The sequence below is a fragment of the Pseudoalteromonas sp. MSK9-3 genome (assembly GCF_003590335.1).
Lineage (GTDB): Bacteria > Pseudomonadota > Gammaproteobacteria > Enterobacterales > Alteromonadaceae > Pseudoalteromonas.
On record NZ_MIET01000070.1, the window covers coordinates 57,672 to 173,014 of the forward strand.

Genomic DNA, 115,343 nt, shown 5'->3' on the forward strand with positions numbered 1-115,343 from the left:
CAATTGAACCTGTTTGCAGTGATGGAGTTCATCAAATAGTGTATTACAGTGAGGGTGTTGGGACGCAGTGGGGTTTAGATCGTATTTTAGGGGGCGGTTTTGGTATTGGGCTATCGCAGAATATTCTTAAAGCCTATCGGTTTATTGTTCATAATTACCAGCCTGGGGATGAAATTTTCCTGTTTGGTTTTAGCCGTGGTGCTTACACGGTGCGCAGTTTAGCTGGGCTTATTAACAAAGTCGGTCTGTTGCCTAAAGACCACGCATTTTATATGCCTGAAGCCTATCGCTTATATCGTAAAGAACCTTCAAACGCACAATTAAACGCTTTTCAGCAGCAGCACAGCAGTAAAAAAGTAAAAATTAAGTTTGTTGGTGTATGGGACACGGTTGGCGCTTTAGGGATCCCGCTTGGATTTAGGCGTTTTAATCGTCGCTACCAATTCCATGATGTGAGTTTAACTAATAATATTGAACACGCATTTCAAGCGCTTGCCATTGATGAGCGCCGGGGCATTTTTAAGCCTGCTATTTGGCAATTGCCAAAAGGATCAACACAAACTCTACAACAACAGTGGTTCGTGGGCAGTCATAGTAACGTAGGTGGGGGCTACAGCAAAGATGGTTTAGCCAATATCAGCCTACATTGGATCAAAGACATGGCCGAGCAATATGGGTTGCAGTTTAATGACACGTTTTTACGTTATTATAAACCGTATCACCTAGACGAATATCGTAACTCAATGACATGGCTGTATAAGTTAACAGAAACAATGCGAGAAGTAAGCTATAAACCTTATACGAATGAATCACTACACAAGAGTGTACTTAATCGTATGAGTGACCTACCAACATACCGTCCTGAAAATGTTATGCCAATGGTAGAATCTAAGGATGAGAAGGTCATTGGGTAATACGATGAACTATATTATTAAAGAGGGCACTGTTAACGAGTTGATGTGTATTGAGAATAACATCCCTGAATTTTCTTCTCCAAAATCATATGCAGAGATCAATGAAAAAATATATGCCCGCTCATATATATTGCTGGTGGCTTATGTTAATGAGCAACCGGTTGGTTATAAGCTTGGTTATGCAAAAAGTGGCTCGCTATTCTACAGTTGGCTTGGTGCCGTGTTGCCAGAGTTTAGAGGTCAAGGCATTGCTAAAGGGCTGCTTTTACGACAAGAAGACAAGGTAAGAGCGCGTGCTTATCAAGCCATTGAGGTTAAATCAATGAACCGTTTTAAGCGTATGTTACAGATGTTGATCGCGCATGATTACCAGATTGTAAAGTGCAAACAACTGGATGATGGCAGTGATAGTAAAATTACCTTTAGGAAAAACCTTTAGCTCAGCTCTAAATTAGCGAAAAGATAATGATTTTTTCCTTTCTCAGTGTCAAAAATTAAGCTTAAATAATACATTATGATTGCATTTGTAAAAATTTAGTAAATAAAGTTATTTTATTTTTACCTGCAAACAATTATCATTACGGTCCTAATTTAAATACACAATTAAATATACCGCGTATCGCTTACTGTAAGTGGTACCGTATTTTAGTATGTGATTGAAGGAGCAGTAATGTCACGTCGTTTTTTTCTTACTGGTGCAACCGGAGTTGTTGGACTATCTATTCTTGAGCAGTTGAATGAGGATGACCAAGTGTCTATTTTGGTTAACCGACAACGCTTTAGTACATTGCCAACTGGCGTTAGTCAGCAAATAAAAGGTGATATTTCCAAGCCTGATTTTGGTTTAGGTGCACAAGAGCTTGCACAATTAAACGAAATCGATGTATTGATCCACAGTGCGGCGTTAACGGACTTTACCGCCGATGCCGAGGTATTGGCTGATATTAATATAGCAGGCTTGCAGCATGCTAAAGCACTGGCAAATAAGCTCAATGCTAAGTTAATTTATATCAGCACTGCATTTGTGCAAGGGCGAAATGGTCATGCATTTAATAATTATGAACACAGTAAGAAATTAGCGGAATCATCGTTGGATGATGATGTGACCGTGATCCGACCATCCGTCATTATTGGCGATAGCATCAAAGGTATTATGCCCAAAAAACAAGGCATGCATAATATGCTTAAATTGGCTACAAAAGAGGTTATTCCTGTTGTACCGGGCGATGCCAGTACCTTAGTAGATGTTATTCCCAGAGATACAGTGGCCAGTGGTATTTTAACCGTTGTTGATAACAACCTCTCTGGTGAGTTTTGGTTAACCGCTGGTGATGACGCCAGTACCTTAGGCCAAATGTTAACAATTGGCACTAATCCCGATTACTTTGAGCGCTATCAAGTGAAATTTAAGCCGCCTAAATTGATCAATCCGACCACATTTGAACGACTGATCAAGCCGGTATTTTTACCTGCATTGCCCCGTCGATATAAACGTATGTTTGAAGAAACCTCCATTTATTTAAAATACCTAGATATGAGTGAGGGCTTTAGTTCCGATCTTGACAAACTCGGTGCCTATGATCAGGGCCCTGAGCCATTCGATATTCCTGAGGTAATAGTAAAGAACATCGCTGCATTTGATGACGTCCATCCTCTCAGTGAGCTGTTAGTGGCCGGGGAAGCGTAATGAAAGAGGAAACGCTAAAGGCATTAAAGTCTCATAGCAATCGTTCAAAAGCACGGCTATCGAGTATGATGAATTTACCGATTGAACATTGTGCTCAGGGGTGTGAAATTGTCGATACCCAAGGTAAAACGTATTTAGATTGTGGTGGGTTTGGCGTCTTTATTTTAGGCCACCGTCACCCGGAAGTGATACACAGTGTCACTGAGCAACTCAATATGTTACCAATGAGTAGCAGGACATTGGTCAACGATACACTGGCGATTGCGAGTCAAAAACTGGCTGATTTTAGTCCAGCGTCATTAGAGTATACTTTTTTTACAAACTCTGGTGCTGAGTCTACTGAGTTAGCTTTGAAACTGGCGCGAGCGAATGGCTGCAATAAAATAATAGCACTCACTGGGAGTTATCACGGCAAAACGTTAGGCGCACTAAGCGTGACGCATCGCGAGGCTTTTAGAGCGCCATTTGAGCCTTTGTTTGATGATGTTATTTTTATTGAGCGCGACGACATGACAGCGCTGTCTAGTTGTTTTGAAAATAGTCAAGATACCTATGCAGTTATCCTTGAACCTGTACAAGGCGAAGGCGGTGTTTACCCGTTGTCAGTTGAGTTTGTGCGCTTAGTCAGTGAGCTATGTAAAGAGAATAACGGGCTGTTTATTGCCGATGAGATCCAGTCAGGCTTAGCTAGAACTGGGTATGATTGGGCAATAGAGGCCTATCAAGTGACACCGGATATTATGCTGGTAGGTAAAGGGCTAAGTGGCGGGGTTATACCCTGCGCCGCAGTGGTTGCGACTGCGGCCGCATTTGAGCCTCTTAATAAAGATTTCATGTTGCACAGCAGCACCTTTGGGGGCTCTCCCATTGCTTTAGCAGCAGCAATTAAAACTCTAGAGATTCTGGCTCGGGATAATATTTCAGCAAAAGCAAAAGCAATCGGTGATGCCATTATTGAAAATCTCACGCCGCTTGCAGAACCTGCGGGCATCATCGTGAGGGGCAAAGGCTTATTGATAGGTTTAGATGCACAAACCCCAGCTCGTGCAGGCCAACTTACTTTGTCTTTACTGCAACATAACATTATTACCAGTCATTCGCTGAGTAATGCCACGACCGTGCGCCTAACGCCCAGTGCATTGCTGAGTCTTTCTCAAATTGAACAACTAACCACGGCATGTGCTGCCGCCTTTTCGTCATTAACTGCTATGGAGCAAACATCATGAGACGCGTCACTATTGAAAAACAATTACCTGTATCTGCAGAGCAAGCTTATAAAACGATTTCTGATTTTAAACAGTTTGAAAAACACTGTGCAGCCGTGATCAGTATTGATGTGAACAAAATATCTGATACGCAGAGTGACTCAACGTGGAAAGTCCATTTTCATGATGGTGAAATGTGTTGGCGTGAAAAAGACATTTTTAATAACCAAGAACTTACGATAGATTTTAATCAGCTTGAAGGTGATGCGGAAGAGTTCTATGGTCGTTGGATTGTGGAGACCGTGTCTTCAAATCGTGCAAAAGTTTGCTTTGAGGCGTCATTTTGTATGGGGATCCCCACTCTCGCAGATATTCTTGAGCCGATTGCAGAAACGGCGATTACCAACAATATAAATAACATGCTGACCGAGCTATTTATTACTGAAACAGAAGGTGAGCCTGCGTAATGATTTTAACAGATGCTTACGCGAGCTTAGACAATTTCTTGCCCGGGTTGAAAGAGAAATTAGCGTCGCAAAATTTTAGTGATAACGAAGCTGAGCATAGCCCCGTCATCAGTTGGTTTAAAGACAGTGGTGGTTGTCGCTTAATGGTTAAAAAGTGTTATGGGGGCGTCGAGCTAACCCCATGGCAAGGCGTTTTGGTTCAGCTGGGGTTAGGGGCACTGTCTCCGTCTTTGGCCATTGGTGCCGGTATGCATCAGTTTTCTATTGCAACGTTACAAGAAATGGCTAAAACCAGTACGGGTCTGGAGTCGCTCTTATTAGAGGCAATTGCCAAAAATGATTTGTTGGTGTCATCGGCATTCAGCGAAGGAAATACATCTAAAAGTATCCTTAAAAGCCAGATCATTGCTAAACCAAGTGGAAAAGGGTTTATTGTAACTGGCACTAAAAAACCCTGTAGTTTAGCCCATGATATGGATTTATTAACAGCGAGTGTGCGTGTTGAACCTGAAGACGCAGACCCCTATTTTGCGGTTGCACTCATTCATAAAGAGAATGACGGCGTTAATATAGAGCCGTTTTGGGGCGCAAACTTCCTTAAAGCCAGTCAAAGTGAAGCGGTACAGTTAAATGAGGTGTATGTACCTCACAGTATGCTCGTTAATGTTGATGAGAATATGGCTTATCATGCGCATATTTGTGGCTTTGTGTGGTTTGAGTTACTGACAACTGCGTCGTATCTAGGCATGGTGTACGGGCTTGTGGACGAAGCGAAAAAGCGTGGGCGCTTATGTGATCAAGACACCGTGGCTGCTTATATCAAGCTTGATACCGGTGCGCTTGCACTAAAAGCAATCACGTATGATATGCATGACCAAACGCAAGATACATTATCGCAAGTGTTGGCCTGTCGATATCATTTACAAGAGGTGCTAACGCAAGTCACTGCACAGGTGATGGAAAAAGTCGGAGGCCTTAATTATATTGGTGATAACTATTTTTCAAGTATAGCGCAGACGATTCATGCCTTTAATTTTCACCCGCCTGCTAAGCACAGTATGATAGCGCCACTGGCCGCATATTATGATAATCAACTTTTGGTGATGGTATAAAAATGCGAATTGCACTTTCTAATATAGAAAATGTTGCAACTCAAAACGCGATGGTAACGGTATTGCGCCGTCACCATCGCGATATAAAGTTAGTAATATTAAGTGATCCATACTCCCACAGAAATGGTGGTTTTTTCACTCAGTTTGCTCGTAATTTACGATTGCGCGGTATGGGGTTTGTCAATTACTTGTGTATCAAGATGACAGCGATGCCTATTATGCGTTTTACAGCGAAGGTATTTGGTAAAAAGCCTTTACCCAGTATTGAGCAAGTGTGTGCTGAATATCAGATACCCTGTATTAAAGTGAAAGATATTAATTCAAAAGAGGCTGTGGCTGAGGTAAAGCGCCAGCAAATAGACTTATTATCCATATTTTATTTTGATCAGATTTTACATGAGGCGATGATAGAGGCCCCGAACATTGGGGTTGTGAATTTCCATCCTGCATTTTTGCCAAGTTGTAGAGGCTTGTTCCCTGTTTTGTTTAGTTATTTATATAATGAACAAAAATATGGCTTGTCGGCACATTGGGTGACCAACACAGAAATAGATGCGGGCCCACTTATTGCACAATGTGCTGTAGAATGCCAAGAGCCAAGCTGCTTACTGCAATTAGATCGTACGGTATGCGATCAATTCATTGTATTTTACCCGCAAGTAATGGCATTGTTATCTGATGACTTGAATACACTTTCGCCGTACACTTGCGCGACTGAAAGTTATTATTCTTATCCTAATAAAGCACATTTAAAAGCGTTAAAAGTGCGACAATTACCGTTTTTACGCGTTGGCGATATTGCTAAAATGATGCTGGACAGTCCTCAATAAGGCCGCTGAGCTAATTATATTAAGCTAAATTTATGCATGTTGCAGGCGTTTAGCCTTTAAACGGTTATTTTTATTCAACAAGGAACCACAGTGAAGTTACTCGTTCTCTTACTTAATGTTTTATGGTGCAGCTATGTTGTTGCGGCTGATGAAAAAAAGTCACTGCCTATTGCGGCATATACTTTAAAACTTGAGCCTGGTTATACACAAGTGCGTGCCGTGACGGGCAAAGTCATTAAGCAACATGAAGCAAGTTTGAGCTTCGAGTTTTCAGGTAAGGTTCAATCGATACATTTTGATCAAGGTGAGTGGGTTGATACAGGGCAGGTGATCGCCACCCAAGACACCCAGCTGCTTGAAATTGAAAAGTTGCAATTGGAAGCTGAGAAAGCAAAGCTTTATGCGCAATTGAAATTAGCGAAAATAGAGCAAAAACGATTTGAAAAACTGAGCAAAAAGAATTATTCGGCGGCTCAGCAACTTGATGAAGTGACGACAAAAATTGAGGTTATTACAGCGGAACATGCGTTATTGGATGCCAATTTACAGTCTGTTGCAGTTAGACTGAAAAAAGCACAATTGGTGGCTCCGTTTTCAGGGTTGATAGCCCAAAGACATGTACATTTGGGTGAAATTGCCAGCTCCGGTCAGGCGATGGTGACGTTACTCGAACAGAATAAATCTCAAGTTGTTCTAGGTGTGCCAATGTCTTTACAGCATGCGATTAATGACACCATGATGGTTGCAGTATCGCAAGCGCAGTATCGCGCAAAATTACTGAGCCGAGGAGCCCAGGTTGATAGTGTATCTCGCACTTTGATGATGCGGTTTGAATTGCCAGATGACGCGCCCGTTTATGCGGGAGAGCTTGCACGTATGGTTATAACCACTTTTACTGAACAGCCAGGTTTTTGGATCCCATTGAGCGCTTTAACAGATGGGGTACGAGGTACTTGGCAAGTATATGGTGTAAAAGATAATACGATAAACTCAATTGCGGTGAATGTGCATTATACCGATGGAGAATATGCTTATGTAAGTGGTGCGTTGAGTGAGCACCCTCTGATTGTGGCAAATGGGTTACATAAAGTGGCAGCGAATATTACGGTAGAAGTCGTTCAAACGCTCAGTAGCCGGAGTTTGTAGTATGCAGTTTTTATTTGCTAACGGTCGATTACAAGCTTTACTCATTGCGCTGCTGATTGTGACTGGGTTTTCAGCATTGAATAATTTACCGCGCAGTGAAGACCCAAGGATCATCAATCGGTTTGCCATTATCTCCACCTATTTACCCGGCGCTACAGCGAGTCGTGTTGAAGCGCAAGTTACTGAAAAATTAGAGCTTAAGCTAAAGTCTCAAGCCGAAATAAAAAATATGATTGGTATGTCGCGCGCCGGTATATCGGTTATCAGCATTGAATTAAAGGATGAAGTGACAGAGGTGATCCCAGTATGGTCTCGGTTACGGGATTTACTCGCTGATGCACAATCACAGTTGCCTGAACAAGCGAGTTTATCGGTACTTGAAGACGACAGAGGCTACGCTTATACCAAAATTGTCGCCATAACAGGTGAAGAGAGTAAATCGTCGTTAATGAGCTTGAACCGCTATGCGAAAGAGTTAAAAAACCAGCTTACCAATACCTCAGGTGTTGAGGTTGTGCACTTATTTGGTGGGGTTGAAGAGGAGATAAGGGTTACTTATGACACGGATAAAGCGGCTCTTGCAGGTGTGTCATTGCAACACATCGCTGAGGCTATTCGCGGCGCAGATCCAAAAGTGGCTGCGGGTGCATTGATCAATAGTCAAGCGCACTTGCAAATTGAATTAAATGGTACGTTTGACTCATTGGCACGTATTGCTGCTATCCCACTGTCTAGCAACGACGATATTGCACAATTTGTATTGGCTGATGTTGCAACGGTTAGTCGAGAATTACGTTCACCTCGTAGAGAAATAGCACTGGTTGATGGTCAGCAAGGGGTATTTTTAGGGATAAGAATGCAGCCCGATTTTAGGGTCGATCGTTGGTCAGAAATGATTGATGATACGTTGCATCGTTTTGACAAGACATTGCCCAACAGTATTGATTTACATAATGTATTTGATCAAAAAGTCTATACCGAAGCGCGGCTCGGTGAATTAATTGAGAATATTGCCGTTGGGTTCGTATTGATCCTCACCGTATTGTTATTAACTTTGGGGTTTAAAGCGGCCGTTATTGTCGGCATGGCATTACCGTTAACGGTATTGTTTACGCTTGGTTGTATGAATATGTATGGGTTACCTATTCATCAAATGTCAGTGACTGGCTTAGTGGTAGCACTGGGGATCATGGTAGATAACGCGATTGTTATTACTGACTCAATTGCACGTTTCCGGCAACAGGGAATGACGGCTTTAAAGGCGGTGAAAAAAGCGGTCAATCATTTCTGGCTACCTCTACTGAGCTCCACTTTGACAACTATTTTAGCCTTTGCGCCCATAGTACTGATGCCGGGACAATCAGGTGAATTTGTTGGCGGAATAGCGTTGAGCGTTATTTTTGCTTTAGTTGGCTCTTATGTCATATCTCACTCACTGATTGCCGTTTTTGCGGGGCGGTTTTTGCCTGATAAGAGCCAGCAGGGCATATTACATAATGGTATTTGTTTACCGCGTCTTTCTGAGCGCTTTAAAGCATTGCTGTATTTCGCTATTGAGCGCCCAAGAAGAACTATTTTAGTGGTAATGATACTCCCTATTGCTGGTTTTTTTGGGGCGACCCAACTAACGGAGCAATTTTTTCCATCAGCTGATAGAGATATGTTTCATATTGAGGTGAGGCTATCGGCTAATAGTAGTATTGCTGCGACACGAAGAAATGTGGCGCAGATGTCGGAATTTATCCTTGAGCATGAGGGAATAGAGCAATTAAACTGGATGATTGGTAATAATATCCCCTTGTTCTATTACAATTTAATGCAGCGTGATAAAGGCGCGAAAAATTATGCACAAGCGATGGTGAAAGTAACGGACTTTGAAACAGCCAATACACTCATCAAAAAGCTGCAATATGGATTAGATAGAGAGTTTCCTCAAGCGCAAACACTGGTGCGCAAACTAGAGCAAGGGCCGCCGTTTAATGCGCCGATAGAATTACGAGTCTATGGGCCTAATTTATCGGTATTAGGTGAAATAGGGCAAAGTTTGCGCTCAGAACTCATTGCACATCAGCAAATAACACACACAAGAACGACTTTGGAGTCGGGCAGTGCAAAGGTGGTGTTAAATGCAGATGAGTCTCTGCTAAGCCACACAGGTGTTAAATTAACCGATATTGCGACTGTACTCCAAGCCCAGTTAGAAGGGGTCGTTGTGGCATCGCTTCTTGAGAAAACAGAAACGGTACCTGTTAGGTTGCGTACCTCACAAGCGCAAAGTAACTCAATAGACGATTTATACGCGACTCAGTTTATGAGTGCTCAACCATTGTTGTTAGGCGCATTTGCGCAAGTTAACTTAGAACCTGAACAAAGTACGATTCATCGTCGCAATGGCGAGCGAGTCAATGTTGTTGAAGCTTTTCTTGAAGCCGGTGTCTTACCTCAAAAAGTATTAAATGAAATCCAGCAACAATTGCAAGAGGTACAGCAAACACTGCCGGCGGGGTACCGTATTGAAATAGGTGGAGAATCGCAGCAGCGAGATGAAGCTGTCGGCGTGTTATTGGGGCAAGTAGGGGTTATAGCGGTGTTGCTTATTACTATACTGGTATTAACGTTTAACTCGTTTACGACAACGCTTGTCATACTCGTGACGGCGGTACAGTCAGCACTGCTTGGCTTATTGAGTGTGTATATTGCAGGCTATCCGTTTGGTTTTACCGTGATCATTGCATTGTTAGGCTTAATGGGATTAGCCATTAACGCGGCGATTGTTATTTTATCTGAGTTAAAAGCCAATAATGCTGGTAGCGATGTGAATAAAGTGGTGCACAGCGTGATGACCTGTACGCGCCATATTAGCTCTACCACAATCACGACAGTTGGTGGATTTATGCCCCTTATCTTGGCTGGAGGTGGCTTTTGGCCGCCTTTTGCTGTTGCGATAGCTGGTGGTACAGTATTGACGACGGTGTTGTCTTTTTTCTTTGTGCCTGCAGTGTATAAATTATGTATAAAAGCAGCACCTGTAAGCGATATAGAGCCTGTAGTCATGAGCAGCAAGTAAATGGGTTGGTGAGGGTGTTAACAACATAAATGCGTTTATTGAATAATAACACTTCGTATTTTTCGATGTTATTAACTGTAATAATATGATTTTATTTTATTATCAAACAGGTAAACTGGCTTTGTTTTCACACTTATCCCTCATCACTACCCATGATGTGTTTGGCCGCTTTTGCGGCCTTTTTTCTTTTCAGCATATTATTTCTATTTAGCGCTTAGTGCTTGTTACACATAAAGATATACTCAAATACCAGTGTTTAATTATTGAGCTGGGTGTAAGTTTTGAAAGTGGTCAGCGAAATGGTTTTTTTTTGGGAACACCATGAATATTTAGTTGGCGGTGCTTTTGAGATGTATTCAGGTGAATTTGTGAATAAGGTTAAATTAGAGAATATGTATCAGCGCTATGTGCTAATACATATTCTCACGCGTTTATTACTCTGCTTCTATAGCATCTGGCTTCATGCCAAGTTGCGCTGATATAACACTATCAAGGTTCTGAACTTGAGCAAGCACAAGCGATAAATCCATTGTTTGGTCGTCTATTTTAAAAATAGCACGCTGCTCACGCGTGTAAATCAACGAAAGTCCTAATGAATCAGCTATTTTTTGAGCGACTACATACGTTGGCAGCTTAGCCACAATTTCACCGGTTAATGTATACGTCTCATGAGAATTAAGCTCCGCTACTTGGTCGCCAACGTAAAGTGTAGGTGATAGATCTGCTCCTTCAACTTTTGCAAAAGATTGACCGTTTGAAAGGAATGTATGATCCGATAATTGCACAGGCTCTGCAATTAAGATTTCCTCTGCTGTTGCTTGCGCCATAAAAACGAATGCTGGGATTAATAATGCTTTCATAATTTATCTCCTATTTATGACCGATGAAACGGATTTTCCAAGAATTAAGCGTGCCATCTTCTTGGTTATTTCTATGTGTAAAGCGCACGTTAGGCTTGCCTGATGCTGAAGGGTTAAAGGTGAATTTTTCATCTTGGCCTTGCGTATCGATTAGACGTAACGTCCATACACCTTTAGCTGACTCGCCATAGAAGTTATGAGACAGCATTTGAGTTTCGGTAAAACCTGAACGACCAAAAATAGTACCTGTGCGTGGTGTCATAAGTACACTTCTAGTCCCTGATGGAGATATGAGTTCTACGGCAACATCTCGGGTACTAGAGTGTTCAGCATTTAGCTGAATTTGAACTGTTTCTATAGTGAGTTCTTCTGTTTGTTCAAAGTGGCTGTCAACACCGGTCAGTGTGCCGTCAGGGATCTTAGTATTGGCAACGGTAGAGTGCCAACCTGTGATCTCTAAAGGTGGTAGAGCTGCTGAGTAGAAACGCGCCATATTCACGGCTGCATCAACGTTTACAGCGCCAAAACCATAGAAGGTGTGAAAATCATACCCAGCAGCATTTGTTTGCCATGCAGGAATAGCATCGTAACGGAATTCATCACCCTCTTTATGAGTGAATGATAATGATACGCCAGGGTGTTCTGCATCAATTTTTCGCGCGGTAGATGCCAATATATGACGTACATCGCGCCAATTTAACGCAGGGTTTGCCGACATCACTAATGCAATAGCACCTGCAACGTTGGGCGCAGCGGACGAAGTCCCATTCATACGTGCATTGTAATCGCAGTTGGGATCTAGTTCATGCCCACCATGTAGGTCGTTACGTCCATAAGCAGGGTTTCGACCTCTATCACAGCCAGTTAAGTCAGTGGTAATAATGGCTGGCGAGGTTGTACCATATTGACCTCCTGGTGCGGATACAAAAATATTTGAACCAACCTCAGAATAAGACGATTTTACGCCATCAGCGTTGTAAGCCGATGCGACTAAATTCCAATAAGTGGCATCCATTCTTTCTAGGTTAGAGTTTTGTACCGGCAAGCCTTGGTTGGCATTGTCAAAGTAAATACGGCCACGGCCATAAGTTTTTAATGTAATTGATTGAGATTGGTAGCTATTACCAGCAGACTTTACAAATATTGCGCCTTTGCCACCATGTGAATATCGCGTGATCTCTTCTTGGGCGTCATCATTGCGTTTTAACCAAGGCGTTACTTCATAGTTGTAACGCTGTGGTGAGGTACGCGCGCCGCCATAACTTTGGTTAAAAACACGAGGAAAGTCGAAAGATGAACGATTGAATCCATCAGAATACAAACCATGTGACTGTAGCCAATTAGCTTCGGTCCACTTGCGTAAAAGGTTGAAACCAACCAGCCCTGCTTGTGGCGCGACGCCACGGCCGCCAATGCCGTTATATGCTGAGGCTGCAATGATCCCGGCCACTGCGGTACCGTGTGTATCGTTATCATCTCTTGGTTTTAAATCAGCAGAATCAGTTAAGAAATCCCATGAACCGGGTTTTACGTTGTTGACTAAATCGGGGTGATCAAGTTGCACTCCACCATCAATAACGGCGGCTGTTACACCTACACCTAATATGCCTAGGGCATGAGTAAGGTCAAGGTTCATATCTTCTCCGGCTTTTCCGCCTCGATCAGAAAATGCTGTTTGACCGGTATTTTGCAAATGCCATTGCTGACTCGTTAGTGGATCACCTTCTCTTAATACGTAGTCAACATTCGCCATAGCGTTACAGGAAGCTGCAATAACTGCAGCCAAATAAGTATATTTTAATTTCATTTATGTTGTTCTTTTATTTAATGAAAGTGAAATGTACCTTATTAAGGTTTTAATGAATACAAAAAGTTAACTTTTTGTTTTTCAAAGGGGTTGTCTTAGCAGCTGTGTTTACTCTATAAAGGCTTTATTGGCTGACTCTAAGTAGTGACCAATACTGTGGCTGATGATATATATGTTCAAACTCTTGAACTCGGTCACTTTTCTTTTCAAATGTATGCTTTTCTCTCGCGCCACTTTGCACCATATTATTGATGTTGGTTTTATGCTCACTAGTTCAGAGTCGATTAAATATATCAGCGTAAAATGCGGCTTCTTTAAAAAACCAAAGTAGAAAGGGTGTTGATATGGCAATTATAATTAGTAGTGTGTTGTTGTTCGTGGTGTCGGTAAGTGTCTTAATGGGCGCGGTTGTATATAAAAATATTAAACTGAAAAGGGTTGGGTTATTTGGATTGCTAGTGAGCTGTGTGTTAATCGGAAGTAGTTTTTACGGTGATTTTTGGCAAATGGACGGATGTTTGGACAGCGGTGGTAGTTATAATAAAACCTTGAAGGTGTGTGAGTAAGCTTAACTGCTCTCAAGTTGCGGTACTTTATAGTGCGAAAAGTAGTGCGAAAAGGCGCTTAGATTTGTCGCATTTCAACGTACTCAGGCAAAAAGTAATTTATTTCTACCGCGATTGGCAATTAACCCAAGACTATTGCCGAGAAAAAGCCGATAATTACGTTAATTTAGATTTGCTTGCTCGCAGGCTATGTGTGTTTATGTTTGAACATGATATACGTTACGTCGCGCGCAACACCAAACGTGGAATACCTCAATGGAAATTAAAGTTAATTTTCTCGATAACCTGAGACTTGAAGCTAAGTTTGATGACTTTACAGTTGTTGCCGATCAACCAATTCGATATAAAGGTGATGGCTCAGCACCTAGCCCATTTGATTACTTTTTAGCGTCTTCTGCATTGTGTGCGGCTTACTTTGTTAAAGTATATTGTGTAGCGCGAGATATTCCGACTGATGGTATCCGTCTGTCGCAAAACAATATTGTTGATCCTGAAGACCGCTACAACCAAATTTTTCAAATTCAAGTTGAGTTACCTGAGAGTATTTCAGATAAAAACCGTGAAGGTATTTTACGCTCAATTGAGCGTTGTACGGTTAAAAAAGTAGTACAAACTGGCCCTGAGTTTAAAATCGAAACGGTTGAGAACTTAGATGAAGATGCGCAAGCTATGCTTATGACGCAAGCTGATAATGGGTCTAGCACGTTTATTGCGGGTAAAGACTTACCCCTTGAGCAAACTATTGCAGACATGACCGGTATTTTGGCTGAGCTAGGCATGAAAATTGAGATTTCATCGTGGCGCAACATCGTCCCACATGTGTGGTCGTTACACATTCGCGATGCAGCTTCTCCGATGTGTTTTACCAATGGTAAAGGGTCAACAAAAGAAAGTGCATTATGCTCAGCGTTAGGTGAATTTATCGAGCGTTTGAACTGTAACTTTTTCTATAATGACCAATATTTGGGACAAGACATTGCGAACAGTGAGTTTGTACATTACCCGAATGAAAAGTGGTTTAAACCGGACGAAAGCGATGCATTACCGGCAGAGATACTTGATGAACATTGTTTAGACATTTATAACCCTGAAGGGGAGCTGCGTGGCTCTCACTTAATTGACACCAACTCGGGTAATGTAGAGCGTGGTATTTGCTCAATTCCGTACGTACGTCAATCAGATGGTGAAACGGTATACTTTCCATCAAACTTAATTGAGAACTTGTTCTTAAGTAATGGTATGAGTGCGGGTAATAATTTTGAAGAAGCCAAAGTACAGTGTTTATCTGAAATATTTGAGCGCGCGGTTAAAAGGCAGATTATTGAGCAAGAAATTGTTTTGCCTGACGTACCACGTTCAGTTATTGAAAAATTCCCGGGTATTTTAGAAGGTATTGAAGGGCTTGAAGCACAAGGCTTTCCGGTTGTTGTGAAAGACGCCTCGTTAGGTGGGCAGTTCCCGGTCATGTGTGTAACGCTAATGAACCCAAAAACAGGTGGTGTATTTGCTTCATTTGGTGCTCACCCTAGCTTTGAAATTGCGCTTGAGCGCAGTTTAACTGAATTATTACAAGGGCGTAGCTTTGAAGGGCTGAACGATGTACCAAAGCCAACCTTTAACAGTATGGCAGTCGCAGAGCCGGAAAACTTTGTTGACCACTTTATTGACTCTACTGGTGTGATCTCATGGCGTTTCTTTAGTACTAAATATGATTATGCGTTTGTTGAGTGGGATTTCTCTGGTTCAAACGAGCAAGAGTGTGAGCAGTTGTTTGGCATCTTGAAAACGCTGGGTAAAGAAGCGTATGTGGCAGAGTTTTCAGACTTAGGCGTAGCGTGTCGTATTCTAGTACCTGATTACTCAGAAGTGTACCCAGTTGAAGATTTAATTTGGGATAACACCAATAAAGCGTTGCAATACCGTGAAGACATTTTAAATTTACATACACTTGATGACGATGCGCTAGCGGACTTGGTTGAACGTTTAGAGGAAAGTCAGCTCGATAATTATATTGATATTCGCACTTTAATTGGCGTTGAGTTCGATGAGAATACGGTCTGGGGCCAAGTCACCATATTAGAGCTTAAAATACTCATTTATTTAGCACTTGGTGAGTTAGAAGAGGCAATTGAGCTGGTTGATTCGTTCTTACAATATAACGATAACACCGTGGCACGCGGATTGTTTTATCAAGCGGTTCATGCGGTACTTGAAGTGAGTCTTGATGACGAACTTGAATTAGCGCACTTTGAAGGCAACTTTACCAGAATGTTTGGGCAAGACGTCATTGAAAATGCTATCGGTTCAGTCTCTGGTGATGTGAAATTTTATGGCTTGACGCCAACAAATATGGCACTTGAAGGGCTTGATAAGCACTTACGCTTAATTGACAGTTATAAAAAACTACATCAAGCACGCGCAGAGAAAGCCGCTAAGTAAGCACAGAACCTCATTCAGTGTGGTCTTTTTAAAGCCGACATATTCATCATGAATAGGTCGGCTTTTTAGTAACTAGTGTTCCTTTTAGGCCAGTAAGTATCTGTGTATCAAGTATGTATCGTTTTATTTGGCCCAAAGCGCAATGATGTTATTCAGGGATCTCAGATTCAGCTAGGCGCTGTTCAACAAAGCTTAAAAAGGTGTCGAGCTTTTTAGAGCTATCCCGTTTCATGCGGTAAATTGCCCCGAGCGTTTTGTGACCCCGATTCAATTCTGGTAATAACTCTACAAAGGCGCCGCGGTTAATGTCTTTTTGGCAAAAGTAAGAAGGTAACATGCCTATGCCAATACCTGCCAATACGGCCTCCCTAATATGAAACCGGTTATTCGCAATTAAATTGCCGCTGAATGTATGATGCGTGCCGTCATCTTGTGCCCACGCATTTTCGAGGGTTGAGTGACGGGTGACGAGAACATTATGCTTGGTCAAACACTCTAAGCTTTTGGGGGTGCCAAAACGTGCTAAATAGTCAGGTGACGCAACAAACAGTAGTTTCACTTTGAGTAAGCTTAAACTGTAAAATGGGCTATCAGGTAAGGTAAACCAAGTGCGAAATGCCACGTCAATATTTTCATCTATTAAATCTAACAAGGATGCGGTAAAAATGAGTTCTAGTTCAAAATCTGGGTAGGCTTTGAGGAAGTCATTACAAATTTGGCTAAAAAGCATCCGCCCTAGTGTATTCGGAAAGGTTATACGTAGCTTGCCTTTTGGCGTGCTATCGAGCTCTTCAAGTTCTTCTTCTAAGGCTCTAAACCCCTCAAGTAAGCCTTGTGCACGCTTATAGACAATTTCTCCTTCATCGGTCATCGACAAAGCTCGGGTGGTACGCAGTAACAGGGTTTTTCCTAAGTGATTTTCAAGTTGTGATACTGCTTTGCTGACAGAGGAGTTAGGTAAATTGAGATGATCAGCTGCTTTAGAAAAGGATCCTTTTTCGACCACTTGATAGAACACATTCAGTAGATGGTGTTTGTCCCATTCTCGTCTCATAATAGCCCTTACTATTTCCGTTAAAGAAAAAGATACTTTCTTTTTTACCTCTGTATTTTCTTTATAGCATAAATATAATGGCTACTTAACGCAACAAAATATCAAGGAGTCAGTATGATTGAGCAGCAGTGTTTTTGTAAAGAAGTGAAATATCAGGTGTTTTCAGAGTATGCACCACTGCAAAGCGAGCACGACAATTTGCGTTTTGTTAATGCGGTAGGGGTGGTGATCGACCCTAATAAAATGATACATCGATATGTAAAAAAGGTTGGAGACGCATTTGAACATGCATTTTGCAGTCAGTGTGGATGCCCCATTTACCAAATAGACCACAGTGGGCATACCAAGTACTGTATTTGGCAAACAAGCACAGTACCAGGTAGTTTGTATAGTGGCGCGATGCAATTTGGATTGTAATACGCTTGAACGTAATGCTATTTGCCACTTTCAGCTAGAGGCACTGCATCAAAATGCACTTCCTCTAGGCCATTTCGATTGGCCAAAAATGCGCGGATGTTTTGATGGTCATTTCCATCTGGGTGCGCTAGCACATCTTGTCGGTAATAGTCGCCAAAGCAATGTAATGTTTGCTGTTTTGTTAAGTTATGCAATTGGGCAAATGAAAAAATCTTACAAGATCCAGAGTTTGTACCTGCTTCATTGTGCACACCACTGTTTTTAAATGAAGTGGCTGTAAATTGGTATAAGCTGTCTATCACGCTCATAGTTTGTGTGAAAGAGACTGACTCAGGATTGTCTTTCAAAGATTGCAATAATATGTCTAGTTTCATGCTATTACCCTAAAATTATGGTGGGAGAAGCATACAGTAGAAGGGCACAAATGTTGAGTGAAATATCTAGATAATGGCCACAGCATCGCGCTACTGTGGCCAGTGTATTCAGTCTTGAGTTACAGACACATCGCCAGTGGTTGAGTCGTACACTAACCGCATTGACGCGTCATCATTTAGGCTATAAGTACACAAGCCGTTTTGCGCACTTACTACCTTATAGTCACCATCAATTGTGGAGTAATACCACTTCGTTGAACCATCTGCTTTTTTACCTCCTGCCCCGCTTTGATTCAATGTATATTGGTGGTCTAAGAAGTTATTCCACATCCTCGCACAACGATTTGCATTAGGGTGTTTAGTAATTTTGTTGTGATTACCACCTTGGTCTTTAGACTCGACCGGAAAACCGGCGGCGTTAAAGTTGAACGATCCATCTCTAAACCCTTCAACATTGGCGACTGCACCAGTGAGTGCGTTATCTAGGTAGTATTGATGTGCGGCATTGACACCATCACGGTATAAATTATCAATACTTATCAACCTGTTTCCGCAGCCACTGACATAGGTCAAGTCGGCCATGTGCCTCGGGCCATCCATCAAATAAGCAGCTTGTGCCGTATTGACATCAAGGGTGTAAATTTTGGCGTTTTCATTCGCATTACGTGCTGAAACATAGAGTGTTCCGTCGCTACCCACAGCTAAGCCAGACGCCCAATTAAGCCCATGTTCTCCTATTTTATCTAATGTCATGTCATTTTCATTGAGCATGTACAGTGACTTTGCGTTTAATACGTAGACGATGTTGCCATCATTTGAATATGCAATATCGCCGTGTTTAAAATCGGCATAGCTTGCATCATCAGCTTGCATTTTTCCCATCACAGTTTTTACACCTGTCGCAGCATCAAACTGATACATATAAGTTTGACTGGTCGCGAGCAAATAGCTGCCATCAGGGGACATTGCAGAACGCTTAATCGTATACGAGGTCGTATCTGCTAAGGTGCGCTGTTGGCCTGTTGATAAGTCAAATGCATACAGTTTTGACGCTCTGGTGTTACTGTCTATCTTTTCCATCATATACAGAGTGTTACCAAAGCTGGCAATGTTACTCGCTGCCGTGGTTGTACCCGATAATAATGTAGACGTAAGATTGGTTGTGTCTAAATGATACAAACTTCCTTGTTCGCTATGGCCTGTGCGGTCAATGGCAATTAACCCAGACAAACAGCCGTTTCCGTCTGATGCCAATGTGCCGGTACTAACTGACATGGCACATACTACAGCACACTGTAGTAAGGTCTTAGTGAATGTTCGTGTCATAAGAGACTCCTAAAAGCTACTAAGCAGTAGCGTTAACTTTGTATTCAGTACTAAGAAGCAAGTGGTATGCCATTAAATAAAGGTTGAGATAGAGCTAGTAGAGCTTCGGGGGAGTAGCGTTGTTCAAATAATGTTAATTCAGTTATTTATATCTTTTAATAAGGCGTTTTATCGCAGAGCCTAGTTTGCAGGCTCTGCGAAAGAGTATTGTTTACAAATGATTTTACGCAATCTGCAAGTGCTGGTGCTCGTTATATTTGCATTATGCGACGCATTGGTGTTTTTTGGTCAGAAGCATCAATGCGCACAACTTAGGGTGTCAAATAATTAACGTCTGTTGTCGCATTAAGGCTATTCATACAATACGGATCCAAGATCAGTGTTCGGGTGAGGTGGCCTATCGACATTGGGATAACCAGCTTGACGTTTTTACTATTAACATTGGCATCGACCATGAGCCACTGTTTTACCAGACTATTTATGGGTCAATGACTTTAGCATTAGCTGTGCCATGCTTGTTCTTCCTTCAGCATGTAAGCTGGCAATAACTTGCTCACGGATCCGCATTGGTTTGTTTTGGCTGAGCTTAAAATTACCTTTGTGCTGCGATGCCGTGATACGTAAAAATCGAATTTGTTTAAACATTGCGTTGATCATTTTGTCATTGAGTTTATTCATTTGCCAAGGCGTATCAAAACCCTGTTCAAAGTGATTAGTTAACTGGGTCATTGCCGCTACTTGCTCAGAATGATCTTTGATTAATTCTAATGTTCCCGTGACTTCGACACTCGCATAGAGCCAGCTCGGTAAAATGTCATTGTTACAATGATTAGGGGATAAGTATGCATTTGGGCCATTAAATAGCAGCTTTATTGTGTTATTTTCCTGTTGAATAAGGGGGTTATTTGCGGTGACATGGCCAATGAAAGTGCCGGTATCCTGGTCAAATAGCATAGGTACTTGGCACACTTGGTCCAGTGCGGCGGTAGATGAGCCGCTTAGGATCGTCGCCAGTGGATATTGTGCAATCAGCTCATATAGCTGTGCCTCTGGAATATGTGTAAAGGGTTTTGGCGGATAACTCATAAAAAATGCTCCAAACGTTGTTTGACACTTGGCCACAGCGTGTCTGTGATGCTGTGTATTGCGCTGTTACGAAATAAGCCATCAGGGGAGCGGCGGTTTTTGTAGGCAATGCCTTCAAATTGTGCTCCTAATCTTATGATAGCATTACGTGATTTGTCATTTTTTTCGTTCGTACAAATAGTAACACGTACAAGTTTTAGCTGTTCAAAGGCGTAATTCAAAATTAAGTGTTTAGCATGACTATTAACGTAACTTCTTTGCCATGGTACACCAATAAACGTATGACCAACTTCCGCACTGAGATTGTGTTTATCAAGTAGAAAAAGGCGCGTTGTACCGACAACACAATGACTTTCATTATCAATAATGGCAAATGTTAGTTGTTGCTCTTCATCAAATTTTGCCGTGGTTTCTAACCATGTTTGCAAGGTTGCTTCAGATAAACAGTAATTTGTTGGTACCCAACGCCAAATACTCGGGTCTTGTCCTGCGACGAGTAACTCTGCAAGGTGTTTTTGAGCGATGGGCTCTAACGTAACTTTACTGCTGGATAGGGTGACTGGCGTTAACATATTTATTCCTTATCTGGGGGGATAAGAGCAAATTACGTTATTTTGGCTCAATTAATACAACCAGATTTAATAAACCAGCTAGACCAGATGGGTAGCTGACTGGGAGTATTAAGTGGTTTTCTCAGTTGCTTTTGGTATAGTAAATTAAAAATAATATGGTATAACCAATAGACCAATAGACCAATGAATCCAATTCCAGTTGAGTTTTGTGGCGATGGGCCCGCACGTTATTTACAATTGGCAAGGGCGATTAGACGTGCGATTAAAACAGGTGAGCTAAGCCCTGGCACGAAGCTAAGCTCAGCACGAATTATGGCTCAAGCATATGCGTTAAATCGACATACAGTAATGAATGCATTACAAATATTGGTCGCAGAGGGGTGGTTAGAGTCACAAGAAAGGTCTGGTTATAGAGTGACTCACAGTTTACCCATAGACAGCAGCCTGCGTCCGGATTTGACGCTTTCAAAGCATCGAACTGTTGCCGTGGCTGAACGTTATCAAACGCGAAGTTTTAACTGGCCAATCGTCTATGCAGCACAGGCCCCTTTATCACTGTCTGACTACCGCTTTAATTTTGCTGGCGGCTTACCTGATCTGGCGGAGTTTCCATTTGATGAGTTTAAGCGTGCGATGGGGAGCGCATGTCAACGCTTAGACACGCATTTACTCCATTATGGAGAGGTGTCGGGTGTGCCAGATCTTAAAACGCAGATCACCGCCTATTTAGCGAAAGCTCGGGGATTAGTAGCCAACGAACTCTTGGTTTGTAATGGTTCTCAAGAAGCCTTATTTCTTATTGCCAAAGCTTTTATTGGTGAAGGAGAGTGTATTGCGGTCGAGACACTGGGTTATCCACCAGCACGTAAAGCATTTATTGCATGCGGGGCGTCTTTGGTTGATATTCGTCAAGATGGATACGGTTTGTGTGTTGAAGACTTAGCGAAACAATTAAGGGTCCATCCAATTAAGTTGCTGTATTTAACGCCGCTACATCAATATCCAACCACCGTGACGCTCTCTATGACTCGGCGTATGCAAATATATCAACTGTGTTATGAGCATGGGGTGGCCATCATTGAAGATGACTATGATCATGAATTTCATTATCGTTGCCAGCCTATCGCCCCTATGGCCAGTGATGACCCTGCGGGCATTGTGGTTTACGTTTCGACATTTTCAAAGCTGATGTTTGCGGGCGCTCGCCTTGGTTACATTGTATGTAGTAACTCGATTATGTCGCAACTAACAGCACTCAAACAGCTGGTAAATCATAAAAATGACGTACTGACTCAGCTTGGCGTTGCACAGTGGATGAAAGAAGGTGGTTTTGAACGACATGCCAAACGCATGACAAAATTATATAAGAACAACTATCAACACCTTGATAGATTACTGCAAGCATATCAGGCGCAAGGTTATCCTATTCGTTATGACAAACCCGATGGAGGCATGGCGATGTGGGTTGATATGGGGGTAAATGTTAACCAATTAAAAGAGAAGGCAAAGTTAAGCGGGGTTTATGTGCAAACACAAAGTGAATTCTATTTTGAGCACAGTACGCGCTCATTGCGCGGTGATGCGTCTCAAAACACGCATATTCGATTAGGTTTTGCAGGGCAATCACCCGACATGCTTGCTAAAGGGTTGCAGATCATCATTGATATACTCTATGAGTGAGGCCATTTACCCGTTGCGAGCTTAAGTAAATGGCTTTTTAACAAGGTGGCAGTAAATAACTGTTAATTGGATGACAACCTGTCTAGTTGCCAGTGTAACGTGCTGGGCGTTTTCGTGGGAGTTAATACAAATACTTTATCAAATTCTGTTTCACTGATGTGTGTTACGTGGCCGCTGAGAAGCTCGATGAGTTCTGGCGTTGTGTTACTGTGACCTGCAACCACAATGGTGCCAGACAGATTGCGCAATGTCTCGGCGAACGCGGGCAACTCGCGTGGGTTGTAAGGTAAAACGGCTAACTTTGTGTGTTCGGCTAACGGTGTGATGGTTTGTTGTGTGCGGTTATAGCCGGTACTGAATAAAGACGTCGGTTTATATGGAGCTAGCATGATGGTTAATCTTTTTGCACGTTTTATTCCTTCATCAGTTAAGTGTGGGTTTTTACCTGTCATTTTTTCGGCATGACGAAATAACACAATTTTTTCAGGTAGAGCCACCGATTGCCAAGTCACTATGGCCAGCAATGTAAGAATTATCTTAATTTTCATGTGTGTGTTTGAGTTTGGGAAGTTGTCTCGACTTTAGCAAAACAGTATGAAAGATGTAAATAGGCAGGTCTCCCTGCCAAAGTGCGTAATGTATTGTGACCGCTAAGCCGTCAGTAAAAGTGGGTACTGATATTATTTAGGCAATGCTAGTAGTGAGTACATAGATTGATTTTGGTGTTGTGTGTCTAACGTGCCTAGTAATGCGTTACTCGGTACCCATAAGTCGCTATCATCGAGTATTACCGTTAACAAGTCTTGCGCAATATCAGATTGCCCAAGAAGCGGGTGTGATGGATTAAAAATGACATACAGTGCACAACAGCTGGCAGCAAATAGTTGTGTATATTGCTTCGTGGCTGCAAATCTTACCACGCTTGCCGGTTCATTTTGCTCATTGTGCTGCAATGTTTGTATTGTGTCGCACCAACTTAAAATCTGCTGTTTTAAGGTGTGTAATACGGTTTGTAGGTTTGCATCTAATCTATCAAATTGACGCTGTTCTGTTATTGCTAAGAATGACGCTAAGATTGGATCTTGTCCCATGTTATTTACGCTTAACATTGCACTGCTTATTGTACTGAGTGATTTTGCCGTGTTTAAGTCAAACCAAGCTGCTATATCAGGGTGTGCACATGGGTTATCTAGTAGCTTGCTCGCAATTGCATTCGTTTGTGATGAAATTAGCCCGAGATTTAATTGACTACTGCCATCAAATAAAGAAACCACCGCATTGTCTCTTTGCATTTTTTGGAACATGCCCGCTTGATACTCATCACGTAAATAATATCGAGCGCCTAAAATGACCTTAAGCTCGTCAATAGCAAGCTCGGTGGTTTTGGGTACCCAGTACTTACAACTTGCAGAGTAAACACTCAGGCTTTTTCCGGCATAGTTTAGGGTTTTACTACTGGCTAAAGAAACCATTTCAGCCACCAGCAACTTAGCGAAGCTGCGGCCAAGCCCTTGTTGAACGGTTGGCATATCTAATACTGTTTTTTGATATAAAGCCCGTGACTTAGCAAAGTCATAGGTTAACCTGAGACAGGTATCGAATGCCCCTAAGGAAAACCCTGCGCACAGAATACGCGAAATTTGTAGTGCTTTTAATACGCCATACATACCCGGTTCATTCGTCTGAATTATCGCGGATTTGGGTACTTGTGTATTGTTAAAGCGGATCCCACTTATATCGGCACAGCGGATCCCATGAGTATTGATCTTTTCAATGTTTTCGAAGTCTTTAATACAGGTTTTATCGAGCAATAATACCGCTAATGACTCACGCTGATTATGATCGTATTTACGCACCAAAATAGTCATAGTATGACCTTGAGTTGCGTTATTTATCAGCCATTTCTCGCCATTGAGCTGATAGTCATCGGCGTGTTCTGTTGCACTCACTTCGCTCGCCAGCAGGTTACTACCATGACGTTTTTCAGTAAGCGCTAGGCAGCCTAAATGACCCTGGAGAATATGCTCTGCTAACAGGCTTTTTTGTGTTTGATCGCCACATAACCATACAGGCAAAGCACCAAGCATGGTTTGCCCAGTAGCAATGGCTGCGGTTAAATCTCGACGAGATAGGGTTCTACACAGCAGTAGTAGCTCTGAAAACTCATGAAGTTGCCCACCCATTTCAGTAGGAACAAAATGTGAGAAGTAACCGATGTCCGTTAAATAACGAATATAGTCGTGAGGAAAAGCTTGTGCTTCATCCAAGGTCACAGAGCGGGCGAAATTAATCTCGCTTTGTTCATTTGTGGGGTCGCCAAGCGTTGTTTCAAGGTGCTGAATAGTTTTTAAAAAATCGTGGTTTAGATCAGTCATAAATAGGTTCTGTCAATAAAATATCATGGTTGTGTAGCTGCCATGTGTGGCGACGCCAGTGCGTCAACTCAGTGTATGGGTTTGTCGCAATGATGACTCGGTTAGTGTACCAAGCGCTAATACGAACGGCTTGGCAGAAGGTCACAAATGGACCTGTGCCAACGGCTTTGTATAGCGCTTCTTTGAAGCACCATAGTTGTGTGGCGCTGGGTATTGCTTGCGCATCATCCTGTGAGAGTTCACCTTTTGAAAACCAGGGTTCTGGGGCTGTATCAAAGCGACTTTGGTGCTCTGTGTCTACGCCAAAAGGTGACTTGCTCAACGCTGCGATGGCTAAGTCTGATGTGTGGCTAATCCCAACGGGTTGACCCGATATGGCGCAAAAGGGGGCTCCTTGGGGGTTTTTAACCAAAGACAGCTGTTTGGTCGTGGTATTGTGACATTGGTATTTTTTAAGTAACCACTTTGCCGCCAGTCGAGCACCAAGCCAGCTAAGTGCTGGCTTTTTGTATATAAAGTTATGGTAAGTTGCTAACTCATCAGCGCTCAAATTTGACATAAGTTGCTGTTGCATCGCAGGGACCTTTAGCCGCAACATCAGTTGCGGCAAGTACACAGCATATACGTCACTGTGTGTTGAAGCTGATAAATGAGAAAGCATGCTAGGCTATTACCACTGATAGCCTGGCAAGATTTCATCGGCATGAATGGTTTCTACCACATCGGCCATTTGCGTGAATTGTGCAATCAAGGATTGGAACAACGGTGTTTGGGTTTCAGCTTCAAAATCAGTCAATGAGCTAACAGCAACGACTTCGACATAGTCGTAATCTTGACCGCTTACTTTACTGACCACAAAGCGCTGTACGGTGTGCAGATCATGGCACGCGATATAATCAGTTTCTTTTACCCAACGTTCAAAATTAGCTCGGTGTTCTTCTGATTTGAGTTTTATTTTATCAATAATAACAGACATTTAATCTTCCTTATTTACAATTATTAGACCTTTATGGGCATCAACAGTGATAATGTCGCCAGTATTTATTAAGGCACTTGCATGATGGGTGTTCACCACACAAGGAATGCCAAACTCTCTGGCAACAATTGAGCTATGAGAGAGCATTGAACCAATATCTGTGACGACGGCGCTTGCTAATGCAAACAGGGGCGTCCAAGAAGCATCGGTGAATGGGGCAATTAAAATATCACCTTTTTTAAATTCGCCGGCTTGTGAAGCTAAATCAGTGATCACGCAAGCACGTGCTCGGCAAAAGCCTTCTGATGTCGCCAGACCTTCTAATGAGGTGAGGCTGGGATCAAAAATGAGATCAGGTTGGCTACTAGGCTTGCCAATAAACGTCAGAGGAGGTTCAGCTTGCGCTTGCCATTGCTGATATTGAGCGCGATTTTTACTAATAAGCTGAGTATCGGTGAGCTGCTCAGCGGTAATGGTGTTATTTAAGTATTGAATTACATTTTCAAAGTCGAGATACGCCACATCGTCAAAGCTGCTCAAAAGTGATTGATCAATTAATCGTCTAGCGACTTCATACACCACTCGACGAACGAGCCAAATTGAGGTGGTCATACTCATGCGTGTTTCTTCACGCAGTTTAGCGCAACCAGAATACAAAGAGATGACTCGGTTAATCGTAAAGCGCTGGGTCCAACTCAATTCATTGAGTAGCTCATCGCTTATCTTTTGCTGCTTCTGTGTTTGTTCAACTAAGGCATCATCCACTTCATAGCCTTGTTTCAGATACAACTTAATCATTTGCAGTACGTAGGTTCTGTCATCTAACCAGCGAGGGTGAGTGAGCTCCATTTCTTCACGCCCACGTACACCATTGTCACGCATAAACTCAGCAAGAGGCCCGTTGGTAAATCGGATCCCCAGTGGCGTGGTGTTAAGGAAGTCTTCAATGTCGGCAATGTCTTTATTGGTAAATACATCTTTGACTTGCGGCCATGCATTGAGCACTTTACACAGTTGCCACAGTTCTTGTGCACTGGCAACGGTTCTCAGGTTAGACATGTCCCCTTTGATTTTATTTTGGAGATGTTTACTTTTGTCACCCAACCATTTTGCACTGAGCTCTTCAAGTAAGCCGTAACATGCAAAAGCGTTGATATAATAGGGTAAGTAACCCTCGTGCATTGCTTTAAAGTAGTTTAAGCAATGATCAAGCTCGTAGCGTAGTTCGTCATGAGACAGTGTTGTGATGTCTTGGCTTTGCACTCGATCAAACTCTTGATAACGCGAGGTGATCATAGATTTTGCTCTGCGCTTTGCCTGAAATAGCTCTTTGACGTTTTGCTTTATCCAATAGCGCAGACATTGTTTTGGCGTCATATTAGGGTGACTATGTTTGGCACCATACGGGTTTTCATAGCCGGTTAAATCAATGGCTTCACTGCTAAAGCGCGCTAAAAATGGGGTTTGATCTGCGCCAACTGGTGTTTGAGCCAGTTGCCAAGCGGTATAAGATACATTTAAGTACACATGACCCTTATGATAGGCGATGGTTTCGTTCGCTTCACCTAAATCAAGTAGCCCGAGTTTTTTACCACAATCAATATGAACATGTGTTTGGTAATAATGCGCGAATGATTGGCCCAATGGCGTCATTCGACCAGTAAATATTTCGCCAATATCCATGCGAGACCAGAGAATGTCTTTTTGCACATGCTCTGACTTATTGCCTAAGTAGAAAGGCTCAGTTTTGGTGTTTTTTGTTGTAATAGGGCGGCTTTGTAAAAGCCAAACTTTTCCATCACTGAGGGTCCACTCTACATCTTGAGGGCAGCCATAATAAGACTCTACTTGACGCAATACACTGTATAAAGATTGCTGGGCAATATGGTTAAGCACTTGCTCATTTTGTAAAGCTGGGGGCACTGCGAGTTTTTTTATGGAGCCGTCGATATGTACAATTTGATGCTGTTTTGGCTGAACTGTATGGGCTAGCAGCTCGCCATTGAGCTTATCAATTTCATAGCTATCGCTACTTACTTGCCCTGACACTAAGCCTTCGCATAGACCATAACAGCCTTCGATAATAAAGGCATTTTTTGAACAGGTTGTGGGGTGTTGACCAAACGCAACCCCAGATGCATCACCAAACTGCATTTGTTGCACAACGACAGCAATTTTAGGAATATCGGTCGTTTGCCCAGTTGTTTGACGGTATTGAAAAGCCGCTTCACTAAAGGCCGAAGCCCAACATGCTTTCACTGCTTCTAATATATTGTCAGTGCCTTCAACGGCGAGCTTAGTCACATGCTGACCGGCAAAAGAATGACTATCGCTGTCTTCATCCGTTGCAGAAGAACGCACGGCGACAGGGCCTATTAATAACGCACTGGCATTGCTTATCTGTGCTGCGATTTGCTCAGGCAGTGCCACGCTGGTAATGGCGGTTGCTAATGCGCGCCACTCAGTAACCCCTTTACTTGGGTCAAATCGATTCAGAAGTTGAGTTTGCTGTAAAAACTCTTCAAATAAATTGACCGTGATACAGTAACCAATAGGGACAGGGAGTCCTGCACTATGCATCGCGCATAAAGATGCGCCTTTTCCGCCAACCTGCTCAACAGAAGCGACTTGTTGGCTATCAAAATGAACAATCCCACCATTGAGTGGTTGTTCAATAGCCAGAGAATTAACTGTCATGTGTATATCCTTACGCGAAGTATGACTTATTTTTGTGCCAAAAATGCAAAATAGCTTTCACCTGGCATTAATCGTTTACTATTTACATGAGCAAACCCTGATTGCCCAAGTGACTGCTTTAGTTGCTCCACCTCTGGCAGGGCACCGCCCACATCACTTAAACTGAACCACAGGTTTAATGCCGTGATGGCACTGCTACCACCTTGGCAGCTGGTGGTCATTAATAGCTGGCCACCGGGCTTGAGTAATTTATGAGCTTGGGTGAGTACGGTTTGACGCTGTTCTTCTGTGAAGTAATAAATATTATTGTGCAAAGTAATTAAGTCATAGAGTGACTCTCCTTGCATGTCGAAGAATGATTGATGACGTAAATCTATGTCTTTAATATTATTCTGTAGTAGGGTTTGATTTGCTTGTGCAACGACATCGGCTTGGTAATCAATCGCGGTGATTTCACTACTTGCTAACCGATCACGTAAATACACGAGGTATTTCCCAGCACCGCAACCGACTTCTAAAATCGCTTTAGGCTGAGTATGCTTTAGGCTCCACTCAATGGCTTCTTCGACAAACGGCTCTAATATTTGCGATGATTGTGCTATTACCTTACCGTCTTGATCTGATAGCTGGTATGCCTTGTCTTGTTTCATGCGCACTGGCGCGCTAAGTAGTGCATCGTAATGATAGCGAATGGCTTCTTCAAACATAGCGGCAGCGATTTGATTTTCTTGTTTGGCTAAGTGGCGGCTGAGTTTACCTTTAAGCCGATAGCGGCCAGACCGGAATCCTAATTCACCCAAGCGTACGCCACATTCTAACCAAGCTTCTAGTGCATCACGTTTGGTATCATCGATAGTGAGCTGTTGCTGTAGCTGGATCAGGCTTTGTTCCCCTTGATTTAAGCTATTTAACAGGCCACTAGAATTGGCTGCGGTGACAAAACTGGTGCGGTATACGGTGTCTACTTGTTTTCCTAAGCGTAAAAACGCAAAGATGTTCTTGTCAAAAATAAGTTTTTTTAAAGTGGTTAATTGCATTATTTAGCCTTAAAAATAATAACGAATACCGAGTTGAACAAGATCAGAAAACTGTTCAAACTCACTGTTAATTGGCCCCGAAGAGGGGGTATAAGCCAGCGCAAACCGCACTTGCAGATTGTCGCTTGCTGAGTGGGTGATCACGGCAGAAACATTAATGTGGTCATCGATAAGGTTTTGCATTGCGAGTAGCTCGTAGCGCGTTAGGTCACTCCACTCATCGGCGTAAGACAGCGCTAAATAGCGCTTTGCAATGCCTAGATTGGTTATATTGCTGTGCTCGTAACGTTGTTGCCACAAGGCGTAATCGGACTGAGTATTGGCCGCGAGTGTTTGTTGCAACCATTCAACTGCGAGCATACCGTTGGCACCCACTTTGGTGCTTAACCCCAATAACATACGTTGATGCGAGTCTTGTTTGAATACCGTTTCACTGGTGTCGGACAGGCTGCCATATAGATATTCGGCATAGCCATCAACATCAAGCCCTGCAATGTAATGTTGCGCACTGACGGAAATATACTTTTGCTCTTCTCTATGGGCCAGAGTCACTAACCAAACACCTTGCGCTAAACTGCCTTTAATTGTTTGTAGTAGCTGCAGATGATCATGGTTATTTACCGTGGCAATACTTTGCGTTTGCACCGAGCCCGTGAGGAAATAGTCATATTTAATGGCATCCACCCCACTTTTATAGAGCCTGTCTAAGTCAAAGACATTAAACGCACCGAGGGGATCCGTTGGTGAAAACACGCGACCGAGCCCCAAAGTAACAGGCTGTCTGCCCACAGTGAGGCTACTATTAGAAAAACTGCGTTGCCAATAGCTCCAGTCTAGCTGCGTATGCCATTGGTGGTGACTTTGAGTATCTTGCCATTCTAAATCGACCGCGCGGTCGGCAACCTCTGGGCGCGCAAACATCGGCAATGCCCAGCCATGATTAACATAATCAAAATCAATTTGAGCATGATTCACCCATTGGCCTTGCCATAACTGTGTGTACGACTCTAACCGAGCGAACTGGTTAGTGCCCATCGCGGAGTCTGTTTGACCATCTAATACGAGTAAATTCGCTTCAAATACCCCAGACCACGTCTGCTGCTCAGCAGGCGCTTCGCCGAGTAGCATGTCGAGATCATCTTCAAATGCCAAGCTGGAAGCCTGCATTACAATGCAGGCGCTAATAAGTACATTTTTGATCACGATGACATTGCAGCCTGAGGATGCCCTGCGCTCATATCAGCCAGTTGTTCATCGCGCATAACCTTCCCATCTTGTAGGTGTATAACACGGTGCGCGCGTTCGATAACGCGAGGATCATGTGAGCTAAAGATAAAGGTGATCCCCAGTTTTTCGTTCAGAGAGACCATAAGGTCGAGTAAGCTCTCGGTAGATTGAGAATCTAAGTTAGCGGTTGGTTCATCAGCAATCACCAACAAGGGCTTTGCGGCAATAGCACGGGCGACTGCAACCCGTTGTTGTTGACCGCCACTTAATTGTGCTGGGAAGCGATTTTTAAACTCACCTAACCCAACAGCTTCCAGCGTTTCAATGGCACGTTGTTTACGCTCTTTTTTGCTTACCCCTGAGAACTCCATGATCATTTCGGTGTTTTCTAATGCAGTGAGAACGGGCATTAAATTGTAGGCTTGAAATACAAAGCCAATTTTGTCTCGACGAATATCGGCTAGTTTATTGCTGCTAAATTGCGCGACGTCTTTTTCATCAAAAAGGAAATTACCAGAAGTGGGTTTATCTAACATACCCATAATATTCAGTAAGGTTGATTTACCTGATCCTGATGGCCCTGCGATCACGGTAAATTCACCTTGGCCAATGGATAAATCAATGTCTTTTAAACAGTGAAAAGACTGGTGTTTGTCAGCGAAGATTTTATTTATTTTGGTTAATTTAATCATGGTTATTCCTTTAGGCATCTTGGGTTGCGGCAAGTGGTGAACGATGACCTGCACGAATAGCAGGGATCAGAGTAACAATAATGGTCAGTAGGAAGACAAACAGCACACTTAATGTCAGCTTGCTGGTATCAAGAATGGAGTAGAATTTCTCAGGTAACAATACACCTCCCGCTTCCATGGCTGTGCCAAAGACCTCTTTAAAATTGAGACCTTCAGTTGCGAAGTGATAATGACCCCACAGGCCAAGCGCAAGCCCTATAGAGAGTGAAAAAGCGCTGAGATAAACCGCTTCTAATAACACGACCTTAGAGACCGTGCTGGCACGAGAACCTAAAGCTATCATCATGCCAAATTCTTTTTGGCGTCTGAAAGTAGACATCAATACGGTATTAAGGATCCCAACAGCAACTACCACATAGACGATTAACATCAGCAAGTACATGCCAGCGGCATCAAGGGTGACCGCAGAATAAAGCTCTGGAGCGGCTGTTTGCCAAGGTTGCACATCATAGGTACTAAAAGTAGTTTTTAGCTGTTGTGTTGTGACGGCCAACGTTTCTGGGTTTGCTTGACTGTACAATGCAATTTGACTGGCATAATTTGGCACTTCTAACAGGGTTTGTAACGATATTAAGGGCACTTCAGCCCAAAAGGTGTCTAGCTCATGTAGACCCGTCTTAAAGATGCCAGCAACCATAAATGCAGAGCGCGCAAGATCGGCACCACTGGCCGGTTTTGCTGTGATGGTCACGGTGTCACCAATACGCACTTCCAAGTTTTTTGCCAATGTTTCACCAATGACGATACCGCTGAGTCGCTGCATATGTTGGTCATTGGTGAACTGAGCCAGTGTTTTCCCTGCAATAATGGCTTTTTGATCTGCGATTGCAGATACTTGGCTTTCTTTGTTTGGTTGTACGCCTGAAATAGTAAGCGCTACACCATGTCGTCCTGCTTGAATTAAGGCATCTACCCGTAATCGTGTCACGGCAGTGAGCGTGGGATGCTGCTGTTTTATTTGCGCAATTAATTGCTCTGGTTCTGCGATTAAATGCTGTAAAGCAGGGTCGTCACTGTAAGAGTCATGTTGCACAATAATATGACCTAGACCCATTCTTACACCGATATCAATCATGGCTTTGTGTCCACCATCGGACAGGCCCATAAACAAAATCATCATGCTAAATGCGAATACAATGATCACCGAAGTGAGGGATGAACGTCGTTTATTTCTTAACAAATTTCGTAATGCGAGCTTGTGGATCATGCGCTTCTCATTCCTTGTGCTGGGATTAGTCGAGCCGCTGACAGAGCAGGGTATAAGGCGGCTAGTAATGCAATGATGAACATCACGACAACTGGTGTGAGTAAATTATCTAGTGTGAGTTTTGCTTTAAGTGCGCTGGTCATGCCAACACCTGCAAGGCTAAACTCACCAAACTGGCTGATATCCCAGCCGTACTGTTGTAAATAACTCCCCAATGCGATCCCCATGATCAGGCCTGCAATGGATGCGACAAAAGTCAACATGAGGGTTTCTACCGTGACCAGCCAGACCACATTGTTGCCCTTTAAGCCCAGTGCTTTAAGAAGACAAAGCTCTTTGCGACGTTCCATCACACTGACCAGCATTGCGTTCATCACACCAACTCCCGCAATAAGGAAAATGATAAATACTAAGGTGCCCATCAATGCTTGGTTTGATTGTATTAATGCCAGAATGTCTGGTCGCAATTGAGACCAAGTTTGTACGCTAAGTTCTTGCTTTTGCGCTGATATAGTGTCAGATACAGCATCTCTGAGCAGCGAGACATTCGCTAAGTCTTGGGTTTTAATCGCAATCTCGTGACTTTGATCAGGTAGCTGCAATAGCTTTTGCAGATCTTGTAGGTGAAATACAATGCGAGTTCGGTCTATTAAGTCGGTGCCTTGGCGGCTGGTGCCAGCCACTTCAAGCTGTAATGACTGCTGTGCCCCTAACGAGGTTTCATACAGAAGTGTTACGATATCACCGACATCAGCCTGGAGGTTTTTAGCGAGCTTCACACCTAAAATAACTTTAGGGGGGACATCTGGTAATGGCGCCAGGGTATCAATGAGTTGATTGGTTTGCTGCTGTGTTGAGGTATTGTCTAAAAATAGCCCATCCAGTTCAGCAAACGCCTCCGCTACTGCTTGCGCGGTAAGTTGCTCATCCAGTCGTTTTTGTTCATCGTTCAATGCTTGGCCGAGCGGCCATGGCGTTGGGTTGCTCAAAAATGTGCCACTGGTCATTTGCTCTGCTAATGTTGTGACGTTTTTTTCATGTTCAGGTTCTACGCCAAATAAGCTGACACCAACCGATTTGTTTTCTTTACTCAAATAACCAAAGCTGTATATGCGAGCCGCAGCGGCACTAATTTGCGTGTTTTGGCGCACGCTTTGTAATAATTCAGCATTATTGGTAATGGTTTGTTGTAACTGACGTTTGGCCAAGTAATCTTTTTGGTGGATTTGCATATGACCCACTTGCCCAGCCGTGGTGCCGGTGATCAAGTCGTGGCTTAACCCATCCATGATGGCCAACGTGGTAATACAAAAGCCAATTCCAAGGGTAATACCAAGCGCTGTTACGGTGCTTCTTTTTCTATTTCGGAGCAAATTACGCCACGCGAGTCTGATAAATAGTCCCATTTTATTTCCTTACAAAAATGCTTGTTCAGAGAACTTGCTGGCTGCAAGGTCGGTGTTAAATTTTATTTTTTGATAATGCATACGTGTGTATTCATCTGGTTTGTCAGTGACGCGCATTTCCATCATGGTCGGCACTTTCATCCCATCCATATTTTTAATATCTGAATAAGTAAGTGTACGTTCTGGTTTCGGGTCGTCTTTGCGGCGAAAGTAGGTGACTTGCTCTGGGTAGACTCGGCCTTCTTCGATATAAAGCGTATATAGGACTTTGCCCCACACGACCGGTGCAGAAGGCAGCGGTGTAAGCTCTACAAGGTGGTAATTACGAGTGTCTTTGTCCCATGCTTTTTGTGCACTATAGGCATAATGTTGCGCAAGATCTGTTTCGCGCATTAAATCATCATTACTGAAATGGCTGCCCATCCAGCTTGAAGCAAGCATTGAACTGCTCATGACTGTGGTGCGTTTATTTCGAGGCTCAAAAAATGAAATTCGCTCATCGACTTTTAAAGTCATATTGCCACGCCATAAAGCTGGTCCCAGCATGCGTACCATCACTTTTTGCGCTTCATCACGGTCATCGGTGAGTACCAGTAGGGTAAAATCTCTTTGGTATTCAGCCTTGTTTATGTTCATTTTTAGGACCGATGCGGAGGTTTGCGCCCGTAAAATACGTTCCGCACTGTCTATCCATTTACCGAGTGGTAAATCTGTCTTTGCTGCACTAACAAATGAGGCAAAGCAAAGGAAAAGAAAAGCAAGTTGTTTCATAATGGTCCTTTTAGTGTTGTTTTAATATGCGCGGTAATGCTGCGCGATATCTAAATTGGGCGATAAATTCTGGGTCTGCATCACTTTTGCCAACGCGAGCGATAAACAGAGGGTGATGCTCTTCGCCTAACTGCTCGTGTAATGCTGCCTTGGCTTCTGGGTGTTGCAATAGAACACTCAGAGGATGAATCGCAAGGTCTTGTGCCGTGGCTTGAAGCCACATTTCAATCATTTTTTGGCCTGCACATAACCAATCAAAGGTGCTTTGTGTGCTTTTTTGGCACAGACAAATTATCTGGCTGCTTTGGGCAGTAAGCTGGCTCAATACCTGTGCCATGCTATCTGCAACACCCAGTTTAGCGAGCACTCTCATTGATAAAGGGTTTAGCAACAACTGGTGTGCTCTGCGCTTAATTAATGACATAGGCCCCATTAGTTGTTGGATGTTAAAGCCTCGCTCTGCCTCTTTATTGGGTGTTTTAGAAAAATCAATAAATGCGTAGGTTTCTCGCCATGCTTTGGCATGTTTAAAGTCTTGGCTGGCAAAACGCGCCACTAACTCAGCCGTTTTTAGGTGTTTATCACCTTCTATACTTTGCCATTCAATGTTCGGGCTATGCCAAAGCACCGTAGACAAAATACGGTCATGAACCGCCAATTTTTTGTTTCCAGTGAGCGCACCTCGATAGGTGTAACGTTGCTCTAACAGCGATTTAATTTGATTAAACCGAGCGTGGTTTATACGCTCAGGGTGGTATGTTAGTTGTGCTTCTAATATATAAGGATGCTCACAAGTTGCATTGTTTGTGCCTGCCGTAATAGGGCTCGATACCACGCATGTGATCCCCGTGGCCTCAAGCAGGTTTATCAATACGGCACTGAACCCGGCAAGACTCATCCACATTTCATTCTGTAATGCTGGCAGTGCGTTAATAATATTGTCTGGGTCAAACCCAATTTGTAAACGCCCATCGAATGGCACGCTTTGCGCGTACCATTGCACCTGCCATGGTTGACAGTTGTGAGATGACGGTACGAGTTTCGCTAACTCAATACACTCAGCAACCAGATCAGCTAGCGGCTTGCAAGACGTCATTTTGCGGTTTCTCCTGATCCAGTTCAAAGCCATGAATTGCTGCTAATGCTTGTACTTGCTCAACTTGAGAGCAGGTTAATGCACCCATACTAAAATGACTAAAGGTGCCCGCTAAGCCCAGTAACATGGTTTCGCCACAACAGGCATAAACCTGTCCACTGGGCAGCAACATACCTGGTAGGGTAAAGTTTGGATTATGAGATAAGTTCACCACGCCACCGCGGATCAACTTGACATTCGGGCGAGTTAAAACAATGTCTTCTGGGACATCCTTTGGTACTGCTACATCACTTATCAGCACTGGTTTGTGTTGTGCGATATAGTTGGGCGTAAACACCGTTGTTGGACTGCTGGTATTACTGACAATGACATCGGCTGTTTTACAGGTTTCAAATTGTTCACTAACCACGAGCAATTGTCGGGCAAGTAAAATACTCTTGAGCTCCCTGATCAGGACATGCGGTTCTTCTGAGCCCAAGCGAGGTGCAAGCCAGTCACGGCATACCTTTAGAAGCTGACCGCCAGTTTGCTGCTGATCAACCGCTTGATATAAATTCTCACAAATAATGTCCAAAGTCTTATTCATGTTACTGGTGCTGCCTGCACGGGTAATGAGTAACAATGACTGGCAGTACTTGGCAAGTACTGCACTGTGAACTTGACCTATGTTGCCAGCGGCTCCACAGACAGCAATTGTCGCTTTTGACAGTTCAATACCATGGCGCTCAGCGCTACTTAAAATAGTGTTAATACTGGCTGCTACGGTTAACGCATTCCCCGATGTTGCAGCAGGTGTATTAAACGTAAAATCACAGCAGTTATTGGTGACAATAGAGGTATAACCTCCGAACCCAACTAATTTACAGCCTTCTTCTCTGGCCAGTCGATACGCTTCATGCACTTGTGAGCGAATAATTTTCGCCTGATTAAAGCGTCTGTCGGCTTCAATACTTTCGGCATCCATCTGAATACCAAATAAGACCAATTCAATTTGTTTACCGGTACTTGATGTAACGAGTCTGCGTGCCAAAATACTGGGCAGTGTGACGGGCAATATATGTTGATTAAGCTCTTCTTGCTCATACTCATCAAACACTTCCCAACCAGGGTCTATCTCGTTAAGGCTATCTTGGTCGATAAGATGACTAATAAAGGCGACTTTATCTACCCCTGTTGCTATTGGCTCGTCACGTTGAGGATGATTCATTATTTTGCTAAATGGCGTCAATGCCAGTTCACTGTGAATTAAATGTGAAAGCAGGGGGGCTACTTGGTGGCTTCTAATTAAATCAAAGGCCTGTCGAAAAGCGTCTACTACTTTGATTATTTGGGCACTATCAAAATACCCTGAGGGCTGCATTCTTAATACTTTACGTTTACCTAAAGAAGGCAGCACGCGAATATGGTGTTTGTGCAGTAAATACCCTGCAATGGCCATAGAAAGTACATTTTCACAGTCTAAATTAGAGATGGTGGCACTGGGGTGATCGGCAAATGACGCAAGCTCAATTCCAAGCATGCAACCTTTGCCTCGTACTTGGGTGATCATATCAGGGTAGTCTTGAGCTAACTGATTAAACGCGCTGAGAAAATGTTCGCCAAGTTGCATTGTTTTGAGTTTTATGTCGTCACGTTCAAGTAGCGCTAAGGTTTTTAATGCTACGGCACTGCTTAAGTCATCATCAGAAAACGTTGTGCTATGTAGCATACTGAATTCGTTGTGATAGCGACCTTTCTCGACAGCAAGAGCCGATATTTTACACAGGCCACCGCCAAGTGATTTAGCGAGCGTAATGTAGTCGTTGGGGGTGTCATTGGCGACACTTTCTAAAAATGCACCCGTACGGCCTAAGCCACACTGGATCTCATCGGCAATGATCGCCGTGCTTGGGTATTGTGCTTTAATATGGCGCAGCAATGCATTATGTGAAGCTGAAAGCGGAACGACGCCACCTTCCCCTTGAATTGGCTCGTAGATCACTGCGGCTAATTGATTAATGGGCTTTTTAACCAGTCGCAGCGGCGAAAATTCGATATACCAATAATGGCTTTGCCAAGTATCTATTTTGGTTGTAAATTCATCGGCATCATCAATGAAAGTGGCGTCAGGGTTATTGGCTATGAAAGGTAAGCGAGCATCACGGTTATAAGTTGTGGCTAAACTGCCCCGTGTTTTGCCGTGAAATGCACCTTTGAAAGCCGCGACTTTACTCGGTAGATTAAAAGCATGCTGATTACGAAACTCAATGGCAGACTTTAGTTCATCTAGGGTTTCGATAGGCTCTTGTTCAAGTAAACGTTCACATTCACAAAAGAAGTCATCGCTCAACTCGATGTGATTAGTTGCCAAGCGTACCTGAAACTCTCGCCAGTTCTGCGCGCAGCTTTTTTGTGCATCATTGATACGTTGATAGTATTCGTATTGTGCATGTTTTAAGGCCGCTTCGACGGCTTCCGTTCCAGTATTTAACAACACTATTTGATACTGCTTTTGCGTCTCTGAATAAAGCTTATCAGCCAATACAGTACGCAATTGCTGCGCCATGGGGCGCTGTGCGCCTTGCACCCACATTGGGCGGTCTGCACTGAGCAGTTGCTGCATAGTTTGCACAAGTTCAGGGTGGTTGTGGCCAAGCAACGTACTGCCAAAGCCACCAACTAAGTCGATAACATCGTGTTGCTGTTCATCTTTTTGCCACGTCAGCATATCGCCTTTGGCTTTTGAAAACTCTACCAGTAACCCGGCGCTGTCTAGTAACGCTTCACGGCTTAATATTTCTTGTCCGATTCGAATTTGCATAACTTATATCCTTAAATCCACTGAGCTTTTAAGCGTTTAATAAGCGCTGTACTGATATTGTTTTTAAGCACATTAGAGGTGCCAGAGAAAATGGCGCTGGGCATGGCGTCTCGCAGCATGCGTTCTATATCACCGCTGATCACGCCTTGCGCACCATGCAATTGCACGGCGGTTTGACCGTTGCTAATTGCAGCGTTTGAAATAGAAATTTTGGCTAAGCTACTGGCAACCCCAGACATGTCGCCTTTATCAAGTGACCACGCGGCTTTGTATAAAAGTAGGCGGCCAGTCTCATAGTTTAAATACATGTCGCACAATTGATGTTGCACGGCTTGATAACTGGATAATGGCGCATCAAATTGCTGGCGTTCGCTTACGTAATGTGCGGTTTTTTGTAATTGTCGTTTCATTTGTCCAAGGTACAGCGCAAATAAGCAAACACGTTCCCATTCCATTGAAACTTGAAAGATGGGCGCACCAGCGCCTAGGCGACCAATTAGCGCGTCTTCAGGGACTTGACAGTCATTAAAACGAATGTCACCCATGGCTGTGGTACGCAGCCCAGATTTGCTGTGTGGTGCTTTCGCTAATGAAACACCATATTCATGTGAATGCAGAATAAAAGTGGAGTAATCGAAGTAATTACCTCGGTCTTCTGTTCTCAGATGTACAACGATGAAATCTGCAACCGGTGCATTAGTGATATAGTCTTTATGGCCGTTAAGCACGAATCCGTCTTCGCTCTTTTGTGCGTTAGTGGTCATGGCATAGATGTCTGACCCTGCTTGTGGCTCGGTAATGGCATGTGTACCAATCCACGCTTCATTGGTAATTTTGGGTAACCACTGGGCTTGCTGTTCTGAGGAGGCAAAGGCGCGAATAGGATGGATGCAAGCACATAAATGGGCCGATAATGCAAAAATTAGCCCTGAATCTTCACAGTGCTCTGCCAATGACTCAATGCCCGCCGTTAGCTCAAGGGCATTAAGATCATCGCCTTTCATGCTTTTAGGTAGCAACCATTTCCCCACGCCTTGGTTAATAAGTTGTCTAAATAGAGGTTTTGAAAATGTGCCAGCTAAGTCGCGCTGCACAACATCATCTAAGTCGAGCTTTTGTGCTATCTGCTTTGCTTGATCGGCTATACGTTGTTGTTTTTCGGTAAAATCAAAATTCATAATTATTTCCTTGCGCTTTACTTTTATTGAGCAAAGTCGCTCATGATCACGTGGTAATTGACGCCGCCGGTGCCAAAGCCATTAATGGCGGCATGACGCATGCCCTTAGGGGCTATGTAGGCTTTTCCATCATGCATTGGGTCGTAGCCTAATTGTGATAACTGTAAATCACTGCGTAATTCACCTCTGATTAAGTTTCTTGGGACTTGGCCATGTTCAAAGCTCAGTATCACTTTAATGACACTGGCTAATCCCGCGACCGCAAAGGTATGTCCAAACTGTGTTTTCAGTGCACCTAACTTCAAAGTATGTTGCTGTCTAGGGCCATAAACTGACGAAATGGCAGCCACTTCGACAGCATCACCAACTGCGGTGCCCGTTCCGTGAGTTTCAACAAATTCAACGTGCGCGGGTTTCACTGGTGTTTGTGAAAAAGCGTGGTCCATTGCGTGGATTTGCCCTTCGCTATTAGGTGCAATCATAGATTTACTTAACGTGCTTGAACCTATGGCGTTGAGCTCTGCCAGTACAGACCAGTGGTATTTTGTAGCCAACTGACGTTTTGTGAGGATCACCAGTGCGCATCCATCACCTGGGGTAAAACCGTCCGCAGTCTCACAAAATGTGGCAATAACATCGCGGGATAACATTTGCTGGCTAGAACATAAACTTAAATCATGTAAATTAGCGGGGAGTTCGACCGCGGCGACGATCGCCACATCGATTCGGCCACTTGAAATAGCATTTTTAGCGCAATCAAGTGCCGCAATAGAACCAGCGCAAGCAGCTTCTATTGCAAGGTGCTGGCAGTCATTTAGTTCAAAATGTGTTGCCACTTGTCGGCTGAGGTTACTGGCTTGGAAATCTTCACTGAGCGCATCTTTATTGAATTGCGTGAGCCATTTTTGCAGGCATACGTGTGCTGCGCCATTACCCGTGCCTAAGATCTCATTACATTGTGAGTAGAGGGCATGTAACTTGGCCGCCAGTAACTTACGACGCTCTATAAATGGCCCTAGATTTGTTGCTGTGATCACCATAGACTTGGCGTTTTTTGGCAAGTTGAGCGTTTGCCACTGTTGAAGTGTGTGTGCTAAGACTTCTTTTGGTTGAGGCTGTGCGAGTAAGTCTAGTCCGTCAGTATTGAGTTTGGCTGCAGTGTGACAATAGTAACTATCGTGTTGCGCATCGTTGGCTTTAAAGAGTGCCCCTTCAGAATAACGCTCATGTTGCAGTGTCGATATGCCACCAATTTGGTCCGTTAACCCGCTCCAGTAAGCTTTCTCGCCAAAACGATCCGCTAACCAAATCTGCTTGTCGCACAGCACCACGGTATTATGTTCTTGCCTTTCAATCGTTTTATATTCACGACAAATAGTAAAGGTCATAGCCGCCTGGCTATCAGGCATATTTGAAAATAATGCTTGTGCGTGCGTGTTGGGTTTTTTAAGCCAATTATTGAGTACCAGTGCGCCACAGACAATACCAGTATCGGGTAGTATATTGGCACGATGATCTAACTCAATGTTATGTGTATTGATGGTGGTTTTTAGTTGTTCTGTTAATGATGTAGAGCTTGGGTTGCAAAGCACAATACTGTGTACACCAGCAGAATTTGCATGTGCAGGAAGGGCTTCTCGTTCGCATGTTGAAACATGACTTAAATAGCCTTTTGCATCTGCAATAGGGTGATCACAGCGTTTTAATAGAATAACACTGGCTGCTAGGCGCTGGTGTGTTGCGTGCTCTGATGTGTCATTTGCTATAGCAATCAATACTGATTGGGCTTGGTTTGTTCTGAGGCTATCATAAGCCAAGGCAATTGCCTCTGAAAAGCTATCGTTCCCTGATTCAATGGCAAAAGCACGACCTGTTAACTTGCAACTTTGTGCGATGCGAGTCGCCATGGTAGTTGCCATTTCTCCGACTTTATCGTGGCTACTGCCAATCTGTGTAGGCAGTAATGAAGCGAGTTTCTGTGCTGTTTGCGTTTCGCTTAGTTGCATTAACTGTCTGATCATGGCGTTGGCGGTGACGCGATAATGGTTTGCCAATTGGCGATCTGTGCCTGCATGGGTACATAAGATCACATCAGTACGGTCTTGCTCAATGGTACTGCGGTGTGACTCGATTAACTCGTAGCTAAGCTGTAAGAGCGGTAGCTGCATACGGTTAATCGCCGTGCGGTAAATCGGCGGTATAGCGTATTTGGCGTACTGTTTTTGGTCCTCAAGCACAGCCAATGACCCATCTTTTGGTGATCCAACAAGCTGCGCGCAGTCTAACAGTGCAATGGCGGTGGGGGTATACGATGTCATTTAACTGTCTACCTTTGCAATTTCTGGGTAATCGATTTTGCCGTTAGCATTTTTAGGTAATTGTGCCAACGCTTTAAATTTATGTGGGATCATGTACACCGGAAGATGCTCAGCACAGTATGCTTTGAGTGCCAAAGAGCCTGGCTTATTTTCACTGTCTTGAGGTGAGTAGGTCACTATAATCTTGGTTGACTCAGCACAAAAGCGAACGGCAACTTCTTTAATGTCTGGGTGCTGAATGAGTTTCGCTTCAATCTCTGCGAGCTCGATACGATACCCCGCGGCTTTTATCATGCGGTCTCGACGACCCAGAAAATGATAAACACCGTTTGAAAATTGTACTATGTCGCCCGTGTGGTGTATGTGCTGCTGGTGGCTAGTTTGTTGCTGCGCATCATGGCAATACCCTTGAGTGACGCAGCTTCCTTTCACAACCAACTCTCCACTGGCCCCTTCAAGCAGAGTGACTTGCTGGTGATTTTCATCCAACATCCAAACCTGAGCATCGCCAATCGCAGAACCAATCGGGAGTGGCGCATCACTTATAATATCTTTATCGGTTACTTGATAAGCCAAGCAGACATTAGTTTCAGTCGGGCCATAAAAATTATAAAAAGTACAGTTTTTGATACTGCTTGCCAGCGCTTGAAGACAAGGTTTTGGCATTACTTCCCCAGCAAAAATAACGTGCGTCAGGCTCAGTGGTGCAGCTTGCTCCCATAAACCAATCCGGTTCATTAGGCTCAGTAATGACGGCACCGTGTACATAATGCTGATTTTTTGCTCTTTTAGGATCGTGGCCAAATTAAGTGGTTGTTTAGCCGCATCATCATCTGCAACATATAAACTGCCGCCCACACTCAGACTTGAAAATAAATCAAAGGTACTAATGTCAAAGTTGAAGCTGGCAATATTTAAAAACCGGTCTTGTTTGCCAAGCGATAGCGACCGAGTGGTCCAATCTATAAAGTGCTGCAGGTTATTGAGTGACAATTGCACCCCTTTGGGTCTCCCAGTTGATCCTGAGGTAAATAAAATGGCGGCGAGATCATCTTTTTTGCTGTGTGAGATAGGCGCACAATGGGGGGTATTAATATGTTCTGGCCATACAAACTGCGTGAGTTCTGAAGTCGTATCATAGATATCGACCAAAGTTATCAGTTTGATGTGTGGAAATGCCTGTAATGCAGCTTGTGCTTGTTGTAGATGCGCGATATCAACCAATAAGGTATCTACCTGTCCGTCAGCCAGTATTAATTCCACTCTGTTTGTGGGTTGTTTTGCATCAATAGGGATATATGCTGAGTCCGCGCTTAATACGGCGAGTATACTCAGCACATAATGATTATTTTTGTCTAACCAAATGGCGGTTCGGTTAGCAGGCGCTAGCACAGTTGCCAAGGCGCTCACATAGTTTGCGGCTTGTTGGTAACTACACACTGGTTCAGCCAATAAAAATGGCTGCTCTGGTTGGGATTGAGCCCAATGAAATAGCGCCTTATGTAGCGCTGTTGGCAACGTGTTATTCATGGCTGTTCCTTAGCGACTAAAACCGGGTAAACCCACTTTTTGTGCGGCTTTAAGTAGTATTTCTATTGCTTGGTCTAAATCCTCTTTGGTATGTTGCGATAGCACACTGATCCGCAGCCTTGCATCACCAACCGCGACACCTGGAAAGACCACTGTTTGACAAAACATACCGAGCTGTCGAACGTGATGGCCAAGCTCCATCGTGCGCGTTTCATCACCAATCACAATAGGAATGATGGCACTTTCACAGTCACCGGTATCAAAGCCACATTCACGCAGCGCACTGTGGAGGTAATTCACGTTGCTCCAAAGCTTCTCTAATCGCTCTGGTTCTTTTTCCATAATATCGATGCACTGGATCAAGCCTGCTGCTACGTGTGCAGGGATTGTTGCCGCAAATACATATGAATTGGCGTAAAAACGTAAGTAGTCGATGACTTCTTTATCGCCACAAACAAAGCCGCCCATTCCTGCAAGCGTTTTACTCATGGTGCCAAGTTCTAAGTCAACTTCATGCTTTAAGTTAAAGTGTTCCGCGGTGCCAGATCCTGTTGCACCTAAAATACCCGTTGAGTGCGCATCATCAATGAGAATACGCGCTTGGTATTTACGGGCTAAACGCACCATTTCAGGGAGTTTGACAATGTTGCCATGCATACTGAATACGCCGTCGGCGACGATGAGCTTGCCGCCATCAGAATCACTACAATTTTTGAGTACTTCTTCTAATGAGGCCATGTCATTGTGTTTGTAAATACGCTTTTTGGCACCAGAGAGCTTACATCCATCTTGAATACTCATATGGTTGTAAACATCGGTGATAATGGTATCTTTAGGGCCCATTAAAGCAGATATGGTGCCTAAATTGGCAGAATAACCTGACGGAAAAACAATACAGGCTTCGCGGCCTTTAAAGCGTGCTAGGCGTTCTTCAAGTTCAAGGTGTAAGTGGTTGGTGCCGCCAATCAATCGACATCCAGTGTTTGTTGCGCCATATTGTTTAACCGCATCACTAATCGCATTAACCACACGTGGCTCGTTGGCCAAACCTAAGTAGTTATTAGAGGCAAACATTAAGAATTCGCGTTCTTTATTTTGGTATGCATCAAAAATAGTGGCGCGATTTTCACACTTTGAACTCAATGGCATGCCGTACCAGAAGTTACCAGTTTGTTCTTGTGACTCATAAAAATCGTTAAACTTTCTAACTTTACTGAATAAGTCGGGGCTGCCATCAGCAACAAAGTCACGCATTGTTTGGTGTGTTGACGGCACCGTTGCGTCATCCACAGAAGGGGCTTGCGGTGTTGCTTGAACAGTATGTTCAACACCCAGACTAGCGAGTTTTTGTTGACCTTTTTCAGTAACAGCCACATTTACACAACGTGCAATTAAGTCTTGTATTGTATTGAAGCTAGCCGTATTGAGCTTGGTGTCAAACGCAAAGAGCTGTTGAAGTTCATCTACAATACTGGCTAATATGATTGAATCAATACCTAAGCCTTCTTCCATTGCTTGGTCCAGACGTAAATCAGACTCTGAATAGCATGTTTGTTCTTTTACGATATCTAAAACAAGCGGCTGAACATCAGCCGCTGACAGTGTGTTTTGTGTCATAGTTAAATCCATTTACTCTAGTTAATTTCTTCAATACCAATGATTTGTTCGAGTGACGGTGCCTCGATATCAGCTTGTGGCTTAGTTTGTAGTCGTGCTTTTAGGGCTTTTTCTTCATTGGCTTCGCGAATGAGTTTCTCTCTAAAGCGAATATAATGTGCATTTACTTTATCAAGCGGGATCAAACGATTGGCTTTCGGACTAGACACTTTCGGATTTTGATATGAAATAACCGCCATATCTTTATCTTGTTGTACAAATCGTTCGATACGGCACATATACCAAGGGCGAACAGGACGCCAGAATGGAATAGGTAATGGTTTAATCAACGGCAACAATAAATCACGTTTTGGTTCTTGGTAACATACACAGACCCAGCATGTATTGTCGTCGATAGGCGTCGGTATAAACATCACATCGAATACATCGCTTCGGATCAAAACAAGGTTCGGCATTTGAACATCAATGCCAAATTGCCAGCCGCGTGTCCAAGGTTTACGAGCAACTAAGGTTTCTTCTGCTGTGCGCTCATCATCTGGACGTAATACAAAATCACTGGTAATTAAAGTGCCGTCGACTTTACATTCGAAGTTGTCGACCTTGCCGCCTTTGGGATCCCAAATATTAATGGCAGAGCCTTTATGTACAAATGGAATGTGATAAATTTCACATACGCTTTCTACATAGCGAGTATAGTTAATTGGCGCATCCCAGCCGTAAAATGAATAGTAACCTTTATACTCTTTAAACTGTTTGAACATCGGCACTTCAGGGTAGTCACTTTCAGGCATTAAATCGCCATACCAAAACCAAATGAGCCCAAACTCTTCTTTTACTTTATAAGTTTTGACACACATGCCTTTAGGCACATCACCATTTTTCCCGAGTACAGGCATGTGAACGCAGTCACCTTTTTGGTCAAACTGAAAACCGTGGTAAGGGCAAGCTATAATGTCACCGTGTTGTTTCCCACGGCTTAGCATTACGCCTTTATGCGGACATTTATCATCCATACAAACAAGTTCACCTTTGGTATCGCGGTACAGTACCAGTAACTTGTTGAGACGTTTTATGCCGATAGGTTTCTTTTTTACGTCTTGGATCCTTGAAATTGCATACCATTGATTAGGGATCATAGTGTGGCCTCCTTATTGCTGTGATGTTCAATAACCTTGCTTAGTACTTCGACGGAAGCAAAGTTGTCTGGGTGAATATCGATAACGGGTAATCGCAATGAAAACTCTCGATGGATAAAATCAACAACATCAAAAATAGATGCAGAGTCCAGAATATTGAGTTTTATTATTGGCGTATCTGGTGCCACTTGTTCATCATCATCAAGGTAACTCGATGCGATAAATTGGCATAGTTTGGCCGACACAGTGTCAACTGAAAGATTTAGCATGTTGAATCTAACTCCGTTTGCGGGTTTTTATTTGCTACTTGGGTAATTTTTTCTGCCAGTAAGCTCGGAGTATTAGAGCTATAAAGCACATCTGGTGCGAGATAAACGCCAGTTTGCTGTTCTAACCTAAAGAGGATCTCCATGGCTAACACTGAATCAAGCCCCACATTTGCCAGTGAATCTTGCGCCGAAATTTGTGCACTGGGCACCCCTGTTAATTCGGTGACTTGGTATATCAACCATTGTTGAACACTGGTTGTGTCTTGCAGGTTCAGCACATGGGTTGAGGCATTATCATTGGTGTCGTTTTTCTGTTGATGCTGTGCATCAAAGTGAAAATATGTTTGCAGTTGCGCTTGCTCAAAAGCCTGTTTAATCGCAACACGTTGCAGCTTACCTGATGACGTTATTTTGATGGTTTTTCGAGGTAAAAAGAGGACCTGATCTGCTTTGATGCCAAATCGTTCAATTAGACGGGCATTTAAGGTAATGGTTAATGCTTCAAAGTTACTGACATTACGTGGCACTTCAATTGCCATCACAAGTTGCTCACGCTGCTCGCTTACAACTGAAAAAGCGGCACTGCGGCAGTTTTTTAATTCAGGGAAAGCCAAAGATGCTTCATATTCTAAATCTTGAGGATAGAAATTAGCGCCTCGTAATATGATCACTTCTTTTAAGCGACCAGTGATAAATAGCTCATCATTGTCGTAAAAACCAAGGTCGCCAGTGCGATGATATGTTTCTGCATAATTACCTAGCTGCAAACCAAAATTTGCAATGGTGCGTGGTTCATCTTGCCAATACCCTGGGCTAATGCTGCTGCCTTGCAGCCAAACTTCACCGACTTGACCCATAGCGACTTCAGTGTGTGTAGCTGGGTCAACTATTTTTGCGTTCAGTGAGTGATGTACAATACCGCTACTAACTAGCCATTGACTGTGTTTTGCTTCAGGTGAGACTTGTTTGACAACGCCGCGTTTCAATAGGGGTTCGTCAATACACAACTGTTGATACTGTTGACCATGCGGTTTACCACTGACCATAAGTGTGGCTTCAGCCATGCCGTAACACGGTAAAAAGGCATTCGTTTTTAACCCACACTGAGAGAACTTCTCAAAAAATTGCGTGATCGTGTGGGCATTAATAGGTTCTGCACCACAAAATAGGTTTTCAAGAGAAGATAAATCGAGTTCATCTAATCGTGCAGGGCGAATATTTTTCACCGCTAAGTCAAAGGCAAAATTAGGGGCACCTGTGGTGGTTGCTTTAAAGTCAGTAACGGCTTTTAGCCATGTAAATTGGCTACGTAAGAAAATGTCTGTTGGCATTAATAAGGTTGGATAACCAGTGTAAATGCCTTGCATTACACCACCAACAAGGCCCATATCGTGATGGGGTGGCAGCCATAACATCATGCGTGTGGTGTTTTCTTTATGGCCAAAGCTTTGCCTGATCAGCTCTGAGTTTTCTAGGGTGTTTTGGTTGGTGATGATCACACCTTTAGGCTTGCCGGTTGTCCCTGAACTATATTGAAGTAGCGCAATGTCTGAATTTTTTGTTTTAAATTCATGTAATTGTGGTGCTTCTATGGTGGCGCAATCATCAATTAGTAGCCAGCGAACCTCTTTGTCAACCAGTTGTTCTTGCAGTAGTGGTTGAATCGCTTTAGTGGTGATCACAATCGGGTTACCCAAATCTGTCATTGCATATTCAAGACGTTCGACTTGTAATTGATTTTTTGGCGGGAATGATGGCACTGCAATAACTCGCGCCGCCATACAGCCATAAAATGCGGTCACAAAATCGACACCTTGCGGCAATACAATGAGTGCTTGATCCTGTGAATCCTGAGGGGCCAGCGATATATTTATTAACTGTTGAGCAACTTGGCTAACCGCTGTTGCTAAAGCTTGATAACTGTAACTGGTTGGCGACTCGTCTTTGTCGACCATGAACTGAAAAACTTCTTGTTCTGGTTTGTTAATCGCATCTGATGCGAGTAAGTCTATTAAGCTATCCGCTTCACACTGTAAGAGATCTCTTTTTGGGAAAAGAGGGTTGGAGGTTCCCATGCTACATAATCCTTTTGGTTTTGCTTATTTACATAATCGCCCACAATTGTGAAAGAAATGTGTAGATTGATTAACTTTTAATTAAATCTTACAGTAAAAGTTTAACAAATAATACACATCGGTGCGTCGCTAGGCGGGGTGTTTGTTGATTTTTTAGCAACTTAAATCTTAATAAATATCAATATCGTTTTTGTTTTGGGTATTTGTGTTTGTTTGTTTTTTTTCTCTTCTAGAAAATAAATTAATATTTTTCAATGTTTTAAATTATATTTTCGATTTTGAGTAAATAAATTTGCTGCTTTAATGTTTATGAGTGAATTTGTTTGGGTGAATACTCTAATTAAAATCAACTAATACTAATTGCTTATATCTTGTGCTTTTCTTGTGCGAGTCATCAAAGTTGCTTTGATGCAAACAATATGAATGCAATGTGAATTTTTGGTTTCGAGTGGTTGAGAGGATCTAATTCGGTTGATTCTTGGCTTTTTCGGAAGGTACTTGTGCAAATTTCTAATTTTAGTGTCCATTGCGGACATATTTAAGTGTCCGCGGACAGTTTTAATAGTTAACTTTTTACTTTATTTGTTATTAATCAACACTTTAAATATTGGCATGATAATCGAATAGTACAAGGAAAGTAAGATAATTTAAAAGAGTACACTATGTTGTTAACTGGCGCGTTTCTGATTTCTCCGACAATTATGATGATTGCGGTTGTGTTGGTTGTTCTATGTGAAGCAAAAAGTACTCTGCTAAGGAGCGCAAAATGATTAGAGATACAAGTGGACAAGATCAACAAGTTACAGTAAATAAACGATCTAATATCAAAATTGGCCTGCTGGGCGCGGCGTTGTTTTTAGGCGTTGCAGTATCGGCTAACGCAGTAATAAACAGTGGTAGCCCACAATTTTCTTTATCTAAAAGTAGTCTTAATATTGCAACGGTGACGTCAGGGAACTTTGTAAGAGACGTTGCTGCGACCGGATTTATTGTGGCGGCAAATGCACCGCAAGCGTATAGCCCTGAGCAAGGCTTTGTAACGCTAAAGGTAAAAGCGGGCGACACTGTTGCCTTGGGTCAAACCATTGCTTTAGTAGATAGCCCAGAATTAGAAAATGTATTAAAACAACAACAATCAGAGTTGGCTCGTTTACATGGTGAGCTATCTCGCAGAGAGCTTGAAGCGAGAAGAGATACACTGGCGTTAAACAACACGTTAGATTTAGCAAAAGTTGAACTCACCGCTGCGCAGCGTGAAAATCGGCGTGCGCAATTGTCAATTAAGCAAAGCCTTATTAGCCAAATTGATTTAGAGCAGGCACAAGATGATTTAGCAAGAGCCGAGTTGACTTATAAGCATGCTGTTCAAGAAGCGGAAATAGCAAAAGATACACTGGCGTTTGAATTAAAGTCGGCAAAAAGTACCGTTACCCAGCAGAAATTGGCGGTGGATGAGCTACTGCGTAAAGTCAATAATCTAGCAGTAAAAGCCAGTGTAGCAGGCATCGTGGGTAATTTATTGGTGCAACCCAAATCGGCGGTGACAAAGAATCAAGCATTAATGACCTTAGTTGATTTAAGTGCCTTTGAAGCGCAACTGCAGGTGCCTGAAAGCTATGCCAATGAGTTAGGGTTAGGGATGGATGTGGCATTAAAAATTGGCGACCAGAATGTGATGGGCAAGTTGTCTGCTATTTCTCCTGAGGTAAATAACCGTGAAGTAACAACCCGGGTTCGTTTTTCTCAGGGGGATGTTAAAAACATTCGTCAAAATCAGCGTTTATCTGCGCGTGTACTGTTAGAAAATAAAGACGATGTATTAATGCTTCGCCGAGGCGCATTTTTAGAATCTGGTGGGCATATTGCTTATAAAGTGGAAGGTGATATTGCGACGCGCATTAACATTAACACCGGTGCAACCAGCATTCGCAGTGTCGAAATATTGAATGGCTTACGCATCGGTGATGAAGTAATTGTGTCGAATTATGAGCAGTTTAAAAAAGCCAATACGGTGCTATTGCGTTAATAAAAAAATTTGGTGTCATTTTGGGCTCAATTAGGAATAACCTGCATTGAATTGCGATAAAAATAAGAATTATGAGGAAAGTTACATGTTGAATATGAATGGAATAAGCAAAGTATATCAAACTGAAATGGTACAAACTCACGCGCTACGTGATTTTAATTTACAGGTGAATGAGGGGGAGTTTATTGCGGTAACAGGTCCGTCGGGTTCAGGTAAAACCACCTTTTTGAATATAGCGGGTGTATTAGAGCCGTTCACTCAGGGTGAATATTTACTCGATGGCGTGGATATTGGCAAACTGAATGATAATCAACGTGCTGATATCAGAAATCAAAAAATAGGGTATATTTTTCAAGGTTTTAATTTAATCCCTGACCTAAATTTGTATGAAAATGTTGAAGTACCTCTGCGCTACAGAGGGATCAAAGCGCCAGAACGTAAACGACGTATTGAAGAAAGTTTAGAGCAAGTCGGGTTGGCAAGTCGAGCGAAGCATTTGCCACAGCAACTATCTGGGGGCCAACAACAGCGAGTTGCCATTGCGCGCGCGTTAGCAGGTAAACCACGCTTTTTACTAGCAGATGAACCAACTGGTAATTTAGATAGCTTAATGGCACGACAAGTTATGGAATTACTTGAGCAAATTAATCAAGATGGGGCCACGATTGTGATGGTGACTCATGACTCTGAGCTTGCACGTCGAGCACCCAGAAACATTCAAGTGGTTGATGGACAAATTGCAGACTTCTCATTGTATCAAGGCAATCCTGCTGCCGTTGTAGGAGTGTAATTATGTTGTTTCATTATATAGATTTAAGTTGGCGTAGTTTAAAGCGTACGCCAATGGTAAGTACCTTAATGATCATCGCCATTGCCATTGGCATTGGTGTGACAATGACGAGTTTATCGGTGTATCACATGATGTCAGCAGATCCTATTCCAAGTAAAAGCAGTCAATTGCATCATGTTCAACTTAAAACCATGGATGAGGGCCACACTTGGTGGACTAAAGATGATATGCCATATCAAGTGACCTACCAAGATGCGATGAACTTATTAAATGCGGATTTACCGTATAGACGCACAGCCATGATTAAGGCCGGTTTTGCTGTGCATCTTGATAACAGTGATATAAAGCCATTTATAGAGCAAGCACGAGTAGCCAGTGCTGATATATTCGCAATGTTTAATTTAGAGTTTGTCTATGGTGGTGCGTGGAGTTCGGATGATGAAGACAGTGCAGCATCGGTGGTAGTTATCGCACAAAGCTTAAACGACAAATTGTTTCAAGGCGAAAACTCTGTCGGAAAAACAATCAATCTAGATGACATGACGGTGCGGATTGTGGGGGTTATAAAAGACTGGCCAACCTATGTAAAATACTATGATTTAAACAACGGTGCTTTTCGCGACCCAGAGCAAGTATACCTTCCTTTTAGTTCTGTAGCTCAGCATGAGATTGAGTCATGGGGTAATAGTAACGGCTGGAAGGTAGAAAGTAATCGAAACTATCAAGACTTTCTCAATTCAGAGGTTTTTTGGGTGCAATTTTGGGTTGAGTTACCTACTCAACAAGATAAAGAGACCTATGCGAGTTTCTTAATGTCGTATATGGCTGAACAGCAAAAATTAGGGCGGTTTGCACGTAAAGAGCTGGAGTATGCATTACGTGATGTGAATGAAATGATGGTATATCGCGAAGTCGTCAATGAGGACAATAAAATATTAGTGATGCTGAGCTTTATGTTTTTAGCAGTGTGTTTAGCAAATATTTTAGGGTTATTGCTGGCAAAGTTTTTACGACGTGCTCCCGAAGTGGGCGTGAGGCGAGCGCTCGGCGCAAGTAAAACTCAAGTATTTATTCAGCACTTGGTTGAAGTTGGCTTATTGGGAGTGATTGGTGGAGTACTCGGCATTTTAATTGCACAAGTTGGTTTGTGGGGCATGCGCACCAGTAATAGTGCATACACAGCGATTGCCGGTATGGATTTAACCATGCTGCTAGCAGCACCGGTTATTGCAGTAAGCGTGTGTATTTTAGCGGGGTTATATCCTGCTTGGTTAGTGTGTAGGACTACGCCCGCCACTTACCTGAAAAGCCAATAAGGAGTTATTATGTTTGAATTTAGACCTATTTTAAATGCTTTATTACGCGCTAAGTCGGGTGCCATTTTACTCTTACTGCAAATTGCGATTACAACTGCGATTGTGAGTAATGCGGCGTTTATTATCAAAGACCGTATTGCATATTTAGAACAAGAAACCGGCCTACCAGAACAAGACCTTTTTCAGGCTGAAATGATGATGTATGGCGCGGATATTGACCTAGGTAAACAGATTGAAAGAGATGAATCATTATTGAGGAATATACCTGGTGTTATTGATGCGGTGCATATAAATGCGGTGCCACTGTCAGGCGGTGGTTCTGGTGGCTCCTACACGTTATTGCCACAAAATCAAGTATCACAGTCGGTTAGTGCTGCTTACTTTTTAGCTGATAGCCATGCGTTAAATACCTTAGGAGTAGAGCTTGTCGCTGGGCGAAATTTTGAAGAATCTGAGGTCATTGTGTCTAATGAGGGCACTGCAATCGCGAAAGTGGCTTTGATCACACAAGCCATGCATGATGAGTTTTTTCCTGAGGGTAATGGACTTGGACAAACAATTTACCGTGAGAATGACCCTGTAAAAATTATAGGAATAATAAAGCTGATGAAAGGGCCTTGGCTAAATGATAAGCGTAAAGATCGTTCTTTAATATTTCCGCATGTTAGACCACGTACCTTTCAAAAGTTTATAATTAGGACTGAGCCTAATGAAAGGGCTGCAGTCATGCGTAAAGTCGAAGATGTATTGTTAGCAGAATATCCTCATAGGGTGATTAATTCGGTAAGAGGGTTAGACGAACTAAAAGCAAAGTATGTTGCGGAAGACACCCTGATGGTGCGCATGTTAATGGTACTTATCGTTATTTTGGTTATGATCACGGCGCTCGGTATTTTTGGTTTGACCTTGTTCAATATCAACAAACGATTAAAACAAATCGGAACACGTAGAGCGCTTGGAGCCAGAAAATCTGCGATTATACGCTACTTTTTAGTGGAAAATGCACTAATATGCTCGGTCGGTGTGGCTGTTGGGAGCTTGGGTGCGATATGGATGGGCAATAAACTGATGGCATTATATTCAGTGCCTGCGTTGTCTGCTTCATACGTAGTGATAACGAGCTTATTGGTTATTGTAATGAGTTTACTTGCAGTAGTTGGCCCAGCCAAACGGGCTGCTGACATATCTCCGAGTATCGCGACCAGAAGTATATAATTATCCTTTAATTTTATATGTTTAGCGTTTCATTACAACATGTTACACTGCGTAAGCGGTGTAACATATAAGAAGAATAAGATGGATAAAATACTGATTGTGGACGATAACCAAGCGGTGCTTGATGCGCTATCGTTATTACTTGAAATTCACGGGTATGAGGTAGTGACAGCATTGTCACCGTTTGATGCGGAGCAAATTGTACGTTATCAAAAAGTTTCGCTCGTTATGCAAGACATGAACTTTACCGCCGACACCACATCAGGCGAAGAAGGGGTGGCACTTTTTACCGCGTTAAGAGCGTTAACCCCAACACTGCCGATCATTTTAATGACCGCATGGACAGAATTAGAAACCGCAATAGAACTCGTTAAATTAGGTGCCGCAGATTACATTGCGAAACCTTGGGATGACACCAAACTGCTGACCAGTATTACCAACCTTGTGGCTCTTGGTAAAGCCAATGCACAAAATCAAACCCATCAAAGACAGCAGCAAGAGCGTATGCAGCCTAAGCAACATGCAAACTTGGTGGGGCTGGTTTATGCGAGCACAGCGATGGAGCGAGTTGTCGATATGTCGTTACAGTTGTCAAAATCGGATGTGTCGGTGTTGATCACAGGCCCCAACGGGAGCGGAAAAGAGCGTATTGCTGAGATTATTCAAGCTAATTCAGCAGTCTGCGATGCGCCGTTTATTAAAGTTAATGCCGGTGCCTTACCCCAAGAGCTAATTGAGGCTGAATTATTTGGTGCCGAAGCAGGCGCTTATACTGGTGCTAATAAAAAGCGCATAGGTCGATTTGAAGCGGCTGATGGCGGTACTTTGTTTTTAGATGAAATTGGTAATTTGCCATTATCGGGGCAAATGAAATTACTCAGGGTTTTGCAAACGGGGGAGTTTGAACGCTTAGGCTCAACCCACACTCAGAAAGTATCGGTACGGGTGATATCGGCAACCAACGCAAACTTACAACACGATATTCAAGCAGGACGTTTTAGAGAAGATTTGTATTACCGTTTGAATGTTATCGAGCTTAACTTGCCACCTTTGCAAGCGAGACAAGATGATATTATTCCGCTTATTCGTCATTTTTTACCTGGTCGTGAACTTAGTTATGTCGCTGAGCAAGCACTCACGGCACATAGTTGGCCTGGTAACGTCAGGGAGCTCGAAAATGCTTGTAAACGTGTGAGTGTGCTAAAGCCTGCTGGTGTATTAGAAATACAAGATTTTGGGCTCGTTGAGCAAGCGACTAAAATAGCCAGCCAAACAATGGCACACAAAGTTGAGCCGAGCAAGCAAGATATTGAAGCTGCGATGCATCTACATCAAGGGGTTATTGCCAAAGTCGCACGGCAATTTGGTCTAACGCGGCAAGCGTTGTATCGGCGTTTACAAAAATTTGAGATTGATTACTGATGCACTGGATTTCACGATGTAAGGGAATGACATTAAAAGGGCGCTTTATTGGTGCGGCAAGTTGTGCCGTATTGTGTGTAATTGTGCCTTTTTTAGTGTGGCAATTGGCCTCTTGGCAAATGATAGTCACAGTGAGTATAGCGGCACTACTATTTACTAACATGCTTTGTCGCTGTTTTTTTTCGGTGTTAATGAAGCCTGTTTTTGCGCTGGAAGTGGGGCTGCTTAATTTTAAAGATGGTGAGTTTTCGCATACCTTAGCGTATTCAGGTGATGATGAACTGGGCCGCTTATGTACTTTATATAATGAAACCGCACAGCAATTACGCCAAGAAAAACAATGGATATACCAACGCGAGTTGATGCTAGATAAAGTCTTGCAAAGCTCGCCTCAAGCGCTCCTTTTGGTTGATAGCAATGATATTGTGGTATTCAGTAATTACAGTGCCAGAGCGCTTTGCAATAGTAATACGTCACTTGAGGGCATGCGCGTTGATGCCCTGATGCAAGATGCTGCACCGGACTTTTTTAAAGCGCTGCGTGCTGGGCGAGAAGGGTTGTTTAGTCTCAACATAGACAAAGATGAAACCCAAACATGGCATTTAGCCACTGGGCAGTTTTTGTTGAACAATCAAAATCATAATCTGTATTTGTTCAAACAGTTGACACGAGAGTTGAGTCGTCAAGAAGTAGCTGTATGGAAAAAAGTGATCCGGATCATCAGCCACGAATTGAATAACTCCTTAGGCCCGATGTCATCGATGTTGCACAGCGCGAAATTGTTAACCAATCACATTGATGATAATCGTCTTGAACGGGTTTATTCTACTATTGAAGAGCGAATTCACCACTTGAGCGAGTTTGTGCAAGGGTATGGCAAGTTTGCCAAGTTACCACAGCCGAAATATAGCCAAATTGATTGGGGATCCTTACTTGATGGTTTACAGCAGCAATGGCAGTTTAATTTGCCTGCTGTACTGCCTGAGCAGCCATTTTTTGCTGATCAAATGCAATTAGAACAACTGTTTATTAACTTATTAAAAAATGCCCATGAATCTGGGAGTGAATCAGAAGACGTTAACGTAAATATTGTGCAAAATGAGCAAGGCGCAACCTTTACGGTACAAGATAATGGCAAGGGCATGAGTGAAACCGTGATGGCCAATGCCTTGATCCCATTTTATTCTACCAAGTCGACAGGAAGTGGATTGGGGCTTGCGCTTTGTCGTGAAATTGTTGAAGCGCACAACGGGCAGCTCAGTTTGCATAATCACGATGAAGGCGGAGTGATTGTAAAAATATTCATACCGGTATTTATACCAAACGAGACAGCTTAGTGGCGGTGATATCACTAAGCTATATGGCTGTGTTTATCTAGGCGGGTCAACTTGCCCATTCACAGAGCTGTTCACCCTAAACCAACCCGCAATGGAATAACGAGGCTGTGTTGCAGGGAGGACCTCATGTGGAAATTCATCACTTAAAAAGGTTACCAATGTACCAAAGTGGGGTGTTACCTTTTGTGTAAGTAGCTCATGATCGTGTGCGTCATACAGCGCAAGTTCGCCGCCATATTCGCTTTGCCAATCTTGATTTAAATATAACACCGTTGAGAGGACTCGATTGGTATTGCCTTTAAAGGCATCTACGTGCTTTTTGTAAAATGCACCGGGTTCGTAATGCGCAAAATGGCATTCATAGCTGAACAAGCCCATAAACAAGCGGCTATTTAAATGGTTTTTTAGCCCATCCATATAGCTTAAAAAGGCACCTTCAAGCGGGTGACTGCTGTCTAGCCAGTGAATTTTGTCTCGTCGGATCTCACTATTTTGGGTGTGTTCAGCTTGCCTTCCAATACCTGCGGTTGCAAAATCACCGTCTGAAAATAACGCTAAGCGCTGATTTAACGCCTGTAACGCAGGCGCGTTTTTATCAATGGCTTGAATACTCAACCCAGACACGCGTAGGTCGTGGGCGATATGATCAAATAACTCATCAGTTGATTGCAAAAGGATCTCGGGCTGTGCAATAAATTATGCAGGCTTTTTACCACATAGCAGCGCTGTAGGCGACTTGAAAATGCATAAATCATCTAAATCATACTTTTATGGTGAGTTAAATCCATGAACTGATCTTATATCATTGATATATGGCCTCGGGCTAATTGCGTTCAGTAATGCTATTGGCTTAAGTTTGATCATCATAACTGAGTTTTGGAACGTTTTAATTTTTGATGTAATTCATTCAACGGTTGCGTATTATAGTGCTTATCTGAGTTGAATAAATTAACAAATATGAGTGATGGAGTGAGTGGTATGAAAAAAATTATAATAGATACAGATCCTGGTATTGATGACGCTATGGCTATTTTACTCGCTCACGCAAGTAACGAAATTGATTTAGTAGGGATCACAACCACGTTTGGCAATGCGTCGATTGAAAACAGTACACGCAATGCACTTTATTTAAAAGATAAGTTCGCTTTACAAGCAACCGTAGCGCAAGGAGTTGATGTTCCATTAGTTTTACCTGCGTCCCCTCCCGCGACGGCGGTACACGGTAATAATGGGTTAGGCAATATAAATATTCCTAGTGAACAAACTAGCCAAGTGATAAATCAACTTGCGCATGATTACATTATAAATACTGTTAAAGCTCACCCTCACGAAATTACGCTGATTGCAATTGGCCGTTTAACCAATTTAGCTTTAGCATTAAGCAAGGCTCCAGAGATCACATCATTAGTAAAAGAAGTGATTATTATGGGGGGAGCATTTGGCTTCAATGGACATTCTGGTAACTTGACACCCTTTGCCGAAGCGAATGTTTATGGCGACCCACATGCTGCAGATATCGTTGTATCGGCTAATTGGCCGGTCACTATGGTAGGGTTAGATGTAACTCAGCAATCAATTATGAGTACCGCTTATATAAATGATCTTAAATCTAAGTCATCCAAATATGGCGCGTTCATTTATGACATATCTGAGTTTTACGCCAAGTTTTATCATGCTGATTTAGGTTTGGATGGGTTTTATGTGCATGACTCATCAGCCATTATTTATGCTATTACACCTGAGTTATTTACAACTCGAAAAGGGAATATTAGAGTGGTTACCGAAGGTGTGGCAGCAGGGCACACACTGTTTAAAGAAAGCGACAGAGTGTTTCCTATAGATGAATGGAGTGATCGGCCAAAGCAAAAAATTTGTACTAATGTAGAGTGCGATAAATTACTTAATTTATATTATAATACAATGATTTAATGTGGTTTTTAGTCGGAGTATATGTGAGGGGGGGCTCTATCACTTTAGAAAGTGTTTGGGTCAGCTTTTAACGGCAGATTAAATTATCCAAATTCGTTATGTTGTAAAAGTAATGCTCACGCCCAAATCATTGAGCTTCTTAGGTTTGGTGCGATCAGATCATAAAATGCTTTAACCCATGTTTTGAAATGAAGAAGAAAATTAGAAATTGGTTACGGTACGATCGTGCTTTAGTTCAACGTGGTAACATCAATATCTGGCTAAGTGATAGTGCCTTCTCAAAGTGGTAAAATACTGAAAAACACGGTGGCCGCGGTTGTTAAAATCACTATTCTTATTTAGCAGTGAAACCTGTTTAACCTTAAGAGCTGTATTTCATTTGCGACTCAGAGCCTTAGAAGGGGTTGTAAATTTCTTGCTCACAATGATGAACACCTCTTTACAATCCCCGGTTATAGCTGTTTATGCAAACGCAGCAGAACACTTGATGTGCACTATTTAAAGAGGGAAGGCAAAATGGTGAATGGCATGCGAGAAAGCACCGTGCAAATAAGCTGCGAACTTGGCGAAAATTGCGCTTGGCAGTTAATGTGACCATCCACGACGTTGTAGGCGCTGAGCTGTCGATGATGAAGCCCTTACCGATTTAATCAGACCATTGTGCAGAAATAGTGACAGAGTCACAGGTGTGACGGTGCGTATGACTCGCGCAGTTACGGCGAAGTGGACGCAGCAAAAAGTGACATGAATAAGTTACGCGGTGCCAAAAATATCGTCATGTTTGAAGCGATACGATAGCCGTGTATGTGTTGTTGGGGTGTGCCGCATGATTATGTTTCTTGTATAATAACTTGATTTATATTAATTTATTGGACTGGGCAAGGTGAGTTGTTCGTTTTATCATCACCTAATAAGAAAACAGGCTTTCTAACACTAATTTTCAAACTATACGTAGGAGTGTCATTTTAGTTATGCAGACGGTTAAAAAAGAAAAGGGATCCAGAGTCGATCCAGTTTCTGAAAACAAAATTAAGAATGAGTCTCTCACAACTGAGTTGCACTTTGAGTTATTAAAGCAATACACTTGGCTTGCTTCTGCCGTTATTGGTGCCATTGTTATCCTAATTCAATTAAATGCGGTTGAATTAGGGAAGGATATTTATATATCCCTTGGTTTTTTGGGTCTTTCAATTTTTTTCTCCCTTGTAGGCCAAGATCATATAGTAGATTCATTGCTCAAAGGAAAAGATATATATGCCGTATCTAAAATATTAAAATTGATTAGAATTGCTTCCATGTTTTGCTTGGCACTGGGCGCGGGCTATATTTTACCTGGGATATTTTAAGTGATTAATAGACTAGAGTCGTATTCGAATAAAAGGTTGAGCACCGTAGTTCAGGTACAGTAAATTCGTTGGTAACGATACTCAGTATGGGTAAATTTGATGTATGCGAAGCAGCGATAGTAGCGTAATAAATTCAGCCTTATTACATTGTCGCTCGGGCTAAAAAAGTCAGTTATTAAAATATTGATGTTTGAGTTGGCTGAACAATTGTGTACTTATCCAATAAATATTCGACGTACTATTAGGTTCATTTTAGCGCGCAAAAAATTAGACTTTACCATTGGGCGTAATTCTTGATACTGTATTCTGAATACTGCCGTTTTTACTGCAAAGCCTTCGTTGATAGGTTTTGATCATGAGCCAGGTTCTCGTTTAAGTATAAAAATATGTCGTGACCTTTTCCTTCAATATATACCTTTTTGGGGCGACGGCTTTCTTCTTCAAACTCTTTCATCAGAGTCATTAAATAGGTAGTCATACCACCAAATTGAGCACGCCATTGATAAAAAATAGCGCTACTCATCCCACGCTTCCGACACAGTTCTGGAACAGCCCCCCGTTTTCGGCTTATTTTATAATAACCATAATTTGTCTATCCAGATGGTTCAAAAACAGATCCTTGTTTCTTTGTTGTTGGCGATCAATTGTCGTCGTTACCTGGTTGGCAAGAGGGGACGATTGCTGCTGTACTGAACGCGGTAAGTCGAATAGCTGATCCTAATGCACCTATTGTACATTTGGCTTATTTACCTGATACACGATTAATGGTTGAAGGTATATAACGGAAATTGGACTTTATCAACACTCCGAGTAGTTTACTTATTGAGCTGAGAGTTGGTTATTGAGAAACCATTTTGTGGCAGATTGAACTCTGCCTTTCCTCAATTTTTCTTCTATCGATGTAAAGCTATTTATATAACGCAACGACCTTTCAAGCTTGTTCAGTTTCAGCTGGCGCAATTTAGGTGGGAGTTAAATGAAGTTATCAATGTAATGCATTGTAATGTTATTTAAAAGTTCACAGTGTTAGATTTATTGCTAAATAGAAGTTAATTTTGTTCACCTTGGTTGTTATGTGCATGACAAAAATATGAATCTGACTGCAACCACAAATAAGGCGTTAATTTTATGGAACTTACAATACATCCCTCAGTTGGGGTATCTCGCTTAGGCAATAGCCCTGAGTCTTTTTGTCTTTCACCTGAGAGGATTGGCCAACTTCCTTATGAAGCAGATGCTAACGGTAATAAGCTTGGGCCTATCGTCGAATTTAAAGATGAAAAAGGTCAAATTAAACGTCAGGGTCAAGTTTTTAAGCTGTACCAGAAAGATGGCACTGAATTAACACTTAACACGCCTAATGTGAAGGCTATCAATTGGAATGTACATCTGGCCAATAAAAAAGCAGCTTGGTATCAGTATAGTGAGCTTGAAGGTAACTTATTATATGGCGAAAACAATAGCTACGTTAATCGTGAAACACCATTACGAAATGCAGATAAAACATGCAATGAAGCGCGGCAAAAACTCATTGTTGATCCGGGTCCGCGCGAGATCAGCGGCGCAAGTTGCTCAGTAGGTTTCGATCAAGGTACAGAGCCAGTGCCTGCTGATTACCCCGTATCTTACCCTAACTCTGATGTCGAATATGGTACTGCTGTATTAACACTAGGAGATCTAAAAACGGACAATGAGGGTCGCTTGATTGTGCTTGGTGGCTATGGCCATGCTGGTGGTGATAAACCTTTGGTGAGTTATGGTGGTTCCGATACTTGGCATGATGACATTGCCGATGGGCCGGTTTATTGTACGGTTGAATTTGAAGATGGTAGCGAACCAATTTCATTACAAGCTTGGGTTGTGGTTGGCTCGCCGGACTTTGCTCCGGAAATTGTCAATATTTCAAACCTGAGTGATAGTATGTTTGATGTGGCAGTAAGAGATTTTAATCTAATACCTGATATGTGTCTTGATGGGGTTTATAACGATACTTATATTGCTAGCTACCAGCGAGATATTTTACCTATCGTAAAGCGCTTTAGCCGTTATCAATGGGTTGCTAACGTTCAGTCTATGGCCGCATTTAGTGCTGATTCATTTGATTATACAGATAATAGTGAAGAAAATCGGGCTAATCGTGAAAACTATTTTTCTTATTTCAGAGAGCCTGATGATAAGTCTAACCTGTCGCGTAATCAACCTCAGCAGGTATTATTTAAAAATGATTTCCCAATGATGCCATTGAACTCTGGCAGTAACTCGGTGAGTAATCAAACTATTGAAAAGTTTGATGCGCTGAGCCAAACCCAGCAATTTTTGCTAGGTCAATGGGCTAGGGGCTGTTTTGAAGCAACGGAAAACTTTAAACCTCACCCAATTGATCCGCTTGATCAGGGAAGTGTTGGTAACTGTGTTGGGTTGCCAATGTGTCCAGGTATTGAGGTTACTTGGAGTCTTCAAAACCCGAAGGTTTATACATCACCTTATATAATCAGTGACTACAAAGGTAAAAATGGTTACAACAAAACGGGTTTATCACCTTCTCGTGATGAATGTGAAGGGGGTGGGTGTGAGCCGGGTGATTTAACCAAACGTATGGCGTGTCCGTGGCAAGCTGATTTTTTTCAGTGTACGATTCAAAATATAAACTTCACTAATCCAGCAAAAAATAAAATCGGTGATCAACCTTTACCACCGACTTATTATTCGTACTGGTGGCCACCTCAAAGTCCTTGGGATGTGCTGACAGGCGAAACAACGGAGATTGGGCAGGCTGAATCCCATTTACCCGCAGGTGAGCAGGTTAATTATCAAAGGGGGATCAACAGCTTTGTCCAAATGGTGGAGCATTGGTCAGCTTTAGCGTTTATTCGAGATAAAAATGCGCAAGATCCCGATTACCCTTATTTTACTGAAACGGAACGCAATCACGCTTTGTTTTCGTATAAGGAAATATCTACGGGCCAAATTACTGGTAACCCGGAAGATGATGGCACTAGTATTCCTGTGTTCTATATTGAGTCAAAGTGTTGCCCAACGGTTAAAGCTCGGGGAAAACGCGCTAAATTAATGGTCGAGGCCCTAGAGGCTAGAGCCTTTAAACCAATCCAAGTAGCGTATAACCATTCGCAAACACCGCGATCTGGTCGCCGAGTTAGGAGATAGTAAACGATGGTTTCATCAATAATTGATACTGATGTGGCCATATTTGGCGCAGGCCCAGCCGGGGCCTGCGCCGCTTTGAGCCTGCTCAATCATACTAATTTGGATATTACCCTGATTGAACAATCCGATCTCAATCGAGAGCGTATTGGTGAGCATGTCACTGAATGTATTTTTGACTTTATCGATTATTTAAAAATTAAACCAGAAAACTTTGGTCCTGACTGTTTCATTCCTACCTTTGATAGTACTTCTTATTGGGGATCGGATTTACCTGGGATGCGCAATTCAGTGTTTACTGCACAACAATCTACCTTTCAATTAAACAGGGAGCAGTTTGATTTACAGTTGCTGGAAAACATCGCCGAGCGCGGTGGCAGGGTAATGCCTCGAACTCATTGTCAGCAAATCAATCAATGGGAAGATGGCCGTTGGCAGTTGAAACTATCTCATCCAGTGCATGGAGCGTTTATCTTACGCGCTCGTTTTATTGTTGATGCAAGTGGACGTAACGCTAATATCAGTCGTCAACTCGGGCTTACGGGCAAGAAAGTGGATGATTTAATGGCTGTTGGGCGGTTCTTTGAATGTACCAGTGACGAACAAAAAAAGCAGGAGTATTTGATTGAAAGTACCGAGCATGGCTGGTGGTATGGCGCTCTATTGCCAAACAATCAATATAGTATTTGCTTTTTCTCCGATGCAGATATCGTTTCCAATCTCAGATTGAATCAGCAAAGTCATTTTAATGCGCTCTTGGCTCAAACCAAGCATATAAAAAAGTTAGTAAAAGAGACAAAAGTAACCACGCCACACCCATGGGTACGACAGGCTTACAGCCAGAGCAATGCATTTGAAAGCTTACCTAACTTTTTAGCCATTGGTGACGCTGCATGTGCTTTTGATCCAATTTCATCTATGGGTATTGGCTTTGCTTTATCTTCGGGCTGTCATGCTGCCAATTTGATTGCTGCTAATTTAACAGATACTGACAGTAATCAAGAACAACTTATTAATCAATTTCAAATGGATTTGAATAACCAATTTGACCACTACCTAACACTCAGACAGCAGTTTTATCAGCAAGAAGGTCGTTGGCAACAAGCCCCATTTTGGCAAAGAAGACATGCAAAAATAACGACTCTGCAATCTGAGGAGGTTAGCGCATAGTTACTTTTAAGTTTAGGAGGGCCTTGTTGATCAACAAGGCCCTGCGTTTGCATAAACAGCTATAACCCGGTGATTGCAGCGAGGTATCTATCATGGTGAGCAAGGAATTTACAAACCCTTCTAAGGCCCTAAGTGGCAAATGGAATACGGCCCTTAAGGTTAAACACGTTTCAATTGCTAAATCAAAATAGTAATTTGAACGACCACGGCCACCGTGTTTTTCGGTATTCTGCCACTTTGATATGGCACTCTCACTTAGCCAAATATTGATGTTACCGCGTTGAACTAAAGCACGGTTGTACTGTGACCAATTCCTAATTTTCTTCTTTATTCACATCATGGGTTAAGGCATTTAATGATCTGATCGCACCAAACCAAAGAAGTTCAACTATTTAGGAAACAACGCCGATCTGATCGCACTAAATCATAGAAGTTCAATTATTTAGGAAACAACGCCCCTCTAGTTTTAAAAATAAGGACAATCTTAAAATTAAATATTTCTCTGTCGCTCTTAAGCGATAATGGGGGCTAATAACTTAATACTAGCACCCAATTTTCAGAGTTCATAATAGATCTTGTAATATAATGTTATATACTCGATAACGCCATTTTAGCAATGAGCTTGTTGGCTTAAACAACCTAAATAGCTATTACACCTCCATACTAGTTGAGTCCAATTTTGGCCGGCAGCTCCAGCAACTTTATCTGTTAATTCCTTTGGGAGTGTTTTTTTGCTTTGAGAAAGGTTTTTAATTTTTGTTTTTTTAAATGTAATTTCATAATATATATCATTTATTTTATTTTGGAATTGCAGAGTGAGTTACTTGTGTTTTATTGTAAAGTGAATGTTTATAATGTTCGCATGTCGTTTTTGTTGGTGATTAAATTTATAATTTCATTGCAAGTAGAGAGAACTTCCTATTGCAGTTAAGCGCTTGTTAGTTTATGCCTTTCGTTTTTTAGAACGATGTAACATGGGGTTTATTTATTTAAAGGTTATTGGTGGTCATTGATAATGCGGGTGCAGACATGGCTTTGACATTTTTAAGGTTTTATCTTGTTGATCAAAATTGGTTTTAATGTTTTCTTGGTGGTGCCTGTTAAAAATAAAATGCTTTGTAAGCTGATTTGTGTTTTTAAATATGAAATAAATAATAATGCCAATGCTTTTCTATTGAATCGACTCATTAAGTCTGGCGAAAATTTAAAGTGGTTAAGTAAGGCTTGATGATGTGGCTTTGTGATTTTTTCCAAGATGTTACCTGTAAGCTAGTGATTTAAAATAGATGGTTTCTTTTTGTTGGTCAGGAACGTTGCCTGTAAGGTTTTTTGTATAGTCAATTATTGATTTTTATATAATATTAATTGGTGTGTTTTAAATGTAATTGTTTGTTGAGTGTGAGGGGGTTGTGGTTTATTATGTGTCACGAAACAATAAATATACTTAAGTTCTTTTAAAGCGAAAAGGAGATTCGGCTGTGGAACGTGTAAATAAAAATAACCCCCTCTCATTTAAATTAGCTTTGCTTGGCGCTGCTTTAATACCGTTGTTATCGGCTTGCGGTGGCAGTGACAGCAGTGGTACTGATAATATAGTTAATAACGTAGAGAACAAACAACCTAATGTTGTTGTATCTACAGTTGCTGAAATAGAGTCTGGTGCTGAAGTGTACATGACTAGCTCAGCTACTGACTCTGATGGTACGGTAGCAAGTTATCAATGGTCACAAAAATCTGGTTATGCGGTGACAATTCGAGATAAGAACCAAGCAAATGCTTCTTTTACCGCCCCAGTGCTAGATGCCGATACAACACTTGAATTTGAGTTGCTTGTTACTGACGATAAAGGCGCGACAGCAAAGGATACCTTCAACGTAAAAATAAAACGTGCTCAAGTAGAAAATCAATTGCCTAATGTCGTTATAACGACGGTTGCTGAAATAGGGTCGGGTGCTGAAGTTTACATGACCAGTTCAGCAACTGACTCTGATGGTACGATTGCAAGCTATCAATGGTCACAAAAATCAGGTTATGGAGTGACGATACGAGATAATAGCCAAGCTAACGCTTCTTTTACAGCACCGGTACTGGATGCTGACACAAGGCTTGAATTTGAGCTGCTTGTGAGTGATGACAAAGGTGGTGAAGCAAAGGATACAGTCAGCGTTCTAGTAAAACGTGCTGAAGTAGAAAATCAATTACCTAATGTCGTTATAACGACAGTTGCCGAAATAGAATCAGGTGCTGAAGTGTACATGAGCAGTTCAGCAACTGACCCTGATGGTACGATTGCAAGCTATCAATGGTCACAAAAATCAGGTTATGGAGTGACGATACGAGATAATAACCAAGCTAACGCTTCTTTTACAGCACCGGTACTGGATGCTGACACAATACTTGAATTTGAGCTGCTTGTTATTGATGATAGAGGGGGGGAAGCAAAGGATATAGTCCGCGTTAAAATACAAGGTGCAGCGCAAACGTCTAATTATTACGAAAGTTGTAATGCGCAGCTTGCGCTTAATGTCCTGAATATTTATGACGAAACACTCAATTTTTCTTCACTATCAGGACTTAAAAAGTGGTTTTGTAGTGCACCCGATATAAACAATAGCAATGTCACTAAGCGGGTTATTAACTTACTTTCCGTTGAAGACAATGAGGAAGATATTGAATTGTGGAAAGTGGCGCATTGCTCTGATGATGACAAAGGATTCGGCGCAAGTATGTCTGCAAATTTATTATTACAGGTAGCAGATGATGAGGCGAAAGCTGGTTGGTCAAACTGCATTGCTCAAAAACAAATGCTCTCATGTCATACATTCAATCAAGTTAACTTAAACCCTGGTGAACTATATCTAAATTATGGTTTAAAGCAAGGAAGTAGCCAGTTAACCAATGTTGATATTGTTGCAACCAATCTAACCGCAATAGACGCGATACCAGATACATTAGAACCAGATGGAAAAGCTCTTCTCTTCAAAAAAGATGACACGAGTAGTGGCGCATACTTTGAACTAAGTGGCACATTAGATAATGAGCATGCTTCTTGCTCTTATACGATGATGAGTTCTTACTCTTTTGGTGCTGAATTGTGTGAGGTACAAAGGCTAAATGCACTTGAACAAGGAAAAATATCTCAGCGAGATTACACTGAACTTAAATATATTAACTCGATCCCTGAGTTTGATCATCGTAACGGTAGTCCTTTAGTGTACCTACGTTGCGAGTAATAGTTTAGAGGATCTCATAATTTACTAAGGTGAGTATCGGCATATGGCTACATTTTTTGACGTGGCCATATTTATTCAACACTTGTATTAGTAATGATTTGTAACGAGTTTTTAGCTGCGCTAGCCCAAATTTTCTTTCATAAGCCTGATGTAAAATAGAATTGTGAAGCTACAACTTTGGCCTTTATTATTCAATGAATAATAGTCTTATTAGTCGAAGTGGTTTGCTGCCGAGCTTTGAACGAGGCGACAATATTAAGAGTATAAAGAGGGGGGATATGTGCTGAGCTCAGAGTGAGTTCAGTGTAAATTAAAATTGACTGATTGCACTTATTACCTAGCATGATTTTTTGGCTAAAGGACTGTTATATTGGGACAAGCGAAGAAAAGGAAAGGGTTAAAAAAGCTCTATAACTTACATGCATGGGTTGGTTTTCAGTTATCCATCATTATGTTTGTGATATTAGCGACAGGCACAATTGCCACACTATCAAATGAAATTGACTGGCTTATTTTTGAAGAATTACGTGCATCGGAAAAACCACTCAATGCTTCGCCAATGTACACGCCTGGTGAGTGGGTCGCATTATATTCGGCCTTACAGGATACCTATCCCAATGGTCAAATACTGGACTTATATAGTATGGGAGAGGATTACCTAACATATCGCGCCACATTAAAAGATACGGCATTAGGCAACGAGTTTGTAAATATAGATCAATGGACTCACAAAATAACAGGTAACGTTGGGTATCTCACGGTACAACGTTTTTTTAGGGACTTTCACCGATATCTGTTTATGCCTGCCTTGCCGGGGATTATTATTGTTTGTGCCTTCGCTTTTGTACTTCTCATTTCACTCTATACCGGTATAAAAACGACGAAGAACTGGCGAACAGCTCTGTGGCGTTTAAGGCTTAATCAAGGTTCAAGAATTGCTGTCAGTGATGCTCATAAATTATCTGGCTTATGGGGGATGTGGTTTACGTTATTAATCAGTGTTACTGGAATTTGGTACTTGTATGAATTTAGCTATCAACTGTTTGACGCGAGTATAGAGCCTAATGGACCTATTATTGAACGCACAAACAGTGAGAACAACAAATTTAATATGACCCTTGAAGAGTTTAGGATGATAGTTAACATTGCACATGGGGTTCATAAAGGCTGGGAGATCACTGCAATCTATTTACCCGCGACCATGGAGCAACCAATAGAAATCAATGGTGTTAAAAACAATCCTCTTTTAAGAGACCGTGCGTATCGGGTATATCTAGATCCGACGAATAACACCATATTAGAGGTTCTTAGTCCTGACCTAATTGGTATTAATGCCAATATAAATGAATATATAGACCCTTTACACTTTGGGTCTTTTGGGAGTATTTGGAGCAAAGCCATTTGGTTTTTATTTGGTTTGATGCTCACAGCGATGTCGGTAACAGGTGTATTGATGACTTGGAAGCGAACAAAAAGTCGTGCGCTAACAAAACCCCAGATTTTGACACTGCCCATTTTAGTGTTCTCAGGAGTTGCGTTTATTTTTTGGATACAAAGATTTGCTTAAATTTAGTTCGGTTTGTGGATTTGTTTTAGGGAATCAATTGTAACCTTGTATCAGAGTATTAAAAGCATTTTAGATGTATAAACTGCGTTAGTTTAAGTGATGTAGATCTGGGTGTCTCATTTAACCCCACAACAATGTTTTGTGTCATATTTAAGGACTAACACCTTATCTTAGTTGAACCGCTTTTTATTTATATAATGCGCTATTCAACATTTGATTGCATTTTTTTGGTTGATATTTACTATGCTGGGGTTGGTAATCTATCTGCGAGGCTCCGCTAATAATACACACTCAATAGCTGTTCAAGAAAGTAAGGGCATTCAATTTCAATTTACGCTTGTATTAACGGGTAGTCAGGGTATCGTATAGCAAAAATTTTAGCGTGTTTTTAAATTTGGATGTCTGATGCGTAAACTGTTGTTATTGCTCTTATGGTTGTCGACCCCGGCTTTTGCTTATCAAGTTCAACCTATGATCGTAGATCTTGCGTCACATGGTAAGAAGTCATTGGTTACTTACCGCCTACAAAACCCCAGTGAAAGTGCACTACCGATTGAAATCGAAGTATTTAAGCGTACATTTGACGAAAATCAAAAAGAAGTTTTAGTATCAGCCGAAGACGACTTTATTGTGCTTCCACCGCAGGTAGAGGTACCAGCAAAGAGTTACCAAGTATTTCGCGCTAAATATTTAGGTTCTGGTGAGTTAAAAGAGACGAATTCCTATCGCATTGTTTTTAAACAACTGCCTTTACCTAACGAGGATGAAAAGTCAGGAGTTAAGATGGTGTTTAACTTTGCAACATTGGTTTTTGTAAGTCCAGATGGAGTCAAAGCACAGCAAAAAAATACATTGGACTGCGCTACATTAAACGACTGCACATTGACGATTAGCAATGAAGGCCAGCGCGTACTAGACTTATCGCACTTTGATTACCATTTCCACGAGGGGAAAACTCTTGTGAATTGGCCTCAATTTCAATCGGTTACACCTGGACGTTTTATCATGCCAGGACACAAAGTAGTGCTAAATATCACACCATTACTCGACGAAAAGCCCACAAAGAGTGCCACGCTTATTAACCTGTTTAATAAAAAGTAGAAACTCGATGATTAAACAGGGCTTTTATAATAGGCCTGCGCACCATCAGTGTATCATTTTCAGCCTTTTATTATTTTGGGCTTGCTCATCTGTTGCGGCAACGTTCAATATGGACTTTCCTGTGCGGCTAAATTCTGCCGAAGTTGGGCAAGTGTCTGCCGCCAGTAATGGGATTGAAATTACTTCTATTTCAGCCTCTGAATTTAAGAACAATCTGCAAACCGTACTCAGCGACAAGGTAAATAACTGGCTGACCACTAAAGGGGATGCTCCAATCTCTGTGGAGGCATATGCAGACCAAGGCATTGTTCTTAAAATGCAGGCTCAAGATCTCACCATAGATATGACGCTTGAGGAACGTGCTATGGCAACTGACAGCTTAACGTATGGTAATCAAAAGCATTTTGATCGGCCAAAAGGTGAATCTAATTGGGCGATGTTAAACAATTTTAATTTAAATCATGAGCGCAGCAATAATCACCATGATCATCGGTCTCAGCTTGAGTGGCTGATGAATGCCAATATTGGTGGGGGGACTGGTGTAAATATGCAAAGTTCACTGTTTTGGGAAAAGGGTAACAACCAAGCCAGTGATGTATATCGCGGAGATATAGCTTTGTTTTATGATAAACCAGAAGCGCCGCTTCGTTTTACACTTGGGGACACTCAAATAAATAGTACAGGGCACCTTGCGAGTGCTCAACTTGGCGGGTTTAGTATTGAAAAAGCATATGCTAGGTTACAGCCTCAAAGGAGGACATCACCAAGCAATAGTCAACAGTTTGTGTTACCTCGAGCTGCAAACCTTGAGATCTATATTAATGATTTTTTGATTTCTCGGATCAGACTAAAGGCTGGGCGTTATGATCTCAGTGATCTCCCGCTAACGTCGGGTGTTAATAATATTCAAGTGATAGCAACTTACGCAAATGGTGATACGGAGGAGTTCTATTTCACCACGCATTACAATGCAAGGCTGCTTGCGAAAGGATTGAGTGATTATGCGTTTACCCTGGGCCGTCTTTCTTCTATTGAGCAGGGCGATTATAAGTATGACGACGATGTTTTTGTTTCTGGTAATTATGAGTATGGTTTAACTGATAGATTTACATTGGGCGTAAACGGCGCAGCACATCCAACGGGGCATGTTGTTGGGTCTATTGCGACGATAAATAGCTATGTTGGAAATCTATCGTTGCGCTATTCACAGAGTAAAGTGAATCATGCGCAGTCTGGTAATATTTACTCTATTGAATCAGAGCATAGCATTTTTGGACATGGTAATTTCGGCTCACCTAATTTGCGACTAGGGTATGAAGTGAGGCAAGATTTCACTAATACACCATGGCAAGAATTTAGCACTATCTCAAGCAGTAAAAGAGCATTTGCAGATTACAGTTACTTTCTCAACGAACATGTGGATTTTAACTTCAGTGCTTCTCACGACAGAGGAAGAGATAATGTCACTACTGATAATGCTTCTATTGAGCTAAATGTACGCTACGAAGACGTACGCGTTCGCACTGGCTTTTCGCATATTGATAGTACTGATACTCGCGTTGTGTCTGAAAATCAGTTCTTTTTGAATTTTACCTGGAATTATTACAATCGACGGTCTAATCATCGTGCTCACGCCCAATATAGTAGTAGAGATAAAGTGGCTAGCGCGAGCTATGCGAAAACGAATAATAACTTTGTTAACGACTACGGTTATGAAGTACGAGCTGAAAAAGGCAGTGATTTTAGACAAGAACAATTTGACGCAAGTTATACAGGTGCATTTATTAGAGCGGATGTGAGTGCAGCGAATTATACACGCGACCAACAACAGGCGGATAGTCGCTCTAGTATAAATATATCAACCAGTTTGGGGGTTGCTGATGGCCATTTTGGCATGGGTGCTACAACAACAGCACCGTTTGCAGTTATCACCAAGCATAAAACACTAAAAAACGCGGATGTTTTAGTTAACGTAGACCGCCAAGGAAGAGCTCAAACTAAGACAACACAGCACATGGGGGCACTAGTGGAGCTAGGCACAGGTTATACGACTTCACAGCTCAACATTGATGTACCAGAGGCACCTCTTGGTTATGATTGGGGCCCGGGAATGTATGTTTTGGTCGGTGGAGCAACAACCGGGCATCATATTCAGATTGGTTCAGAACTGTCGTATACGGCGATTGGCAGCTTAATAGACGATAAAGGCATGCCTATTGCAATGAAAAGAGGGCGAGTATTTAAAAAACACGGTCTAAACAGTAATGACAAAGCTGGATCAGCTATTGCAATATTTACCAACCGCACAGGACGCTTTGTTGTAGAAGGTATTAGCGTAGGCAATTATGTGGTTGAAATAAATGGTATGACTGGGCAGTTTAATGTTTCTGATAGTGAGCAACGCTTTATAAGAGTTGGAACGCTCGAGCTGATGAAAGGCCCATCTAAAGGAGGTGACAACAAATGAAATTTATAGTCTTAATCATGCTGTTTGTAAGCTTTTTGTTGTCTGCACCGAATGCCTTGGCGAGGTGGAACGACTGTGATGGTAAGATGCTTGCCACCTCAAACCCGTCTGACATAATTGAGGAGTATAACAACCGCGTGACGGTGTATATTCCGATAAAGGTACAAGTGTCGGACAGTTTAATAGACTGTGCAGATGAAATATGGGTTGAGGATGTGTACTACTACTCAATGGTGTTTTCAGGTCCGACTCAAGATAAGTACGCGAAGTTATATGACTCACAGTTTAAAAAAATTAAGGTAAGAAATGGTATTTGGCGATCTGATCTGACTGAACGTTCAACGCAAATGTGGGCTAGGTTAAGGCATTATAGTTTATTCCCTGCTGGGGCTTATACGGGCCACGTCATTGTATCTGTCGTCAAAAACAATGAAGTCATTGAGCAGCAATACATAGACTTGACTTACTATTCTGAGCCACAGGTTTCTATTTCTCTGTCAAACTCAAGTAAAGGTAAAGTGTCGGGTGATAGTGGTAACTATCATATCGATTTGGGGGAATTGAAAAATAATATGCGCTTTAATTGGGGCGTAAAAATATTGAGCAATAGTTCTTACGATATTGTTGTTGACTCTGAATATAATGGGTTACGCCATGAAACCAATACCCAAGCGTTGATAGAGTATTCAATCAAGTTTGATAACTCACAAATATCCTCATCTGAACGGCTCTATCGCAGCTATAACTTCTATCCGGGTGTAAAAAACAAATGGTATGGGTTTGAGTTTAAGCTTGGTAATGTTGAACTGATGCCCGCTGGTACCTATCAAGATAACTTATCGTTGACGGTTTACCCTAGGTAGCAATCTAGGAAGCGAATATAGAGTAGTGCCTATATAGATGAGCGTTCAGTGACGGTTTATTGGATAAGCGAGTTTTAAGCCATCTGGCTTAGCGACCTGTTTATACTTCCTTAGTACCGAGCTCAAACGTGTCAAACTATTTACTAATTATGCTGTAACAGATAAAGAGCTTGATGGTTTCATCAGGCTCCACAAGCCAATTTTCTTTTCCTATCCGTCAAAATATCGACAAGTACAGGGTGTGTCTCCCTAAATCGGCTCTCTTTTGCGTCAAAAACCCGTAATAGAGGTTTTTTGCCTCACAAAACGGGCGGAAACTCACGTGAGTAGACCTAGATTAGTTATTTTATTTCCTTACTTTAGCTTTAAGTTATTGTTATTTATGTGTTTTTTTTGCTAATTCCCTCGTAGGGAAATAAAAAATAATAAAATATTTTATTATTTGGCACACCTATTGCTTTTAAATTACCAGAAAGGTGATAACACCTAATCATTAAAACCAAATAAAAACTAACTCTGTGTTTTGTTTAAGGGGAAAAGCCATGAATACATTACTTAAGTCATTACTTGCTGCCACTGCCGTTACTTCAATGGGTGCTGCGGCGGCAGTATTAGATACATCAGGTTCTGAAGCAAAATTTACTTTTGAAGGTACAATTGAACCAATGTGTAAAACAAGTAGCGGTAACAACAATAGTGTAACAAGCCTGAAACTAGACTCGTCACAGCAAACACAGGAAATTGGTACGCTTGATGTGTGGTGTAATACGGGTGAAAACGCAACAACTGAATATACGTCAGAAAACGGTGGCTTTTTAGTCGCGAGCAATACTCAGGGCAGCAAAATTGCTTACACGTTAAACATTGGTGACACTGCGGGTATTGACCTACAAACGGGTGCATACAAGCATGTTAATGCAACAGCCGCTGGAACGGGTAGTGCAGGTGAAACACAAGCTACATCACTTAAAATTACACCACAGTCAAATGGTCTAAATGATGCCGGAACTTACTCAGATACAATCACGGTTACAGTAAGCCCTAACTAATTTAAGATTTAGGCAGCAAAGTTTATGGCTTAATCTGTACTGCCTAAACTATCAAAAAGCCAACTTTTTATTATAGTTGGCTTTTTAATACGTGTGTTTGTACTAACTATCGAAGCTAAGAATATCCCTATTTAAACGTTCGCTTTTATCATTCTTAGTGAAAATTACCCCATCGACTACACATATCCGCCTTGATCCAACCTGCAACTATGCTGAATCAGTTATATTTTAAGCTCGTTCCCAATGTGTCATAAGTAAGACTATTTTTGCGTAGATGACTTTGTGGCCTTGAAACAAGATAATTGAATTTATTACTGCTAGAATGTGTTAAAGCGTATGTTTTAGTTCAATATGAAAGAACATGAAATTAAGCTAGGATCAGGTATGAGAGTTTAATTATAAATTCTAGGACTATTGCCCGCAGCGGTTACAGCATACTGTACACTTGTTGGCGTTACTAACAGGCGTTTGGTAAGCACGATAGTTCAGGATAAGATTCGATAGTGGGTCGATAACGATGATCCCAGTAACACCATAGATTGTTTAAGGGTCAGGCCATGAATAGAGTACTTAGTTTACTGCTAGTTGCAGTTGCCATAACTTCAATGGGATCTGCTGCGCTAGTACTAGACGCTTCAGGCACTGAAGCTAAGTTTATTTTTGAAGGTACAATTGAACCCTTGTGTAAAACAAGCAGCGCTAACAACAGTGTAACGAGCCTGAAATTAGACGCTTCGCAACAAACACAAGAAATTGGCACGCTCAACGTGTGGTGTAACACCGGTGAAAACGCGACAACTGAATACACATCCGCAAATGGTGGTTTTTTAGTAGCCAGTAATACTCAGAACAGCAAAATCGCTTACACTTTAAACATTGGTGACACAGCAGATATCGATTTAGAAAGCGGTGCATATCAGCACATCAATGCAACTGCAGCAAGTACTGGCAGCACGGGTGAAACAAAAGCAACATCCCTAAAAATTACACCTCATTCAAACGGTCTAAATGATGCAGGTACTTACTCAGATACCATTACCGTCACAGTAAGTCCTAATTAATTGAAGGCTTAGGTCGTAAAAGTTAGACTTTATTTACTAGAAATTTATATTATTCAATTAGTTGGATAGAGCGTGCCGGTGCCTCGTAATACAAGGCAAAGTTAAATCTACGCTTTTAACATCCGTTTTAGAAGGCGGTTTTTAGACTAAAATCAGCGCCTTTTTAATATGTTCTCCATAGAGCTGAAATTATTCATGTCACGTAACACCCTTTGAAAACCCATCCAGTTTAAGTTGTCTCACGTTATAGTGAAGTGTTATGTGGTGCACTTATAGAAGTTGTAGAAGCATAGCTGTAACGCTCTGTAATATACGAGTGCGGGTATTAACCTCTATAGTTCAGGTGATTCATATAATAAGGAATGTAACATGTTACCGTCAAAATTTACGATACCCGCTTGGCATAGAATGCAAGTATTAGGCGTAGTGTTTGGGTCTGCAATGCTTGCGTCATTTACACCGTCAGTTAGTGCATATTCATCACCAGAGTGTGATGTTGAAGCACCTTGGTTTGCGCCAAGTGTACCTAACCCCAAAGAAGGCCCTGACAGTCCGTTTGCTTTTGTTAATGGTAAAGACAATTCAACCAATTGTGACTTTCATCAGTGGTCTTGGAATAAGTTTTTATACTTAACTCAGGCGGCTAAAGCGCCCGGTGAGCTATTCATGTTTGGTCCCGGATTTTGGCAAGTAGATAATGCATTAAAGCCTTATTTTGAGCCGTGGAATGACCTACTAAACCCTACCGGTTTAATGCCCTCAAAGCATCTGATACTTGAAGACTTTAATCAAGCAGGGTTTGGCGATCCTATTATTTATAGTAAGTATAGTGGTTTACCTGTGCACTTTTCTATTCATGTAAACGACACTTATATGCAATCAGCCATGTCAAATCCAAAAGCTGATCCCAATGTTGAATTTTCAGTTGGTTCGGTTGAACTCAAAGTTGCATGGATGGATGTAACAGATTTGCAAGAGGTATATAAAGGTGTTGATTTATCTCAGCAGTTTTATATTCGCAAAGCAATTTATAAGTCGGATAACAAATACAGCGACCCTACCGATGTAGCCATGATTGGGATGCATGTTGTAGGAATCGTGGAAAACCACCCCGAGTTCATTTGGGCGACATTTGAACATGCGCTTACTGCGCCAGATTATTATGTATCGGGTGATGAATTTAAAAAAAGTAACGCATATTTAGAACAAGATAAAATTGTGAGTAGTAAAGATGATTACTTACTTTATCGTGGTGATACACAAGTTAAAAGTGCCCATTTAAGTTACCCAGCCAGTGAGAAGTATACCAACTCATTCCGCTTGTATCAGTATGGCGTTCCCAATGGCTTTCCTTATACAAATAGCACTGATAATAAATTGGGCGCTCCCGTAGAGCAACAGCAACGAGATGAGAAAAACTTTAATAACATTGCCCAGTTAAATAGTGCGGTGAAGAACAAGTTATTGCAGTCCAACTCTGTTTGGAGCAACTACTTCTATGCTGGTTCTGTTTGGCTTAGTACACAGGGCTATAATTTTTCTGAAGGGATAAGCGGTGATATTGTCGGAAGTAATGCTAATAAATCACTCCGAGGCTCGTTAGCTGCTGCCAATATGACCATGGAAACCTATACGCAAACGTTCAGTTCAACAACGGGCCCACAGCCACAAGTAAAAGCAGAAAACTGCTTTGCTTGTCATGGGATCAGCAAAGGGGATTCAACGATGAAGGTCAGTCATATCTACAATAATTATTTAAAGTGGATAAAAGTAGCAGAATAATTACCGTATTTGCTGTACAGCATTATTGAGATTTTATTACAGGGTCAAAATACGTTATAGCTGATAACTCTAACGTATTTTTTACCAATGGTATCACGCTTGCAGTACATTGTTTTAGCTTCTTACCATATACTGAGTTTACCTTTTTACGGCTGAGTTTTACGTTATTCGGAATTGCCAAAGTTTTTTGCACTAGTCGCTTCCTTGATATATATAGTATTTCTGCGGACTTTGAATTTAACTCGGGAATACTTCCATAGTGAAGATGGCCATTAAGGATCTCACTTCTTCATAGTTTCATCGGCTTTGAAAGTTATCATTTTTCGAAAAAATGAAGTTAGGCCCTGAGTTAATTGGCTTAGCTGATTAAGGTTGTCGCTTAGGCAATTAACGCAGGGTTTAGGACCGACTCAAATAATATCAAGCAGATAAAGTTAAGGCTGTAAAGTTTACACTATTCACCATGTGATTAATGGAAATGCTGGCCATGTTGGTGATGCCAATGCCCATCATGGTTATATTCAACACGTCCATTTTCAACACGTTGTTTATGATCACACTTTAAGCTATGAGCATGTTTGTGCTTATTATGTACACTGACCAGTGCTTCGTGAGTATGTCCTGCATGCATATGATGATCATGGTTATCGTGGTTATAGTCAAAGTGATCTTTGTGCCACTCTGCTGCATGACCACACTTTGCGTTATGGTCATGCTTATGGTCATCATGTTCCTTATGCTCACCAGCTATAACTGTGCCAGCTAAAAATAACGTTGAAAGTAATAAAGCCCTTTTCATAGTGTTTTCCCTCTTTGTTTATTAAGTATCACTATAGCCTTATGCAAATATAGAAAAAGTCAATAAAAACATTATGGTATAACATCTTAATTCTTGGGCGATTATTTTAAACATTGTTTAATAGCACTTGTATTATGGGTGTAAATCCCCCTCTCACTGGTTAATTATCGTCAAGCTATTTTTTGTGCTTGTCATATGTTTTTCTAGCACGTTCGATCGTGGGTTGGTGCTTATCAGCCCAAAGAACCAGCTCATATAAAGGCTTTACAATACCTTTTCCCAGTTCTGTTAAAGCATATTCAACCCGAACAGGTACTTCAGGGTAAACGGTTCTGCTAATGTAACCCTCTCGTTCTAAGTCTCGTAGGGTTTGGGTTAACATACGTTGAGAGATCCCTTCTATTCTAGATTTCAGCGCATTAAATCGCTCGGGGCCATCAACAAGTGCGGATAGAATCAACAACGACCACTTATCACCGATTTGCGCTACCACATTGCGTACAGGGCAATCCTCATTATTGTGAAAAACACGTTTACCTGAATTCATATTTTGATTCTCATTTTGCACCTTGGTTACCAAAGGCTGCCTTGGGTAGCTTTTGGTGCCTTCTTGTAACTTAAGTTACCATTAATTACTATAGTTACTAATATATACTATGAAGTGGCAAACAGCCATTGGAGCTACCTATGTTAAAATTACTTATCTCTTTTATTTTTGTCCTTACAAGCAGTGTGGCATATAGCCAGGACTCAAAAAGGTTGGAGGTTGAACTATCCACATTCGAGAAGCCAAATTGGACGGAGCAAGAAGTTGCGAATGCCAAGCTCATTGCTGACTTTGTTCAAAACCTTATGAATAACCATAATTTCGATTACATCATTAAGCAGTATAATAATAGCGATTACATACAGCATAATAGAAACTTGCCTGATAAAGTGACTGGGTTAGTGAGTTTTATGAAAGAGTTTGTAGAGGACTACCCTGAATATGGTTATGACGTTAAACATGTGTATGTTGACGGAAATTATGTGGTTTTTCATTCTCACGTTACTTTAAATAAAGAAGATAGAGGAAACGACCAAAAAGGAATGAATATCATCGACACATGGAGACTGGAAGAAGGAAAAATTGTTGAACATTGGGACGCGATCCAAGCACTAGATTTATCAATGCGAGTTTATGCACTTTTTAGTGGGGGAGACATTGTTAATTCAAACGGTGTTTTCTGAATTAATATATCAACGTAACCGATATCAAATGTAGCACTCTAATATACATACATAAAATTCGCCCATCACTCTGGCATGCGTGCATTTTGGCAACACATTGACGCGTTTATTGAGCAAGCTCTTTTATGATATTTTTTGCCGCATTTTCAATGAGGTCGAGTACGATCTCAAAGCCATCACCTTCACCGTAATATGGATCTGGTATTTCGTCGACTGATTGCTCGCCATAGCTTAGAAATAATTTTACTTTGTGCTTATGTTGCGCGGGGCATAGTGCAAGGAGGTCACTGAGGTTTACTTTGTCTGCCGCTAATATTAAGTCAAAATCAGTAAAATCTTGCTGCCGAACTTGGCGAGCGCGCATATGACTAAAATCATAGCCCCGTATCTCTCCCGCGGCGCGACTTCTTTTATCTGGTGGATTGCCTTGATGATAAGCAATGGTGCCAGCTGAGTCGATATCTAGGCTAAGCCCTGCATCTCGGGCCATGCCTTTTAATACAGCTTCACCTGTTGGAGAGCGACAAATATTGCCCATACAGACAATAAGTATGCTGGAGGGATTGTTCTTGTCAGTCATATGGTTATTTCGTCAGTTCTAGATAGCATAAAAGTACACGAATTTGTGAAGTAAGAATAGTCTATTTTATTAAACGCTTTGGTGGGTGATTTAGCGTGAACTAACAATAAATCTTTCCTGCACTATGTTTTTTTTGTGGTATCTTTTTGTTTTTATTAATGGTGCTTATTGGTGAAGGGATGAAGCTTTCGTTAATTAAGGTTATTGTTGTATCTGCTTTACTATCTGGGTGTGCGCAAAGAACGCTTAATATTAGTGATGAAAATGGTGTGGTTGTTGGTGAATGTGTCGCTGGGTTTGATTGGCATTTTTATGGCTTAGATGACTCTATTGATTACATGCTTTATGAGTGTGCAAAAAGCGCTTTGGCAAAAGGGTTCACAATCGATGAGCCACGATTATTAACGCTGGACTTTTCTCTCCCTCAATTGCCTGAAGGTCTTTCATGGAATAGAAAGAGGGCGATGGCTCAGTTTCATGAAGGAAACATAACCGAAAGAAAGTTAGGTTATATTTTAGCAAGTATAGAAAACGATTATACGAAGATTGCTTGGTCTGCTGAAGATGACTTGGCCAGTGGAAAAATCACTGAGCAGCAGTACAAAGTAATAATAGATCAGGCTAAACTCGTGTGGCTTGGAGAATAATGTAGATCGTGAATTGTTAACGTTAGAACGTCACTTATATTTTGTGCAAACTGGGCCTGTAATGGGTTCGGATGATGGTAGACTTAAGCGACTTATTAAAATGAAGAGTAAACCATGAGTAATAACAACGAAATACAGTTGTCTGATATAGAAGTAGCTACCCAGAAAGTGGTTGACCGTCAACTAGAAGCTTATAATAATCGAGATATTGAAGCATTTGCTGCGACCTATCATGATGATGTTGAAATTCATGAATTCCCTGGTGGTTTGCGCTTTAAAGGTAAAGAGACATTAATAACCACGTATGGGCCTAAGTTTGCCAGTTTAAAACGTTTACATGCAGTGTCGCTAACCCGTATCGTAAATAACAACATATTGGTTGATCATGAGTTGGCTGAATCGTGCAGTGAAGATCCTAAGGTAGTTGACCGCAGCATACGCGTTATTGCATCTTATGAAGTGATTGATGGCTTGATAAAGCGCGTGGTCTTTATGTAAAACATATCTTCGCCTACGGAGAAGTTATGTCTATGCGATATGAGCTGACAACGCTGTTTGCTTTTTCTCGCTTGGTTTACAGGCAAACAGCCCATATTTCATATTTTAACTGCTCGGTGTTTAGCTTTTGAGCAGTTAAACTTTAAAAAGAAAAAAATCGGTAATGTTATGTTTTTTGTTTATACTTTTCACCGCATTTAACGACTACTGTACAGTACATTAACAGGGGGGGGCTTATACCGCTGATCTCTCATCATTTTATAGCTTAATAATGGCTGTAAAATAGCGTGTGTAATGAACGCTAACTTACAGAATAACTGCAATATAATCACAAGTTTAATCTCCTTGAAACTTACATAAACAGTTCTATTACAAGCATCGAAAATATGCAAAATGTACTCATTTGTACCGAGTGTCTTTGTAAGCTAATCTTGCGCTCCTTTTTGTTTTTTACCCTCTGGAAATTCAATTTAATGTCACGCAGTACAGGTTATATAGTTAAATTAATTGGCGCGTCTTTTCTCACTTCATCGACTGCTTTTGCTGCCTCAACTGAGCTTGATGTGCTTAAACAACAAATTGCTCAGCTAGAGAAGCAAGTTTCTGATATCGAAAAAGGTAGAACGGGCTTAGATGAAGCAAGGTCACAAGGAGTAAAGGTTGGAGGAGCGATACGGTTTAATTACAGTATGACTTCTTATGATGAGGACGCTGAAAATCGAGGAGGGGATATTGACTTTGATTTGGTGCGCTTTAATTTTTCTGGTGATGTGGCGGACATTGGTATTAATGCTGAAATTCGCTTTTTAGATTATATGCGTGTTGTTAAATATGCCTATATTGATCATGAATTTGCGTCAAACTGGGAAGCTCAACTTGGGCTAGCACCTGTGCCATTTGGTAACACGCCACATGGCTCACATTCTTATTTTATGAGTCCTAATTATTTTGTCGGTCTTGAAGAGGATTATGATTTAGGGCTGGTATTTAATAGACAACTGCATGATAACTGGCGTCTTGATCTTGGTTTTTTCAAAAATGATGACCACGGGGGCATCGATGGTGGCGCACAAGACAGAGAAGACAGATATTCAGTCGACATAGTCGGCGTTCGTTCACAAAATGAGGGATTGTTTGATGCGCCAAACCAAAAACTAGCGGAATATAATACCTTTGTTGGGCGCTATGCCTACCAGTTTGATCATCAATTGAGTAATACGCAAGTCGGATTTTCACTGCTGCACGGTGGTTTGCATAATGGGGTAACCAGTGAAGGCAATTATAAGGCTTGGGCGGTACATATATCGAGTCAAATTAAGCAATGGCACTTGCATTTTCAGCACACACAATATGAATATCAATTAGGTGATGTGCAGCAAATTGCCATTGGTGCCAATGCTATGTATGACACCATTGCTGCTGGTGCATCGTCTACAAATTTTGGTGTTGCATATGATCTTAAAGTGAATATTGGGCCGATCACCGAGCTTAATTTGTATAATGATTTTGGTATTGTTTACGATAAGGTCGATGAGACCAGTAATACGTGGATGAATATAACGGGTGCTTCGGTATCTGCGGGCGCGGTGTTTGCGTATATTGATTTAGTCCATGCGAAAAACCAACCATTTGTTGGTGGCTCAATAGCTGGTAACAGTGATGATTTTGAGCGGCGTTTTAATATTAATGTTGGCTATTATTTTTAGTCAGCATTGTGCATAACTTGTAGAAATAGAAAGCCGCTTTAGATTAATGAAGCGGCTTTTGTCGTTTTCGGGTGATATTAACTCAATAACCTCAGGTTTGGATAAGGGTTTTGGAATAGAAAATGTTTTGAAAAAAACTTAACCATAATCCAATGATGATATTTTGCTCATTATCAAGGTGCTTTTATGCAGTAATAGCGGGCTATTACAAATGAAAGCAACGCCGAGAGTGAGAAAAATAGCTTTATTGGGCAAATTCGCTTATCCAGAGCTGAGGTTAAATAGTTTATAAAGACTCATGTGGCCCAAATACTTCATATAAAATGCGGGCTGGTGCAACACCCAGCGACAGTAACTGCGCTTTCATTGCCGCCATAAAGGGGGTTGGGCCGCATAAATAAAACTCTCCATTAGTGAGAGGTAGTGTGAGCGGGGTTAAATCAATACGGCCCTGATGATATTGACTTGGACCTTGTTCGTACCATATGTCTGCTTGAATATTGGGGGTGCTGTTTGTAAGCGCATTAACGCGGTTTGCAAAGCTGTGCTCGGTACTATCGATACACGCGTGGAGAAACTGCGTTTTTACGTCCGGTTTTGACGCTGCAATAGACTCTAGCATAGCCATCATTGGTGTAATGCCGACACCGGCACTGATGAGCACTTTAGGTGAGTTGCTTTGTTGCAGCATAAAATCACCAGCTGGGGGGCTCAGCTCTACGACATCTCCAACGTTTAAGCTGTGCATATGCCCAGAGACCAAGCCTTGTTTTTTTACGCTTATGCGATAGCCCTTATCTTGCTGAACGCCAGAGAGTGAATATTGACGTATTTGGGTATTGTCGCATCCTTTGGGTTTAACATGTACGCTAATGTATTGCCCAGCTTGAAAGCCAACCACAGGTTTATTGTCGGCTGAACGCAAGTAAAAGCTCTTTACTTTGACCGACTCTTGGACAATCTCATTAATAACGAATGTTCTAGTATTACGCCAGCCACCTTGTTTACTCTCTGTGGTTTTATAAATGCCTTCTTCTTGTGTAATAAATACATCTGCTAGCAATGCATAAGCGTCACGCCAAGCTTGCTCTATATCAGGAGTAAACTCAGTCGGTGCTAACTCTTTCAGAGTTTCAATAAGGTGTGTTCCCACAATGTCATAGTGGTGTGGCTGAATGTTTAAACTGGCATGTTTATGATTGATCCGTTCAACGGCAGCAGCAAGCACAGGTAAGTTGTCTATATGTGTTGCATAGGCTGCCAAAGCGTTGAATAAAGCAAAGTGCTGTTTTCCACTTTGTTGATTACTCATGTTAAAAATATCTTTAAGCTCAGGGTTATGTGTAAACATGCGGTCATAAAAATGTGCGGTGACAGCAGTGCCTGCGTTAGAGAGTAAAGGAATTGTACTTTTGACAAGGGCAATGGTGTTGTTTGATAGCATTGAGTTCTCCAATTGGAAATAAGTTAACCACGACGTCCGTCAACACGTTTTTGTGTTAAGACGTTAAAATAAGAAAGACTGAATAGGGTAAAGGCAGCAGCCCATAGTACTGCGCTGCTGAACCACGCTAGATGTGGGCCAATAAAATGCGGTAACAAAGCACGTATCACTGCACCACAAGCAAGTAACATGAAGGCGACAGACATAGTGTGGCCGGCATTCAGTGCTCGACCTGTATGACCCAGTGAAACGCGCGCGATCATGGCTAAAATAGTTAAGCCAATTCCGCCTAACGTAATGAGGTGAAGCGCATCTGTAAAACGTATAATGGCAATGAAAAAGCTGAGCCCGCAGAGCAATAACCCGATAGCAGCGAGTAGGTAGCCTAGATGTAAAGACCAGAGCAGGGGGACATAGCGTATATCTGGGTTGAACCACAGTCCACTGCGTAGCAAATGAATTGTAGCTCCAAGCACGATAAGGTAGCCTGGATTGAGGGCCACACTGAATAATTGACTCAATGCAAACCCACACATACCCAACACGCTAACAACGCGTAGCGCTTTATCGAGACGAGGTGTGCGTACCTGATGGTCTAGTTTGAGCCCTCTGGCGGTAAAAAAGGGAATAACTCGACCACCAACCATTCCAATCAATAACATAAATCCAAGCACGGCAAGTTGGCTAAAGGTGCGTGCACTCGCAAAGTTGCCTTGAGCACTAAGTAGTAAAAACAGCACGTTAAAAACACACAAAGCGGTTAAGACTGCGATAAATGGGTAATTATTCTTTGATTTTGCACCGAACAGCATGTTGCTTAAGCACACGATAGCACTCAGCCAAAAAGCCAATTGCCCGAGGATGACAAGGGGTAGAAGGTGAGGATACAAAATAAAAATAAGGCGAGTTGCAGCCCAAATAAACACCAATGCCATTAGTTTTGCACCAGACAGCGTGGGGATATTGGTCCAGGTTTGTGCCGCTGTGAGTAAAAAGCCGACAGCGATAGCGCCTGCAAAGGCGAATATCATTTCATGGGCATGCCATAGCGTAGCAGGGAGAGTTGTTTGCCATTGAAAGTCGCCGCTTAGGACCATAACCCAAACACTTATAGCGATGACACTCCAGATGCTGGCGAGTAAGAAAAAGGGTCTGAATGGCATCATAAATACAGGCCACTGCGCGATTTGATACCATTTGTAGTGTGTCAAAATCGGCTCTTCTAGGTTCAATGGCCTCATTAACGCACCTCCATATTGAGCTGATATTGGCAAACACAGCGCAGCACATAACTCAACTTGAATAGTCCTGCGAGTACAATGCTACTGATATGGCTGACGACTTGTGCTGGTAAAGTCAGGTGATGCGCCAGTGGATAGCTCATAAGCACGCTGACAATAAAAAGGAATAAAAAGGTTGCAAGTGCAGTATTTGAATAACGTAAGTGTTGATGCGATAAGGTCATAATAGTCACCAGGCTATGAGTAGGTTAATTCTCTTATTGCAGATGCTGTGCCAAATAAAAATATCAATTTAATCAGCTGCTTGGGTTTTATCTATTTACATTGAAAGTCATTTTGACCTACTATTTGTGTGATATAAAACAACATAAAGGTCAATTTGACATGGATCAAAGAGCACTCTCTCAACTTTTAACGTTTAGCGCCTTGTTAACTAAAGCGCTGCCAAAGCATACAGAGCAAAACTTGAATCAGTTTTACAGTGGAGCAGTACAAGCTCTGAAAACATGCGTGAGTGCCGATGCCGTTGCGCTGTTGCTGCACCAAAATGGGGCTCTGGTGCCAGTTGCCATAGAAGGGTTGACTCGAGAGGCTTTTGGTAGGCGTTTTGTGATAAACGATCATCCTCGCTTATTTGCAATAAGTGAGAGCAATACGCCGGTTATTTTTGATGAACATAGCACTTTGCCGGATCCATATGACGGTTTATTGTTAGCACAAGAAGGCGATATTCCCGTGCATGCTTGTATGGGAATACCTCTGTATCATCAGCAAGAGCTGCAAGGCGTGTTAACGTTAGATAGCTTAACTCCTGGTATATTTAAGCAATACTCCATGCCATTTTTGCAAACCATTAACGATATTTTTGCTGAGCATTTAACTGTGGCACTTAATTGTGAAAAGTTACTGCGTAAGGCCCGCCATGGCGATGCTTTAGTTTCAGAGCTAAGTCAAACAAGCCATGAAATGATTGGTGACAGTGCACTTATGGTCTCGCTCAAAAGTGATATTGAGCTAGTTGCAAGCTCTGATTTTACCGTATTAGTATTAGGAGAAACCGGGACGGGGAAGGAGTTAGTTGCGCGCAATATTCACGGCGCTTCGCGCCGCGCAAAACAAGTATTTGTACAGGTTAATTGTGCATCGCTACCGGAAAACTTGGCTGAAAGTGAGTTTTTTGGCCACCGTAAGGGATCATTTACCGGCGCTGACAAACACCGAGATGGTAAATTTTTACTGGCCGATGGAGGCACTTTGTTTCTTGATGAAATAGGAGAGCTGCCATTACATATTCAAAGTAAATTATTACGGGTGCTACAAAGTGGAGAAATTCAACCGGTAGGCGCTGATAGAACTCAGCAGGTAAACGTACGTATTGTAGCCGCCACAAATCGGGATCTAAAAGCTGAGGTTGAAGCTGGCCGGTTTCGTGCTGATTTGTATCATAGGCTAAGTGTGTACCCTCTAATAGTGCCTCCGTTAAGAGCCAGACACCATGATATTCCCCTTTTAGCAGGCTTTTTTATTGAGCAAGTACGGAAAAAGTTAGGGATCACACAGCTTACTTTGAGCACGCAATTACAAGAGACGCTATGTGGGTACGATTGGCCAGGTAACATTCGAGAACTAGAGCATGTGATCAGCCGCAGTGCGCTCAAAGCAAAGCAGGCGCAGTGGCAACAACAGATTGTTAGAATTGAATTGGAACATAGTGAGCTAAACCAAGAATATGAGACGATAACCCCAAAAGCTTCGACTCAAGTGATGAATGACTATGATGTCCCTTTTAAAGAATTAGTTGATAATTTTCAAAAGTTACACATTATTGAAATGCTTAAAAAGCACCAACTGAATTGGGCAGCGACAGCGCGGGCATTGCAAATGGATAGAGCAAACCTTGTTCGGTTGGCTAAGCGTTTGGGTATAGAAATCACTAAAAAATTATAACGTGCTGAATTATATCGGCTTTTTATATTTTTGGTGGTGATCTATCGAAGACATAAAACATTACGAAAAAGGTATTGGTATTAGTACTCGTATTAGCAATGAAAATAAGTCTCAATAATGTTATAAGTTGTTTATTTTAAAAGGATATATTAAAAAAATTATTAGTTTTAAATTATCTTGATTCGTGCATATTTTGGACTAGGGTTAGAGGGCAAGTAACTTTTAACTAGGGGGCCCTATGCAGGGTAACAAGAAAGTCCTTTCAGTATTAAACCAAATGCTGACGTTTGAACTGACTTCGATTAATCAGTATTTTCTTCATGCTCGTATGTATAAGAACTGGGGCCTAGAAGAACTAAATGAAAAGGCCTATAAAAAATCGATTAAAGACATGAAGCAGGCTGATGAACTGATTGAACGAATTTTATTTCTGGAAGGTCTGCCGAATCTACAGCATTTAGAAAAGCTGCGTATAGGTGAGCATACTGAAGAAATGCTGGCGTGTGATATGGCATTTGAGTTAGAGCAAGTGCCTGCGCTGAAAGATGCCATTGCGCTATGCGAAGCTGAGCAAGACTTTATTAGCCGAGATTTATTGGAAGACCTACTTGAGTATGAAGAAGAGTATGTCGATTGGTTAGAGACACAACAGTTCTTGATTAAAAATACAGGTATTGAGAACTACCTACAATCACAAATTGAGGAGTAACGTATGCAAGGCAGTAAAAAGATTATTGACCTATTGAATAAGCAGCTGACCTTAGAGTTAACCTCAATGGATCAGTATTTAGCACATTCGAAAATTTATGAAGATTGGGGCCTTGAAAAGCTGGGCCAAAAACTAGCTCATGAATTTGATGAAGAGCTTGATCATGCAAAAGCGATTATAGAGCGTATCCTGTTTTTGGAAGGCCAGCCCGATACGGCTTCGCGTGAAGCCATTCACGTTGGCGACAATGTACAGCAAATGCTCGAAAACGATTTAGCAGCGGAAATGACCGTAGCTGCTAGCTTAGTGAATCTTATCACTGAGTGCGAGAAGGAAAAAGATTATGTCACACGCGAGATTTTAGAGACCTTGCTTGATGACACGGAAACAGATCATATTTATTGGTTAGAGCAGCACTTAGGGCTTATTAAGCTCATTGGTTTGCAAAACTACATTCAAAGCCAGATGAATGGTGACGCTGCTACTTAGTGTTAATTAATATTTGTTTAAAAGGCTGCATCTGCAGCCTTTTTCTTTTTTGCAACCTTGAAATTTAGCTAAGCGCAATTACCTCAGAGTTATAATCTATCGGCGTTTTTCAATGTTTACCTGTTCAGGTTTGATTTCGTTTCCTCTCGTTGACACCTGCATCACTTCGTTACGTTTATATATTAACTCACTTGCCTCGTTATACTGCGACGATTTTGGGTTTGTACCTGACTACGACTGTGAGCAATAAAGGTTGTAATTTGTGTATGTAACGCTATTATGAAAACGAACGTTCGTACTTTTTAGTGGGTGGCATGAATAAAGGCAAACATACAAAGCAACAAATTCTAGCGACGGCACTCAATGTGGCGACAGCAACCAGTTTAAATGACTTAACCATTGGCGGACTTGCAACCGTAACAGGTATGTCAAAGTCAGGCCTATTTGGTCATTTTAATTCAAAAGAAAACTTGCAATTAGAGGTACTTGAGTATGCACAAACGATTTTTATTGAATCTGTAATTGTGCCGACCAATCAGGTAAAGCCAGCTTTAGATAAATTACTGCTAACGATAGAGTGTTGGCTTGATTGGTACCAGTCACAGGGTAATAGTTGCATTTTTGTTGCGGCATCCGTGGAGTTTGATGATCAACCCGGAGTGGTTAGAGACTTAGTGAAAAAACGCCTTCAGAAGTGGTTAGCGTACTTAACTGGAATGGTAGAGCAGGCGATTGATGAGGGGTCGATGCGTGGGGATGCGAAGCAAATTGTTTTTGAATTGTACTCTTTATATTTAGGCTCTGAGCATATGGCTTGGGTTGGCTTTGAAGATGCTCAGCATTCACGTTTTAAATTAGCTTTAAAATCACTAATTAGTCGCCATCAACATAATTAACGAGAAGAGTCAGTAATGAGTAGTAAAATATATTTTTCAGAGCGTGATAGTGGTCGCAGCGTCAGGTTTTATACGGTTCGTGCTATATCTAAATTAGCCAATAAAATTGCACCAAAAATTGCACACAAATATACTCAAAGAGTGCTGATGACACCTGTTCGTCACAATAGCACGCAACCAGTCCCCTCGCATTTTAAGTCTGCAACAGTAGAAAGTTCGCTGGGAAGAATACATGTTATTAGCACAGGTGAAGGGCCTACTGTGTTGTTTACACATGGCTGGTCTGGCAGTGCCAGTCAATTTTACCCACTGATGGATCATATTGCGCAGCTTGGTTTTAAAGTGGTGGCATTTGATCATTATGGGCACGGTAAAAGTGCAGGCGAGCAAGCCAACTTACCAAAATTTATTCGAGCATTGGATGTTGTGTCCTCTTCATTGCATGAACCAATTAAAGCGATTGTTAGCCATTCAATGGGAAGTATTGCAGCTTTAAATATTGGGGCTTATACAACGCAACATATATTAATCGCGCCACCCTTTGATTTTTATACTGGATTTAAATCCAGAATTTTATCGACAGGTTTACCTGAGTCTTTATTTTCTGGGGTTTTAGCCGCAATAGAACATGAACATAACATGGAATTTACTGCGTTACTACCAGAGCAGCATGTGGGTAAACATGAAAAAATCAGTATTATTCATGATAAAGAAGACAAATTTGCGGAGCATAAATTAGCACTTCAGCAGGCCCAGTTGCATGAACATGTTGATATATTATCCACAGAAGGTTTAGGCCATGGGCGAATACTTAAGTCGTCGCAGGTATTTGAGCTGGTGGCAACACAACTAGTGTCTCATTAACTAACACAAATTAATTTACTTTATAGGCTCTACAATTTGACGGAAATAAGCTATTTTTAAGTATTGAAAATATATAGCTAACTATGGACTATGAATGAAAAAATCAACGCTGTGGCTGGTATTATTGACACTGCTACTTAGTTCTCATTTTGGTTTGGCAGACACGAAAAAAACAATAAGAATATATCATGACTCAGATTACTCTAACCATAAAGAGTCAGCACTGGCAATGAAAATGGGCTTTATGACAGCGCTTGCCCGGGTAGGCCATCAGGTACAAGGGTTTGAGATTGAATTTGTTGAAAAAGACCATAGAGGTAATAGCAACCGCAGCTTGTTGCATATGCGGCAGTTTTTGAAAGACCCTGAGGCATTGTTGATGTTGGGCGGCTTACATTCGCCTCCTTACATAAAGAATCGCACTTATATTAATGAAAATGAAATCTTATTATTGGTGCCTTGGGCTGCGGGTGGCCCAGTTACCCGTTACCCAAGTGAGAGTAATTGGGTATTTCGTGTATCGATTGATGACACGAAGGCGGGCTATAAAATGGCGAACTTTGCAGTGAACGATTTGGCTTGCAAAGCTCCCCATATGTTACTAGAACGCACGCCATGGGGTGAGTCAAATGAAAAGACAATGCGCAAAGCGTTGGCTGGTAAGGCTATAAAAGAAGAAGCGTTAAAAGTTACCTGGTTTAATTGGAATACACAGTTAAATCGTAGCAAGATTATTTTAAGAGACATTGTTAATTCCTCAGCGGATTGTATTTTGTTTGTTGGCAATGCGCTTGAAGGACAATACTTTGTTAAGGCGATGGCAAGTCTGCCTGCCAATCTTCGGCTGCCGTTTGTCAGTCATTGGGGGATCACAGGTGGTAACTTCTATCATGAGGTTAAGAGTCAACTTGAGTCTCATGTTTCGCTAAACTTTATACAAAGCTGTTTTTCATTCAAGCATCAACCATTAACGGATGAAGCAAAGTACGCAATTAAAGAAGCTAAAGCATTATTCCCTGACCAAGCCTCAGACTTAAAAACACTAAGCGCGCCCGCTGGGTTTATACATAGTTATGATTTTGGGAAAATATTACTTGCAGCTCTGAAGCAGACGCCATTAACCGGTAATGTTAAACAAGATCGCAAGCGCCTAAAAGCGGCGTTAGAAAACCTGCAACAGCCAGTCAGCGGATTAATTAAAACGTACAAACAACCGTTTTCTCAATGGAGCGATACTAACCCTGATGCTCACGAAGCGCTTGGTCTTCGTAATATTTGTATGGCTAGCTTTGATAAATCAGGTGGGGTTGATGTCTTACCAAATGAAATGCAAGAGTCGCAATGAAAATACACAATGAGATTCAAGAGAAACTCAAATTAAGTTCCGATAAAGCCTTCTATGCGTTTTTAGCATCGAGTTTGCTGCTCTCTCTTATTGTGAGCATTTTATTGGTGGGAAGTCGGGCTGACGATACCGTAAGGGCATTACAACAACAATCCAGTAAAGTAGAGGCGGAGTTAGCCGCAAGCTATTTGAGGCAGTTTTTAGAAACCCGCCAACAAATCTTGCAAGACTTAGCGCGTCATCCCATATTGACAAATGGGGTCATGGGCACCGATTTATCTAAGGCTTCGTTGTCTGATTTTTTAGACGGGTATAAAATTCTTGGGGAGCAAGAATCTATTCGGCTGATCAATATTCTTGGTGATGTGGTATACAGTAATAGGCCGAAGCAGATGGAGCCATTTACTCACGAAGTACAGTGGCTGGCTCAAGTCTTGGATGAACGAATTGGCCATGCCATTGTGCTTGATAAAACGCAGCAAAGCTACTTTTTTAAAGTATTGGTCCCAGTCCAATATAATGGGTTTACCGAAGGGGCGTTACTTGTTGAGTTTCAAACAAGTTTACATGAAATGTTGTCGATTGCATTAGGCAACAAAACACATGCGATCAGTATAGAAGGCCCATGGGTGTCATTTTCAAATATGGAAAGTGGACAGGAATATATCAGTACTGGCTTACAGGCAATTGGTGAAACTGGCATTGAATTTGAATATTTTTCCCGTGTAAGTACTATTGATAAAAAAGTTTGGGCATTTATGTTCGATATAGGGTGGGCGATTGTGATCAGCTTATTGCTGTCCTCAGGGCTCCTCCTCATCTTTGGTCGTCAATTGCTCCTCAATCCTTTTAAACAATTAGAAAAAGCACAGCAAGAAACGGCAGAAAATGAAGCCCGCTATAAGCTTGCTGTACAAGGCAGCCATGACGGGTTGTGGGATTGGAACGTGATCACCGGCGAAGTGTACTATGCACCTCGGTACCGTCAGTTACTTGGCTATGACGATGATGATTTTGAGAGCTTTCCGAATGATTTTTCAAGCTTAGAAGCACATTTGCATCCAAGTGATAAAGACAGAGTATTAGAGCAGCTAAATAGGCATATTGAACACGGTGATCCGTACGATGTAGGGTATAAACTACGTCATGCAACAGGGGAATATAGACACTACCGTGCCAAAGGCATCGCACTGCGTGATGACATTGGGCGGGCAATTCGTATGGCAGGGTCATTAACTGACATTACAGAACAAAAACTGTTTCAAGAAGCACTAAAAAAAGCCAAAGAACATAACGATTTACTGGCACAAGCGATTGAGTCGTGCAATGTCGGTATTTGTATTTCAGATGCGACCACGGATGAACAACCTTTGGTATTTATAAACAGTGCTTTTACTCGTATTACGGGTTACGACAAACGTGTATTAGGAAAAAACTGCCGCTTTTTGCAAGGAAAAGAAACCTCAAAAGACGCGGTGGCAGAAATTCGGAATGCGCTTACACAGCGTAAAAAACATCGCGTAGAAATTCTCAATTATAAGGCTGATGGCACTGCATTTTGGAATAGCTTGCAGATCTCCCCGGTATTTGATGAAGAAGGTGCTTTGACGGCATTTGTTGGTATTCAACAAGATATTAGTGATCGAATTGAGTCTCAACAGGCATTAATTGAAGCCAAAGCAATGGCTGAAAATGCCAGCATAGCTAAAAGTGAATTTTTAGCCTCGATGAGCCATGAGATCCGAACGCCTATGAATGGGGTGCTCGGTATGCTTAATTTGCTTCTAAATAGCAATTTAACCGAGGAGCAGCATCATAGAGCACGTGTAGCGATGAGCAGTGCGAACTCGTTACTTACGCTTATCAATGATATTTTAGATTTCTCTAAAGTTGATGCTGGAAAGTTAGAACTTGAGTATTTAGATTTCGATTTACGTGGAATGTTGGGCGAGTTTGCTGAATCTGCGGCAATACAAGCACATGATAAACAGCTTGAATTGGTTTTAAATATGACCAATATTAATGAGTCTGTAGTTAAAGGCGACCCAGGGCGACTAAGACAAATACTGACCAATTTAGTCAGTAATGCCATCAAATTTACCAGCGAAGGAGAAGTGGTCATCGAGACAAGTTTATCTGACTCTGATGACGAATATTGGTTATTTGAATGTAATATTAGAGATACCGGCATTGGTATTTCGCACGTTCAGCAAAGGAAGTTGTTTAAATCTTTTTCACAAGTTGATGCGTCTACCACCAGAAAGTATGGTGGAACAGGGCTTGGGTTAGCAATCGTGAAAAAACTGTGTGAACTGATGCACGGAGATGTGTCGGTCAGCAGTGATGTGGGGCGGGGTAGTCAATTTACGTTTGCCGTTAAACTGCAAAAAAGCGCGGGGTCGTTACAAGTGATCCCGACCGTCGATGTATCAAAATTACATTTACTCATCGTTGATGATAATGACACAAACCGAGAAGTGCTACGAGGGCAATTAGAGCATTGGGGCGCTCGGGTGTCAGAAGCTGGATCTGGGGTGCAAGCACTGGCTATTTGTGAATTGTATTATGAAGCGCATAACACGTGTTTTGACATTGCTTTTTTAGATATGCAAATGCCCAGCATGGATGGGGCACAGCTAGGAAAAGCACTGGTTGCGAATCCAAGATTTAAGAACATGAAGCTCGTGATGATGACGTCTATGGGTCATCAAGGTGACGCTCGATTTTTTGCTGATTTGGGTTTTGCTGGGTACTTTCCAAAGCCAGCGACCACCTCGGACTTATTTGATGCATTGGCTATTGTAGCTGAAAATGGTGAAGCGTTAGCAAAAGCAGATCCGTTAGTAACGACGCATTATATTAAAACACTGAAGAATAAAGTGGGTGCTGAGATTGAAGACGTAGAATGGTGTCAATCAGTCAGGATATTACTAGCAGAAGATAACCAAGTGAATCAAATTGTGGCAACCAGTATGTTTAAGAAAATGGGTGTTTCGTTTATTGATGTTGCTGCCAATGGCAAAGAGGTCATTTCTTATTTAAAACAAGCGCAGCATTCAGAACCTTATAAAGTCATTTTTATGGACTGCCAAATGCCTGAAATGGATGGCTACGAGGCAACGCATGCTATTCGTCAAGGGAAAGGCGGTGCCCTTTATAAAAAAATTCCTATTATTGCCATGACGGCAAATGCCATGGTTGGCGATAAAAATAAGTGCCTTGAAGCGGGTATGGATGATTATGTGGCAAAACCAATCGTACCAGAAGTGTTATTCGAAAAAATGTTAACGTGGTTACCGCACAATAAAAAGGAGTGATAGGTAACATAAGCGGTATGTCGTTGTCGTTTTTTATGGCGTGCTGTCATTTAATTTTATTTAATCAGGCTAAGAAATCGACTTCTTTGCCTGAATGTCATGTTTATATTTCAATCACAAAAGTGATATCTATTAGTAAATAGACAGTCCTACCATAGCAAGGTTCAGCACCTGTGTTACAGTCACGGCGGTTCGTTGGTCCACACACTAAATCATATGTTTTACGCACATAAGCACCCGCGACTAGGGGAGTTGCCCTTTATCTAGTGACGCTGAAGTTGATAGTGTTTTTAAGTTTTTGTTTTTATATTAAAGTCTTATTATAATGTCATGCTATTTTTATACTGGCGGTTTTTTAGTAGAAGTTGGCTGCTTTCAAGTGGAGCTTGTTGGAGCAACTCTGTCCTTAGAGTAAATGTTTCTACCACCGCGTAAACTGGACGACTGCACTTAAATGTGTCGAAGCATCTTTTAGCTTAAATATGTGTAATAGACAGAGTGCGGTTAATTGCCGTTTCTTAATTAACTGCTGTTTGTCTTTTTTCACTACTAATAACCATCGCTCTATTATTCCTCGCATTTTTATTCTCGGTAAATGAGCGTTATCTTTTTCTGAGGTAGCTAAACTATCAAATTCATGCTCTTGATAAGCGGTCCAAGGGTATTTACATATTTGTGGGTAGGCGTAGTTTACCCAAGTATGATAAAAGGAGTGGTTGCGGACTTTTTCGACCGGCAGCGCTAGGGCATTTTCGATAACTCTATGCGAATAGAAGGGGCAAAAGTACTCTACTTTGTACTGATCTACATTTTCAAAAATAGTATCTAGATGATGGTGCTGTTCATTCAACAACAAAAATAGCTGCATGGCTTTTTCTAACCCCAAAGATTGAAACTGTCCAATGGCTTTAGAGAGATTTTCTGCCAGCTCTTTTTGTAGCTCGGCTGCGTGGTTTATCACTGATTTTGGTAAGTACCCTTGCTGTTGCGCTAAAAACTTATGAACGAGGCATTGTAAGTCGTTTGATTTAGCCGCTTGGTATACTTCATCGGTATAGTTGGTCAACCCAAGAGAGCTGTTTCCTCCATGCCCCGCCCAAGCAAGCGAGGGCCTGCTTATCCCTTTCAGAAATTTGGGATGATTCTTTGGTAATGCACATAGCACTGCTTCAAGAGAGTCTAAGTGATTATGCTCTGGGTTGAGTGTGGATAATACAATATCGTGCTCCTGCGTAAACTCAACAAGTTGTTCTTTAATCTTATTCGGGGCACGATTTAAATGCACTGCTTTTACTTTTTTGCCCATTTTTGATAATTGTGTATTAATAACTCGACTGTCGAGTCCATCCGATAATGTACTGAGCAAGGTTGTATCGGTTTTACAAGCTTTGGCGACGGTTGATTTGAATGCTTGGTCTAATCCCGTGACGGCATCACCTAGATCTAATTTTTGCTGTGCGAGTGCTTGCCAATCTAAATAGTTACGTTTGATAGGTCCACTTTTATCAAAGCTGAGCAGTTCTGCAGGTGATGCTCTGTGTACTTCGTTGTATGGCGTATGGTCAAGCAACGTGTAACCCAAAGTGGCAAGTTCACTCAGTGCGGCGCAATTTTGCGTGAGATGTATCCCGAGTTCTTTAAATAGCCCCAGTTGGGTTGAAAAGAGCAAGCCATTATTTATGTGCATGTAGTAAAATGGGCGAACAGCTAAGGGATCTGTTGCCAATATAAGCTGCTCATGCTCGGTGTTATATTGCACATAATTGAATACACCATCGCTGCGCATTAACATATCGTCTAGGTTATCTAGGTTACATGCTAGGGTTGCCAAATCATTACTGCGATTACTGGTAATGAGCGGGTGCCCGATGAGCGTTGCAACTTGCAAATCATTGTGCAACCACGCAGGTTGTTTATAGGCGTCAAAATCGTACTGTAGCATCACACCTTGATTACACGTGAATCTATTCACATCTTGGCTGGGGTAAGATTCAAAATGCCTAACTAACTTATTTACCATACTTTTTTTATCGGCCAAGGCAGAATCAAAAGAAAAATATCCAGCTAATGTTGCCATATTTATTACTCTCTAAGTGGGTGTGATGGGTAATACATTGCTAGATTTAGACCAAAAAAATATTAAAATGTATAAAGGAGCTATATGTGAATCGTTGTGTACGGGGTCTAGGGAAGTTTGTTTTGTTACTCAACGCCCTAATGTTGATACTGCTGGGTGTGGAGTATACAGAGAGTGCATTGAACTGCGTGGTATTGTTGGGTATTACGAATATGCTCTTTGTAAGCTTTTTTTGGTTAGATAAAAAACGTGCATGCCAGCAAGGGCAACGGATCAGTGAGTTAGCATTGTTAATGTTGTCGTTCGCTGCTGCAAATTTATGTATGTTTGCAGCGCAATCGTTATTAAAGCATAAGTCAAAGAAGTGGCAATTTAACATTAAGCTGCTTTTATCGCTATTATGTCAAACTGCCATTTTAATCACTGCGAGTTATTGGTTATTGAGTGGTTTGGCGAGTATACGTATCGACCAGTGACCATCTGGTTTGTTTCTTTGTACTGCCTTGTCCTAAGATCCAGTATCGATAAGCTTTGTCTATTTGACCATTGGCTTTTTGAATATCGAGCCAAGCATTAATGTAACTGAGTAAGTCTAAGTTACGCTTTGCGATGGCAAAGCCCACAGGGTATTGGGTCGCGCCACCTTCTGGCACAACAACCCCAAACTCGGGGTAAAACATGCTCCATGCAAACCCTGCTTCGGCACTGATCACGAGGGCATCAAAACGTTCTGGTGCTGCAAAGTATTGCTGTAAGTTATTGAGGCGAGAAAAATGAATATTAGGGTACTGTTGAGTCACTTTATTTAAGATTGGTTCGTATTCGACATGGGCTAAATGGACATCATCAAGTTGGGTGATCTCATCTTTATGTTTAAAGCGTTGGAGTTCATGATCTTTCGTCAGTAACGCAAGTTGTAGCTGCAACACATGGTTACTAAAGCGCACTTTGGTCAAATCAACGACATTGATCTCTAACCCCGACATAGCAATGTCGAAGTAGCCTTTATTTAAATACTCATTTAATTGATGTTTTTTGAAGGGGATGAATTCAACCTCTACATGTAAATCGTCCGCGAGTCGGTGCGCTAAGCTGATATCAAATCCAACTAACTCGTTCTTTTGGTTAAAATAACTAAATGGAACGTTATCGACTAAATAACCTATTCGCAGTAGATTACGCTTTTGTATCACCTCAATATTTGTGAGCGATAATTTGCCACTTTGATACGCCTTTGGCACATGATTAAGGACATGAGCGGGGACTTTATCTGCAATAACCATGTTGGCAATCGCTTCATTGGCAGCTTGTGTATGACCTGCTAAATACGTGTTTAACGAGTAGCTGGTAAGCATAAACCCAGGTAACAATATGCTGAGTAACACCACATAATATATTGAACGAAGCCGTTTTAAATGTAATTGCTTGCGACAGTAAAAAATGCTTAAAAATACAAACGAGAAGATATAAATAACAGTGGTAGGGGATACCACCTTGGCACTGAGAACTGACATAGATAAATAAAGCTGATAACTATCTGCTGGGATTTTTAGTGTATCTAGTAAAAATGGGATCGCAATATGCACATTAGCGAAGTAACTTAACATGGCTGATAAGGTCACGTGTGGAATATCTGGAATAGTAACCGGGTTACCTGTTAACCAAGCTGCAAACATCACAAACATCAACGTGGTCAGTTTCCCAAGGCTTGGAAATGTATAGGCAATTGGCACTAATACCTCGGCGATGTGGTCTGCTTGTTCATCAGCTTGCTGGGTTTGCCGCAAATGCTCTTTAATGCCTTCTGTTATGACGGGTAATACAATGAAAACGTTACCAGTGCTAAAAGCGGTGATCCATGCGTTTCGCATCACGCCAATTAAATCGCGATATTTTATGGGCGTGAAAGCAGCAACTAGCATCGGCATAAGCACGAGCATCAAATAGAGTCCCAAGCACAACACTAGTACCCAATAAACTTGTAAATTATTGAGTTGCTCTACGCTTAAAGTGCCAGCAGTACTGGCTGTCATTGCGAATATACCAATAGGAAAGATGGCAATGATCTTTTTTGACATGACGGTAAGGCCTTGGCCAATGACTTCTAAGAAATCAAGCACAGTGGACTTGCGTTTATTGGCAATGAGTGCGCTCCCCAATGCAATACAAAATATCACTATTGCAGGTACGTTGCCTTCAGCCAACGAGGCAAATGGGTTGGCAGGAATGTATTGCTCTGCAAAGTTGATGGGAGAAGCTGGGCTGATTAATGCAGGAGAGAAGAATGTACCGGCATCATGTTGAGGTAACGTTAATGCGAAGCACCAAATAGCCGTTAAGCCGACAATCCACAAACAGAGCATTACCGTCGCAGCTTTAAACAAGATGCTTTTTACCTGTTCAGGGTTGAATTTACCCAGTCCCACAATGAGACTCACAACAATATAAGGAAATATGGTGATTTGCATCAACTTTACAAAGCCATTGCCTATGGGCTGTAAAAAAGCGACACGTTCACCAAAAATCAATCCAGTGGCGACCCCCGCTATTAAGGCCCAAAGCATCCAATTACGGTTTTTTAAAAATAAGAAAAGTGAATTCATAATACCTGTCGCTCAACAGTGGCTTTATTAAGCATAATCGAAAAATAAAAGAGCGGGGATTATAGTGTGCTAACCTGACTGGGATCTGAATTTATACCAAAAATCACTTAAAGCAGCGATAAGGCTGATATGAGCGCAATAGTACTAGCCTATATTATGAATTTTGGCTGTGTTATGGCTTTTTGACGGTGATTGGCTGATTTTCTATTCCTGCGTAAAAAACGATGATTTCAGCCGCTTCGCTGCCGGGATTGATACCATAATGCCATGTGTTTATCACTTCGGTGATGGGGTCGCCTGCGACCATATTGAGTGTTTTTCCATTTTTTGTAACCACTTTAAGCGACCCTTTAGTGAGGACACCTGCATTAATAATAGGATGTTCATGCCAAGGTATTTTCACGCCAGCTGGTATGGTTATTTTTAAAATCGTTATTTCAGGCTGGCCTTTTGGATAGTGAGGAAGCGTCTCGCCATTCCAACTTTTAGTTGTTTTTACAACGGTTTGAACTGTCACTGCGGCTTTATCATCCGCGCTTGCGGGGCTTACACAAAGCGCCATAATTAGTAATATGAGCTGGGTTGTTAAATATCTCATTGTTACCCTTTTGAGTATGGTTGTACTGATGTGATTAAAGTGACATATTTTATAAAAAGCCACAAGACATTGACTAGTAAAGACTTGTGGCTTGATTTATATAAATGTTAGTTCATTAGTTCATTGATATATTTTACGGGTGCGCTACCAAAGCTTAAAAACTCTTCATGGAAGGCTTTTAAATCAAAATCGCTACCCAGCTTTTCTTTTTGTGCTTCACGCAAGTCGTAAATTTCACGGTAGCCACTGTAATAACTGGTTAACTGTACTTGACTCAGAGTGGCTCTGCGCCACTTACCTTGGGCTTCCGCTTTTTCTTGAAATGCACCGTTCATTAGGAGATCTAATCCACCTTCTTTACTCAAACCTTCAACATGAATCGCGTAGTCTAAAATGGTGTTACAGATAACACGTAAGTTCCATTTATAATACATAAGCCACATTTCGGGTTCAAAATCTCCATAGCCCTCTTCCAGCATCATACGCTCAGTGTATACTGCCCAACCTTCGACCATTGCGCCATTACTAAACAAGCTTTTTATTAAAGAAGGAGACTTGTTTGCGTATACCAATTGTGTGTAATGACCTGGGATTGCTTCGTGAATATTTAATATTTGTAAAATCCAGTGATTATATTCACGTAGGAAAGAGCTTGCGGTTGCGTCATCCATGTCACTCATAGGCTCTACATTATAAAACGTATTGCCCTTGCTTTCATACGGGCCAGGTGAGTTAATTGATGCCATTGCATAACCACGCATATATTCAGGTGTTTTTCTTACCACAAGCGGTTTATCAGCATCTAGGGTGATCAAGTCTTTTTCTTTAACAAATGCTTCCAGTGCAGGTATTTGTTTAGATATTTCGTCAACAAACTCTTCTTTAGCCACATGCTTAACTGACAGATGCTTTATTAACTGAGATATAGCATCTCGGCTATTGCTTGGCTTTTCTGTATTTGGAAAGTACTTCGGCCATAGCTGATTGGTCAGCTTAACCATTTCACCCGTAACGCGCTCTTTATCTGCAAGGGCTTTGTGATACATTTGTTTGGCGGTATATCCAGATTGAATATCAAATGCAAATTTTTGCTCATATAATGCTTCACCAATTCTAAAAGAGCGTGCTGAATTATTATCACTTAACTCTTTCTCAAGCTGTGTTAAAAAGTCCACGTAGCCGTGAATGGCTGTTTTTGCATCCGCAAAGCGAGATTTGAATAATGCTTTTTCTTCTGGTGATAACTGAGAGTTACTCACTGTCTCTAGTAAGTCGTCCTTTAATACACTAAATGCCCCTTTGTTTTGCTGAATCGCTAATTGCGTAAACTCAAGGGTAGGGTTTTCAATGTTGTTTTGTGCTGCTTGATAATACTCAGGCACAAACTTCAAGCGGTTTAATACTAGTGTCAGCTTTTCATCGGTGCTTTTAAAGCGATTATTTAGTAATAATGCAAAGCCACCTGATACATTGTAGTTCGATGGATTCCACTGCCAGCTTTTAAAAGTATTGTTATGCCACAAGCTTAATTTTAACCGATTTTCGATGAGGTAATAATCGGTTTTTTGATTAGCCGTTAAGGTGTTTACGTCAAACTTATGAAGTGTTGCCAGTTGAGCTGTAACAAATGCGTTATTCTTCGTGCGAGTTTGCGCATTGGGAATGGTGATTATGTCATCATATTTGCCATAACCTGCGTAGCTAGAGGCTTCAGGATAATGCGCCCAATATTGCGAAATAAACGCGTTAGAGAATGTCTCGAAGCTTTGATTGATAGAAGCACTCACAGGAACTGAGGTGTGTGTGCTTTGGTTATCTGAATTACAGGCGGTTAAACCTAACGCGGCGAATAAAGCCAAACTAAGCGTAGTTTTTTTCATGGGGTTCTTTTTTCCAAAAATCGATACAGTAATAGTACCAAGGATCGCGACACATATCATGTAGCCAATACAAACCGTGGAGTAAAGACTGTTTTTTGTCTACTGTTGTTATGCAGGCTTGATATAAAATGCTAAGGGCGAAGACGAAGCTGAGTTAATCTTTTTCTAATAAGACGGCTCCAGAGTGTGCTTCGCCTAGGATGTCGTTGGGGTTATATAATGGGCAACTAGACATAGATAAGCACCCACAGCCGATACATCCTTCAACCCTAGCCCTGAGCCTTTGCATATACGCAATTTTTTCATCCAATTGCGCTTGCCATTGGGTTGATAGCCTGGCCCAGTCATTTTTATTGGGTGTTCGGCTTTGCGGTAAAGTATCGAGTGTTAGTTTGATTTCTTCAAGCGTTACGCCCATTTTTTGAGCGGCTTTAATGACGGCAATACGCCTTAATACATCTGGTTTATAGCGTCTTTGGTTACCATCATTTCGCCAGCTTCGGATCAGCCCTTTTGTTTCGTAAAAATGCAAGGTAGAAACGTTCACATCACTTCTTTTAGCAACATACCCAACAGCTAAGTTGGCATCTTGTAGTGGTTTTTTTTCCATCTAGTATTCCTTTAAATTACTTTACCTCAACCTATCTTTAGGTTTTAGCATGGGTGTTACTTTAATGCAAATAAGGAAAAATATGAAAACAATTGTTGTATATTCCAGCTCCAATAAGCAGGGTAATACGGCTGATGCTTGTAAAAAATATATAGCTCAGTCTGGTGCAGACTCTCTGTATTTAGATGACTTTATTATTCATGATTACACTTATGAGCATCGGCACACCGATGATGACTTTAGAGGTCTATTTTTAGAGATACTTGAGTATGATCATATTGTGTTTGCTTCTCCCGTGTATTGGTATGCGGTTACGCCGAGAATGAAAGCATTCTTTGATAGGATCTCGGAATATATGGATGATAAATCATTACACCCTGTGCTAAGGAGGTTGCGGGGCAAAGCTTTTTCAATTCATACTAATTCAATAAGCGACACAGCGCCTGAGCCTATGGTGGCTATGTTGATAAAGACGTGTGAATATTTGGGGATGCAAGTTAAAGAGCAAAAGCACTTTCACTACCCACAAGCTTACTGAGCAAGAGACTTATAAATATAATCAGGGCCTACGAGTGAGGCCCTGGTTTTATTGATTAAAAGTTATATCTGACGCTAAATTTAACGCTGCGCGGCATGATATAGCGGCCATTCGGCGCATCGGCATTACGGGGATCCCCTTCCGTGATCCCTTGTTTGTCGGTTAGATTATCAACAGATAATTGAAACTTAACGTGCTCTGTTGCTTCAATCATAAGACCTAGATCAATTTTGCTATAACCTTCAAGTACCACTGTATTTTCGTTATTACCGAATCGATCGTCTACCGCTGACAGTGTACCGTATGCGGTGGCAAACATATCTGCAATTTCAAATTCATAACTTGGCATAATGCGTAGCTGCCAATTAGGTTGCCTTTGACTGTCATTGCCTTGGTTCGTTGGGCTTTGAGTAATTTCAGCATCTTGCCAAGTGGCATTTAAATTAACTGATAAACCCGATTGATGGTTATAAGTATAATCAAGTTCAATGCCTAGTGCTTCATTGGTCAGAATTTCCGCGGGAGTACCTGGCTGTCGAACGAAGGTATCACCTTTGACTTCATTGGCAAATACGGTGGCAAAAAAGTCGGTGTTCTGTGACATATATTTATAGCCGATTTCGAGCTGAGAAACTTCTTTTATCAGTGACTCTCCGGCTTGGTAGGTACCATAGTTGTCTCTGAAGTCATCGAAATAAGGCATTTTGTAGCCTTTATTGACACGAGCAAATATCCCCGTGGTTTGACTTAGTTTTTGGTTTGCACCCAACGTCCATGACGTTTTTCGCTCATCATATGTCACAAACTTATTAATGATGCTATCTAACCCTTCATCAACAGAGTAGTCAACTTGATGATTTTCATTACGCAAGCCTAAATCAAAGGTCAGTGCCTCACTAAAGTGATAGGTTTGGGTGGTATAAAGCGCGATTGTTTTAGCATCGCCGGTGCTGTTGATATCATAGTTCCAATCACATCCAGCAAGACTGCGGTTACATGCAACATCATCAAGCATTTCACCCCCTGGTTTAAGAACATGATAAGCCGTATTACCCAAGCTCCACCAATCTTGCGCGGATGTGGTGGCGGTATACAAACCAAATGCGCTATCAATCTGAGAGAATGATTTACTGAATGCTAAATCATTGGTAAAAGACTCGATGTCTTTAAACACAACCCAGCGGCCGAGTTGTTGTACTGGGGTATCACCTGAATAGAGAGTGCCAGTCACTGCGCCTTTTGCGTTTTCACCGTTATCTGCAATGTCACTTAATATCGTGGCAGAACCTGACGGGACTAAGCCATGTGTGTTCGCATCGCCTTTTGTTAAACTGAATCGGTCAATGAACTGCCAACCATTATCCAGTTCTAATTTTATGCTACCGCCAGAGACATGCCCCTTCCAGCCTCTCCCTTCACCCAAATCTACTTGCATTTCATGTGCACTCGCACCAGCATAGATGGTTGCTTGTCGATTTAAGGTGCCAAGTTGTGTATAACTTGCATCAACGCCGTCAATCCCCAATGGTGTTGGCAGGTACCAAGCACCGGTATCATCAGTTTGTCGGGTATAAATATTGATCTCACCATTATCAAGCTCTTTGGTCAGATTAATAGTAAATTGTTGGCCTCGTTCTGACGTAAATTCAGCATCTCTAATACCTGAAGACCGTTTAATATATCCACCGACCATGTAATACAAGTCGTCGCTGAGTTCACCACTTAATACCGTGTCTATTCGCTGCAAGCCATAATCACTGGTGGTGTATTTGAATGTTCCCTCAGTATCTGATGAGCCGCGTTTTAGGTGGAAATTAGTTGTTAGGCCTGGCTGCCCATTTGATACAACGGGGTTTGGACCGCCACGCAAGGCTTCCATTGTGCTGATTGTTTCATCTAGACGAAAAATCGAAGAGTTTTCTAAAAAAGACAAAGTGGGAGCCGGGTAGACGGGAGAACCTTGTAAGCTAACGGTTAAAAACGGGGCATCACCACCACCAGGAAAACCGCGCACAAAAACATTTGCGCCAGATTCACCGCCCGAGCTCTCAACCCATACGCCAGGGACTGATTTGAGTAAATCTGCAGTACTTTTTGGCGACAGCTTTTCTATATGAACCGCGTCAATATTCGTGACTGCGAAGCTAGCATCGGCTTTACTTATCCCTCGACCACCAGGTGTACCTGAGACTATGATCGTTTCTATTTTTTTGGTGCCTTTGGTACTTTCTTGAGCGACAGAAGTGTTACTGAACATAGCCGATATCGCGGCTGCAATCACAGTTAACTGGCTTGATTTGCGCATGGGATTACCCCTTAGTTGTCATATGGTTCATCGTTATTATGGTGCGCCAACTTCGCTTTTAAACTCATTTTATAGTCTAAAAGTATGAAGGTTGCACAGGCGCTGAAAATAAAATAGATGTTTTTGCAAACGTTTGCAATTTATTTGTGATTTTTTTGTAGTCGAAGGGGTTAATAGTGATCAAGCTTGGTTTGATTTTTACGGTATACTCGACGAATGGTAACATGGTGCATTATATTAATACCTTGTTTTTAAAAAGCTTGTTAAGTTTTGAATGGTTTATGTTGTAAGGCGTTTAATAAATGGAACAAAAAAAGTTAAAGTTGGCTGACCTCGCTAAATTAGCGGGCGTATCAACCTCTACCGCATCAAGAGCGCTGAATAATAACCCAGTGATCAAGCAACAAACACGAGAGCATGTGCAATTGTTAGCTAAAAAATATAATTTTAGCTTGAATACCGCAGCGAGTCGTTTGAGGCTGCAAAAAACCAACGTGATAGCCGTGATCATTAATTTAGATGCACACACAGAACAGTCAATTGACGATCCGTTTTTACTCAAAGTTGTTAGCGATATAAACCAAGCGGTCAACAGGCGCGGCTATGAATTACTTTTGTCGAATTCTTATATGGCAGGCGATGACTGGCATGGCTATTTTATTGATGGTCGACGTGCTGATGGCTTGATTGTGGTTGGCCAAGGTAAGCAGCAAAAAAACATTGATACTGCAGCCAAAAATGGGGCGCCATTGGTGGTGTGGGGCGATCCAAAAACCCCCAGCAATTATCCCATCGTTGGGAGTAACAATTATGTTGGTGGTTATCAAGCTACCATGCATCTATTAGAGCAAGGTGCGTCTAAGTTACTGTTTTTAGGTGATTCAGGGCATGCTGAAATAGGGGAGCGGTATAGAGGTTTTAACAATGCGCTCGAAGCACATCAAGCAAAAGGAGCCGCTAAGCTACTAAAAATTGATATTACTAGCCAAGCAGCTTATACCGCTATTAATAACCTACTCAGAGGCGAAGGATTAAATTTCGATGGGATTGTAGCGTGTAGTGATATGGTGGCTTTAGGGGCATTAAAGGCACTGAAAGAGCGTTATGTCAGTGTCCCAAATGATGTTCGTATTGTTGGTTTTGATGATATCGCAATGGCAGATATATCACACCCTTCGCTGTCTAGCGTTAAACAGAACACCCGGGAAGCGGCTAAATTACTGGTAGATAAGTTACTGAACCAATTAAACGGCGAAGAGTGTATGTCTCAAGAGGTTGAAATTGAACTCGTTTGCAGGCAATCGAGTCAGTAATTGATAGAGCTGTAGTGGCAAATAGTGCCCACTGCAATTGCAAACGTTTGCAAAGTGTTTTTAATGCCGCTAGACTAAATATCAATAATAACTCGTCATGGGCCTCATATGGACGCACCTAACTCCGGTGAACTAACAGAACGTTATCAGTCGATGCAGCGAACTCGGATCATCGTTGCAATAGCGATGTGCTACTTTTTATTTGCCGTGCTGCTTAACAGCGTGGGTACCGTTATTTTGCAATCGATAAATAGTTTTTCGATTAGCAAGGTTGAAGCGGCAAGCCTTGAAGGGTTTAAAGATTTGTCCATCGCTCTGGTGTCTTTTTTAGTTGCATCTGTGCTCCCCCGAGTAGGCTTTAAGCTTGCTTTATTACTCGCGTTATCTTGTGTGATGAGTGTGTGTTTACTGATCCCATCATTGGGAGAGTTTTATGCGTTTAAATTGTTGTTTGCTGTGGTTGGGTGTGCGTTTGCCGTTGTAAAAGTGAGTGTGTATGCACTCATAGGCCAGTTAAGCGATTCTACTTCTGCACACTCTGCGTTACTTAACACCATTGAAGGTATTTTCATGGTGGGGGTATTAAGTGGCTATTGGATTTTTAGCTACTTTATTTCAGAGCCCTCATCAGTGGGCAGTAACGCTTGGCTCAATGTATATTATTTATTGGCAGCTTTGACTGGGCTATGTGTGCTTTGTGTGACTTTAGCACCGATCAAGCCTGAGCAAACTGACAATCACGTACCTTTTATAAAAGCATTTATTGATATGTTGAAATTGGCTTATCAGCCGTTGGTTCTTATATTTGTGATATCTGCATTTTTGTACGTCGTTATTGAGCAGGGCGTAGGGACTTGGCTTCCCACTTTTAACAATCAAATATTGCACTTACCAGTAGATGTTAGTGTGCAGCTCACGAGTATTTTCGCCGCTTGCTTAGCATTGGGGCGATTATTGGCCGGTCAGGTGCTCAAGGTGATCAGTTGGTATGTCTTACTCAATATAAGCTTAGTGTGTATGGCTGTGCTTATCTTATTGACATTACCCCTTACTCAAAACCTCATAGCAATGCCAGTTTCATCTGTTTTTGAAGCGCCTATGGCAGCCTATTTAATGCCATTAATTGGATTGTTTATGGCGCCAATTTACCCTTTGCTGAACTCGGTAATACTGAGTAGTTTACCCACCTCGAAACATGCGGCGATGACGGGCTTGATTGTGGTTTTTTCAGCGCTAGGAGGCACTTCAGGGTCATTGATCACAGGATATATGTTTGACAATTTCACAGGGCAGCATGCGTTTTATAGTGCATTACTTCCCATTGCGATGTTATTTGCAACGGTGGCTTTATTTAAAAGGCGCATAGCGCACACCACAGCTTCAATCTAATAAGAGTTAAATACCTGATGAAATTCGAATGTAGTACGTTGTTTATCGATGTTCAAAAAAGTGCCTTATTTAAAGACAGTAAAACATTTGCTGATGCGATACCGAATGTCAGTTGGCAGCATGCAGAAGAGGGTTATTTAGCATGTAAACCAAAGAACAAGGCTGAATTAACACGTTTTATTGCATCTCAATTTAGTTTTGCAGCCAACTGCGAGCTTGATGAGCTACATGGTATTGAGTCTGTTCAGGATTATATTACAGCACTGTGGACACGTTTACAGCGCCCAGCAATGACGCAGGATGAAGGCTCTTTACTGGCGTTACCGCATAGTTACATTGTGCCTGGTGGACGTTTTAACGAAATATACTACTGGGACAGCTATTTTACCGCTTTAGGTTTAGAAGATAGAGGCGATATTGAGCAAATAGAGGCGATGGTCGATAATTTTATTGACCTAATAGCGCGATTTGATTGTGTCCCTAATGGTAATCGACTTTACTACACTAGCCGGTCTCAGCCCCCTGTTTTGTCGTTAATGGTCGAGATGTTATTACCTTATAAAAAACAGGATCATGATTGGCTGCTAAAAGTGACCAATGCGATGAAAGCTGAACACGATTTTTGGCACAGAGGTGAAGCATTATTGAATGCAAAATACACCTCGCACAAACGCGTTGTACGCGTTAATGAGGCGGTGATATTGAATCGCTTTTGGGATGACAATGCAACACCAAGGCCTGAATCGTATAAAGAAGACGTTCAGTTAGCGGCACAGTTGAGTGAACCTGAAAAAGGTCATTTTTATCGTAATATTCGTGCTGCATGTGAGTCTGGGTGGGATTTTAGTGCGCGCTGGCTTGATGATGGCGTAAATCTATCAACAATTAACACGACTAATCGAATTCCGATCGACTTAAATTGTTTGCTTTATAAATTAGAAACGATGATCAGCACGTGTTGTTCAGCATTAGGTGAACGTAATTTGAGTGCTGAGTTTGAAATGCGTGCGCTACAGCGAAAATTAGCCATTAATGAATTACTGTGGTGTGACACATCGAAGTTTTACTTTGATTTTGATTTGCCTTGTGGACAGTTGAGTCCTGTATTGAGCTTAGCATCTTGTGTGCCTCTTTTTACGGGGATTTGTGATGCTACTCAAGCAAAATATATTGCAGATCGTTTAGCGAGTGACTTTTTAAAAGAAGGCGGGCTTGTTAGTTGTTTAAGTGAAACCGAAGAACAATGGGATAGTCCTAATGGCTGGGCTCCACAACAGTGGTTTGCCGTCAAAGGCCTGCTTGATTATGGTCATAACGCGCTCGCTGATAAGATAAGGCTTCGTTGGATCACAATGATTGAAATGGACTTTAAGAGCCGTGGGTGTTTATTAGAAAAGTACAATGTAGTCTCACCAAACCAAACCGCAGGTGGTGGAGAATATCAAGTACAACAGGGATTTGGCTGGACTAATGGCGTAACGAGTCGCTTTTATAATTTATCCAAGTAATGATGATATGGGTGGTAGTAGAACACCCATGTAAACTTTAAGTTTCTATTCGTTGCAATACTTTTTCTTTATCGTTTCACTCTGTTTATTTATTTTCATTACTTTGTGTTTTATAAGTATAAGTTTATGAATTAATTGAAATATAACTTCACTCATGTCACGCTTGTTTTAAAATATCATCTTATCGTATTTGACTGTAACAGAGCCCGTATTTTGGTAACTGAGCTTGGTCTGAATTAAATGGTTTTGGTTAAACGCCCAGCAATTCATCTATGTGCTTCTATACTGTTAAAGTCAAATGTCATTTCGGAGTCAATGATGAAGTTAATTGCGTATAGTTTACTAACAGTGTGTGCCAGTATATCAAGTGCTTACGCCAGTGAGAGTAACGATTGGTCTTGGCAACCTATGAATACTGTTGTTAATAAAGGTGCTGTGAATGTTGTAGACAATGAGCTTCTATTTACTTTAGATGCTGAAAAAGTACAAAAAGATTTAATGTCCGTTGCTTTAAATGATCAAATAAAACAGATCTCTTTGCCTTCATTGAGTGGTCAGTTTAAGCAGTTCACGATATTGCATGATTCGATTATGGCAATAGGCTTACAGCGTAAATTCCCTTCGATTCGGAGTTTTGAGGTAAGGCAAGTAGACAACGAAAATAATACTGGTCGATTTGATATAGGACCAAATGGTGTGCATGGAATGTACGTTGTTAATGGTGAACGCGTTTACTTAGACACAATAGACAGTGGTGTAGTAAAGCTCTATAAGAAAACGATAAAGCAACAAGCGTGGCAAGATAAAGTACTTAAACCAGACGTAGCACAGTTATCGGCAAAGAATAAAGAGTCTCGAGGCCCTTTGATAGCGAATGGTGGAAACGTTGATTTTGTGACTTATCGACTAGCTGTAACCACCAGTGATGAATATACCAGCTTCTTTGGCGGCAAAGTGGGAGCAATGAATGGTATCGTGACGACTATCAATCGGGTTAACGAGGTTTTTAAAACGGATTTAGCCGTTAAGTTAGAATTGATCGCAAATAATGACACGCTCATTTTTGAAGCGAATGACCCTTACGACAATGGTAATGCAGACGACACTTTAGGCATTGTACAGACTCAAATAGATACATTAATTGGCACTGATAATTACGATGTGGGGCATTTGATGGCAACCTCTGGAGCTGGCCTAGCTGGGTTAGGTGTTGTCTGTTCACAAAGCGCAAAGGCATGGGGAATGACGGGGATATCAACCCCACAAGGCGATGCGTATGACGTTGATTATGTCGCACATGAAATAGGGCATCAATTTGGTGCGAATCACACTTACAATGGCTCAAGTGGTTCGTGTAATACGCAAGAAAGTTCTGCGGCATATGAACCGGGCAGTGGTGTTACAATCATGAGTTACGCAGGTATCTGTGGTGATGATAATTTAGCGCAAAATTCCATTGCGATGTTCCACTCTCATAGTATCGATGAGATGAATACACATGTTACAACAGGATCTGGCTCAACCTGTGGTACGCCAACGAATATAGGTAATAATGCGCCTATTGCAAATGCGAATGCCGATCATACAATCCCAATAAATACGCCCTTTGTACTAACGGGCTCGGCGACGGATCAAAATAGCGCCAACACATTGAGTTATGCTTGGGAACAAATGGATTTAGGTGCCACTACGGCTGGAGCGGATCAGCTAATTGATAACGGTGAAGGGCCATTATTTAGACCTTATTTACCAAGTGCTGGGGCTGTGCGTTATTTTCCTAGATTAGAAGATGTGTTAGCGAACACAACGGCAAAAGGTGAAGCCTATCCTACAACGAATCGGGTAATGAATTTTCGCTTGGTGGTCAGAGATGGTGAAGGTGGTGTCAATTATGATGCAATGACGGTGACTTCCACGACATCGGCTGGGCCGTTTTCTGTTACGGCTCCCACGTCTGCGACACAGCTGAATGACAGCAGCTCAGTGAATGTAACATGGAATGTTGCAAGTACAGATCAGGCCCCCGTATCGTGTGACAATGTTGATATAATGCAATCTACAAGTAGTACATCATTTGACCAAGTGCTTTTATCTAATACGCCTAATGATGGTGCTGAAACTGTTAACCTTGCAGGTAGCGCAGATGGTAAAGCACGGATCATGATAAAATGTAGTTCTGGGGTGTTTTATGCACTATCTCAGGAGTTCCAGTTAGGTAATATTATTTCAATAACGGGCCAACAAACACTGAGTATGAATGAAGACTCAAGCTTGTTGATAACGCCGGCAATGTTCACAGTGGTTAATGAGCAGGCCGATGCGACCTTAACGGTGAGTTTATCTGCGGGCAGTAATTACACCATCAATGGTGAAACTGTGACACCGAGTGCAAATTTCTTTGGTGAGCTAACCGTCCCTGTCAAAGTGAGCGATGGCAGTAATACAAGCGTTGCATTTTTGGCGAAGATAACGGTTGCCCCCGTAAATGATGCACCTTCTATTTTAGGACAGCAGAGTATCTCTGTTAATGAAGATATGCCTATGACGCTGGCTTTAAGTCAGTTTTTAATCACCGACGTAGACAGTTCAGTACTCACTTTAACAGCACAGGGGGGAGATAATTATACGCTTGATGGTTTAACTCTAATGCCTACGGCTAACTATAATGGTTCACTTACAGTGCCTATTTCGGTAGCTGACGATACGGGGGCGTTAGACAACTTTAGTGCACAAATAACCGTGATTGCTGTAAATGACGCGCCGATTGCTGCTGCTGATACTGGATCTGTAGTGCAAGGTGAAACTCTACAATTAAACGTGTTGAGTAATGATACGGATATTGATAGTACTGAGTTAACAATTAACTCAGTTGAGTACTCTGGCACCGGAACTGTCACCATAAGTAACAATATGCTGGAGTATGTTGCAAGTGCTGAATTTACTGGGCAAGAGCAATTTACGTATGAAGTAGTTGATGGCAATGGAGGGTCAGCTATGGGAGAGGTTACTATTGAAGTTACACAAATGAGTGTAACTCCCACTAACCCCACGACACCAACAACACCTACTGAGCCTTCTACCGGTGATGATAGCGGCAGCAGTGGAACACTCTCGTTTGTTTGGTTGCTATATATGTTAGTGGCTTTACGACGCTTAAGGTCTATGAGGTGATAAGATATGTTTAAATATACATTACCTTTTTATATGTGTTTATTAGCAGGGTGCGCCGCGAGCGGACCTGCTGATAAAAACATTGTTCCTGAACTGGTCAATGAAAATAGGCCTTTGATATGGTTTAGTGAGCACAATGTCGACGAGGTCTTGTCATTACACCAACAACAGCAGTCTTTAGGCCTAATTGCTTTAAGTAGACGAGGGTATTTCTACCCTAAAATTGGTATGGCTCGTAAGCCGCTTACGCTACAAGATAATTGTGTAACATGGCTGTTAGCAAGCTCGTCAGATATAGTCAACGATAAGCAAGGGAAAGCGCTACAGGCTGCTCAACAGCAGTTTGCGGCTAAGTTTAATATGGCAATGGCACCGAAGTGCTTAAAGTAAGGTTTAGTTAAAAAGTAAGAAGTGTCATAAAGGTCAAATCTATTTTATTTGGCCTTTTATTTACACATAATATATTTACTGAGCAACGCGTTACTATCAAAACTGTCTATAGTTACATGAACGATTGAGGTAATTATATGGTCGACATTAAAAGCTGCTTTGTGAAATCCCCCCATCCATTTTTTGATTGTCAGAAGTGGCAACAATTAGTAAATACATTAGCTGAGCTTTATAACGCAGCGAGTGGCACGATAGTGCAATTCAGAGAGAACGAGTTTAATGTTGTGGCGACCAGCTCGAATGATGACAACTTCTTAACGCAAAATAGTAATTGGCCTTGGGAGATGCGCAGTTTTTGTCGGCATATGATGGAAACCAAGCAGTCACTGTATGTGAAAGATGCGGTTAATCATGAAATGTGGTGTCAAGTTCAACCTGTCAGTGAAGGGCCTGTACGCTCATATTTAGGCTTTCCACTGTTTTGGCCTGATGGGGAGCTATTTGGCTCCATATGCGTTATTGATACAAAAAAGACGGATTACCCAGATATTTTGGTGCAGCTATTATCGCAGTTCAAGTCATTAATTGAAGGTGATTTACAGAGAATAGTCGATTATGAAGTGGTTAAGTCACTCGCATTGGAAGATCAGCTAACAGGGTTACATAATTTACGTGGGTTGAATGTGTTAGGCCAACAGAGAATAAAAGATGCACATCGATTTATGCAACATGTGGCCATTGTGTATTTAGATATTGATAATTTAAAACAAATGAATGATGAATATGGTCATCATAGTGGCGACTTGTGTATTGTTGAATTAGCTAAAGTCTTAAAATCAGTGACACGGGATGCAGACATAAGAGCCAGAGTGGGAGGGGATGAGTTCGTTGTGATGCTGTTATCTTCAAGCGAGGAGTTTGTATCGCAATGGTGTCGACGTCTAATTGATAAATATGATGCTGCGTTGGAGAAGCTATCTTATCAGCACGAAGTGAGTGTCAGCGTTGGGTATGGTATTTATGACCCTATTGATGAAGTACCCCTTGAAAAAATGGTGCAGCTAAGTGACAACGTAATGTATGCCAACAAGCAAGCAAAAAAGCGGGCTTAGTCAGACCTTGTTATCAAGATCACTCTACAATTGGTACCTAAGCCCTAAGTAAAAACGTCGCCCGTTACTATAAATACCTGTTGGCGCATATTGGTTTCTTTCATAGCTATACGATATTTCATCTGACAGGTTGATAAAGTCAAATGTGACTTTTAATTGCGATGACAGAGATACGGTAATATTGCCATCAAGCTGACCATAGTCATCGGTAATAATTTCACCTAC

95 protein-coding genes (2 of these 95 cut by a window edge) are annotated in these 115,343 nt (G+C 41.8%); 51 read left to right on the forward strand and 44 right to left on the reverse strand.

The features are described from left to right. From BGP78_RS20950 to BGP78_RS20990, 9 genes are all read left to right on the forward strand, one after another. Window positions 1-914: the 3' portion of a DUF2235 domain-containing protein gene (locus BGP78_RS20950; protein ID WP_119863213.1), read on the forward strand. Its footprint begins 100 nt before the window's first position; only the last 914 of its 1,014 coding nucleotides appear in the window; its start codon lies beyond the left edge, outside the window; the stop codon is at window positions 912-914. Window positions 915-918: 4 nt separating this feature from the next. After that, the gene (locus tag BGP78_RS20955) at window positions 919-1,353 is read left to right on the forward strand and encodes a GNAT family N-acetyltransferase (RefSeq protein ID WP_119863214.1); all 435 of its coding nucleotides are present in this window, start codon (window positions 919-921) and stop codon (window positions 1,351-1,353) included. Between the two features lie 231 nt (window positions 1,354-1,584). Further along, window positions 1,585-2,601, forward strand: coding sequence for an SDR family oxidoreductase (locus tag BGP78_RS20960; protein ID WP_119863215.1), 1,017 nt, complete (start codon window positions 1,585-1,587; stop codon window positions 2,599-2,601). Beyond that, window positions 2,601-3,827 (forward strand): aspartate aminotransferase family protein, encoded by a 1,227-nt coding sequence (locus tag BGP78_RS20965; RefSeq protein ID WP_119863216.1) that lies wholly within the window; start codon window positions 2,601-2,603, stop codon window positions 3,825-3,827. The genes BGP78_RS20960 and BGP78_RS20965 overlap by 1 nt, the downstream gene beginning before the upstream one ends. After that, the gene (locus BGP78_RS20970; RefSeq protein ID WP_182912355.1) at window positions 3,824-4,273 is read left to right on the forward strand and encodes a type II toxin-antitoxin system RatA family toxin; all 450 of its coding nucleotides are present in this window, start codon (window positions 3,824-3,826) and stop codon (window positions 4,271-4,273) included. The genes BGP78_RS20965 and BGP78_RS20970 overlap by 4 nt, the downstream gene beginning before the upstream one ends. Continuing rightward, the gene (locus BGP78_RS20975) at window positions 4,273-5,385 is read left to right on the forward strand and encodes an acyl-CoA/acyl-ACP dehydrogenase (protein ID WP_119863218.1); all 1,113 of its coding nucleotides are present in this window, start codon (window positions 4,273-4,275) and stop codon (window positions 5,383-5,385) included. The genes BGP78_RS20970 and BGP78_RS20975 overlap by 1 nt, the downstream gene beginning before the upstream one ends. A gap of 2 nt (window positions 5,386-5,387) precedes the next feature. Then, complete coding sequence (locus BGP78_RS20980; protein WP_119863219.1) at window positions 5,388-6,215, forward strand: formyltransferase family protein; 828 nt, start codon at window positions 5,388-5,390, stop codon at window positions 6,213-6,215. A gap of 90 nt (window positions 6,216-6,305) precedes the next feature. Next, window positions 6,306-7,361: an efflux RND transporter periplasmic adaptor subunit gene (locus BGP78_RS20985; RefSeq protein ID WP_119863220.1), complete on the forward strand. Its 1,056-nt coding sequence runs from the start codon at window positions 6,306-6,308 to the stop codon at window positions 7,359-7,361. A 1-nt stretch (window position 7,362) separates the two neighbouring features. Beyond that, the gene (locus BGP78_RS20990; RefSeq protein ID WP_119863221.1) at window positions 7,363-10,428 is read left to right on the forward strand and encodes an efflux RND transporter permease subunit; all 3,066 of its coding nucleotides are present in this window, start codon (window positions 7,363-7,365) and stop codon (window positions 10,426-10,428) included. 434 nt (window positions 10,429-10,862) lie between these two features. Here the strand turns inward: BGP78_RS20990 and BGP78_RS20995 are convergent, their stop codons facing one another. Next, window positions 10,863-11,288 (reverse strand): hypothetical protein, encoded by a 426-nt coding sequence (locus BGP78_RS20995; RefSeq protein ID WP_119863222.1) that lies wholly within the window; start codon window positions 11,286-11,288, stop codon window positions 10,863-10,865. A gap of 10 nt (window positions 11,289-11,298) precedes the next feature. Beyond that, window positions 11,299-13,095 (reverse strand): S8 family serine peptidase, encoded by a 1,797-nt coding sequence (locus tag BGP78_RS21000; RefSeq protein WP_119863223.1) that lies wholly within the window; start codon window positions 13,093-13,095, stop codon window positions 11,299-11,301. A gap of 344 nt (window positions 13,096-13,439) precedes the next feature. Between BGP78_RS21000 and BGP78_RS21005 the strand changes: the two genes are divergently transcribed. Further along, window positions 13,440-13,661: a hypothetical protein gene (locus BGP78_RS21005; protein ID WP_119863224.1), complete on the forward strand. Its 222-nt coding sequence runs from the start codon at window positions 13,440-13,442 to the stop codon at window positions 13,659-13,661. Between the two features lie 255 nt (window positions 13,662-13,916). Beyond that, window positions 13,917-16,100, forward strand: a complete 2,184-nt coding sequence (locus BGP78_RS21010; RefSeq protein WP_119863225.1) for an OsmC domain/YcaO domain-containing protein — start codon at window positions 13,917-13,919, stop codon at window positions 16,098-16,100. A gap of 148 nt (window positions 16,101-16,248) precedes the next feature. Here BGP78_RS21010 and BGP78_RS21015 read toward each other — a convergent pair whose 3' ends face one another. Further along, a complete protein-coding gene (locus tag BGP78_RS21015; RefSeq protein WP_119863226.1) occupies window positions 16,249-17,154 on the reverse strand; it encodes a LysR family transcriptional regulator in 906 nt (301 codons plus the stop codon). A gap of 114 nt (window positions 17,155-17,268) precedes the next feature. Here BGP78_RS21015 and BGP78_RS21020 point away from each other — a divergent pair, with 114 nt between their 5' ends. Further along, window positions 17,269-17,571: a hypothetical protein gene (locus BGP78_RS21020; protein ID WP_119863227.1), complete on the forward strand. Its 303-nt coding sequence runs from the start codon at window positions 17,269-17,271 to the stop codon at window positions 17,569-17,571. Between the two features lie 17 nt (window positions 17,572-17,588). Here the strand turns inward: BGP78_RS21020 and BGP78_RS21025 are convergent, their stop codons facing one another. The 4 genes from BGP78_RS21025 to BGP78_RS21040 all read right to left on the reverse strand — a co-directional run bounded on the left by BGP78_RS21025 (window position 17,589) and on the right by BGP78_RS21040 (window position 20,929). Beyond that, entirely contained in the window at window positions 17,589-17,945 is a 357-nt protein-coding gene (locus BGP78_RS21025; protein WP_119863228.1) for a HopJ type III effector protein, read from the reverse strand. Window positions 17,946-18,053: 108 nt separating this feature from the next. After that, window positions 18,054-19,271: a hypothetical protein gene (locus tag BGP78_RS21030; protein ID WP_119863229.1), complete on the reverse strand. Its 1,218-nt coding sequence runs from the start codon at window positions 19,269-19,271 to the stop codon at window positions 18,054-18,056. Between the two features lie 474 nt (window positions 19,272-19,745). Beyond that, window positions 19,746-20,357: an FMN-binding negative transcriptional regulator gene (locus BGP78_RS21035; RefSeq protein ID WP_119863230.1), complete on the reverse strand. Its 612-nt coding sequence runs from the start codon at window positions 20,355-20,357 to the stop codon at window positions 19,746-19,748. Next, on the reverse strand, window positions 20,354-20,929 hold the full coding sequence (locus tag BGP78_RS21040) for a GNAT family N-acetyltransferase (protein WP_119863231.1): 576 nt from the start codon (window positions 20,927-20,929) through the stop codon (window positions 20,354-20,356). Before BGP78_RS21040 ends, BGP78_RS21035 begins: the two co-directional genes overlap by 4 nt. A 183-nt stretch (window positions 20,930-21,112) precedes the next feature. Between BGP78_RS21040 and BGP78_RS21045 the strand changes: the two genes are divergently transcribed. Then, on the forward strand, window positions 21,113-22,609 hold the full coding sequence (locus BGP78_RS21045) for a PLP-dependent aminotransferase family protein (protein WP_119863232.1): 1,497 nt from the start codon (window positions 21,113-21,115) through the stop codon (window positions 22,607-22,609). Between the two features lie 62 nt (window positions 22,610-22,671). Here the strand turns inward: BGP78_RS21045 and BGP78_RS21050 are convergent, their stop codons facing one another. The 20 genes from BGP78_RS21050 to BGP78_RS21145 form a co-directional block, all read right to left on the reverse strand. Continuing rightward, a complete protein-coding gene (locus BGP78_RS21050; protein ID WP_259386399.1) occupies window positions 22,672-23,157 on the reverse strand; it encodes a histidine phosphatase family protein in 486 nt (161 codons plus the stop codon). 132 nt (window positions 23,158-23,289) lie between these two features. Then, entirely contained in the window at window positions 23,290-24,984 is a 1,695-nt protein-coding gene (locus tag BGP78_RS21055) for an acyl-CoA dehydrogenase family protein (protein ID WP_119863233.1), read from the reverse strand. Further along, complete coding sequence (locus BGP78_RS21060; protein WP_182912356.1) at window positions 24,977-25,558, reverse strand: 4'-phosphopantetheinyl transferase superfamily protein; 582 nt, start codon at window positions 25,556-25,558, stop codon at window positions 24,977-24,979. Before BGP78_RS21060 ends, BGP78_RS21055 begins: the two co-directional genes overlap by 8 nt. A 96-nt stretch (window positions 25,559-25,654) precedes the next feature. Next, the gene (locus BGP78_RS21065; protein ID WP_119863235.1) at window positions 25,655-25,960 is read right to left on the reverse strand and encodes a RedY protein; all 306 of its coding nucleotides are present in this window, start codon (window positions 25,958-25,960) and stop codon (window positions 25,655-25,657) included. Beyond that, on the reverse strand, window positions 25,961-28,657 hold the full coding sequence (locus BGP78_RS21070) for a PEP/pyruvate-binding domain-containing protein (RefSeq protein WP_119863236.1): 2,697 nt from the start codon (window positions 28,655-28,657) through the stop codon (window positions 25,961-25,963). Between the two features lie 26 nt (window positions 28,658-28,683). Further along, complete coding sequence (locus tag BGP78_RS21075) at window positions 28,684-29,694, reverse strand: trans-aconitate 2-methyltransferase (RefSeq protein WP_119863237.1); 1,011 nt, start codon at window positions 29,692-29,694, stop codon at window positions 28,684-28,686. 9 nt (window positions 29,695-29,703) lie between these two features. Further along, the gene (locus BGP78_RS21080) at window positions 29,704-30,846 is read right to left on the reverse strand and encodes a hypothetical protein (RefSeq protein WP_259386401.1); all 1,143 of its coding nucleotides are present in this window, start codon (window positions 30,844-30,846) and stop codon (window positions 29,704-29,706) included. Window positions 30,847-30,893: 47 nt separating this feature from the next. Then, window positions 30,894-31,613: an ABC transporter ATP-binding protein gene (locus tag BGP78_RS21085; RefSeq protein WP_119863239.1), complete on the reverse strand. Its 720-nt coding sequence runs from the start codon at window positions 31,611-31,613 to the stop codon at window positions 30,894-30,896. A 10-nt stretch (window positions 31,614-31,623) separates the two neighbouring features. Beyond that, on the reverse strand, window positions 31,624-32,880 hold the full coding sequence (locus BGP78_RS21090; protein ID WP_119863240.1) for an FtsX-like permease family protein: 1,257 nt from the start codon (window positions 32,878-32,880) through the stop codon (window positions 31,624-31,626). Next, window positions 32,877-34,286 carry an FtsX-like permease family protein gene (locus BGP78_RS21095; RefSeq protein WP_119863241.1) on the reverse strand — a complete coding sequence of 470 codons (1,410 nt, stop codon included), beginning with the start codon at window positions 34,284-34,286 and terminating at the stop codon, window positions 32,877-32,879. The genes BGP78_RS21090 and BGP78_RS21095 overlap by 4 nt, the downstream gene beginning before the upstream one ends. 9 nt (window positions 34,287-34,295) lie before the next feature. Continuing rightward, complete coding sequence (locus BGP78_RS21100) at window positions 34,296-35,057, reverse strand: outer membrane lipoprotein-sorting protein (protein WP_119863242.1); 762 nt, start codon at window positions 35,055-35,057, stop codon at window positions 34,296-34,298. A 10-nt stretch (window positions 35,058-35,067) separates the two neighbouring features. Then, window positions 35,068-36,153 (reverse strand): nitroreductase, encoded by a 1,086-nt coding sequence (locus BGP78_RS21105; protein ID WP_119863243.1) that lies wholly within the window; start codon window positions 36,151-36,153, stop codon window positions 35,068-35,070. Beyond that, on the reverse strand, window positions 36,128-38,953 hold the full coding sequence (locus BGP78_RS21110; RefSeq protein WP_119863244.1) for an aminotransferase class III-fold pyridoxal phosphate-dependent enzyme: 2,826 nt from the start codon (window positions 38,951-38,953) through the stop codon (window positions 36,128-36,130). The genes BGP78_RS21105 and BGP78_RS21110 overlap by 26 nt, the downstream gene beginning before the upstream one ends. A gap of 11 nt (window positions 38,954-38,964) precedes the next feature. After that, complete coding sequence (locus BGP78_RS21115) at window positions 38,965-40,131, reverse strand: acyl-CoA dehydrogenase family protein (protein ID WP_119863245.1); 1,167 nt, start codon at window positions 40,129-40,131, stop codon at window positions 38,965-38,967. A 23-nt stretch (window positions 40,132-40,154) separates the two neighbouring features. Beyond that, window positions 40,155-42,449 carry a polyketide synthase gene (locus BGP78_RS21120; RefSeq protein ID WP_119863246.1) on the reverse strand — a complete coding sequence of 765 codons (2,295 nt, stop codon included), beginning with the start codon at window positions 42,447-42,449 and terminating at the stop codon, window positions 40,155-40,157. Continuing rightward, window positions 42,450-43,979 carry an AMP-binding protein gene (locus BGP78_RS21125; RefSeq protein ID WP_119863247.1) on the reverse strand — a complete coding sequence of 510 codons (1,530 nt, stop codon included), beginning with the start codon at window positions 43,977-43,979 and terminating at the stop codon, window positions 42,450-42,452. Window positions 43,980-43,988: 9 nt separating this feature from the next. Further along, window positions 43,989-45,596 carry an aminotransferase class I/II-fold pyridoxal phosphate-dependent enzyme gene (locus BGP78_RS21130; RefSeq protein ID WP_119863248.1) on the reverse strand — a complete coding sequence of 536 codons (1,608 nt, stop codon included), beginning with the start codon at window positions 45,594-45,596 and terminating at the stop codon, window positions 43,989-43,991. A gap of 17 nt (window positions 45,597-45,613) precedes the next feature. Then, the gene (locus tag BGP78_RS21135; protein WP_119863249.1) at window positions 45,614-46,732 is read right to left on the reverse strand and encodes a Rieske 2Fe-2S domain-containing protein; all 1,119 of its coding nucleotides are present in this window, start codon (window positions 46,730-46,732) and stop codon (window positions 45,614-45,616) included. After that, window positions 46,729-47,001: a hypothetical protein gene (locus BGP78_RS21140; RefSeq protein ID WP_010362070.1), complete on the reverse strand. Its 273-nt coding sequence runs from the start codon at window positions 46,999-47,001 to the stop codon at window positions 46,729-46,731. Before BGP78_RS21140 ends, BGP78_RS21135 begins: the two co-directional genes overlap by 4 nt. After that, the gene (locus BGP78_RS21145; RefSeq protein ID WP_119863250.1) at window positions 46,995-49,076 is read right to left on the reverse strand and encodes an AMP-binding protein; all 2,082 of its coding nucleotides are present in this window, start codon (window positions 49,074-49,076) and stop codon (window positions 46,995-46,997) included. The genes BGP78_RS21140 and BGP78_RS21145 overlap by 7 nt, the downstream gene beginning before the upstream one ends. 766 nt (window positions 49,077-49,842) lie before the next feature. Between BGP78_RS21145 and BGP78_RS21150 the strand changes: the two genes are divergently transcribed. The 6 genes from BGP78_RS21150 (at window position 49,843) to BGP78_RS21175 (ending at window position 57,182) form a co-directional block, all read left to right on the forward strand. Further along, the gene (locus BGP78_RS21150; protein ID WP_119863251.1) at window positions 49,843-51,102 is read left to right on the forward strand and encodes an efflux RND transporter periplasmic adaptor subunit; all 1,260 of its coding nucleotides are present in this window, start codon (window positions 49,843-49,845) and stop codon (window positions 51,100-51,102) included. Between the two features lie 85 nt (window positions 51,103-51,187). Next, a complete protein-coding gene (locus BGP78_RS21155) occupies window positions 51,188-51,892 on the forward strand; it encodes an ABC transporter ATP-binding protein (protein ID WP_119863252.1) in 705 nt (234 codons plus the stop codon). 2 nt (window positions 51,893-51,894) lie between these two features. Beyond that, window positions 51,895-53,208, forward strand: a complete 1,314-nt coding sequence (locus BGP78_RS21160) for an ABC transporter permease (protein WP_119863253.1) — start codon at window positions 51,895-51,897, stop codon at window positions 53,206-53,208. Between the two features lie 9 nt (window positions 53,209-53,217). Then, the gene (locus tag BGP78_RS21165) at window positions 53,218-54,423 is read left to right on the forward strand and encodes an ABC transporter permease (protein WP_119863254.1); all 1,206 of its coding nucleotides are present in this window, start codon (window positions 53,218-53,220) and stop codon (window positions 54,421-54,423) included. A gap of 81 nt (window positions 54,424-54,504) precedes the next feature. Beyond that, entirely contained in the window at window positions 54,505-55,845 is a 1,341-nt protein-coding gene (locus BGP78_RS21170; RefSeq protein WP_119863255.1) for a sigma-54 dependent transcriptional regulator, read from the forward strand. 26 nt (window positions 55,846-55,871) lie between these two features. After that, window positions 55,872-57,182: a PAS domain-containing sensor histidine kinase gene (locus BGP78_RS21175; protein ID WP_182912367.1), complete on the forward strand. Its 1,311-nt coding sequence runs from the start codon at window positions 55,872-55,874 to the stop codon at window positions 57,180-57,182. A 33-nt stretch (window positions 57,183-57,215) separates the two neighbouring features. Here the strand turns inward: BGP78_RS21175 and BGP78_RS21180 are convergent, their stop codons facing one another. Further along, window positions 57,216-57,854: a 2OG-Fe(II) oxygenase gene (locus BGP78_RS21180; RefSeq protein WP_119863257.1), complete on the reverse strand. Its 639-nt coding sequence runs from the start codon at window positions 57,852-57,854 to the stop codon at window positions 57,216-57,218. A 306-nt stretch (window positions 57,855-58,160) separates the two neighbouring features. Between BGP78_RS21180 and BGP78_RS21185 the strand changes: the two genes are divergently transcribed. Together BGP78_RS21185 and BGP78_RS21195 are read left to right on the forward strand one after the other, a co-directional pair. Next, entirely contained in the window at window positions 58,161-59,111 is a 951-nt protein-coding gene (locus tag BGP78_RS21185) for a nucleoside hydrolase (RefSeq protein WP_119863258.1), read from the forward strand. A 971-nt stretch (window positions 59,112-60,082) separates the two neighbouring features. Then, window positions 60,083-60,457, forward strand: a complete 375-nt coding sequence (locus tag BGP78_RS21195; protein ID WP_119863260.1) for a hypothetical protein — start codon at window positions 60,083-60,085, stop codon at window positions 60,455-60,457. 322 nt (window positions 60,458-60,779) lie between these two features. Here the strand turns inward: BGP78_RS21195 and BGP78_RS23000 are convergent, their stop codons facing one another. After that, window positions 60,780-61,028: a transposase gene (locus BGP78_RS23000; RefSeq protein WP_404936060.1), complete on the reverse strand. Its 249-nt coding sequence runs from the start codon at window positions 61,026-61,028 to the stop codon at window positions 60,780-60,782. Between the two features lie 73 nt (window positions 61,029-61,101). Here BGP78_RS23000 and BGP78_RS21205 point away from each other — a divergent pair, with 73 nt between their 5' ends. From BGP78_RS21205 to lodB, 3 genes are all read left to right on the forward strand, one after another. Next, window positions 61,102-61,239, forward strand: coding sequence for a hypothetical protein (locus tag BGP78_RS21205; protein WP_259386402.1), 138 nt, complete (start codon window positions 61,102-61,104; stop codon window positions 61,237-61,239). Between the two features lie 346 nt (window positions 61,240-61,585). Further along, window positions 61,586-63,622 carry a CTQ-dependent lysine 6-oxidase LodA gene (lodA, locus tag BGP78_RS21210; protein WP_119863262.1) on the forward strand — a complete coding sequence of 679 codons (2,037 nt, stop codon included), beginning with the start codon at window positions 61,586-61,588 and terminating at the stop codon, window positions 63,620-63,622. A gap of 6 nt (window positions 63,623-63,628) precedes the next feature. Next, window positions 63,629-64,789: a lysine-epsilon-oxidase maturase LodB gene (lodB, locus tag BGP78_RS21215; protein WP_119863263.1), complete on the forward strand. Its 1,161-nt coding sequence runs from the start codon at window positions 63,629-63,631 to the stop codon at window positions 64,787-64,789. Here lodB and BGP78_RS21220 read toward each other — a convergent pair. Further along, window positions 64,779-65,120, reverse strand: a complete 342-nt coding sequence (locus tag BGP78_RS21220; protein ID WP_119863264.1) for a transposase — start codon at window positions 65,118-65,120, stop codon at window positions 64,779-64,781. The genes lodB and BGP78_RS21220 overlap by 11 nt on opposite strands. 713 nt (window positions 65,121-65,833) lie before the next feature. Further along, window positions 65,834-66,043: a hypothetical protein gene (locus BGP78_RS21225; protein WP_119863265.1), complete on the reverse strand. Its 210-nt coding sequence runs from the start codon at window positions 66,041-66,043 to the stop codon at window positions 65,834-65,836. Window positions 66,044-66,267: 224 nt separating this feature from the next. Here BGP78_RS21225 and BGP78_RS21230 point away from each other — a divergent pair, with 224 nt between their 5' ends. The 8 genes from BGP78_RS21230 (at window position 66,268) to BGP78_RS21265 (ending at window position 77,912) form a co-directional block, all read left to right on the forward strand. After that, window positions 66,268-68,022: a PKD domain-containing protein gene (locus BGP78_RS21230; protein ID WP_259386403.1), complete on the forward strand. Its 1,755-nt coding sequence runs from the start codon at window positions 66,268-66,270 to the stop codon at window positions 68,020-68,022. A 370-nt stretch (window positions 68,023-68,392) separates the two neighbouring features. Next, the gene (locus BGP78_RS21235) at window positions 68,393-69,589 is read left to right on the forward strand and encodes a PepSY domain-containing protein (RefSeq protein WP_259386404.1); all 1,197 of its coding nucleotides are present in this window, start codon (window positions 68,393-68,395) and stop codon (window positions 69,587-69,589) included. Window positions 69,590-69,994: 405 nt separating this feature from the next. Further along, entirely contained in the window at window positions 69,995-70,690 is a 696-nt protein-coding gene (locus BGP78_RS21240) for a fimbria/pilus periplasmic chaperone (RefSeq protein ID WP_119863267.1), read from the forward strand. A gap of 121 nt (window positions 70,691-70,811) precedes the next feature. Next, window positions 70,812-73,157, forward strand: a complete 2,346-nt coding sequence (locus BGP78_RS21245) for a fimbria/pilus outer membrane usher protein (protein WP_259386405.1) — start codon at window positions 70,812-70,814, stop codon at window positions 73,155-73,157. Beyond that, window positions 73,154-74,020 (forward strand): hypothetical protein, encoded by an 867-nt coding sequence (locus BGP78_RS21250; RefSeq protein WP_119863268.1) that lies wholly within the window; start codon window positions 73,154-73,156, stop codon window positions 74,018-74,020. The genes BGP78_RS21245 and BGP78_RS21250 overlap by 4 nt, the downstream gene beginning before the upstream one ends. A 542-nt stretch (window positions 74,021-74,562) precedes the next feature. After that, the gene (locus tag BGP78_RS21255; protein ID WP_119863269.1) at window positions 74,563-75,069 is read left to right on the forward strand and encodes a hypothetical protein; all 507 of its coding nucleotides are present in this window, start codon (window positions 74,563-74,565) and stop codon (window positions 75,067-75,069) included. A 557-nt stretch (window positions 75,070-75,626) separates the two neighbouring features. Further along, window positions 75,627-76,130: a hypothetical protein gene (locus BGP78_RS21260; protein WP_119863270.1), complete on the forward strand. Its 504-nt coding sequence runs from the start codon at window positions 75,627-75,629 to the stop codon at window positions 76,128-76,130. Window positions 76,131-76,499: 369 nt separating this feature from the next. Further along, a complete protein-coding gene (locus BGP78_RS21265; RefSeq protein WP_119863271.1) occupies window positions 76,500-77,912 on the forward strand; it encodes a hypothetical protein in 1,413 nt (470 codons plus the stop codon). A 469-nt stretch (window positions 77,913-78,381) separates the two neighbouring features. Here BGP78_RS21265 and BGP78_RS21270 read toward each other — a convergent pair whose 3' ends face one another. After that, on the reverse strand, window positions 78,382-78,711 hold the full coding sequence (locus BGP78_RS21270; RefSeq protein WP_119863272.1) for a hypothetical protein: 330 nt from the start codon (window positions 78,709-78,711) through the stop codon (window positions 78,382-78,384). A 175-nt stretch (window positions 78,712-78,886) separates the two neighbouring features. Continuing rightward, on the reverse strand, window positions 78,887-79,258 hold the full coding sequence (locus tag BGP78_RS21275) for a helix-turn-helix domain-containing protein (protein WP_119863355.1): 372 nt from the start codon (window positions 79,256-79,258) through the stop codon (window positions 78,887-78,889). A gap of 140 nt (window positions 79,259-79,398) precedes the next feature. Between BGP78_RS21275 and BGP78_RS21280 the strand changes: the two genes are divergently transcribed. Beyond that, complete coding sequence (locus tag BGP78_RS21280; protein WP_119863273.1) at window positions 79,399-79,941, forward strand: nuclear transport factor 2 family protein; 543 nt, start codon at window positions 79,399-79,401, stop codon at window positions 79,939-79,941. Window positions 79,942-80,047: 106 nt separating this feature from the next. Here BGP78_RS21280 and BGP78_RS21285 read toward each other — a convergent pair whose 3' ends face one another. Beyond that, window positions 80,048-80,521, reverse strand: a complete 474-nt coding sequence (locus BGP78_RS21285; RefSeq protein ID WP_119863274.1) for a low molecular weight protein-tyrosine-phosphatase — start codon at window positions 80,519-80,521, stop codon at window positions 80,048-80,050. 146 nt (window positions 80,522-80,667) lie between these two features. On the opposite strand from BGP78_RS21285, the gene BGP78_RS21290 reads away from it, so the two are divergent. The 3 genes from BGP78_RS21290 to BGP78_RS21300 all read left to right on the forward strand — a co-directional run bounded on the left by BGP78_RS21290 (window position 80,668) and on the right by BGP78_RS21300 (window position 83,372). After that, the gene (locus BGP78_RS21290; protein WP_259386407.1) at window positions 80,668-81,168 is read left to right on the forward strand and encodes a hypothetical protein; all 501 of its coding nucleotides are present in this window, start codon (window positions 80,668-80,670) and stop codon (window positions 81,166-81,168) included. 114 nt (window positions 81,169-81,282) lie between these two features. Further along, window positions 81,283-81,666 (forward strand): nuclear transport factor 2 family protein, encoded by a 384-nt coding sequence (locus BGP78_RS21295; RefSeq protein ID WP_119863275.1) that lies wholly within the window; start codon window positions 81,283-81,285, stop codon window positions 81,664-81,666. Window positions 81,667-82,139: 473 nt separating this feature from the next. After that, window positions 82,140-83,372, forward strand: a complete 1,233-nt coding sequence (locus BGP78_RS21300) for a carbohydrate porin (RefSeq protein WP_119863276.1) — start codon at window positions 82,140-82,142, stop codon at window positions 83,370-83,372. A gap of 286 nt (window positions 83,373-83,658) precedes the next feature. Here BGP78_RS21300 and hmpA read toward each other — a convergent pair whose 3' ends face one another. Genes hmpA through BGP78_RS21315 form a run of 3 tightly spaced genes read right to left on the reverse strand, consistent with a single transcriptional unit; the run spans window position 83,659 to window position 86,281 of the window. Further along, window positions 83,659-84,816 (reverse strand): NO-inducible flavohemoprotein, encoded by a 1,158-nt coding sequence (gene hmpA / locus BGP78_RS21305; RefSeq protein WP_119863277.1) that lies wholly within the window; start codon window positions 84,814-84,816, stop codon window positions 83,659-83,661. A 23-nt stretch (window positions 84,817-84,839) separates the two neighbouring features. Continuing rightward, window positions 84,840-86,057, reverse strand: a complete 1,218-nt coding sequence (locus BGP78_RS21310; protein ID WP_119863278.1) for an NnrS family protein — start codon at window positions 86,055-86,057, stop codon at window positions 84,840-84,842. Beyond that, a complete protein-coding gene (locus tag BGP78_RS21315; RefSeq protein ID WP_119863279.1) occupies window positions 86,057-86,281 on the reverse strand; it encodes a hypothetical protein in 225 nt (74 codons plus the stop codon). The genes BGP78_RS21310 and BGP78_RS21315 overlap by 1 nt, the downstream gene beginning before the upstream one ends. Window positions 86,282-86,441: 160 nt before the next feature. Here BGP78_RS21315 and norR point away from each other — a divergent pair, with 160 nt between their 5' ends. From norR to BGP78_RS21350, 7 genes are all read left to right on the forward strand, one after another. Continuing rightward, window positions 86,442-88,004, forward strand: coding sequence for a nitric oxide reductase transcriptional regulator NorR (norR, locus tag BGP78_RS21320; protein WP_119863280.1), 1,563 nt, complete (start codon window positions 86,442-86,444; stop codon window positions 88,002-88,004). A 238-nt stretch (window positions 88,005-88,242) separates the two neighbouring features. Continuing rightward, window positions 88,243-88,713: a bacterioferritin gene (bfr, locus tag BGP78_RS21325; protein WP_119863281.1), complete on the forward strand. Its 471-nt coding sequence runs from the start codon at window positions 88,243-88,245 to the stop codon at window positions 88,711-88,713. A 3-nt stretch (window positions 88,714-88,716) separates the two neighbouring features. Continuing rightward, the gene (gene bfr, locus BGP78_RS21330) at window positions 88,717-89,202 is read left to right on the forward strand and encodes a bacterioferritin (RefSeq protein WP_119863282.1); all 486 of its coding nucleotides are present in this window, start codon (window positions 88,717-88,719) and stop codon (window positions 89,200-89,202) included. Between the two features lie 314 nt (window positions 89,203-89,516). After that, window positions 89,517-90,098, forward strand: a complete 582-nt coding sequence (locus BGP78_RS21335) for a TetR/AcrR family transcriptional regulator (protein WP_119863283.1) — start codon at window positions 89,517-89,519, stop codon at window positions 90,096-90,098. A 15-nt stretch (window positions 90,099-90,113) separates the two neighbouring features. After that, entirely contained in the window at window positions 90,114-90,962 is an 849-nt protein-coding gene (locus BGP78_RS21340; RefSeq protein ID WP_119863284.1) for an alpha/beta fold hydrolase, read from the forward strand. A gap of 94 nt (window positions 90,963-91,056) precedes the next feature. After that, entirely contained in the window at window positions 91,057-92,307 is a 1,251-nt protein-coding gene (locus tag BGP78_RS21345; RefSeq protein ID WP_119863285.1) for an ABC transporter substrate-binding protein, read from the forward strand. Further along, window positions 92,304-95,624, forward strand: a complete 3,321-nt coding sequence (locus BGP78_RS21350; protein ID WP_119863286.1) for a PAS domain-containing hybrid sensor histidine kinase/response regulator — start codon at window positions 92,304-92,306, stop codon at window positions 95,622-95,624. The genes BGP78_RS21345 and BGP78_RS21350 overlap by 4 nt, the downstream gene beginning before the upstream one ends. 421 nt (window positions 95,625-96,045) lie before the next feature. On the opposite strand, the gene BGP78_RS21355 is transcribed toward BGP78_RS21350, so the two are convergent. Next, a complete protein-coding gene (locus BGP78_RS21355; protein ID WP_119863287.1) occupies window positions 96,046-97,701 on the reverse strand; it encodes a hypothetical protein in 1,656 nt (551 codons plus the stop codon). 86 nt (window positions 97,702-97,787) lie between these two features. Here BGP78_RS21355 and BGP78_RS21360 point away from each other — a divergent pair, with 86 nt between their 5' ends. Continuing rightward, window positions 97,788-98,177: a DUF1294 domain-containing protein gene (locus BGP78_RS21360; RefSeq protein ID WP_119863288.1), complete on the forward strand. Its 390-nt coding sequence runs from the start codon at window positions 97,788-97,790 to the stop codon at window positions 98,175-98,177. Here BGP78_RS21360 and BGP78_RS21365 read toward each other — a convergent pair. The 4 genes from BGP78_RS21365 to soxR all read right to left on the reverse strand — a co-directional run bounded on the left by BGP78_RS21365 (window position 98,139) and on the right by soxR (window position 103,392). Further along, window positions 98,139-100,304: a cation:dicarboxylate symporter family transporter gene (locus BGP78_RS21365; protein ID WP_259386409.1), complete on the reverse strand. Its 2,166-nt coding sequence runs from the start codon at window positions 100,302-100,304 to the stop codon at window positions 98,139-98,141. The genes BGP78_RS21360 and BGP78_RS21365 overlap by 39 nt on opposite strands. A gap of 172 nt (window positions 100,305-100,476) precedes the next feature. After that, window positions 100,477-100,902, reverse strand: coding sequence for a cupin domain-containing protein (locus BGP78_RS21370; protein ID WP_119863289.1), 426 nt, complete (start codon window positions 100,900-100,902; stop codon window positions 100,477-100,479). 107 nt (window positions 100,903-101,009) lie between these two features. Continuing rightward, window positions 101,010-102,782, reverse strand: a complete 1,773-nt coding sequence (locus tag BGP78_RS21375) for a DUF885 domain-containing protein (protein WP_119863290.1) — start codon at window positions 102,780-102,782, stop codon at window positions 101,010-101,012. A 154-nt stretch (window positions 102,783-102,936) separates the two neighbouring features. Next, window positions 102,937-103,392 (reverse strand): redox-sensitive transcriptional activator SoxR, encoded by a 456-nt coding sequence (gene soxR, locus BGP78_RS21380; protein WP_119863291.1) that lies wholly within the window; start codon window positions 103,390-103,392, stop codon window positions 102,937-102,939. Window positions 103,393-103,474: 82 nt separating this feature from the next. Between soxR and BGP78_RS21385 the strand changes: the two genes are divergently transcribed. Continuing rightward, window positions 103,475-103,930: a flavodoxin family protein gene (locus tag BGP78_RS21385; protein ID WP_119863358.1), complete on the forward strand. Its 456-nt coding sequence runs from the start codon at window positions 103,475-103,477 to the stop codon at window positions 103,928-103,930. Between the two features lie 55 nt (window positions 103,931-103,985). Here the strand turns inward: BGP78_RS21385 and BGP78_RS21390 are convergent, their stop codons facing one another. Further along, on the reverse strand, window positions 103,986-106,235 hold the full coding sequence (locus BGP78_RS21390; protein ID WP_119863292.1) for a TonB-dependent receptor: 2,250 nt from the start codon (window positions 106,233-106,235) through the stop codon (window positions 103,986-103,988). A gap of 302 nt (window positions 106,236-106,537) precedes the next feature. On the opposite strand from BGP78_RS21390, the gene BGP78_RS21395 reads away from it, so the two are divergent. From BGP78_RS21395 to BGP78_RS21420, 6 genes are all read left to right on the forward strand, one after another. Next, window positions 106,538-107,548 (forward strand): LacI family DNA-binding transcriptional regulator, encoded by a 1,011-nt coding sequence (locus BGP78_RS21395; protein ID WP_119863293.1) that lies wholly within the window; start codon window positions 106,538-106,540, stop codon window positions 107,546-107,548. A 153-nt stretch (window positions 107,549-107,701) separates the two neighbouring features. Next, on the forward strand, window positions 107,702-108,937 hold the full coding sequence (locus BGP78_RS21400) for a sugar MFS transporter (protein WP_119863359.1): 1,236 nt from the start codon (window positions 107,702-107,704) through the stop codon (window positions 108,935-108,937). Between the two features lie 17 nt (window positions 108,938-108,954). Further along, entirely contained in the window at window positions 108,955-110,445 is a 1,491-nt protein-coding gene (locus BGP78_RS21405; protein ID WP_119863294.1) for a trehalase family glycosidase, read from the forward strand. 315 nt (window positions 110,446-110,760) lie between these two features. Continuing rightward, on the forward strand, window positions 110,761-113,616 hold the full coding sequence (locus BGP78_RS21410) for a tandem-95 repeat protein (protein ID WP_182912357.1): 2,856 nt from the start codon (window positions 110,761-110,763) through the stop codon (window positions 113,614-113,616). A gap of 6 nt (window positions 113,617-113,622) precedes the next feature. After that, a complete protein-coding gene (locus BGP78_RS21415) occupies window positions 113,623-114,006 on the forward strand; it encodes a hypothetical protein (RefSeq protein WP_119863296.1) in 384 nt (127 codons plus the stop codon). 137 nt (window positions 114,007-114,143) lie between these two features. Continuing rightward, entirely contained in the window at window positions 114,144-115,118 is a 975-nt protein-coding gene (locus tag BGP78_RS21420; RefSeq protein ID WP_119863297.1) for a sensor domain-containing diguanylate cyclase, read from the forward strand. 24 nt (window positions 115,119-115,142) lie between these two features. Here BGP78_RS21420 and BGP78_RS21425 read toward each other — a convergent pair whose 3' ends face one another. Further along, window positions 115,143-115,343: the 3' end of a TonB-dependent receptor gene (locus tag BGP78_RS21425; RefSeq protein WP_119863298.1), read on the reverse strand. 2,400 nt of this gene lie beyond the right edge of the window; 201 of the gene's 2,601 nt are visible here — the last part of the coding sequence; its start codon lies off the right edge, out of view; its stop codon occupies window positions 115,143-115,145.

Excerpts from the sequence above, each read along its gene's own strand:
- BGP78_RS21110 (WP_119863244.1), bottom strand. The coding sequence starts at position 38,953 with ATGCAAATTCGAATCGGACAAGAAATATTAAGCCGTGAAGCGTTACTA.
- BGP78_RS21065 (WP_119863235.1), bottom strand. The coding sequence starts at position 25,960 with ATGTCTGTTATTATTGATAAAATAAAACTCAAATCAGAAGAACACCGA.
- BGP78_RS21095 (WP_119863241.1), bottom strand. The coding sequence starts at position 34,286 with ATGGGACTATTTATCAGACTCGCGTGGCGTAATTTGCTCCGAAATAGA.
- BGP78_RS21135 (WP_119863249.1), bottom strand. The coding sequence starts at position 46,732 with ATGATCCCTAATCAATGGTATGCAATTTCAAGGATCCAAGACGTAAAA.
- BGP78_RS20965 (WP_119863216.1), top strand. The coding sequence starts at position 2,601 with ATGAAAGAGGAAACGCTAAAGGCATTAAAGTCTCATAGCAATCGTTCA.
- BGP78_RS21060 (WP_182912356.1), bottom strand. The coding sequence starts at position 25,558 with ATGCAACAGCAACTTATGTCAAATTTGAGCGCTGATGAGTTAGCAACT.
- BGP78_RS21275 (WP_119863355.1), bottom strand. The coding sequence starts at position 79,258 with ATGAATTCAGGTAAACGTGTTTTTCACAATAATGAGGATTGCCCTGTA.
- BGP78_RS20955 (WP_119863214.1), top strand. The coding sequence starts at position 919 with ATGAACTATATTATTAAAGAGGGCACTGTTAACGAGTTGATGTGTATT.
- bfr (WP_119863281.1), top strand. The coding sequence starts at position 88,243 with ATGCAGGGTAACAAGAAAGTCCTTTCAGTATTAAACCAAATGCTGACG.
- BGP78_RS21240 (WP_119863267.1), top strand. The coding sequence starts at position 69,995 with ATGCGTAAACTGTTGTTATTGCTCTTATGGTTGTCGACCCCGGCTTTT.
- BGP78_RS21415 (WP_119863296.1), top strand. The coding sequence starts at position 113,623 with ATGTTTAAATATACATTACCTTTTTATATGTGTTTATTAGCAGGGTGC.
- BGP78_RS21195 (WP_119863260.1), top strand. The coding sequence starts at position 60,083 with ATGCAGACGGTTAAAAAAGAAAAGGGATCCAGAGTCGATCCAGTTTCT.
- BGP78_RS21025 (WP_119863228.1), bottom strand. The coding sequence starts at position 17,945 with ATGAAACTAGACATATTATTGCAATCTTTGAAAGACAATCCTGAGTCA.
- BGP78_RS21185 (WP_119863258.1), top strand. The coding sequence starts at position 58,161 with ATGAAAAAAATTATAATAGATACAGATCCTGGTATTGATGACGCTATG.
- BGP78_RS21285 (WP_119863274.1), bottom strand. The coding sequence starts at position 80,521 with ATGACTGACAAGAACAATCCCTCCAGCATACTTATTGTCTGTATGGGC.
- BGP78_RS21010 (WP_119863225.1), top strand. The coding sequence starts at position 13,917 with ATGGAAATTAAAGTTAATTTTCTCGATAACCTGAGACTTGAAGCTAAG.
- BGP78_RS21355 (WP_119863287.1), bottom strand. The coding sequence starts at position 97,701 with ATGGCAACATTAGCTGGATATTTTTCTTTTGATTCTGCCTTGGCCGAT.
- BGP78_RS21410 (WP_182912357.1), top strand. The coding sequence starts at position 110,761 with ATGATGAAGTTAATTGCGTATAGTTTACTAACAGTGTGTGCCAGTATA.
- BGP78_RS21295 (WP_119863275.1), top strand. The coding sequence starts at position 81,283 with ATGAGTAATAACAACGAAATACAGTTGTCTGATATAGAAGTAGCTACC.
- BGP78_RS21370 (WP_119863289.1), bottom strand. The coding sequence starts at position 100,902 with ATGAGATATTTAACAACCCAGCTCATATTACTAATTATGGCGCTTTGT.
- BGP78_RS21015 (WP_119863226.1), bottom strand. The coding sequence starts at position 17,154 with ATGAGACGAGAATGGGACAAACACCATCTACTGAATGTGTTCTATCAA.
- BGP78_RS21315 (WP_119863279.1), bottom strand. The coding sequence starts at position 86,281 with ATGACCTTATCGCATCAACACTTACGTTATTCAAATACTGCACTTGCA.
- BGP78_RS21300 (WP_119863276.1), top strand. The coding sequence starts at position 82,140 with ATGTCACGCAGTACAGGTTATATAGTTAAATTAATTGGCGCGTCTTTT.
- BGP78_RS21090 (WP_119863240.1), bottom strand. The coding sequence starts at position 32,880 with ATGATCCACAAGCTCGCATTACGAAATTTGTTAAGAAATAAACGACGT.
- BGP78_RS21335 (WP_119863283.1), top strand. The coding sequence starts at position 89,517 with ATGAATAAAGGCAAACATACAAAGCAACAAATTCTAGCGACGGCACTC.
- BGP78_RS21145 (WP_119863250.1), bottom strand. The coding sequence starts at position 49,076 with ATGGGAACCTCCAACCCTCTTTTCCCAAAAAGAGATCTCTTACAGTGT.
- BGP78_RS21405 (WP_119863294.1), top strand. The coding sequence starts at position 108,955 with ATGAAATTCGAATGTAGTACGTTGTTTATCGATGTTCAAAAAAGTGCC.
- BGP78_RS21310 (WP_119863278.1), bottom strand. The coding sequence starts at position 86,057 with ATGAGGCCATTGAACCTAGAAGAGCCGATTTTGACACACTACAAATGG.
- BGP78_RS21050 (WP_259386399.1), bottom strand. The coding sequence starts at position 23,157 with ATGAAAATTAAGATAATTCTTACATTGCTGGCCATAGTGACTTGGCAA.
- BGP78_RS21260 (WP_119863270.1), top strand. The coding sequence starts at position 75,627 with ATGAATAGAGTACTTAGTTTACTGCTAGTTGCAGTTGCCATAACTTCA.
- BGP78_RS20960 (WP_119863215.1), top strand. The coding sequence starts at position 1,585 with ATGTCACGTCGTTTTTTTCTTACTGGTGCAACCGGAGTTGTTGGACTA.
- BGP78_RS21160 (WP_119863253.1), top strand. The coding sequence starts at position 51,895 with ATGTTGTTTCATTATATAGATTTAAGTTGGCGTAGTTTAAAGCGTACG.
- BGP78_RS21055 (WP_119863233.1), bottom strand. The coding sequence starts at position 24,984 with ATGACTGATCTAAACCACGATTTTTTAAAAACTATTCAGCACCTTGAA.
- BGP78_RS21030 (WP_119863229.1), bottom strand. The coding sequence starts at position 19,271 with ATGACACGAACATTCACTAAGACCTTACTACAGTGTGCTGTAGTATGT.
- BGP78_RS21150 (WP_119863251.1), top strand. The coding sequence starts at position 49,843 with ATGATTAGAGATACAAGTGGACAAGATCAACAAGTTACAGTAAATAAA.
- BGP78_RS21000 (WP_119863223.1), bottom strand. The coding sequence starts at position 13,095 with ATGAAATTAAAATATACTTATTTGGCTGCAGTTATTGCAGCTTCCTGT.
- norR (WP_119863280.1), top strand. The coding sequence starts at position 86,442 with ATGGATCAAAGAGCACTCTCTCAACTTTTAACGTTTAGCGCCTTGTTA.
- BGP78_RS21020 (WP_119863227.1), top strand. The coding sequence starts at position 17,269 with ATGATTGAGCAGCAGTGTTTTTGTAAAGAAGTGAAATATCAGGTGTTT.
- BGP78_RS21420 (WP_119863297.1), top strand. The coding sequence starts at position 114,144 with ATGGTCGACATTAAAAGCTGCTTTGTGAAATCCCCCCATCCATTTTTT.
- BGP78_RS21035 (WP_119863230.1), bottom strand. The coding sequence starts at position 20,357 with ATGAGTTATCCGCCAAAACCCTTTACACATATTCCAGAGGCACAGCTA.
- BGP78_RS21130 (WP_119863248.1), bottom strand. The coding sequence starts at position 45,596 with ATGACACAAAACACACTGTCAGCGGCTGATGTTCAGCCGCTTGTTTTA.
- BGP78_RS21125 (WP_119863247.1), bottom strand. The coding sequence starts at position 43,979 with ATGAATAACACGTTGCCAACAGCGCTACATAAGGCGCTATTTCATTGG.
- lodA (WP_119863262.1), top strand. The coding sequence starts at position 61,586 with ATGGAACTTACAATACATCCCTCAGTTGGGGTATCTCGCTTAGGCAAT.
- BGP78_RS20995 (WP_119863222.1), bottom strand. The coding sequence starts at position 11,288 with ATGAAAGCATTATTAATCCCAGCATTCGTTTTTATGGCGCAAGCAACA.
- BGP78_RS21105 (WP_119863243.1), bottom strand. The coding sequence starts at position 36,153 with ATGACGTCTTGCAAGCCGCTAGCTGATCTGGTTGCTGAGTGTATTGAG.
- BGP78_RS21400 (WP_119863359.1), top strand. The coding sequence starts at position 107,702 with ATGCAGCGAACTCGGATCATCGTTGCAATAGCGATGTGCTACTTTTTA.
- BGP78_RS21375 (WP_119863290.1), bottom strand. The coding sequence starts at position 102,782 with ATGAAAAAAACTACGCTTAGTTTGGCTTTATTCGCCGCGTTAGGTTTA.
- BGP78_RS20970 (WP_182912355.1), top strand. The coding sequence starts at position 3,824 with ATGAGACGCGTCACTATTGAAAAACAATTACCTGTATCTGCAGAGCAA.
- BGP78_RS21075 (WP_119863237.1), bottom strand. The coding sequence starts at position 29,694 with ATGCAATTAACCACTTTAAAAAAACTTATTTTTGACAAGAACATCTTT.
- BGP78_RS21385 (WP_119863358.1), top strand. The coding sequence starts at position 103,475 with ATGAAAACAATTGTTGTATATTCCAGCTCCAATAAGCAGGGTAATACG.
- BGP78_RS21045 (WP_119863232.1), top strand. The coding sequence starts at position 21,113 with ATGAATCCAATTCCAGTTGAGTTTTGTGGCGATGGGCCCGCACGTTAT.
- BGP78_RS20975 (WP_119863218.1), top strand. The coding sequence starts at position 4,273 with ATGATTTTAACAGATGCTTACGCGAGCTTAGACAATTTCTTGCCCGGG.
- BGP78_RS21270 (WP_119863272.1), bottom strand. The coding sequence starts at position 78,711 with ATGAAAAGGGCTTTATTACTTTCAACGTTATTTTTAGCTGGCACAGTT.
- BGP78_RS21040 (WP_119863231.1), bottom strand. The coding sequence starts at position 20,929 with ATGTTAACGCCAGTCACCCTATCCAGCAGTAAAGTTACGTTAGAGCCC.
- BGP78_RS21115 (WP_119863245.1), bottom strand. The coding sequence starts at position 40,131 with ATGAATTTTGATTTTACCGAAAAACAACAACGTATAGCCGATCAAGCA.
- BGP78_RS21280 (WP_119863273.1), top strand. The coding sequence starts at position 79,399 with ATGTTAAAATTACTTATCTCTTTTATTTTTGTCCTTACAAGCAGTGTG.
- BGP78_RS21365 (WP_259386409.1), bottom strand. The coding sequence starts at position 100,304 with ATGAATTCACTTTTCTTATTTTTAAAAAACCGTAATTGGATGCTTTGG.
- BGP78_RS20980 (WP_119863219.1), top strand. The coding sequence starts at position 5,388 with ATGCGAATTGCACTTTCTAATATAGAAAATGTTGCAACTCAAAACGCG.
- BGP78_RS21345 (WP_119863285.1), top strand. The coding sequence starts at position 91,057 with ATGAAAAAATCAACGCTGTGGCTGGTATTATTGACACTGCTACTTAGT.
- BGP78_RS21120 (WP_119863246.1), bottom strand. The coding sequence starts at position 42,449 with ATGACATCGTATACCCCCACCGCCATTGCACTGTTAGACTGCGCGCAG.
- BGP78_RS21175 (WP_182912367.1), top strand. The coding sequence starts at position 55,872 with ATGACATTAAAAGGGCGCTTTATTGGTGCGGCAAGTTGTGCCGTATTG.
- BGP78_RS21140 (WP_010362070.1), bottom strand. The coding sequence starts at position 47,001 with ATGCTAAATCTTTCAGTTGACACTGTGTCGGCCAAACTATGCCAATTT.
- BGP78_RS21255 (WP_119863269.1), top strand. The coding sequence starts at position 74,563 with ATGAATACATTACTTAAGTCATTACTTGCTGCCACTGCCGTTACTTCA.
- bfr (WP_119863282.1), top strand. The coding sequence starts at position 88,717 with ATGCAAGGCAGTAAAAAGATTATTGACCTATTGAATAAGCAGCTGACC.
- BGP78_RS21005 (WP_119863224.1), top strand. The coding sequence starts at position 13,440 with ATGGCAATTATAATTAGTAGTGTGTTGTTGTTCGTGGTGTCGGTAAGT.
- BGP78_RS21390 (WP_119863292.1), bottom strand. The coding sequence starts at position 106,235 with ATGCGCAAATCAAGCCAGTTAACTGTGATTGCAGCCGCGATATCGGCT.
- soxR (WP_119863291.1), bottom strand. The coding sequence starts at position 103,392 with ATGGAAAAAAAACCACTACAAGATGCCAACTTAGCTGTTGGGTATGTT.
- hmpA (WP_119863277.1), bottom strand. The coding sequence starts at position 84,816 with ATGCTATCAAACAACACCATTGCCCTTGTCAAAAGTACAATTCCTTTA.
- BGP78_RS21350 (WP_119863286.1), top strand. The coding sequence starts at position 92,304 with ATGAAAATACACAATGAGATTCAAGAGAAACTCAAATTAAGTTCCGAT.
- BGP78_RS21155 (WP_119863252.1), top strand. The coding sequence starts at position 51,188 with ATGTTGAATATGAATGGAATAAGCAAAGTATATCAAACTGAAATGGTA.
- BGP78_RS21070 (WP_119863236.1), bottom strand. The coding sequence starts at position 28,657 with ATGACAGTTAATTCTCTGGCTATTGAACAACCACTCAATGGTGGGATT.
- BGP78_RS21395 (WP_119863293.1), top strand. The coding sequence starts at position 106,538 with ATGGAACAAAAAAAGTTAAAGTTGGCTGACCTCGCTAAATTAGCGGGC.
- BGP78_RS21165 (WP_119863254.1), top strand. The coding sequence starts at position 53,218 with ATGTTTGAATTTAGACCTATTTTAAATGCTTTATTACGCGCTAAGTCG.
- BGP78_RS20990 (WP_119863221.1), top strand. The coding sequence starts at position 7,363 with ATGCAGTTTTTATTTGCTAACGGTCGATTACAAGCTTTACTCATTGCG.
- BGP78_RS21340 (WP_119863284.1), top strand. The coding sequence starts at position 90,114 with ATGAGTAGTAAAATATATTTTTCAGAGCGTGATAGTGGTCGCAGCGTC.
- BGP78_RS21265 (WP_119863271.1), top strand. The coding sequence starts at position 76,500 with ATGTTACCGTCAAAATTTACGATACCCGCTTGGCATAGAATGCAAGTA.
- lodB (WP_119863263.1), top strand. The coding sequence starts at position 63,629 with ATGGTTTCATCAATAATTGATACTGATGTGGCCATATTTGGCGCAGGC.
- BGP78_RS21085 (WP_119863239.1), bottom strand. The coding sequence starts at position 31,613 with ATGATTAAATTAACCAAAATAAATAAAATCTTCGCTGACAAACACCAG.
- BGP78_RS21170 (WP_119863255.1), top strand. The coding sequence starts at position 54,505 with ATGGATAAAATACTGATTGTGGACGATAACCAAGCGGTGCTTGATGCG.
- BGP78_RS21250 (WP_119863268.1), top strand. The coding sequence starts at position 73,154 with ATGAAATTTATAGTCTTAATCATGCTGTTTGTAAGCTTTTTGTTGTCT.
- BGP78_RS21100 (WP_119863242.1), bottom strand. The coding sequence starts at position 35,057 with ATGAAACAACTTGCTTTTCTTTTCCTTTGCTTTGCCTCATTTGTTAGT.